The organism is Chryseobacterium subflavum, assembly GCF_055762745.1.
Genome location: NZ_JBVTMR010000002.1, coordinates 1 through 115343, shown reverse-complemented (window position 1 = coordinate 115343; position 115343 = coordinate 1). Strand labels below are relative to the sequence as shown.

At 36.2% G+C, this 115343-nt stretch carries 100 protein-coding genes and 2 riboswitches (1 of these 102 running past the window's edge); of the genes, 59 read left to right on the top strand and 41 right to left on the bottom strand.

Features of this window, described 5'->3' with window-relative positions; translation table 11 throughout:
- From ccoN to AC0INN_RS09780, 3 genes are all read right to left on the bottom strand, one after another.
- A protein-coding gene (gene ccoN, locus AC0INN_RS09790) for a cytochrome-c oxidase, cbb3-type subunit I (RefSeq protein ID WP_172281244.1) crosses the window boundary here: on the bottom strand, positions 1–1349 show its 5' portion. It extends 913 nt beyond the left edge of the window; 1349 of the gene's 2262 nt are visible here — the first part of the coding sequence; the start codon lies at positions 1347–1349; its stop codon lies off the left edge, out of view.
- Positions 1350–1354: 5 nt separating this feature from the next.
- Positions 1355–1579: a cbb3-type cytochrome oxidase assembly protein CcoS gene (gene ccoS, locus AC0INN_RS09785; protein WP_172281242.1), complete on the bottom strand. Its 225-nt coding sequence runs from the start codon at positions 1577–1579 to the stop codon at positions 1355–1357.
- Between the two features lie 109 nt (positions 1580–1688).
- The gene (locus AC0INN_RS09780; protein ID WP_273650011.1) at positions 1689–4064 is read right to left on the bottom strand and encodes a heavy metal translocating P-type ATPase; all 2376 of its coding nucleotides are present in this window, start codon (positions 4062–4064) and stop codon (positions 1689–1691) included.
- Positions 4065–4154: 90 nt separating this feature from the next.
- Here AC0INN_RS09780 and AC0INN_RS09775 point away from each other — a divergent pair, with 90 nt between their 5' ends.
- The 11 genes from AC0INN_RS09775 (at position 4155) to AC0INN_RS09725 (ending at position 12931) form a co-directional block, all read left to right on the top strand.
- Complete coding sequence (locus AC0INN_RS09775; RefSeq protein ID WP_172281238.1) at positions 4155–4868, top strand: Crp/Fnr family transcriptional regulator; 714 nt, start codon at positions 4155–4157, stop codon at positions 4866–4868.
- A 62-nt stretch (positions 4869–4930) separates the two neighbouring features.
- Entirely contained in the window at positions 4931–5746 is an 816-nt protein-coding gene (panB, locus tag AC0INN_RS09770) for a 3-methyl-2-oxobutanoate hydroxymethyltransferase (RefSeq protein WP_172281236.1), read from the top strand.
- Positions 5746–6069: a hypothetical protein gene (locus tag AC0INN_RS09765; protein ID WP_273650008.1), complete on the top strand. Its 324-nt coding sequence runs from the start codon at positions 5746–5748 to the stop codon at positions 6067–6069. The genes panB and AC0INN_RS09765 overlap by 1 nt, the downstream gene beginning before the upstream one ends.
- Before the next feature lie 7 nt (positions 6070–6076).
- Positions 6077–6754 carry an RluA family pseudouridine synthase gene (locus AC0INN_RS09760; protein ID WP_273650005.1) on the top strand — a complete coding sequence of 226 codons (678 nt, stop codon included), beginning with the start codon at positions 6077–6079 and terminating at the stop codon, positions 6752–6754.
- Between the two features lie 125 nt (positions 6755–6879).
- Positions 6880–6977: riboswitch (TPP riboswitch) on the top strand.
- A gap of 64 nt (positions 6978–7041) precedes the next feature.
- A complete protein-coding gene (gene thiS / locus AC0INN_RS09755) occupies positions 7042–7248 on the top strand; it encodes a sulfur carrier protein ThiS (RefSeq protein ID WP_172281231.1) in 207 nt (68 codons plus the stop codon).
- A 24-nt stretch (positions 7249–7272) separates the two neighbouring features.
- Complete coding sequence (thiC, locus tag AC0INN_RS09750) at positions 7273–9084, top strand: phosphomethylpyrimidine synthase ThiC (RefSeq protein WP_273650003.1); 1812 nt, start codon at positions 7273–7275, stop codon at positions 9082–9084.
- Positions 9081–9686, top strand: coding sequence for a thiamine phosphate synthase (locus tag AC0INN_RS09745; RefSeq protein WP_273650001.1), 606 nt, complete (start codon positions 9081–9083; stop codon positions 9684–9686). Before thiC ends, AC0INN_RS09745 begins: the two co-directional genes overlap by 4 nt.
- 3 nt (positions 9687–9689) lie before the next feature.
- A complete protein-coding gene (locus AC0INN_RS09740) occupies positions 9690–10310 on the top strand; it encodes a thiamine phosphate synthase (RefSeq protein ID WP_273649999.1) in 621 nt (206 codons plus the stop codon).
- Positions 10307–11080: a thiazole synthase gene (locus AC0INN_RS09735; RefSeq protein WP_273649997.1), complete on the top strand. Its 774-nt coding sequence runs from the start codon at positions 10307–10309 to the stop codon at positions 11078–11080. Before AC0INN_RS09740 ends, AC0INN_RS09735 begins: the two co-directional genes overlap by 4 nt.
- A gap of 11 nt (positions 11081–11091) precedes the next feature.
- The gene (gene thiH, locus AC0INN_RS09730) at positions 11092–12210 is read left to right on the top strand and encodes a 2-iminoacetate synthase ThiH (protein ID WP_172281225.1); all 1119 of its coding nucleotides are present in this window, start codon (positions 11092–11094) and stop codon (positions 12208–12210) included.
- A 10-nt stretch (positions 12211–12220) separates the two neighbouring features.
- Entirely contained in the window at positions 12221–12931 is a 711-nt protein-coding gene (locus AC0INN_RS09725) for a HesA/MoeB/ThiF family protein (RefSeq protein ID WP_273649994.1), read from the top strand.
- Between the two features lie 99 nt (positions 12932–13030).
- Here AC0INN_RS09725 and AC0INN_RS09720 read toward each other — a convergent pair whose 3' ends face one another.
- Complete coding sequence (locus AC0INN_RS09720; protein ID WP_273649992.1) at positions 13031–15253, bottom strand: outer membrane beta-barrel family protein; 2223 nt, start codon at positions 15251–15253, stop codon at positions 13031–13033.
- A gap of 199 nt (positions 15254–15452) precedes the next feature.
- A riboswitch (SAM-I-IV-variant riboswitch) is annotated at positions 15453–15551 on the top strand.
- A 305-nt stretch (positions 15552–15856) separates the two neighbouring features.
- Between AC0INN_RS09720 and AC0INN_RS09715 the strand changes: the two genes are divergently transcribed.
- Positions 15857–18613 (top strand): TonB-dependent receptor plug domain-containing protein, encoded by a 2757-nt coding sequence (locus AC0INN_RS09715; protein ID WP_306612991.1) that lies wholly within the window; start codon positions 15857–15859, stop codon positions 18611–18613.
- Positions 18614–18688: 75 nt separating this feature from the next.
- Here AC0INN_RS09715 and AC0INN_RS09710 read toward each other — a convergent pair whose 3' ends face one another.
- The 3 genes from AC0INN_RS09710 to AC0INN_RS09700 form a co-directional block, all read right to left on the bottom strand.
- Positions 18689–19522, bottom strand: coding sequence for a DUF5694 domain-containing protein (locus AC0INN_RS09710; RefSeq protein WP_306612989.1), 834 nt, complete (start codon positions 19520–19522; stop codon positions 18689–18691).
- A gap of 149 nt (positions 19523–19671) precedes the next feature.
- Positions 19672–21939, bottom strand: a complete 2268-nt coding sequence (locus tag AC0INN_RS09705; protein ID WP_306612987.1) for an aconitate hydratase — start codon at positions 21937–21939, stop codon at positions 19672–19674.
- Between the two features lie 318 nt (positions 21940–22257).
- Complete coding sequence (locus AC0INN_RS09700) at positions 22258–25038, bottom strand: bifunctional aconitate hydratase 2/2-methylisocitrate dehydratase (RefSeq protein WP_306612985.1); 2781 nt, start codon at positions 25036–25038, stop codon at positions 22258–22260.
- A gap of 446 nt (positions 25039–25484) precedes the next feature.
- Between AC0INN_RS09700 and AC0INN_RS09695 the strand changes: the two genes are divergently transcribed.
- From AC0INN_RS09695 to AC0INN_RS09655, 9 genes are all read left to right on the top strand, one after another.
- Positions 25485–26258, top strand: a complete 774-nt coding sequence (locus AC0INN_RS09695; protein ID WP_172281210.1) for a WG repeat-containing protein — start codon at positions 25485–25487, stop codon at positions 26256–26258.
- 210 nt (positions 26259–26468) lie between these two features.
- Positions 26469–28580, top strand: a complete 2112-nt coding sequence (locus AC0INN_RS09690) for a TonB-dependent receptor (protein ID WP_306612983.1) — start codon at positions 26469–26471, stop codon at positions 28578–28580.
- Between the two features lie 152 nt (positions 28581–28732).
- Positions 28733–29485: an HU domain-containing protein gene (locus tag AC0INN_RS09685; protein ID WP_273649981.1), complete on the top strand. Its 753-nt coding sequence runs from the start codon at positions 28733–28735 to the stop codon at positions 29483–29485.
- Positions 29470–29994: an acyl-CoA thioesterase gene (locus AC0INN_RS09680; RefSeq protein WP_273649979.1), complete on the top strand. Its 525-nt coding sequence runs from the start codon at positions 29470–29472 to the stop codon at positions 29992–29994. The genes AC0INN_RS09685 and AC0INN_RS09680 overlap by 16 nt, the downstream gene beginning before the upstream one ends.
- Positions 29995–30165: 171 nt before the next feature.
- The gene (locus tag AC0INN_RS09675) at positions 30166–31101 is read left to right on the top strand and encodes a 2-hydroxyacid dehydrogenase (protein ID WP_273649977.1); all 936 of its coding nucleotides are present in this window, start codon (positions 30166–30168) and stop codon (positions 31099–31101) included.
- Positions 31102–31458: 357 nt separating this feature from the next.
- Positions 31459–31848 (top strand): hypothetical protein, encoded by a 390-nt coding sequence (locus AC0INN_RS09670; RefSeq protein ID WP_306612980.1) that lies wholly within the window; start codon positions 31459–31461, stop codon positions 31846–31848.
- A gap of 215 nt (positions 31849–32063) precedes the next feature.
- The gene (locus AC0INN_RS09665) at positions 32064–33326 is read left to right on the top strand and encodes a serine hydrolase domain-containing protein (RefSeq protein ID WP_273649973.1); all 1263 of its coding nucleotides are present in this window, start codon (positions 32064–32066) and stop codon (positions 33324–33326) included.
- Between the two features lie 25 nt (positions 33327–33351).
- A complete protein-coding gene (locus AC0INN_RS09660; protein WP_273649971.1) occupies positions 33352–35079 on the top strand; it encodes an Ig-like domain-containing domain in 1728 nt (575 codons plus the stop codon).
- Between the two features lie 7 nt (positions 35080–35086).
- Positions 35087–35545: a heme-binding domain-containing protein gene (locus AC0INN_RS09655; RefSeq protein ID WP_172281198.1), complete on the top strand. Its 459-nt coding sequence runs from the start codon at positions 35087–35089 to the stop codon at positions 35543–35545.
- Between the two features lie 74 nt (positions 35546–35619).
- Here the strand turns inward: AC0INN_RS09655 and AC0INN_RS09650 are convergent, their stop codons facing one another.
- The 5 genes from AC0INN_RS09650 to AC0INN_RS09630 form a co-directional block, all read right to left on the bottom strand.
- Positions 35620–36135, bottom strand: a complete 516-nt coding sequence (locus tag AC0INN_RS09650; protein ID WP_273649969.1) for an NUDIX hydrolase — start codon at positions 36133–36135, stop codon at positions 35620–35622.
- Complete coding sequence (gene xerD, locus AC0INN_RS09645; RefSeq protein WP_172281194.1) at positions 36135–37046, bottom strand: site-specific tyrosine recombinase XerD; 912 nt, start codon at positions 37044–37046, stop codon at positions 36135–36137. Before xerD ends, AC0INN_RS09650 begins: the two co-directional genes overlap by 1 nt.
- Positions 37047–37051: 5 nt before the next feature.
- Positions 37052–37474: a deoxycytidylate deaminase gene (locus AC0INN_RS09640; protein WP_172281192.1), complete on the bottom strand. Its 423-nt coding sequence runs from the start codon at positions 37472–37474 to the stop codon at positions 37052–37054.
- 43 nt (positions 37475–37517) lie between these two features.
- Positions 37518–38285 carry an enoyl-CoA hydratase-related protein gene (locus AC0INN_RS09635; RefSeq protein WP_273649966.1) on the bottom strand — a complete coding sequence of 256 codons (768 nt, stop codon included), beginning with the start codon at positions 38283–38285 and terminating at the stop codon, positions 37518–37520.
- Positions 38286–38390: 105 nt separating this feature from the next.
- Positions 38391–39878 carry a catalase gene (locus AC0INN_RS09630; RefSeq protein ID WP_172281188.1) on the bottom strand — a complete coding sequence of 496 codons (1488 nt, stop codon included), beginning with the start codon at positions 39876–39878 and terminating at the stop codon, positions 38391–38393.
- A gap of 119 nt (positions 39879–39997) precedes the next feature.
- Here AC0INN_RS09630 and AC0INN_RS09625 point away from each other — a divergent pair, with 119 nt between their 5' ends.
- The 8 genes from AC0INN_RS09625 to AC0INN_RS09590 all read left to right on the top strand — a co-directional run bounded on the left by AC0INN_RS09625 (position 39998) and on the right by AC0INN_RS09590 (position 47501).
- Entirely contained in the window at positions 39998–40948 is a 951-nt protein-coding gene (locus AC0INN_RS09625) for a LysR substrate-binding domain-containing protein (protein WP_172281186.1), read from the top strand.
- A 233-nt stretch (positions 40949–41181) separates the two neighbouring features.
- A complete protein-coding gene (gene metK / locus AC0INN_RS09620) occupies positions 41182–42462 on the top strand; it encodes a methionine adenosyltransferase (RefSeq protein ID WP_273649962.1) in 1281 nt (426 codons plus the stop codon).
- A gap of 85 nt (positions 42463–42547) precedes the next feature.
- The gene (locus AC0INN_RS09615; protein ID WP_373428012.1) at positions 42548–43039 is read left to right on the top strand and encodes a hypothetical protein; all 492 of its coding nucleotides are present in this window, start codon (positions 42548–42550) and stop codon (positions 43037–43039) included.
- Positions 43040–43239: 200 nt separating this feature from the next.
- Positions 43240–43830, top strand: a complete 591-nt coding sequence (locus AC0INN_RS09610; RefSeq protein WP_089028087.1) for an RNA polymerase sigma factor — start codon at positions 43240–43242, stop codon at positions 43828–43830.
- 198 nt (positions 43831–44028) lie between these two features.
- Positions 44029–44724 (top strand): YjjG family noncanonical pyrimidine nucleotidase, encoded by a 696-nt coding sequence (locus tag AC0INN_RS09605; RefSeq protein ID WP_273649959.1) that lies wholly within the window; start codon positions 44029–44031, stop codon positions 44722–44724.
- An 85-nt stretch (positions 44725–44809) separates the two neighbouring features.
- Entirely contained in the window at positions 44810–45259 is a 450-nt protein-coding gene (locus tag AC0INN_RS09600; protein WP_273649957.1) for a PepSY-like domain-containing protein, read from the top strand.
- 287 nt (positions 45260–45546) lie between these two features.
- Positions 45547–46218, top strand: coding sequence for a response regulator transcription factor (locus tag AC0INN_RS09595; protein WP_273649955.1), 672 nt, complete (start codon positions 45547–45549; stop codon positions 46216–46218).
- Entirely contained in the window at positions 46218–47501 is a 1284-nt protein-coding gene (locus tag AC0INN_RS09590) for a sensor histidine kinase (protein ID WP_273649953.1), read from the top strand. The genes AC0INN_RS09595 and AC0INN_RS09590 overlap by 1 nt, the downstream gene beginning before the upstream one ends.
- An 8-nt stretch (positions 47502–47509) precedes the next feature.
- On the opposite strand, the gene trpS is transcribed toward AC0INN_RS09590, so the two are convergent.
- From trpS to ileS, 7 genes are all read right to left on the bottom strand, one after another.
- On the bottom strand, positions 47510–48478 hold the full coding sequence (trpS, locus tag AC0INN_RS09585; protein WP_273649951.1) for a tryptophan--tRNA ligase: 969 nt from the start codon (positions 48476–48478) through the stop codon (positions 47510–47512).
- A gap of 354 nt (positions 48479–48832) precedes the next feature.
- Entirely contained in the window at positions 48833–49477 is a 645-nt protein-coding gene (locus AC0INN_RS09580) for a SanA/YdcF family protein (protein ID WP_273649949.1), read from the bottom strand.
- A gap of 12 nt (positions 49478–49489) precedes the next feature.
- Positions 49490–50128 carry a lipoprotein signal peptidase gene (locus AC0INN_RS09575; protein ID WP_172281172.1) on the bottom strand — a complete coding sequence of 213 codons (639 nt, stop codon included), beginning with the start codon at positions 50126–50128 and terminating at the stop codon, positions 49490–49492.
- Positions 50128–50322 (bottom strand): DUF2683 family protein, encoded by a 195-nt coding sequence (locus AC0INN_RS09570; RefSeq protein WP_172281170.1) that lies wholly within the window; start codon positions 50320–50322, stop codon positions 50128–50130. The genes AC0INN_RS09575 and AC0INN_RS09570 overlap by 1 nt, the downstream gene beginning before the upstream one ends.
- Before the next feature lie 18 nt (positions 50323–50340).
- Entirely contained in the window at positions 50341–50586 is a 246-nt protein-coding gene (locus tag AC0INN_RS09565; RefSeq protein WP_172281168.1) for a DUF6576 domain-containing protein, read from the bottom strand.
- 80 nt (positions 50587–50666) lie between these two features.
- A complete protein-coding gene (locus tag AC0INN_RS09560) occupies positions 50667–51047 on the bottom strand; it encodes a TraR/DksA family transcriptional regulator (RefSeq protein WP_034740299.1) in 381 nt (126 codons plus the stop codon).
- 59 nt (positions 51048–51106) lie between these two features.
- Positions 51107–54496 (bottom strand): isoleucine--tRNA ligase, encoded by a 3390-nt coding sequence (ileS, locus tag AC0INN_RS09555; RefSeq protein ID WP_273649942.1) that lies wholly within the window; start codon positions 54494–54496, stop codon positions 51107–51109.
- Positions 54497–54836: 340 nt separating this feature from the next.
- Between ileS and AC0INN_RS09550 the strand changes: the two genes are divergently transcribed.
- Positions 54837–56516 carry a M23 family metallopeptidase gene (locus tag AC0INN_RS09550; RefSeq protein ID WP_306612962.1) on the top strand — a complete coding sequence of 560 codons (1680 nt, stop codon included), beginning with the start codon at positions 54837–54839 and terminating at the stop codon, positions 56514–56516.
- Between the two features lie 101 nt (positions 56517–56617).
- Positions 56618–57910: a flexirubin biosynthesis putative acyl-CoA ligase FlxY gene (flxY, locus tag AC0INN_RS09545; RefSeq protein ID WP_273649938.1), complete on the top strand. Its 1293-nt coding sequence runs from the start codon at positions 56618–56620 to the stop codon at positions 57908–57910.
- A 58-nt stretch (positions 57911–57968) separates the two neighbouring features.
- Here the strand turns inward: flxY and AC0INN_RS09540 are convergent, their stop codons facing one another.
- Positions 57969–59222, bottom strand: a complete 1254-nt coding sequence (locus AC0INN_RS09540) for an NAD(P)/FAD-dependent oxidoreductase (RefSeq protein WP_273649936.1) — start codon at positions 59220–59222, stop codon at positions 57969–57971.
- Positions 59223–59320: 98 nt separating this feature from the next.
- On the opposite strand from AC0INN_RS09540, the gene flxA reads away from it, so the two are divergent.
- The 11 genes from flxA (at position 59321) to AC0INN_RS09485 (ending at position 72473) form a co-directional block, all read left to right on the top strand.
- Positions 59321–60847: a flexirubin biosynthesis tyrosine ammonia-lyase FlxA gene (gene flxA, locus AC0INN_RS09535; protein ID WP_273649934.1), complete on the top strand. Its 1527-nt coding sequence runs from the start codon at positions 59321–59323 to the stop codon at positions 60845–60847.
- Positions 60844–61950, top strand: a complete 1107-nt coding sequence (locus AC0INN_RS09530; RefSeq protein ID WP_273649932.1) for a WG repeat-containing protein — start codon at positions 60844–60846, stop codon at positions 61948–61950. The genes flxA and AC0INN_RS09530 overlap by 4 nt, the downstream gene beginning before the upstream one ends.
- Positions 61951–61965: 15 nt before the next feature.
- The gene (gene flxB, locus AC0INN_RS09525) at positions 61966–62697 is read left to right on the top strand and encodes a flexirubin biosynthesis SDR family reductase FlxB (RefSeq protein ID WP_273649931.1); all 732 of its coding nucleotides are present in this window, start codon (positions 61966–61968) and stop codon (positions 62695–62697) included.
- A gap of 17 nt (positions 62698–62714) precedes the next feature.
- Positions 62715–63935, top strand: a complete 1221-nt coding sequence (locus tag AC0INN_RS09520) for a beta-ketoacyl-[acyl-carrier-protein] synthase family protein (protein WP_172281151.1) — start codon at positions 62715–62717, stop codon at positions 63933–63935.
- A 5-nt stretch (positions 63936–63940) separates the two neighbouring features.
- Positions 63941–64195, top strand: coding sequence for an acyl carrier protein (locus AC0INN_RS09515; protein ID WP_172281149.1), 255 nt, complete (start codon positions 63941–63943; stop codon positions 64193–64195).
- A 49-nt stretch (positions 64196–64244) separates the two neighbouring features.
- Positions 64245–65126 carry an LpxL/LpxP family acyltransferase gene (locus tag AC0INN_RS09510; protein WP_273649927.1) on the top strand — a complete coding sequence of 294 codons (882 nt, stop codon included), beginning with the start codon at positions 64245–64247 and terminating at the stop codon, positions 65124–65126.
- 198 nt (positions 65127–65324) lie between these two features.
- A complete protein-coding gene (locus AC0INN_RS09505) occupies positions 65325–66860 on the top strand; it encodes a phytoene desaturase family protein (RefSeq protein WP_273649926.1) in 1536 nt (511 codons plus the stop codon).
- A gap of 70 nt (positions 66861–66930) precedes the next feature.
- Entirely contained in the window at positions 66931–68598 is a 1668-nt protein-coding gene (locus AC0INN_RS09500) for a C45 family autoproteolytic acyltransferase/hydolase (RefSeq protein ID WP_273651066.1), read from the top strand.
- Positions 68599–68855: 257 nt separating this feature from the next.
- Complete coding sequence (locus AC0INN_RS09495; RefSeq protein ID WP_306612956.1) at positions 68856–69947, top strand: hypothetical protein; 1092 nt, start codon at positions 68856–68858, stop codon at positions 69945–69947.
- Between the two features lie 23 nt (positions 69948–69970).
- Entirely contained in the window at positions 69971–71983 is a 2013-nt protein-coding gene (locus AC0INN_RS09490; RefSeq protein WP_273649921.1) for an FG-GAP-like repeat-containing protein, read from the top strand.
- 124 nt (positions 71984–72107) lie between these two features.
- Complete coding sequence (locus tag AC0INN_RS09485) at positions 72108–72473, top strand: hypothetical protein (RefSeq protein WP_273649919.1); 366 nt, start codon at positions 72108–72110, stop codon at positions 72471–72473.
- Between the two features lie 5 nt (positions 72474–72478).
- On the opposite strand, the gene AC0INN_RS09480 is transcribed toward AC0INN_RS09485, so the two are convergent.
- The 21 genes from AC0INN_RS09480 to AC0INN_RS09380 form a co-directional block, all read right to left on the bottom strand.
- Positions 72479–73645: a DUF2062 domain-containing protein gene (locus AC0INN_RS09480; RefSeq protein WP_273649917.1), complete on the bottom strand. Its 1167-nt coding sequence runs from the start codon at positions 73643–73645 to the stop codon at positions 72479–72481.
- Between the two features lie 4 nt (positions 73646–73649).
- On the bottom strand, positions 73650–74135 hold the full coding sequence (locus AC0INN_RS09475) for a hypothetical protein (RefSeq protein ID WP_273649915.1): 486 nt from the start codon (positions 74133–74135) through the stop codon (positions 73650–73652).
- A gap of 5 nt (positions 74136–74140) precedes the next feature.
- Positions 74141–74512: an ApeI family dehydratase gene (locus AC0INN_RS09470; RefSeq protein ID WP_172281131.1), complete on the bottom strand. Its 372-nt coding sequence runs from the start codon at positions 74510–74512 to the stop codon at positions 74141–74143.
- 3 nt (positions 74513–74515) lie between these two features.
- The gene (lolB2, locus tag AC0INN_RS09465) at positions 74516–75151 is read right to left on the bottom strand and encodes a flexirubin biosynthesis protein LolB2 (RefSeq protein WP_306612953.1); all 636 of its coding nucleotides are present in this window, start codon (positions 75149–75151) and stop codon (positions 74516–74518) included.
- Entirely contained in the window at positions 75117–75743 is a 627-nt protein-coding gene (gene lolA2 / locus AC0INN_RS09460) for a flexirubin biosynthesis/transport protein LolA2 (RefSeq protein ID WP_306612951.1), read from the bottom strand. The genes lolB2 and lolA2 overlap by 35 nt, the downstream gene beginning before the upstream one ends.
- Positions 75740–76492 carry a polysaccharide deacetylase family protein gene (locus AC0INN_RS09455; RefSeq protein WP_273649909.1) on the bottom strand — a complete coding sequence of 251 codons (753 nt, stop codon included), beginning with the start codon at positions 76490–76492 and terminating at the stop codon, positions 75740–75742. Before AC0INN_RS09455 ends, lolA2 begins: the two co-directional genes overlap by 4 nt.
- 157 nt (positions 76493–76649) lie before the next feature.
- Entirely contained in the window at positions 76650–77711 is a 1062-nt protein-coding gene (locus tag AC0INN_RS09450; protein ID WP_273649907.1) for a beta-ketoacyl synthase chain length factor, read from the bottom strand.
- Positions 77708–78907 carry a beta-ketoacyl-[acyl-carrier-protein] synthase family protein gene (locus AC0INN_RS09445; protein ID WP_273649905.1) on the bottom strand — a complete coding sequence of 400 codons (1200 nt, stop codon included), beginning with the start codon at positions 78905–78907 and terminating at the stop codon, positions 77708–77710. Before AC0INN_RS09445 ends, AC0INN_RS09450 begins: the two co-directional genes overlap by 4 nt.
- Before the next feature lie 3 nt (positions 78908–78910).
- Positions 78911–79168: a phosphopantetheine-binding protein gene (locus tag AC0INN_RS09440; protein ID WP_172281119.1), complete on the bottom strand. Its 258-nt coding sequence runs from the start codon at positions 79166–79168 to the stop codon at positions 78911–78913.
- A 53-nt stretch (positions 79169–79221) separates the two neighbouring features.
- Positions 79222–79761: a beta-ketoacyl-[acyl-carrier-protein] synthase family protein gene (locus AC0INN_RS09435; RefSeq protein ID WP_273649903.1), complete on the bottom strand. Its 540-nt coding sequence runs from the start codon at positions 79759–79761 to the stop codon at positions 79222–79224.
- Between the two features lie 10 nt (positions 79762–79771).
- Positions 79772–80905: a beta-ketoacyl synthase N-terminal-like domain-containing protein gene (locus AC0INN_RS09430; RefSeq protein WP_273649901.1), complete on the bottom strand. Its 1134-nt coding sequence runs from the start codon at positions 80903–80905 to the stop codon at positions 79772–79774.
- Entirely contained in the window at positions 80902–81330 is a 429-nt protein-coding gene (locus tag AC0INN_RS09425) for an acyl-CoA thioesterase (protein ID WP_273649899.1), read from the bottom strand. Before AC0INN_RS09425 ends, AC0INN_RS09430 begins: the two co-directional genes overlap by 4 nt.
- Positions 81320–82588, bottom strand: coding sequence for an ABC transporter permease (locus AC0INN_RS09420; RefSeq protein ID WP_273649897.1), 1269 nt, complete (start codon positions 82586–82588; stop codon positions 81320–81322). The genes AC0INN_RS09425 and AC0INN_RS09420 overlap by 11 nt, the downstream gene beginning before the upstream one ends.
- Positions 82575–83333: an ABC transporter ATP-binding protein gene (locus AC0INN_RS09415; RefSeq protein ID WP_172281109.1), complete on the bottom strand. Its 759-nt coding sequence runs from the start codon at positions 83331–83333 to the stop codon at positions 82575–82577. The genes AC0INN_RS09420 and AC0INN_RS09415 overlap by 14 nt, the downstream gene beginning before the upstream one ends.
- A 1-nt stretch (position 83334) precedes the next feature.
- Entirely contained in the window at positions 83335–84330 is a 996-nt protein-coding gene (gene darH / locus AC0INN_RS09410) for a BtrH-related acyltransferase DarH (RefSeq protein ID WP_172281107.1), read from the bottom strand.
- 59 nt (positions 84331–84389) lie between these two features.
- A complete protein-coding gene (gene DarG, locus AC0INN_RS09405) occupies positions 84390–84794 on the bottom strand; it encodes a flexirubin biosynthesis protein DarG (RefSeq protein WP_273649894.1) in 405 nt (134 codons plus the stop codon).
- Positions 84795–84807: 13 nt separating this feature from the next.
- Positions 84808–85248 carry a hotdog family protein gene (locus AC0INN_RS09400; protein ID WP_273649892.1) on the bottom strand — a complete coding sequence of 147 codons (441 nt, stop codon included), beginning with the start codon at positions 85246–85248 and terminating at the stop codon, positions 84808–84810.
- 5 nt (positions 85249–85253) lie between these two features.
- Complete coding sequence (locus AC0INN_RS09395; protein ID WP_172281101.1) at positions 85254–85685, bottom strand: hotdog family protein; 432 nt, start codon at positions 85683–85685, stop codon at positions 85254–85256.
- Complete coding sequence (gene darB / locus AC0INN_RS09390; RefSeq protein ID WP_172281099.1) at positions 85685–86824, bottom strand: dialkylresorcinol biosynthesis protein DarB; 1140 nt, start codon at positions 86822–86824, stop codon at positions 85685–85687. The genes AC0INN_RS09395 and darB overlap by 1 nt, the downstream gene beginning before the upstream one ends.
- Positions 86825–86827: 3 nt before the next feature.
- The gene (locus tag AC0INN_RS09385) at positions 86828–87742 is read right to left on the bottom strand and encodes a dialkylrecorsinol condensing enzyme DarA (protein ID WP_172281097.1); all 915 of its coding nucleotides are present in this window, start codon (positions 87740–87742) and stop codon (positions 86828–86830) included.
- A 45-nt stretch (positions 87743–87787) separates the two neighbouring features.
- Entirely contained in the window at positions 87788–91438 is a 3651-nt protein-coding gene (locus AC0INN_RS09380; protein WP_306612942.1) for an MMPL family transporter, read from the bottom strand.
- A 185-nt stretch (positions 91439–91623) separates the two neighbouring features.
- Here AC0INN_RS09380 and AC0INN_RS09375 point away from each other — a divergent pair, with 185 nt between their 5' ends.
- The 17 genes from AC0INN_RS09375 to AC0INN_RS09295 all read left to right on the top strand — a co-directional run bounded on the left by AC0INN_RS09375 (position 91624) and on the right by AC0INN_RS09295 (position 114889).
- Positions 91624–92631 carry a hypothetical protein gene (locus tag AC0INN_RS09375; protein WP_306612940.1) on the top strand — a complete coding sequence of 336 codons (1008 nt, stop codon included), beginning with the start codon at positions 91624–91626 and terminating at the stop codon, positions 92629–92631.
- Entirely contained in the window at positions 92628–93767 is a 1140-nt protein-coding gene (locus AC0INN_RS09370; protein WP_273649884.1) for an EpsG family protein, read from the top strand. Before AC0INN_RS09375 ends, AC0INN_RS09370 begins: the two co-directional genes overlap by 4 nt.
- 349 nt (positions 93768–94116) lie before the next feature.
- Positions 94117–97599 (top strand): T9SS type A sorting domain-containing protein, encoded by a 3483-nt coding sequence (locus tag AC0INN_RS09365; RefSeq protein ID WP_306612938.1) that lies wholly within the window; start codon positions 94117–94119, stop codon positions 97597–97599.
- A gap of 251 nt (positions 97600–97850) precedes the next feature.
- Entirely contained in the window at positions 97851–100382 is a 2532-nt protein-coding gene (gene topA / locus AC0INN_RS09360) for a type I DNA topoisomerase (protein ID WP_273649880.1), read from the top strand.
- Between the two features lie 109 nt (positions 100383–100491).
- A complete protein-coding gene (locus tag AC0INN_RS09355; RefSeq protein WP_273649878.1) occupies positions 100492–101562 on the top strand; it encodes a formimidoylglutamase in 1071 nt (356 codons plus the stop codon).
- Positions 101563–101568: 6 nt separating this feature from the next.
- On the top strand, positions 101569–102570 hold the full coding sequence (locus tag AC0INN_RS09350; RefSeq protein WP_172282397.1) for a glycosyltransferase family 2 protein: 1002 nt from the start codon (positions 101569–101571) through the stop codon (positions 102568–102570).
- Positions 102571–102681: 111 nt separating this feature from the next.
- Entirely contained in the window at positions 102682–103800 is a 1119-nt protein-coding gene (locus AC0INN_RS09345; protein ID WP_273649875.1) for a glycosyltransferase family 4 protein, read from the top strand.
- Between the two features lie 36 nt (positions 103801–103836).
- Positions 103837–104715 carry a polysaccharide biosynthesis/export family protein gene (locus tag AC0INN_RS09340; protein ID WP_172281083.1) on the top strand — a complete coding sequence of 293 codons (879 nt, stop codon included), beginning with the start codon at positions 103837–103839 and terminating at the stop codon, positions 104713–104715.
- A 4-nt stretch (positions 104716–104719) separates the two neighbouring features.
- A complete protein-coding gene (locus AC0INN_RS09335; RefSeq protein ID WP_273649872.1) occupies positions 104720–107203 on the top strand; it encodes an exopolysaccharide transport family protein in 2484 nt (827 codons plus the stop codon).
- Positions 107204–107415: 212 nt separating this feature from the next.
- Positions 107416–108309: a type IX secretion system protein PorG gene (gene porG / locus AC0INN_RS09330; RefSeq protein ID WP_172282395.1), complete on the top strand. Its 894-nt coding sequence runs from the start codon at positions 107416–107418 to the stop codon at positions 108307–108309.
- A gap of 5 nt (positions 108310–108314) precedes the next feature.
- Positions 108315–109064, top strand: a complete 750-nt coding sequence (gene uppS, locus AC0INN_RS09325) for a polyprenyl diphosphate synthase (protein WP_172281079.1) — start codon at positions 108315–108317, stop codon at positions 109062–109064.
- 29 nt (positions 109065–109093) lie between these two features.
- Positions 109094–111649: an outer membrane protein assembly factor BamA gene (bamA, locus tag AC0INN_RS09320; RefSeq protein WP_273649870.1), complete on the top strand. Its 2556-nt coding sequence runs from the start codon at positions 109094–109096 to the stop codon at positions 111647–111649.
- A gap of 7 nt (positions 111650–111656) precedes the next feature.
- Positions 111657–112211: an OmpH/Skp family outer membrane protein gene (locus tag AC0INN_RS09315; RefSeq protein WP_172281075.1), complete on the top strand. Its 555-nt coding sequence runs from the start codon at positions 111657–111659 to the stop codon at positions 112209–112211.
- 65 nt (positions 112212–112276) lie between these two features.
- Positions 112277–112780, top strand: a complete 504-nt coding sequence (locus AC0INN_RS09310) for an OmpH/Skp family outer membrane protein (protein WP_172281073.1) — start codon at positions 112277–112279, stop codon at positions 112778–112780.
- Positions 112781–112849: 69 nt separating this feature from the next.
- A complete protein-coding gene (locus AC0INN_RS09305) occupies positions 112850–113335 on the top strand; it encodes an acyl-CoA thioesterase (RefSeq protein WP_172281071.1) in 486 nt (161 codons plus the stop codon).
- Positions 113335–114198 (top strand): dTDP-4-dehydrorhamnose reductase, encoded by an 864-nt coding sequence (rfbD, locus tag AC0INN_RS09300; RefSeq protein ID WP_172281069.1) that lies wholly within the window; start codon positions 113335–113337, stop codon positions 114196–114198. Before AC0INN_RS09305 ends, rfbD begins: the two co-directional genes overlap by 1 nt.
- A gap of 7 nt (positions 114199–114205) precedes the next feature.
- Positions 114206–114889: a hypothetical protein gene (locus AC0INN_RS09295; RefSeq protein WP_273649865.1), complete on the top strand. Its 684-nt coding sequence runs from the start codon at positions 114206–114208 to the stop codon at positions 114887–114889.
- Positions 114890–115343 lie beyond the last annotated feature (454 nt).

The following is a 115343-nucleotide window of genomic DNA, read 5'->3' as shown; positions in this document are numbered from 1 at the left end:
GTATCCAACCAGTTTTTCCACAATAGGGTTCCGTCTGGATTGAACTGTTTCCACATCAAACCTTGAGTAAATCCTGAAATATACATTGGTACTGCATAGAAAATAATTCCTAAAGTCCCTAACCAGAAATGCCAGTTAGCTAGTTTTACAGACCATAATTTTGTTCTCCACAAGATAGGTACAAGATAATAGATTACACCGAATGCCATGAAACCATTCCATCCCAGTGCACCTAAATGTACGTGTCCGATTACCCAGTCAGTAAAGTGACCGATCTTGTTGATATTTTTAGTTGCTAAAAGCGGTCCTTCAAAAGTTGCCATACCATAACATGTAACAGCCACCACGAAGAATTTAAGGATAGGATTTTCTCTTACTTTATCCCATGCTCCTCTTAAGGTAAGAAGACCATTAAGCATTCCTCCCCATGATGGAGCGATAAGCATAATAGAGAACCCTGTTCCTACTGCCTGTGCCCATGCAGGAAGTGCAGTATACTGAAGGTGGTGAGGACCAGCCCAGATATATACGAAAATTAATGACCAGAAGTGGATAATAGACAGTTTATATGAGAAAACCGGTCTGTCTGCCGCTTTTGGCAAGAAGTAATACATCAAACCTAAAACCGGAGTTGTTAATACGAATGCTACTGCATTGTGACCATACCACCATTGTACGATAGCATCTTTTACCCCTGCATATGCTGAATATGATTTCCATCCTGTGAAAGATAACGGAACTTCTAAGTTATTAAAGATGTGAAGCATTGCTACTGCGATCCAGGTACCAATGTAGAACCAGATAGCTACATAAAGGTGTCTTACCCTTCTCTTAGCAATAGTTAAGAACATGTTGATACCGAAAATGATCCATGAGAAAGCAATTAATATATCGATTGGCCATTCGTGCTCAGCATATTCTTTAGAGGTGTTGATCCCCATAAAGAATGTAATGAACGTAGCAACAATCATAAACTGCCAAGTCCAGAAATGTAACCAAGATAATGTATCGCTATACATTCTTGTTTTTAATAATCTCTGTAATGAGTAATAAATACCGGTATAAACGATATTACAAACGAATGCAAAGATTACCGTGTTGGTGTGCAACATTCTGATTCTACCAAAACCAAATGCACCATGAGTATTAATTAGCCCTTGGATATTACCACTCTTCAAACTCTGAATGGTAGTATCATCTGTACCAAATAAAAATTCAGGAAGTTCAGGGTAGAAAAGCATTAAGGCTGCTGTAAGCCCGAACAAAAACCCTATAAGCCCAAAAACTATGGTCGCATAAAGAAATGCCCGAACAATACTGTTGTCATAACTAAACTTTTGTGTCTCCATATCAACTATTCACTTTTTTCTTCAATTTTATTATTTTCTCCTTTTTCTTTCTCGTCTGTTTTGTTGCCATCTTTCTCTTTCTCCTTTATTTCACCGGAGTCAAAAAGAATTCGTACAGCAGGAGATTCATCATCCTCAAACTGTCCTTTTCGGGCGTTAACTATAAAAACGACCAAGAAAATTGCAGCTAAAGAAACACTGCATAGGATCATTAAATATAGAATATCCATCAGACAACAAAATTAACCTATTTTCGGGGTTCAAATTTAGTGAAAAATAATGACATTCATCACGAAATACCGATTCTTGCTAATTTAAAATCAGTCTAAATAAGGGCTTCTACGCCTCTTTGGTAAAGTATTTCCGTCCTAAGATCCAGGTTGAAATTGTAGTGAATGCAACTACAGTGATTGAGCTTATTGGCATGATTATCGCTGCGAATAGCGGATGCATATGGCCTGTGACAGCGTAACTTAAGCCTACTATATTGTATAAAAAGCTTATTATGAATGTCATTTTAACAATAGTAATTGAGCCTTTGCAAACGTTCAGGTACCTGTCAAGGGTAACCACTTTGTCACCATTCATGATGACATCAGATGAAGGAGTAAAGGTATTGGTGTCATCTGCAATGGCTATTCCTACATTGCTTTGTTTCAATGCTCCTGCATCATTTAATCCATCTCCCAACATGGCAACTTTGTAATTTTTATCCTGGAGTTGCTTGATGTAATTTAATTTATCCTCCGGGCTTTGATTAAATGCCATCGCCTGATAGTTGGGGATAATTTCCTTTAACTGATTTTCTTCAGAAGAATTATCTCCGCTTAAAATGAAGATTTTATAATGGTTGAGCGTTTTGAATAAGTTTTTAAGGCGACTTCTATATTCATTTTTGAATATGAATTTACCTAGAAATTCATTGTTTTTACTGATGTAGACTGCCGTTTCAAGATTTTTAGATTCCTGATTATTATATTTTGCAGATCCTATCTTATAATGAGCTCCTCTTACAGTAGCCTCATATCCTTTCCCGGAGGTCTCAACGAAATTATCAACAGGGAAGTAGTCATCATTAATATCAATAAATTCGTATAAAGATTTTGAAAGCGGGTGATTTGAATTTTTTAATAAGGTTTTGATATTCAGTGAGTCGAATTCTGAAATGGTGGAACCTTCATACTTGATATTTGTTTTTTTGCGGTGGGTAATGGTTCCGGTTTTATCAAATACAAGTGTGTCGATTTTTGCAATTTTCTCAATGGTCAGGGTATCCTTTACATAGAATTTATTTCGTCCTAAAATCCTCATAATGTGCCCGAAAGTAAAAGGAGCGGAAAGCGCCAGCGCGCAAGGACAGGCAATGATCAATATGGCAGATACCACCTGGAACATTTTTTCCAGATCAATGAATGACCAGTAAATTCCTGAAATCAAAGCTATGCCTAAGATGATAAATGTGAAATACTTGCTGATGTTATTGGTGAGAGTGTCAAGTCCTGTTTCGTATTTCTTAAATGCTTCCTTATTCCAAAGTTGAGTAAGATAACTTTGGTCCACATTTTTGATCACTTCAAGTTCAAGAGAAGAACCTATCTGTTTTCCACCGGCAAAAATTTTATCTCCCGGTTGTTTACTTATGCTTTCACTTTCACCAGTGATGAAACTGTTATCGATATTTCCTTCCCCGTTAATAAGAATAGCATCTACGGGGATGATTTCCTGGTTTCTAACCAGAATCCGGTCTCCTACTTTAACTTCTGAAAGTAAGATATTGTCCTGCTTTCCATCAAAATCGACTTTGGTAACTGCAATTGGATAAAAAGATTTGTAATCACGGTCATATGAAAGAGCGCTATAAGTTCTTTTCTGGAAGGTTTTTCCTAACAGCATGAAGAATAATAGCCCGCAAAGTGTATCGAAATAGCCAGGTCCGTAGTCTGTTGCTACCTCATAAATACTTCTTCCGAAAAGAACGAAAATACCCAAAACAATAGGAACGTCAATATTAACGATCTTGTTCTTTAAACCATACCAGGCCGATTTGTAATAATCTGAAGCTGAATAGAAAACTACAGGAATGGCAAGCAGAAACATTAATGTTCTAAAAAGTCCTTTGTAGTGCTGCATCCAATAATCTTCACCTCCAATATACTCAGGAAAAGCAAGGAACATTCCATTCCCAAACGCAAAACCGGCAATGGCAAGTTTAACAAGAAGGGACTTATCAAGATGATCCACGTTTTTCTCTGCCGTTTCCAGGCTAATGACCGGTTTGTATCCGAGGTTGGTTAAAAATTTAGCGAGTTCGCTTAGTTTTAGATCGTTATGGTTGAAAGAAACCTGTAGGGTCTTTCTGGTAAAATTGACCTGTGAATATTTAATGCCGTCGTTCAGGGTATGAAGGCTTTCCAAAAGCCAGATGCAAGATGAGCAGTGGATTACAGGGATTTTAAAAGTCACAAGGCTTGTATTGCCTTCTGAAAAATCGGTGACTTTTTCAAAAATTTCCGGGGTGTCCAAATAATCGAACTGAGAGGAATTTTCGTCCGGACGAATTCCTGCTCTTTTATTCAGTTCATAAAAATTACTTAGATTGTTGGTATTCAGAATTTCGTAAACTGACTTGCAACCGTTGCAACAAAAAATTTTTTCATCAAAAAGAATTCGTTCTTTTTCTATGCCTTGACCACAATGGAAACAGTTCTCGCTCACCTTCATAAATTATTGAGGTACAAAATTATAACAAATTTTTTTGTTTATCGAGTTAAAATGTTCTATTTTTGTGATAAATGTCATATTAAAATGTCGCAGGAACAACAGATTGCAATTGAAGAGAGGTTCGCCAGAGTTTTTAATGATAAATCTTTTAAGGAAAGACTTTCAAGCGCAGATTTTGAAAAATACATTAGCACAAAAAAGAAATTAAAATTTCAGAAACACGATACTATTTTCGAAGATGGAGAAACTCCAAAGGGAGTATATTTTTTAGAAAATGGTGCTGCTAAACTTTCTAAATCCGGAGCCTTTGGAAAAGATCAGATCTTAAGGTTTATCAAAGAAGGTGATATTATTGGCTACCGTTCTTTACTTTGCGGAGAAAATTTTCAGGCTAAAGCTGAAGCAATGACTGATATTGAGTGTACTTTTCTACCTGCAGATGTATTTATGTATCTTTTAGAGGTGGATTCTCAATTGTCTTTCGTAATGCTTCAGAAAATAGCTTATGAATTAGGAGAATCTTCAAACACGATTACTTTCCTTGCTCAAAAAACCGTAAGAGAGCGATTGGCTGAAATTTTATTGCTTCTGGAACAGAAATTAGGAGTAGATCCGGAAGGGTTTATCAAAATTTCTTTAACAAGAGAAGAAATTGCCAATATCATCGGTACAGCTACCGAGAGTGCTATCCGTCTGATTTCCGAATTCAAACAGGATGATCTGATAGAAGTGGACGGAAGAAACATCAAGATCCTCAACCACGACAAACTAATGAAACTAGGTCACGTAGTTTTATAAATCATAAAAAAAATTTAAGTCGGCGGAAGCCGACTTTTTAACTTTTAAAATATAGATACATTATGTCTGTTCATTCTGAAATAAAAAAAGTTACGACTGAAACCTTGCGTAAAATGAAGTTCGACAAGGAAAAAATAACAATGCTTACAGCCTATGATTTCACTACAGCAAAGATGGTAGATGCAGGAGGAGTAGATGCTGTTTTGATAGGAGATTCTGCAGCCAATGTAATGGCAGGTTTTGAAACTACGCTGCCTATTACTCTTGATCAGATGATCTATCATGCTCAAAGCGTTGTACGTGGAGTAGACAGAGCTCTCGTTATTGCTGACCTTCCTTTTGGAACTTATCAGAGTAATCCTGAAAAAGCATTAGAGTCTGCCGTGAGAATGATGAAAGAGGGCGGTGCCCATGCTGTGAAAATTGAAGGCGGTAAAGAGATTTCAAAATCAATCAAGAAAATTGTTAATGCAGGAATTCCTGTGATGGGGCATTTAGGATTAACCCCTCAGTCTATTTATAAATTCGGAACTTACAAAGTAAGAGCGAAGGACGAAGCAGAAGCTGAGAAACTGATCAGTGATGCGCAGCTTTTAGAAGAATTAGGGTGCTTTTCTGTTGTTTTAGAAAAAATTCCGGCAGATTTGGCTAAAAAAGTATCTGAAAGTATCTCGATTCCGACAATCGGAATCGGAGCAGGCCCTGACTGTGACGGACAGGTTTTGGTTTATCATGATATGGTAGGAATGAACCAGGGGTTCAGTCCAAAATTTTTGAGAAGATATCTTGATCTTTACAGTGAAATCACAGGGGCGGTTGCACAATATGTAAAAGATGTAAAAGAGGTTACCTTTCCTAATGAAAAAGAAAGCTATTAATGAGAGATAATCAACAGACTATACAAGGAGTTATTTCCGTTATCGCATTGATCTGCCTTGCCGTAGGATGGTTCAATTTCTTTTCACCGGAAACTAATGATATTCTCTCGAAAAGGGTATTTTACATCGTCATAGGAATAAGTTTTGCCATTCAGGCTCCTTTTCTGTCTAACAGAAATTTTGTATATCCAATGTATGCTGCCGCAGGTCTTTGTATTGTTGGCGCTTTTCTTCCATTGGAATCAAGGCTGGCTGCAATGAAAACACTTGGGCTTCTTGCAGGGATTATTCTTTCTTTGTCGAACAGACGACAGATTAATTAAATGTAAAATGGAGGAGCAGATTGCTTATGAAGACAACCATCTCCTGGTTGTAAATAAAAAAGTCGGTCAGCTTGTACAGGGTGACAAGACCGGTGATGAATCGTTATTAGAATCAATAAAGAACTTTATAAAGAAAAGAGATGCTAAACCGGGAAATGTTTTTCTCGGTTTGGTTCATCGTATAGATCGTCCGACATCAGGTTTGGTTATTTATGCCAAAACCTCAAAAGCCCTTTCCCGTCTTACCCAGATGGTTAAAAACAGGGAAATTAAAAAAACATACTGGGCTGTTGTTGCTAAAGAAATGATTCCGCATCACCAGAGGCTGGTTCATTATTTAAAGAAAAATGAGAAAAATAATAAAGCCATTGTTTTTCCAAAGGCAACAGATGGAGCGAAAGAGGCAATTTTAACTTATAATGTTATTAAAACCCTGGACAATTATATGCTTCTTGAAATTGATCTGGAAACAGGAAGACATCATCAGATCCGGGCTCAACTTTCCAAGATTGGAGTTCCAATAAAAGGTGATTTGAAATATGGAGCACCCCGGTCCAATCCGGATGGAGGAATCAATCTTCATGCACGGATGCTTACATTCATCCATCCCGTGACCAAAGAAGAGATCAGAATTGTAGCTCCTGTTCCGCAAAATGATGCCATATGGAGAGCATGCGAAGAATAAGTCTGAATATAAAAGTTAATCTTAACATTATACTATTAAACATACAAAAGACCCTCTAAAAGCAGATGGTCTTTTTGTTTTTAATGAAATCATTTTGCCTGTTTTGAAAAAATAACTAACTTCGTCCCATACTTTAGGGGTGTCTGTTCACAAGCAGACTGAGACTTTACCCTTTGAACCTGATCTGGATCATACCAGCGTAGGGAAAAGTGAGATGACTTTTTGCTGTACATTTCTATTGTACAATTATAGCCATTCCTAAAGTGATTTATAACAAAAATCTTGGAATGGAACTTATAATCAATCACACACGGAAAACTTTCGATATTCCACCGGAAAACCTGGAGGCTTTGATGGCTCTGGAGGCACCCGGCCGCAAAAAAGGAATCGCTGTTGCCTTAAACAATCGTATTATTCCCATTTCCTCCTGGCAGAATACTGTACTTCAGGACCAGGATTCAATTTTAATTATTACCGCAACACAGGGCGGCTAATCTTCGTAAAACCCCAATAATTTTATGGCACATTCAATTACGCGTTCGCCATTTCCGAACTCAAAGAAAATTTATGTTGAAGGAAGCATTCATCCTATTAAGGTTGCTATGCGCGAAATCCTATTGAGCCCTACAAAGCTCAGCAATGGAACATTGGAGAATAATCCTCCTGTCACGGTTTATGATACGTCAGGACCTTATACGGATGAAAATTCGCAGATCGATATCCAGAAAGGACTTCCAAGAATAAGAGAGCAATGGATACTGGAAAGGGGAGATGTAAAAATTCTCGACGGAATATCGTCCGAATATGGGAAAGCCCGTTTGGCAGATCCGAAACTGGATGAATTACGTTTTTCTTATAACCATAAGCCAAAAGTCGCTCTGGAAGGAAAAGAAGTAACCCAGTTATACTATGCAAAACAGGGGATCATTACTCCTGAAATGGAGTACATTGCCATCCGTGAAAACCAAAGAATAGAACAGCTTGATTTTGTTTCCAAAGAAATGTCTTCCCAGCATGCCGGGAACAATTTCGGGGCAAGAACTCCTAAAAATAAGATTACTCCTGAATTTGTAAGAGAAGAGATTGCTGCCGGAAGGGCAATCATTCCTAATAACATCAACCACCCAGAAAGTGAACCGATGATTATAGGGCGGAATTTTTTAGTAAAGATAAATGCCAATATTGGTAACAGTGCTGTTTCTTCCAGTATCGATGAAGAGGTCGAAAAAGCAGTGTGGGCATGCAGATGGGGTGCGGATACTATTATGGATCTTTCCACAGGAAAAAATATTCACGAAACACGGGAATGGATCATCAGAAATAGTCCTGTACCTATCGGAACTGTTCCTATTTATCAGGCACTTGAAAAAGTGAAAGGAGTTCCTGAAGATCTTACCTGGGAAGTATTTAGAGATACCCTGATCGAGCAGGCTGAGCAAGGCGTTTCGTATTTTACCATTCATGCAGGAGTGCTGCTCAGATATATTCACCTTACCGTTAATAGAGTAACGGGAATTGTTTCGCGCGGAGGTTCTATTATGGCTAAATGGTGTCTTTATCATCACAAAGAAAACTTCTTGTACACGCATTTTGAAGAGATTTGTGAAATCATGAAAAAATATGATGTAGCTTTTTCTTTAGGTGACGGACTTCGTCCGGGATCTATTGCAGATGCTAATGACGCTGCACAATTTGCAGAGCTGGAGACTTTAGGAGAGCTTACGAAGATTGCTTGGAAACACAATGTACAGGTAATGATTGAAGGTCCCGGTCATGTTCCGATGCATATGATCAAAGAAAATATGGATAAGCAGCTGGAAGAGTGCCACGAAGCACCTTTCTATACGTTAGGGCCGTTAACAACAGATATTGCACCGGGCTATGATCATATAACTTCAGGAATCGGAGCTGCCATGATCGGATGGTTTGGATGTGCAATGCTTTGTTACGTTACCCCTAAAGAACATCTAGGACTACCCAATAAAAAAGATGTGAAAGACGGGGTTATTACCTACAAGCTGGCAGCACATGCTGCGGATTTGGCAAAAGGACATCCAGGTGCTCAGTACAGAGATAATGCTCTGAGTAAAGCAAGGTTTGAATTCAGATGGGAAGATCAGTTTAATCTTTCCCTGGACCCTGAAACGGCAAAAGCATATCATGATGAAACATTACCGGCAGAGGGAGCAAAGATTGCGCATTTTTGTTCCATGTGTGGTCCTAAATTCTGTTCCATGAAAATTACTCAGGAAATACGGGAATCCGCTGAAATGGGGATGATGATAAAATCACAGGAGTTTATCGAGAACGGAAAGGAAATTTATTTATGATCATTGTCATAAGTCCTGAAAACATTTTAATCAATGAAGCAGAATGTGTCAATAAGATGTTTCAGGATGGGCTGGAATTATTTCATATCAGGAAACCTTTTATCACTGAGGTAGAAATGATCGTTTTCTTGGATCAGATCGATGCATCATTCCGTCATCGATTGGTAATGCACGGTTATTTTGACCTGGCAGCAGAATATGGCATTTCAAGAATACACTTCAGAGAAGAGGACCGTATTAATGGATTGCATTCATGGCGTGCAAAAGGTTCGGTAATCTCTACATCGGTACATGATATCATTTGTTTTAATGCTCTTGAGCCCAATTGGGAATATGCTTTTTTCAGTCCATTTTTCTCAAGCATTTCAAAACCGGGATATGGAGAACATTCTAAGGTTTTGGAGAGGATAGGACTTCGGAATAATCATGATGTGAAACTTATTGCTTTAGGAGGAATCTATGAGGAAAACATGGAGATAGCACTGAGATCGGGAGCAGAAGGTCTTGCCTTGCTGGGAGGGATCTGGATGAATGAGCAACCTGTAAAGGCATTTAATCAGTGCAGGAATAGAATGTTGGAATATAATTATCAAAACAGGTAGAAATTGGTCAAAGAAAAATTACAATATATTTCCCAGGGAAATACAAAAGAAGAACAGGAATTGAATATTTACAGGGCTCTGGACGCCGGTGTAAAGTGGGTGCAGGTTCGTTGGAAAAACGCGCCTGGGAAAGAGCTTTTTGAATTGTGTGAAAAATCAAAATTACAATGTACCGAATACGGGGCAATATGTATTATTAACGATCACATACATTTGGCAGAACTCGTAGATGCTGATGGTGTCCATTTAGGATTAGATGATGATACAATCACTCAGGCAAGACAAATTCTGGGTCCTGAAAAAATAGTCGGGGGAACAGCTAATACATTAGAGGACGTCCTGCAAAGAATTGATGAATCTTGTGATTATATCGGTTTGGGGCCATTGCGGTATACACCGACAAAGGAGAAATTAAGTCCGGTACTGGGCTTTAAAGGGTATCAGCAACTGATCCGGGATTTAGAAAAAAGATCGGTTAAAATTCCTGCAATCTATGCAATTGGAGGTGTACGTCTTGAAGATGTAGAATTATTACAGGAAATTGGAATCCATGGAGTTGCTGTCTCCGGACAAATTACAGGCAGGCCGTCTGTCGTTAATGAATTTATAAAATCTTTCAAATGAATCATATACTAACAATTGCAGGAAGAAGTTTCGAATCAAGGCTATTTCTGGGAACGGGTAAATTCGGAAATCTGGCAGAAATGACGCAATCCATTATTGCATCAGAAAGCAATATGGTGACAATGGCACTGAAAAGAATTGATGCTCAATCTGAGGATGATGGTATTCTCACGGCACTGCAGCCCACCAATACCCATCTTCTGCCTAACACCTCCGGAGCCCGTACTGCCAAAGAAGCAGTACTGGCTGCGCAATTGGCCAGAGAAGCGTTAGAAACAAACTGGGTGAAACTGGAAATACATCCGGACCCTAAATATTTACTGCCGGATCCTATAGAAACATTATATGCAACGGAAGAACTTGCGAAGCTTGGGTTTATTGTAATGCCCTACATTCATGCTGATCCCGTTTTATGCAAACGGTTAGAAGACGCAGGGACAGCAGTGGTTATGCCATTGGGAGCTCCTATCGGAACGAACAAAGGTCTTCGGACGTTGGATTTCCTGGAAATTATCATTAGCCAGAGCAAAGTTCCTGTGGTAGTTGATGCAGGAATAGGAGCCCCATCTGATGCGGCAAAGGCCATGGAAATTGGTGCTGATGCCGTATTGGTGAATACTGCTATAGCCGTGGCAAAGGATCCGATCAGTATGGCAATTGCATTTAAGGAAGGGGTTATTGCAGGAAGAAGAGCTTATGAAGCCGGACTGGGCTCGATTAGTTCCCATGCTGAGGCATCAAGCCCCTTGACTTCATTTTTATTTGAATAAATCGTATTAGAATGAAAAATTTTGAGGAGGTTTTCACATCCTATGAGTGGAATGATATTAAACAAAAACTGGAAAATGTCACTTTATCCGATGTAGAATACAGCCTTCAGAAGAAGCAGAAAACATTAGATGATTTCCTTAATCTTATTTCAATGGCTGCGGCACCGAAATTAGAAGTGATGGCTGGCATGGCGAGAGCGATTACCCAAAAACGTTTTGGCAAAGTAATCCAGCTGTATGCACCTTTATACCTTAGTAACGAATGTCAGAACATTTGTACCTATTGTGGTTTTAGCTTAGACAATAAACTGAAAAGAAAAACACTTTCCGATACTGAGATTATGATAGAAGCAACGGTTCTGAAGGCGATGGGAGTAAATCATATATTGCTGGTAAGCGGTGAAGCGAATAAGACCGTAGGAATTGCCTACTTTCTGAATGCTGTTCGGTTATTAAAATCCCATTTTGCCAACATTTCTATCGAAGTACAGCCATTGTCAGAAGATGAATACCGATTACTCCATCAGGAAGGAGTTCATTCAATCCTTGTGTATCAGGAGACTTATCATCAGGAAGTGTATAAGCAGTATCATCCGAAAGGTAAAAAATCAAATTTTAATTTTCGTCTGGAAACACCTGACCGAATAGGAAGAGCAGGGATCCATAAAATGGGGTTAGGTGTTTTATTAGGATTGGAAGATTGGAGAGTCGATAGCTTCTTCAATGCAGCCCACATTGATTACCTGCAAAAGCAATATTGGAAAAGTAAATTTTCCGTATCATTTCCGAGATTACGGCCCGCTGAGGGAATCATAGAACCCAACTTCATTATGGAAGATAAAGAGCTTTTGCAACTCATTTGTGCTTACCGGATATGGAATGAAGATCTTGAAATTTCCATTTCTACCAGGGAGAATGAAAATTTCAGAAATCATATTGTATCTCTTGGAGCCACTTCCATGAGTGCCGGATCTAAGACTAATCCGGGAGGCTATGCTGTAGATCCTCAATCGTTGGAACAATTTGAAACCAGTGATGAAAGAAGCATGCAGGATATAAAAAATGTGATCAGGAATGCGGGATATGATCCTGTTATGAAAGATTGGGATTCTGTGTACAGTGGTTTTTAATAGAATGATCATGAATAGCGAAGAAATGTTTTCCAGATACAGCCGTCAAATTTTTATTGATGAGATTGGTACTTCAGGGCAACGAAAAATACTTAATGCGAAAGTGCTTGTTGTGGGGGCTGGTGGATTGGGGAGTCCTGTTATTCAATATTTGGCAGCGGCAGGAGTTGGCATTTTAGGGATCGCAGACTTTGATAAAGTAGAGCTTCATAATCTGAACAGGCAGATTATTCATAATGAAAAAAGTGTAGGGATATCCAAAGTGTCCAGCGCAGTACAATTTGTTGAAGCACTTAACAGGCATATTACTATTATTCCCATTGATGAAAAGATAGATCTTTCAAATGTTGAAAGGATAATTTCCAGATATGACCTGATTGTAGACGGATCAGATAACTTTTCTACACGGTATTTAATTAATGATGCTTGTGTGAGACTAAAAAAGCCGGTGGTTTATGGAAGTATTCTGGGCTTTTCCGGTCAGGTGGCAGTATTTAATTACAGAGAGAGTAAAAACCTGAGGGATCTTTTTCCTGAACCACCGGTGGATGAAGATACCCCGGATTGTGATAGTTTAGGTGTTCTGGGATCATTACCCGGAATAATAGGAAGTATGATGGCACATCTGAGCCTGAAAATAATTACAGATCTTCCTGTGAATACCAATCAGCTGACTTTGGTCGATACTCTGGACTGGAGATTTCGCACCATCGATTTTTAATTATATTGTTTTTAAATAAATCGGGCAATAAGAATATTCTTACTGCCCGATTTTATGATAATTGATATGTTGATGTAGTATTAAAAGACTATAACCTGATTATTTACTATCCTGCTGCATTACCCCTCCGTTATCCTCTTTCTTGCTGCTGTTTAAGATATTCGGATCCTCTTTAGCCAGTTTGTTTTTGGTTGGGATCTTGTAATTAATGGAAAGTCCGAAATTTCTTGTGTCATATTTTGTTCTCAAAGTAACCGCTTCTCCGGATGGCGGATTAGAACGGACCTGCATTACCTGTCCGTTAAAAATATCATTAGCAAAAACAGAAACAGTAAGACGGTTATCCAAAAACTTTTTAGTCAGTGTAATATCCAGTGAATTGCTGAATGGTTTTTCTGCTGTGAAGTAGAAATAACCTGCTTTTGGCGTCAGGTAGCTGTAGTTTGCTGTTAGCTTAATCTGTTTAGGCAGAATAAGTTGGGTCATCACATTGAAAATCCAGAATCCTTTGTTGTTTAAATTATCAATATCATGTTTCTGATATCCGGCATACAGATACATAAAATTGATTTTGTCTGGATTAAAATCAAACTTCATGATTTCGCTCATGGGCTTACTAAAAATCATGAAAGGGACAGGAAGCCCTACATTGAAATTGTGGATCCTCATGCTGGAAATGTTTATCTGCTCATTAAACAGGTTTTTTCCATTTTTTCTGATGATCTGTGCAACCTGATTTTTAGCTGAGCTTACACTATATCCGATGAATGCATAATCAAAGGCAGAAAGTTTTACTTCATAATTGTCAAAGATCGTAGGCTGCAGATTCGGATTTCCGGTAACCTGGGTATTCGGTCCCTGAAATGTAGTGTTATTGGGATTAAGTGCAGAAATACTTGGCAGGCTGATCTTCTTGTTATAGTTTGCTGAAACAGAAACCTGATTCATAAAGCTGTACTGAACGCTTGCATTTGGAAATAATTTAAACTTATTAAAAGGGATCAGATTTTTCTGAACTATTGCACCGGTACTGTCAATCACCCTTGTAATTCCAGAGATGTCATAATTTTCAGCCCTTGATCCTAATGTGAAATCGAATTTTTTCAATTTAGCCTGGAACTCAAGATAGGTGGAAGCGGTCTGTCGTTGATAGTCCAGATTGGTCAAACCTCTGCTTTGGGTATCGAAGTTTTGTTTTTCATATAATCCACCGAAACTTACCTTTCCTCCATCAAGGATCTTGATTGGTTGCGAATAATCCACTTTAAAATTAGCAATTCTCATGTCAGATTCATTGTTCAGTAAAAGGCCATCCGAAAACCTTGGAAAGTTTTCGTTAGGATTGATGTAACTGATATCTCTGAAAATATTATTCTGATCAAATTTACTCGTTGATTTGGTATATCCGAACTGGAAATCCAGTTTTTGAGATTTATCACTAAAGCGTTTCTGATAGGTTATTACCGCTTCCTGTCTCAAATTATTCGTGTAAGCGGCATCAAATGCATGAAAATATCCTTCCCTGATACTGTCTTTAACAGGAATGTACGGTAGGTCAGCAAAACCGTTACTATCTGTGTAATTGCTGTTTTTATTATGATAGATATCGTAATTTAATAATAATCTGTCCTGTCCCAGATCAAATGTTAAGCCCGATTTCGCGAAATAACCACGGCCGATTCTATCCGTATTGCTTAATAATAAATCATTTTGATTCGAATTCAGCATACTTTCCCGATAGTTCTGTCCGATGTTCAGCTGCCATCCGAAATATTTATTACGGGCGTTTAAATTTAAAGAGTTGCTGGTTCTGCTTCTCAACTTACCGTAGTTGGTAAATGAATAATTTCCTGAATAAGTTGCCGTAAGATATTTATTGGCATTTTTGTTCGTAATGATATTCATAATTGCACCCCCGGAAGTTGCCGGGAATTCAGCGCCAGGTTGAGTGATCACTTCAATTCGGTCTACAGAATTGGCAGGCATCCCTTCCAAAAATGAATTGAGTTCATTGGAAGTAATGTTTAAAGGGCGTCCGTTAAGATAAACATCAAGGATCTTTCCCTGATACATCATACCGGCAATATCAGTAGACACCAGACCCGGAAGTTTTTTGATACCCTCTAAAACATTTCCGTTGTTCAGCTGGGGCTGTTCTGAAAAATCAAAAATAGTCCGGTCTGCTTTTTGTTCAACGGCTTTTTTAGTTTTGGTAATTACAACCCCTTCGATCTGCTTTTCCTTGACCTGGTTGTTGGTTTTTTCCTGAGCCTTTGTGACAATAATGCTTAAGGAAAATAAAACGAGTACAATTTTTTTCATAATGGTTTTTACTACTACTCAGTTAGACGTTTAAAATAAAAAAATGTTACAAGGAAAGTTTTTAGAGGGTTGTTTTATTCCATGAAATACCTCACAATAGAATATAATCATATTGCATCATCATACGGCTTGGTTTTGCGATTGATTTAAAAATTTTACAAATTATTTTTTTATTTGTAAAATAGTTATATCTTTGCCTCACAATTATCAAGAATCTCATAGATGGGATAGCAACCTGCAAAACAAGCAAGGTGCTGAAATAGATAAGCCGGCAAGCTCCGGAAAAAATGTTTTTCTATTCATTCCCATCTTACAATTTTTGTTTAAAATTTAAAATCAATGTTTAAGAACAGGGAAAATTACAGCACAATGAATTTGACTTTTTGCCCGGCAGATATCGAAGCAAAGCTTCTGTATGCTGGTGATCACTCATGGCATTTCGTGATGTGTATGTGTTGTTGTTCTTAGCCTCTGGTTTCTATTAACTAATAAAACCGTTTATCATTTTTCTTTTAGCCTTGTGTTTTCAAGGTTACAGGATACTTTTTGCTTAAAATTTTAAGCAAACAAAAAAATTATAACAAAAATTTAAAAATAAAACACATGCGCCATTTTAAAAATAGAAGTATCATTGCTTCGGCCACTTTAATTTCGACGTTTTACTTCGCCCAGTCTGATACTCTAAAATCAAAAAAAATCGATGAGGTTGTTCTTCTCGGTTCAAGAGGATCAGGTAGATCATTAACAGATACTCCGGTTCCGGTAGACGTTATTAACATTTCAAAAATATTGAAACAAAGCCCGGTTAATAATATAAGCCAGGCTCTAAACTATATTGTCCCTTCTTTTTCCTCCACATCGCATACTGTAAATGACGGGACGGATTTTGTGGATCCTGCACAATTGAGGGGTTTAGGTCCCGATCAGGTTTTAGTTTTACTTAATGGGAAAAGAAGGCATCAGTCTTCACTCATCAATGTAACCCTTACACCAGGTAGGGGTTCGGTGGGAACAGATCTTAATGCGATTCCTGCTTTTGCTTTGGATAAAATTGAAGTGCTTCGGGATGGTGCTTCTGCACAATACGGATCTGATGCTATTGCAGGAGTTGTCAATTTAGGTCTTAAAAAAAGATTGGGGTTATCCGGTCAGTTATTTTTGGGAGGATATGCTTCACCGGTTACCAACAATTTTTCCGGTGGACTGGATGGAGAAACCATCTCTTTAGACCTGAATTATGGATTCAAACTTGGAAAACAGGGTTTCTTCAATATTACCACATCAACACAATACCGGGATCCTTATTCCCGAGCTGGTGTGAGGAATGGCGATATATACAATGCCTATAATGCTATTAACTACAGGGCTGCTCAAGATGGGATAGATATAGACGGGCTTTATAAGAATATAAATAATACTTCCAATAGCCAGCAAATTATCAATACGATTAAACAATATGCAACAAAAGTAAATTATTTTTCATCTGATTTACAGAATAAAATTGCAAACGCCAATAACATTTCAACTTTACAGGGTTTATTAGGAGGGGATGTTACCAATGATGAACTTGCATATAGAGGACTTCAACGGAAAGACTTCAGTATCAGGGCAGGACAGTCGAAACTACAATCAGCCCAGGTATATTATAATTCGGAAATTCCGATTAATGATGACTGGAAGGTGTATTCTTTTGGAGGATATAGCTACAGGCTGGGGAATGCCGGAGGTTTTTTCCGTTTGCCTAATACCGAGAGAAATATCAATTTTATAACACCCAACGGATATCTGCCACAGATTGAGTCTACCATTAATGATTATTCATATGCAGCTGGGATCAAAGGAAAATGGAATGACTGGAATATAGATCTCAGTAACACTTTTGGAAAGAATACTTTCAAGTTTGGAGTTGTTAATACTTTTAATTCTTCATTGGTCAACAACTCTCCAAGAAGATTTGATGCAGGTGGACTTGAGTTTTTGCAAAACACCCTAAACCTTGACTTTTCCAAAAAGTATGATGTATTGCATGGGCTGAACATTGCATTTGGAGGGGAATACCGTTATGAAAATTATAAGGTGAATGCCGGTAACGAGAATTCTTATGCCTCTTATGATATTTATGGAAATGTAGTGACCGTAAATACTCCAAAAAATGAGCTTGTGACTGATTTTTTTGGCGTAACAAGACCTGCCGGTTCCCAGGTATTTCCGGGATTTAGTCCGGATAATGCTGTTTCCGGAAATAGAAATAGTGTGGCCGGATATGTAGATGTGGAGCTGGAACCAACGGATTGGTGGCTGGTAGAAGGTGCTTTGCGCTATGAAAACTATTCAGACTTTGGATCTACCTTTAATTATAAACTAGCGACTAATGTGAAGTTGGCTGATAATTTTAATTGGAGAGGTGCTGTTTCTACAGGTTTTAGAGCCCCTTCATTAGCCCAGATCTATTATAGCTCAACATCAACCTTAATTCAACAGGGCAATACTACCCAGGTAGGAACTTTTAGGAATAATTCCGAGGCTGCACAGGCGCTTGGGATTCCAAAACTGAAACAGGAAACCTCCCAGTCGTACAGTACAGGACTTACTTGGAAAGCTCCAAATTTGAATCTTGTGGTTACAGCAGATGTTTATTATATTAAAATTAAAGATAGAGTAGTGCTCACTGATTTGTTTTTCAGGCCTAAAGGTACTAGAGGTGTAGATTTTCCTGAAGGATCGGATCAGGCGATTCTGCAGGATGCTTTTGACCTTGCAAGAGCTAGTGCCGCCAATTTTTTTGCGAATGCTGTAGATTCCCAGACCAAAGGGCTTGATCTTACCATTTCCCAGACATCCAATTTAGGTTCAGGAATTAATCTGGAAAATAACTTTGGGCTCAATCTGAATCAGACCAGAAGAATAGGAAATATCCATGCCTCTTCAAAATTAGTTAGCCAGATAGACAGTTACTTTTCTGAGCCCAACAGGATTTACTTTGAAGAAGCCGTACCTCGGGTAAAAGCAACTCTATCCAATAATCTTAGAGTTTCAGGATTTAATATTTTATTGAGGAATTCTTTCTTTGGAAAAGTAACCGACGCTGATGTATTGGATGCTAATTTTGATGGTGTAGTAGGAAAACAGGAACACTTTGTATTGAATAATCGTTTTGTAACAGATCTTTCAGTAGGCTATGACTTCAGTAAAAATATATCTGCAACCATTGGAAGTAACAATATATTCAATGTGATGCCTTCTAAAAATCCACTAATCAATTCCCTGACAGCAGATAATCAGTTTGTATACTCCAGACAGGTTTCCCAATATGGTATTGGAGGACGATTTCTGTTTGCAAGGGTAGAATTTAAGTTTTAAATGCTCTGGAAGCTTTGAAGCATAAAGCCATATAAACAAAGGCAGAGATTTCAACTTAAATCTCTGCCTTTATATTTATAAAGAAGAAAATTCTGTGAACTCATATTCTGCAGAGCAGGTTAAAAGTTGTCTGAGGACTGCTGCATGTCCGTTTCCTATGATTACGAGAATTCTGTCGTCACTCTGATGCGGAATATTCTGTATATTACGGAATATTCTCAGATTCCTGCTATACCAATCCATGGCAAGTATATCAGCTCCGTCATAATCCCTTAATTTAAAATCTCCACTCAGATAAGCGCCATATCCATATTCGTGATATTCTTTGCTGTTAAGATATTGGAAGGTGTTCATAAGTGAGCTAAAGTTTTTGGCTTCTGAATGATTATAGAAATCAGTAAAGTTTTGAGAAATAGGGTCGTCACTTTTATAATCATATCCCTCTGTAAGTTTCTTAAAATACAGTGAGTCAGTCTTTCCAAACTTTTCCATAAGGTCTTCTAATACGGAAGAGGCGTCTACACTGAATAGTTCGTTGATCTTCAGTTCATTGGCAATTCTCATGGCAAGCTGATACCGTTCGTCTCTTTTATCATGGTGTTTTCCTTCATTATACTCTTTGAGTTTTTGATTGGCGTTCCATTCGGGTGAAGCTTCAATAGCAATCTTTGTTGGCCTGAACTTCTTAATATAATTTACCAGATCGGTAACCTCTTTGGATGTTTTAGGAGATAGTACATCGATCTGATCCTGTTTTTTGATTTTATGGGCATCCAGATTAGGATAATCAAAATGGAATGAACCTACCACTAAAACTTTTGTTTTTGGAGTAGGGAAGAAATCAGATGGTTTTTTTTGAGCCTGAACAAAGCAGGAAAATAATAGAAGAGTGTAAAGAAGTGTTTTCATGATATTTTATTACTATTATTAAAACAACTTATTATATAGATTTATTACATATTCCTATAAAAATTGAAGGTTATCATATAAAGTATACATATAAATAAAAAAAACATCCCGACCGGGATGTTTTTTTTATTATCGGGGCATAAATAGATTTATGCCTCTTGCTGTTTAATAAGATTCAATGCTGAACCAGCTTTGAACCAGTCGATTTGTTGATCATTATAGGTGTGGTTAGCCATAATAATATCCTTGGTTCCGTCAGCATGTACAAATTCCAGTGTTAATTGTTTTCCGGGAGCAAACTGATCTAAATCTAAGAAGTTAACAGTATCGTCTTCCTGGATTTTATCATAATCTGCCTCATTAGCGAAAGTTAATCCCAGCATCCCTTGTTTTTTAAGGTTGGTTTCGTGGATTCTTGCAAATGATTTTACCAATACTGCTTTTACACCAAGATGTCTCGGCTCCATTGCTGCGTGTTCTCTTGATGATCCTTCACCATAATTCTGGTCACCCACAACGATGGTAGGAATACCTGCCGCTTTATAAGCTCTTTGAACAGCCGGAACTTCACCGTATTCACCCGTTAATTCGTTTTTAACATGGTTTGTTTCCATATTATAAGCATTTACTGCTCCGATTAACATGTTATTGGAAATATTATCAAGGTGTCCTCTATATTTTAACCATGGTCCAGCCATAGAAATGTGGTCGGTTGTACATTTTCCAAAAGCCTTGATTAAAACTTTAGCTCCTGTAATATTTTTACCATCCCATGCAGGGAATTCTTCTAATAACTGAAGTCTGTCTGATGTAGGGCTTACTTTTACTACCACTGAAGAACCATCTTCAGATGGAGCCTGATACCCATTGTCATCTACAGCAAACCCTTTTGCCGGTAGCTCAGATCCTTTCGGTTCGTTTAGTTTAACCTGATCTCCATTTTCTGCAGTAAGCGTATCGGTAATAGGATTAAAGTCCAGTCTTCCTGAAATTGCTACAGCAGCTACCATTTCCGGTGAAGCTACGAAAGCATGCGTATTCGGGTTACCGTCCGCTCTTTTTGCAAAGTTCCTGTTGAAAGAGTGAATAATAGAGTTTTTCTCTCCTTTATCAGCTCCCTCTCTGTCCCATTGCCCTATACAAGGTCCACAGGCATTTGTAAAGATTCTTGCATTTTCAAATTTTCTGAATGAATTTAAGAAACCGTCTCTTTCTGCAGTGAATTTCACCTGCTCGGATCCCGGATTGATACCCAAAATAGCTTTAGGTTTTACTCCTTTTGCCACAGCATCCTCAACAATAGAAGCAGCTCTTGATAAATCCTCATAAGACGAATTGGTACAAGAACCGATCAGTGCCCATTCAACCTCTAAAGGCCATCCGTTAGCTTCTGCCTTTGCTCTGAACTCAGAAACAGGAGTTGCTAAATCCGGAGTAAATGGTCCGTTTAAGTGCGGAGCCAGCTCAGAAAGATTGATTTCAATTACCTGATCAAAATATTGTTCAGGATTTGCATATACTTCGGCGTCACCAGTAAGGTGTTCAGCAATTTTATCAGCAGCATCCACAACATCCTGTCTTCCTGTAGCAGCCAGATATCTTCTCATGGAGTCATCATACCCGAAAGTAGAAGTGGTAGCTCCAATTTCAGCTCCCATATTACAGATGGTTCCTTTACCTGTTGCAGAAAGAGATTCTGCTCCTTCTCCGAAATATTCCACGATGCATCCGGTTCCTCCTTTTACAGTAAGAATTCCTGCTACTTTTAAGATCACATCTTTTGCAGAAGTCCAGCCACTCATTTTACCGGTTAATTTTACACCGATTAACTTAGGCATTTTAAGCTCCCATGCCATTCCTGCCATTACGTCTACAGCATCAGCACCACCTACTCCGATGGCTACCATCCCAAGTCCTCCTGCATTTACCGTATGCGAATCAGTACCAATCATCATACCGCCAGGGAAGGCGTAATTTTCCAGTACTACCTGGTGGATAATACCGGCTCCAGGTTTCCAGAAACCGATTCCATATTTATCACAAACAGAACTCAAAAAGTTGAAAACTTCAGAGTTTTTATTAATACCTTCCTGTAAATCTGCTTCTGCACCTACTCTGGCCTGGATCAGGTGATCCGCATGGGCAGTAGAGGGAACGGCAACTTTGGCTTTGCCGGCTTGCATGAACTGTAAAAGTGCCATTTGTGCTGTTGCATCCTGCATAGCTACTCTATCTGGAGCAAAATCTACGTAAGAGCTTCCTCTTTCATGTGCTGTAGTTGCATTTCCTTCCCAAAGGTGGGTGTATAAGATTTTTTCAGAAAGTGTAAGAGGTTTTCCAACGATTTGTCTTGCCGCAGCAATTCTTTCAGGGTAACGCTCGTACACCTTTTTGATCATATCAATGTCGAAAGTCATATCTATTTTAATTTTTCTTTTTAAATTTTTTTTCCGGATTTAATTTAAAAATAAGAAGCGGAAATTCTTCGAGTGCAAATCATCAAATACTATTCCTACCTTCCAAAAATGGCATAAATAAGATGAATCATTACTATTTTTAATACCTATCAAGTTAAGGAAAAAATAAATTTTGAGCTGTTGACCTAGGTTAAAATAATTCTATTCACTCTTAAATGGAAAGATTCTAAATAAAAAAAGAAAGGTTTCAATCCAATAGATTAAAACCTTTCTTAAATTATCATATAAAAGAGTCTTTCGACTTATTATTTCAAGCTCTTAATGACCAACCTGAACAAGCTCTTTAATAGGTGGAGCAAATTTAGTAAGGTCAATACCTTCAACTGCAGCTTTATATTCATCTATATTAGGAATTCTTCCAATGATAGAAGATAGAACGACAACAGGTGTTGATGCAAGCAGGGATTCTCCTTTTTTACGTTCTGAATCTTCAACTACTCTTCCCTGGAAAAGACGGGTAGAAGTTGCCAGTACAGTATCTCCTTTAGCTGCTTTTTCCTGATTACCCATGCAAAGGTTACATCCCGGGCGTTCAAGGTACATTACGTTTTTATATTCTACACGGGCTTCTCCCTTAGGAGCATTATCATCAAATTCGAAGGCAGAATATTTTTCCAGTAGTTCCCAATCCCCTTCAGCTTTAAGTTCATCAATGATGTTATAAGTGGGAGCAGCTACTACAAGAGGAGCATTAAATTCTACTTTACCTTGCTGTTTTTCAAGGTTTCTTAGCATCTGGGAAACAATTTTTAAATCTCCTTTATGAACCATACATGATCCTACAAATCCAAGATCTACCTTTTTCTCTCCTCCGTAATAAGAAAGAGCTCTGATGGTATCATGTGTATATCTTTTGGAAACGTCTTCATTGTTTACGTCAGGGTCAGCGATCATCGGCTCTACAATAACATCAAGATCTACAACAACTTCAGCGTAATATTTAGCATTCGCATCAGGAGTTAAAGCCGGTTTTTCCCCGGATCTGATCTCTGCAATTCTTTTGTTTGCTTTATTGATCAATCCCTGAAGAACCTGATTTTTATTATCCATTCCTTTATCGATCATAATCTGGATTCTGCTTTTTGCGATTTCCAATGATTCGATCAGAGTATTGTCTTCAGAAATGTTGATGGATGCTTTTGCTTTCATTTCAGCAGTCCAGTCTGTAAAGGTAAATGCTTGATCAGCAGGAAGAGTTCCGATGTGGACTTCAATAATTCTACCCTGGAACACATTTTCTCCACCGAATTGTTTCAGCATCTGAGCCTGTGTTGCATGAACCACATCACGGAAATCCATGTGTTCTTTCATGTTTCCTTTAAAGGTAACTTTTACAGATTCAGGAATCGGCATAGAGGCTTCACCTGTGGCTAAGGCAAGGGCTACTGTTCCGGAGTCAGCTCCGAAAGCAACACCTTTAGACATTCTCGTGTGAGAATCACCACCGATGATAATTGCCCATTCGTCTACCGTGATATCATTAAGAACTTTATGAATTACATCGGTCATTGCATGGTATTCACCTTTAGGGTCACGGGCTGTAATCAATCCGAACTCGTTCATGAACTTCATAAGTTTAGGAATGTTTGCCTGAGCTTTTTTATCCCATACTGAAGCGGTATGACATCCTGATTGGTATGCACCATCTACTACCGGAGAGATCACTGTAGCCGCCATCGACTCAAGTTCCTGAGAAGTCATAAGACCTGTTGTATCTTGTGATCCAACGATATTTACCTGTACACGAACATCAGAACCTGCATGTAATACTTTACCTGGTGTTGTTCCAACAGCATTTCTGTTGAATATTTTTTCTACTGCCGTAAGGCCTTGCCCTTCATGGGAAATTTCTTTTGAAGGAGCAAAAACAAGAGGAGTTTCTATTCCTAAAAGTTGTGCAGCGAATGTTTGAAGTTTTTTACCAAAAACAATGGCATATGAGCCTCCGGCTTTAATAAACTCCATTTTCTGAGGTGTGAGAGCCTTCGAAATATCAATAAGCTCCTGATCACCTTTATATAATTTTTTCTCTTTAATGTTGATTGTAAGTACAGTTCCTGTAGCTACAGAATAGGCTTCCTCAAGGATTGGCTCACCATTTTCATTACGAAGAGGATTGCCATTTTCATCCAGTTTTTTCACCCAGTTTTTAAGGTCGATACCTATACCTCCTGTAACATCTACGGTTGTAAGGAATATGGGAGAAATACCATTTGTACCTCCAACGATCGGGGCAATATTTACAAACGGTACATATGGACTTGCCTGCTTACCTGTCCATAAAGCCACATTATTTACTCCGGACATTCTTGAAGAACCTACACCCATAGTACCTTTTTCTGCAATAAGCATTACGCTTTTGTCAGGATGCTGTGCCTGCAGAGCTTTGATTTCTTCCTGTGCCTGAGGCGTGATCATACACTTACCATGAAGCTCACGGTCAGATCTGGAGTGAGCCTGGTTACCCGGAGAAAGTAAGTCTGTTGAAATGTCACCTTCACCGGCAATATAAGTAACAATCTTGATTTCGTCAGCAATTTCTGGTAATTTTGTGAAAAACTCAGCTTTTGCATAGCTTTCAATAATCTCCTGTGCGATTTCATTACCATTATTGAATGCTTCTTTCAGACGGTTGGTATCTGCGTCATATAGGAAAACCTGCGTTTTAAGAACGTTTGCTGCTTCTTTTGCGATAGAAATATCATTCCCTAAAGCAAGATCAAGGAGTACTTCAATCGAAGGACCACCTTTCATGTGAGATAGAAGCTCAAAAGCAAATGCAGGTGATATCTCCTCTACTACAGATTCACCCAGAATTATTTCTTTTAAAAATTTTGCTTTAACACCTGCTGCACTGGTCGTTCCCGGAAGGGTATTGTAGATGAAAAACTTAAGAGAATCTGCTCGGTCTGCATTAGCCGGGTCTTTAATTTGTGCGATGATTTCGCTTAGCAATTCTGCACCATCAATCGGCTTTGGATGAAGCCCCTGGTTTTTTCTTTCCTCAATCTCTTTGATGTAATCCTTATAATTATTCATATAGAAGTCTTTTCAATATTAATTAAAGGTAGATTGATAACGCCACTTTTCCTTACCAGTCAGAATTAAACCATAATATGCCGTTTTTGAGCTTTGCATTCTGATATGTAACACGGACCGGTTAAAATAAGTACAATCTACATTGCTTTTATAAAATGAAAGATAATGTTTCATGCCAAAGCTAAGTATAAAGGACCTTATCGAAAAGTGTAAATGGCTTACCTGTAGTCTGTCTTGCCGCAAAAACTCTCTTTGTAACGTTGGAAAACTTTCTGATCATATCAATATCAAATCTTGTATTCCAAAGACGTTTTAAAATTATCAAACATTTAAAAATGCTCCCAAAAGTACGAATTTTTAATATTTTATAAGGATGAAATTATTTAGATTCTTTATAAATATGATTTTTATATTTTCTATTTTGGCTGTACTTTTGCAAAAAATAAATGATGAAAGTGAAAAATGTAATGGGTCTGCTATCCCTTTTTATTTCGATTTTTGTTTTTTCACAGGCTAAATCTGTGAAGAAATATCCGGTTAAAAAAGTTTCCAAAGCGGTTGTTAAAAAAGCATCCGAACCAAAAATCAATCCCGATCTGGTTGTTATTAATGACGAGATTCCTGTTCTGATTCCACAAAAGAAGGATGGCAAATTCGGTTATGTCAACCAAAAAGGAAAATTCATTATTCAGCCTGAATACCATATAGCTGTTTTTTTTGCTGAAGACTGTAATTTACTGTATTCCCCTAATGAAAAGGTCAGAAAATTCGGAACAAAAGAATATGCTACAGTTGAAAAAGATCTGATTTCTTATAGAATAGATCAGACCGGAAAAAGAGTATATCAGTACAAAAATTCCGATCTGGGACAATGTAAGATGGAATTTAAACAGCAACAATATCAGGCCTATATTTTAAATGGCTTTTACGGAATTATTGAACCTTCAAAATTTATGAATGCTGCTGATTACAGAGAATATCAGATCTATCCTCAATATGAATATCTGCATATCATGGAAGGAGATGATGTTTCTGATCCTATGATCGTCGCTTCTCATAATGACCGCTTTGGAGTAATTGATGTTCATAATAAAATTGTGATCCCTTTTGAGTATTCCAATATTAAAAGAAATTTCAGTTGGAAATTGGGAAAGATGTTTGAAGTAACAAAAGATGGAACAAACTATTATTATATAGATTCGAAGAATAAAGCGTACTAAGCAATGTGAGCCCCGGGTATCCACATGCCTCTCCCATCTCATATATTTTTTGTAATTTCGCGGCTGAAATAAAGGGGTGCTTTTACAGGCTGAGATTATACCCACTGAACCTGGAACAGGTAATGCTGTTTAGGGACGCTCCGGCTTTTGCCGGAATTGTATAATATCTTATTGATCCCCTTTTATTCATTAAATTTTAAAATTTATAGAATGAAAGGATTATTTTTTTTAGGGCTTACTGCCAGTTCAATGGCTTTCTCCCAAACCCAAAATACAGATTCCTTAAAAATCAAGGAAATTGAAGCGGTTAATTTTACCAGGAGACTTCCCGTTGCAAAGGAGATCATTAATGTACAAAGAGACCTGGACAGCAGGAACCTCGGACAGGATCTTCCCATACTTTTAAAAAATCAGACTTCTGTAATTTCCACTTCAGATGCCGGAAACGGGGTGGGATATACTGGTTTTAGAATTCGTGGAGTTGCTGGAAGGGGAATAAATGTTATGATGAATGGAGTTCCGTTTAACGATTCGGAGAGCCAGGGTACTTTTTTTGTGAATGTCCCGGATTTGACAAGCTCGGCATCACAGATTGTGATTCAGAGAGGAGTAGGAACTTCCAATAATGGGGTTTCGGCTTTCGGTGCGAGTATCAATGTTATATCCAAAGATCCGGAAGATAAGTTTTATGTAAAAACAGATGACAGTTACGGGTCTTTTAATACCTATAAATATTCTGCTGAGGTAGGTTCCGGAAAGTTTTGGAATAATCGTCTGTCATTGATGGGTAGGTATACCCACATCAGTTCTGACGGATATATTGACAGGGCTTCATCAAGATTAGATTCTTATAATTTCACTGCCTTATTTGAAGAAGGAAAAACAAGGGTTCGTCTGATGGCTTTTGGAGGGAAGGAGAAAACATATCAGGCCTGGAACGGGATAGACAGGAAAACATGGGAGACAGATCCGAAGTTTAATTATTCAGGTGCAATTTATGGCGCTGATGGGAATATCACAGGTTTTTACAATAATGAAACTGATAACTACAGGCAAAATCATTATCAGTTATTATGGGAACAGGGGTTTAATGATCATTGGAATTTAGAGACAACTTTGCATTATACCAAAGGAAAAGGGTATTATGAAAATTATAAGCAGGGAGATCCGTTTTCAAGGTATAATTTACCCAATATCATAGAAGGAGGGCAGACCATAGAAACATCAGATTTTATCAGAAAGAAATGGCTGAACAATGATTTTTACGGAATTGTTTCAACCCTTTACGGAAAATACGAAAACCTGGATCTTAATTTCGGTGCCGTGGCAAATCAGTACTATGGAAGACATTATGGGAATGTGACGGGTGTGTTCTTTCCTATTGATGAGCATGAGTATTACAGAGGGCGTTCGGTAAAAAATGAGGTGGCAGGATTTGCAAAAGCTTTGTTTAGGGTCAATGATTTTGAGTTCTTTGGAGATTTGCAGCTTAGAAATATTGACTACGATACAAAGATTTTATTGGAAGGTGATGATGAAGGTGCTAATATCAAGAAAAACTGGTTGTTCTTCAATCCGAAAGCAGGGATAAACTACAGAATAGGAAATGGTAAAATATTTTTATCCTATGCACATGCTCAACGGGAACCGAACCGGGACGATCTTATTGCCAATAATGAAGTAAAAGCTGAAAAGCTTCATGATTTCGAAGCAGGGTTTGAAAAACAGCTTGGTATTATTTCATTGACGGCTAATTTGTATTATATGTATTATGTAAATCAGCTGGTGCTTAACGGAGAACTGAATAATGTTGGAGCTTTTATCCGTACAAATTCGGGTGAAAGCTATAGGAGAGGTATCGAGATAGGGGCAGTCGCAAAAGTTTCAAAGCAATGGGAGATTTCAGGGAATGTTAGTTTAAGTCAAAACAGGAACCAGGACTTTAAAATAGAAAATAAAGCGGTTGTTAAAGAATTGGGAAATACACAGATCTCGTTCTCTCCAGATGTTGTTGCTAATCTGGGATTAAAATTTAATCCTGATAAAAATTTCCAGTTTTCATTGATGAATCAATATGTCGGAAAACAATATCTTGATAACACTGAAGATCCGAATTTACAGCTTAAGGATTACTTTCTTACCGATTTTAATGCACAATATCAGCTCAGGATTGCCAACAATGATATTGCTTTAAAGCTTTTGGTTAATAATATTTTCAATAAAAAATATGTCAATAACGGTGCTGTGTATGGCGGTGAGCCGTATTATTTTTCACAAGCGGGAATTAATTTTATGTTTGGAATAAGTTGGAAAATACAATAAGAATAATGTAAAAATAGTTGCTGTTTTTTTTGAAATATGCAAAAAAGATATCTAAACTTGGAAATTATACATGATAAGGCTGCTCAGGCAGTCTTTTTTTATCCAAATAAATGTCATAAAAAGTCCTGAAAAAGTTATAAATTTGCTGCCAGATGAATATTTCAGCTTACATTCTAGAATATCTGAAACAATTTGGTTCTGTTACAGTTCCAGCGTTTGGCGTGTTTTCTCTGGAGAACTCAAAAGCGATTATTAATTCTGAAAACGGAAGTATACTTCCTCCCTCCAGTCAGATAGCCTTTGCATCAGATTATGAGGTGGAATCAGAAGAACTGGTATCCTTTATAAGTAGTCAAAAACAAATTTCAATTGAGTCTGCACAGAATGAATTGCAAATTCAGACTGATTTCTGGAAGAAAAAACTCCAGGCGGATCAGATTTTGGAAATTCAGAATCTGGGAACAATTTTTATTGAAGATGGTGAGCCCCATTTCAAAGGAAAAAGACTGGAGTCCAACCATCCTGAATATTATGGCCTGGAAGAGATCAGGCTTTCGGATATTAATAGTGCACAGAAGCCTTTGGTTTCAGAAAATAAAGAGAGCGATTATAAATTTAATAAATCCATTCTTTGGATCTTTCTGTTCATTATTCCTGTTTTAGGAATTTTGTATGTAGCATTCTCACAGCAGGAACTATTGTTTGGGAAAAAATCATTCGATAGTGTTTCTGTACAGACAAAAACAAGAAGAATAGTAAAAGACACGGTAAAGATTAAAAAAGATTCTGTTCAGATGAAAACTTTAGATTCCCTGAAAAAAGATTCTTTACCAAAGCAGATTGAAAAAGGAGCAAACCTTAAAAACACTCAAAACAACACTAAGGCAACATGGCAAAAAAAATAAAAAAGGCGTCGGAATCCCTGACGATTATGACTAATATTGTTCTTCCCAATGAAACAAATTCTTTAAGAAACCTTTTTGGTGGAGAGCTTTTGGCAAAAATGGATCGGTGTGCCTCAATTTCGGCTGCAAGACATTGTGAAAGAAGAGTAGTGACAGCATCCGTAAACCATGTTTCTTTCAATCATCCTATTCCTGAAGGTGGAGTAGTTGTTCTGGAATCAAAAGTTTCAAGGGCATTTTCTACTTCCATGGAGGTGTATGTTGATGTTTGGTTGGATGATCCCATCAATCAAAAGAAAATGCATACCAATGCAGGTATTTATACGTTTGTTGCAGTGGATGAATTTAATCGTCCGATTCCTATTCCTGAAATGATTCCTGAAACAGAAGAAGAAAAAGAAAGGTTTGCTGCTGCTTTTCGTAGAAAAGAACTTTCATTGATTCTTTCCGGTAGAATGAAACCTCTGGAATCGGTGGAGCTTAAAAAGCTTTTCCAGGAACCGAAATAAATACGAGTAAACAAGTGGTTGGTACAAACTTGACCACTGATTTTTGCCAACATATGATCAAAAATTATGAAAGCAGGTATTTCTGAGAATGAAATATTCGGAATTGCATACACAGTGATTCTAATTGGTGTTATTGGTTAATAAAATTTGTGTCATCAGTGTTTAAATATTATGAAAATCCTTCTTTTAGATAAAAATCATCCCCTTATCACGGAGCAGCTTCTCGCAAAAAATTTTATCCTGGAAGAAGACTTTACGTCTTCTTATGATGAGGTTTGTAAAAAAATTCATCATTATGACGGTGTGATTATAAGAAGCAGGATTCCTTTGGATAAGCACTTCCTTGAAAAAGGGAAAAAGCTGAAGTTCATTGCAAGAGTAGGAGCAGGAATGGAGAATATTGATATTCCCGCCGCTGAAAAGTTGGAAATTCAGCTGATTAACTCCCCGGAAGGAAACAGGGACTCCGTGGCAGAGCATGTTGTAGGAATGTTGCTGATTCTTATGAATCGCCTGTTTATAGCTTCCCAGGAAGTGAAAAACGGAATTTGGCTGCGCGAAGAAAACAGAGGTGACGAATTGCTAGGAAAAACTGTTGGGCTGATTGGTTATGGAAATATGGGGAAGGCGACTGCTAAAAGACTTTCCGGTTTTGGCTGTACTGTGATTTTCCATGATATTTTACCCGGTCTTTCTGATGAATACGCTACACAGGTTTCTTTAAAAGACCTGAAGGAAAGGGCTGAAGTTTTAAGCTTACATATTCCCTTGACCGACGAATCTTATTATCTGATCGATGGACCGTTCATTTCCGATATGAAAAATGATTTCTATTTTATAAATACGGCAAGAGGGAAAAATATAGAAACGAAAAGTTTAGTTGAGGCTTTAAAAGCTGGGAAAGTAAAAGGGGCATGTCTTGACGTATTAGAGTATGAGAAATCTTCTTTTGAAAACTTAGAGGCAGGGGAAAATGAAGACCTGCAATATCTGCTGGAATCAGAAAAAGTAATTGTAACACCGCATATAGCGGGATGGACGCATCAAAGCAAAGAAAAATTGGCCCAGGTTATTGTGGATAAGATTGTCGCTAGGTTCGCTGGTTAAGAGTAAAACAATAATAAAAAAGTGCTATCAATTGATAGCACTTTTTTATTATCAATATACTGTAAAAAGAATAAAACTGACAAATATCATAGGCTGTCCATATGTCCATGGCTACACGATTTTTTACAGATTTTTCACAAAGGCTTTTCAAATAGCTGTATAATTAGTGACCTCCTTGAAAAAAATAACTACATTAGTGAATGTTAATTTAAGTTTCTGATAATCAGCTATTTGAATATAAATAATTTATTTTTATTATGCTATTCTAACTTAAATTATTAATTGAATTGAGTCATTTTGTTTAATAATTACAGCGAATTAACCAAAATACAGATTATGAAAAAGTTATTTTTACCGATGGTATTAGTCTTATTTTCTTTCAACTTTTGCACTGTTGAGAGTAATGATACCATATCAAATCAAGAAACAAGTGCGATACAATCGAATTATCAGGGAAAGTGGATTGTTAAAGAGTATTCGATACCAAGGCTGGGAGAACAATTTTTACCAGCTGATGGTAAGGGCTGGTATATTCAGTTTAATGAAGATCAGACATTTTCAACTTCTGCACCTAATGGAACATTTTCCGGAACTTACGAATTTAGAGATGGCGCCTTTCACTGTACGACAAGTGAAGGAGTTGTGTCTAAATTAGTTATTAAAGGGACAGATGGAAATAAAGTGATCATAGATAATCTTTCTGGTACAGGAGTTAAATTCTGTACTTTTAAGGTGCTGAAAGAATAATAAGATTGTTAAGGGCTACTCATTTTTCAGTGATATTGCCCGTGATAAAAATATCAAAGAACACAAACTATTTACTTTAAAAATGGCTCAATTAAGAATAAACTGTGTAATGCAGTTTATTTTTTTTAACGATACTGTTAAATAATTCATAATTCGTATTGAGGAGTCAATATTTATTTTGAGTTTTATTAAATTGCCGCTCATTTTTGATACTCATGAAGAAGCATAATTTTGTCCTTTTTTTAGCTGCTTTTGCATTTTTGTTTTCCTGTAAGAATAAATCCGAAACTAAAGAAGCTGTAGCAGAAAATACTACTAACCTACCCAACTACGGAAATGTGGACCTGAGCAAGGTTTTTACAAAAGCAGATGATCAATTGCCTAATAAAGCTTCTCTGGTACAATATATTGATCAGTATTATAAAAAAGTATGGGATGCCGGTGACTTAAGTGGTGGAATACTTGTTGCTAAAGGAGATGACATTCTATATGAAAATTACAGAGGTTTTGGAAGAGAAGGAAATCAAATGCCTATTGATAAAAATACACCTCTTCATGTTGCTTCTGTTTCAAAGACGATGACGGCGATGGCGATGATGAAGTTAATTGAGGCAGGAAAAATAAAATTGTCTGATCATTTAACACAATATTTCCCGGGATTTCCTTATCCGAATGTAACCGTTCAGAACTTGTTATCACAGAGAAGCGGTTTACCCAAATACGAATATTTTATTACTAAAATTCAACCGGCTCCCGTTGAGCTTTCCAAAACATTCATGACCAATCAGGATGTATTGAATATGATCATCAAATATAAACCTGAACTGGCAAGAGACACAGATACTGGTTTTATGTATTGCAATACAAATTTTGCTTTATTGGCATTGCTGATTGAGAAGATTACAAAAACTCCGTTTCCTCAGGCCATGAAGGAAATGGTATTTGATCCTCTTAAAATGAAAAATACCTATATCTTCCAGGAGAAAGATATACCTACCGCTGCACAGTCTTTTTATTACGGACGAGGTAAGCTATATCCTTTGGACAGACTTGACCTTATTTACGGAGACAAGAATGTATATACTACTCCAAGGGATCTTTTTAATTTTTCAAAAGCAATGTTTTCCAAGGATTTCTTAAAGCCGGAACTTATGCAGATGGTTTTTACACCTTACAGTAATGAAAAAGCCGGAATGAATAATTACGGATTAGGTTTCCGGATGAAGATTTTTGATAACGGAGAGAAGCTTACCTATCACAACGGATGGTGGCATGGAACGAATTCTGTTTTTGCCCATTTGTTAAATTCAAAGGTGACCATTGTTGCCATTGGAAACAAATATTCAAACAGGGTGTATACAGCATTGGCATTATCCGGATTATTTGAAGATTTTCCTGCGCAAAAAGATAAGCTGCATAGTGTCATGAACGATAATCAGGATTCTTTAAAAAATGGACATGAAGTTTTTGGAGAATAATGTTTACTTTTGCTTAAACATATTCATGAAAAGACTTTTTCTACTATTCATTATTGGTTTTCTTGTACAGTCCTGTGCAAGAGTAGGTTCTCCGGTAGGAGGTCCTAAAGATACGCTGGCTCCAAAGTTTTTAAGCTCAAATATAGATACAACCAGAGTCAATGTTCGAAGAGATGTTAAAGAACTTCGTATCGATTTTGATGAATATGTAACGCTGAAAGATATCAACAAAAATTTAATTATCTCTCCGCCTATTAAAAAAATCAAGCGGATCTTACCTTCGAATATTGCCAATAAATATCTTTTGATCCAGTGGGAAGATACCTTACAGGCCAATACCACTTATAATTTTAATTTTGGAAATTCTATAGTAGATAATAATGAGTCTAACACACTTCGTTATTTCAACTTTGCTTTTTCTACGGGTGAGAAACTGGATGATCTTTATATCAGTGGTGATGTAAGAGATGCAATATCCTTTAAAAAGGAAACAAGCACAGAAAATAAAATGGTTGTAGGTTTGTACAAGGTTCAGGATACCATGAATTATAAACAAAAACCTTACTATATCACAAAGGTAGATGACGATGGCTATTATGAGCTTAATTATTTGTCGCCGGGGAAATACAAGATCATTGCCTTTGAAGATGAAAATGGTAATTCCATGTATGATCCCGGAAAAGAAAAAGTAGGATTCCAGAAAGAGCCTATCGACTTTGAAAAATCCATTTCGGGATTGAACTTAAAGGTATATCCATCGAGAAAACCATTGAAGTATGTAGAGATGAAGGAAACACCGGGAGGTATCACGATGACGTTTGAAGGAAAGCCGGATAATGTACAGGTTCTTTCTATTAACGATAAGCTTCAGGATATAAAAGTAACCCACAGACCTAAATCGGATTCTGTTAAGATATGGTTTGACGCGGTGAAAAGCAATGTAGGACAGACGACTACTGAAAATTTGAAGTTTAGTTATGATGCTGATAATAAAAAGGATACGGTTTCTGTCTTTTATAAATACAATGCGAAAAACGGAATGACCCTTGACAACAATGACGGATCTCTTTTACCTCCTAAAACAGATTTCAGGATTACTTCCAATTACATCATTGATAAAATAAATACGGATAAATGGGTATTGAAAAGTGATAGTTTAACAACACAGAACTTCACGGCAAAAATTTCCGAAACCAATCCGTATCAGATCCTGATTCAATCCGATTTTGTTCCGGGAAAAAAATATCAGCTGGTTGTTCCTAAAACAACTGTTCTGTCATTCTATGATAAAAACCCAACATCAAAGCGGTTTGACTTTGAAGCAGACAAGGTAGAAAACTACGGCAGTCTTGCATTCAAGCTCCAAAATGCCCCCGCTTCGAATTATTGGCTTCAGCTATTGGATACATCTGAAAAAGTGGTTTACCAGAAATATACAAAGGGGGACGCTGTTAAATTCGATATTCTGAAACCCGGAGATTATGTTGTGAGGATTCTGGTTGACAACAATGATAATAAATATTGGGATGAAGCAGACTTTCAAAACGACGTGTTTGCGGAAGACTCTTATATTTTCTATAAAGCTGTTGTTGTAAGACCTTTATGGGACAGCAATGAAGATTGGGATTTAAAGGATACAAGAGTGCTGGATACAAAAGGATTAAATATTCCTAAACCGGTTGTTGAAAAGCCTGTTGAAAAGGATAATCCTGCACTTAAGTCCGGTAATTCCGTATTGCAACCTGTGAGATAGAGAACGTATGAAAACGATAAAGAAGATTGTATTCTGGAGCCTGGTTGTTTTTGCACTCATTCAGTTTATCCCTATAGACAGGACCAATATGCCCGTTGATCATAAGGTAAATTTTGTAGATGCAAAACAAACACCCGAAAAGATCACTAAACTTATAAAAGGAGCTTGCTATGACTGTCATTCCAACGAAACGGTATATCCTAAGTATTCTTATATAGCGCCTATATCATGGTCTATAAAAAGCCATGTTAATGATGGAAGAGAGCATCTGAACTTTTCGATCTGGCAAACTTACAATTCAGATTTGAAGATAAGTATGCTTAACAGTATTATTCCAACACTTCAAAGCAGGACAATGCCGATGCCCGGATATATTGTGTATCATAAGGAGGCTAATTTATCTGAAGCAGAGCGAAAACTGCTGATCAATTATTTCGAGGAAATGCTGAAATCCAAAACTTACTGATACGCTGGTTTGTAGCGTCGTAAAATAATAATAGCAGAGCTTTGGCCCTGCTATCAATATTTTAAATTGTGTAATTATAGATTGTTTAAATATTGCTTAAAAAATATTTTCTGAGAATCAAAAGCAATATCCTCCAGTTTAATATCTTTTAGTGGAATCCACTGTGCTTCCGATATTTCGGATAATTCAATGTTAACTTCGAATTTTTTATCCACGCGGTATTCATAAAATAAATCGATCGTATTGTAGTCGATCTCTTTATATTGATAGATATTAGGTAGGCTGGTAAGGTATTTTAAATTTGAAATATCGATATTCAGCTGTAGCTCTTCAAAAAGTTCTCTTTTACAGGTTTCTTCTGCACTTTCTTTCGGGTCAACAAAACCACCTGCTAGGTCCAGCTTTCCTTTCTTAGGATTCCGGTTTCTTCTTGTCAGGTAAATTTCATCACCATATCTTATAACAACGGCTACAGCTCCTGCTACATTGTTATATAACGTGAAATTGCATAGAGGGCAGCTCCATTTTTTTTCGCCATCCCAGTGTAGAGATTCTTTGCCACAGTTTGGACAATATTTCAATAATTTCATTAAGCAATATTAATATTTCGGGGATGGTAATTTAAAATGACATCCCGTAGTTCTTCGGTTTTTAAATGAGTATAAATTTCAGTTGTCGTAATGCTTGAATGACCAAGCATTTCCTGAATATATCTTAAGTCAGCTCCGTTTTGTAGTAAATGTGTAGCAAATGAATGTCTGAAGGTATGTGGGGATATTTTTTTACTTACACCGGCTTTATCCGTGAGTTCTTTAATAATAAGAAATACAATCACTCTGGACATGGAAGTTCCTCTGCTGTTCAGGAATAATGAATCTTCATATTTCTTGTTGATCTTGTTTTTAGAACGCACCTCTTTGATGTAACTGTTCAATAATTCAGCAGTGTAATCGGCCAAAGGAACGAAACGGGTTTTATTTCCCTTCCCGTTCACCTTAATGTAATTTTCTTTAAAATTAATGTTTGAAATTTTCAGATCAATAAGTTCTGATACCCGAAGTCCACAACCATAAAGTACTTCTACAATACACTGATTTCTTCTCCCCAGATCCGAGTTCACTTCAATGGCTCCGATAATCTTGTTGATATCCATAAGGCTTAGTGTATCGGGAAGGTATAATCCCAATTTAGGGCCTTCAAGCAATGCTGCCGGATTATCCTCACGGGCCTCATCCTCCAGAAGGAACTTGAAAAAAGCCTTGATAGAAGATATCCATCTGGCCTGCGACCGCTCACTGAATTTTTGTTTGGAAAGATTGAAGATATACTCCTGTAAATTATCGTATCCGATCACATCCGGTCCGATGTTGTCGAGGTCTTCCTCAGCGTACTCCTTTAATTTTTTAATGTCTCTAACATAAGCGTCTAGAGTGTTTTCTGAAAAATTTCTTTCGAAACGAAGAAAGATTTCAAAATCTTTAATTTTTTCATCCCAAGTCATTTGTGTTATTTTTTTAGTTCACAATCAGAAATTTGTTCTATTTCAATATTATGGTTTTTAAGGAATGATATCCCATCGTCATCCGAATACTCATTGATATATACCAGTCTTGTAATCCCAGCCTGTAAAATTAGCTTGCTGCACTCTTTACATGGAGAAAGCGTTAAATACAGCGTTGCTCCTTTTGCAGATTGGGTAGAAGCAGCTAATTTTAATATAGCATTTGCTTCTGCATGTAATACGTACCAATGTGTTTTTCCCTCTGCATCTTCACAACAATTCTCGAATCCCGAAGGAGTTCCGTTATAACCATCTGAAATAATCATCCTATCTTTTACGATAAGAGCTCCTACTTGTTTTCTTTTACAGTAGGAAAGTTTTGCCCATTCCTGAGCCATTTTTAGATAAGCTTTATCAAACTTATTCATACCGCAGCATTGTTTTTTTTCGAAATAATTTGTAAAAATAATCTTAGAAGTTAGGCTTTCTTTTTTCCAGAAAAGCACTTACTCCTTCTTGTTTATCAGCTAGTTCAAAAAGCTCGCCAAAATACTTAATCTCAGTATCAAAGCCTTTATCCGTATCCGATAAATTCACTGCATGAATAGCCTTGGAAATTGCCATGGGTGAATTGAAGGCAATAACGTTTGCTAGTTCCTTTGTTTTGGTTAATAAGTCTTCAATAGGATATACTTCGTTCACTAATCCGATTTCTTTGGCTCTTTGAGCGGGAATCATTTTGGCTGAGAAGATCATTTCGTTGGCAATACCTTTTCCGACAAGCTTAGGAAGCCTTTGCGTTCCTCCGTAACCAGGAATCAGTCCTAAGGTTACTTCCGGAAGTCCTAATTTAGCATTTTCCGAAGCATATCTGATATGGCATGCCATAGCAAGCTCTAAACCTCCACCTAAAGCAAAGCCATTGACTGCTGCAATGACTGGTTTAGAGAGATTTTCTATTTTATTAAAAAGAGAATTTTGACCGTTTTTTGCCAATTCTTCAGCCCTTTCCTGTCCGAAATCACTGAATTCTTTGATGTCTGCTCCTGCAACGAAAGATTTCTCACCACTTCCTGTAAGAATAATCACCCTGCAAGACTTGTCCAAATCCAGGTCGTCTAAAGCTGAACTTATTTCCTGGATGGTTTTAGCGTTTAGTGCATTGAGACTTTCAGGTCTGTTTATTGTAATAATAGCTAATTTATCTTCTTTTTTTAATAATATATTTTCGTAACTCATTTTTCCACTTTAAATACTAACCCTTGCAAATTATCATTTTTTTACAAAAAAAAGGAAAAAAAGTTGATATTTTTTCCTTTTTTGTTGAAATATTATTTTGTTTGCTTATTTGATGTGATTCATCATATTGCTATCGATATTGATATTTAGCTGTGATGCTACTTTCATGCCAAGTTCAATATTCGCTCTGAAAAAATGACACAGCTGACGATTTATGATTTCATCTCTCTTTGGTCCGTCAATCCCCTTCATGCTTCCCACAATATTATGGACAAGGCGTTCCCGGTCTTCAGTATTCATTGCTTTTGTATAAAGCAGCCCGGGTTGTGTATAATGATCATCATCATTTTCATTTCTGTTGTAGAAAGCTACATGAGCGCTATCAAGTTCATAATCATAACCTTTATAAGAAGGATCCGGCTTGATGTCATCAAAGCTGTTAGGATGGTAGTTAGGCTTATCAGCATATTCACTGGAGTCAGCCATAAAACCATCTCTCTGGTAATTGTTGGTAGCAAAAGGGCAACGGTTCACTTCCAGCTGATGAGCATTTACTCCTACTCTGTATCTGTGAGCATCGGGATATGAGAATAATCTTCCCTGAAGCATTTTATCCGGAGAAAAACTAATTCCATTGATCAGATTGCTAGGGGAAAATGTGGATTGTTCTACATGTGCAAAATAATTAACAGGTACTTCATTCAGTTCCATTTCTCCAACCTCAATTAGAGGGAAGTCATTCTGGAACCAAACCTTGGTTACATCAAAAGGATTCCATCTGAAATCTTTTGCCTGCTCTTCAGTCATTACCTGGATATATAAGGTCCATTTCGGGAAATCACCATTTTCTATAGCATTGCAAAGATCCTCCTGGGCAAAGTCTGGATTTTCACCAGCCATCTTTACGGCTTCCTCATTGTTGAAGTTTTTAATTCCCTGTTTTGTTTTGAAATGGAATTTAACCCAAACTCTTTCATTGTTTGCATTGATCATAGAGAAGGTATGGGATCCGAAACCGTGCATATGCCTGTAACCATGAGGCGTACCCCTGTCGGACATTAAGATCAGAACCTGATGAAGGGATTCAGGATTCAGGCTCCAGAAATCCCACATCATTGTGGCACTCTTTAAATTTGTTTTCGGCACTCTTTTTTGAGTATGAATAAAATCAGGGAATTTTTTGGCATCTTTAATAAAAAACACAGGAGTATTATTACCTACAAGATCCCAGTTTCCGTCTTCAGTATAAAATTTTAATGCAAAACCTCTCGGGTCTCTTGCGGTATCTGCGCTTCCTTTCTCACCACCTACGGTAGAAAACCTTGCAAACATTCTGCAGGAGTTTCCCACCTTCGAAAATAATTTTGCTTTGGTATATTTACTAATATCGTGTGTTACGGTAAATGTTCCATAAGCGCCGCTTCCTTTTGCATGAACAATTCTTTCGGGAATTCTTTCTCTTACGAAATGGGCAAGGTTTTCCTGAAGAATAAAGTCCTGCAATAGGACAGGACCTCTGGGACCTACCGTCTGAGAATCCTGATGCTCAAAGTACGGAGCACCGCTGCTTAATGTTAATTTTTTAGAATCCATATAGTTAAGATTTTGATTTATTTGTTGTGTTTTTGGATGTAAGAATTATCAAATTTACTTGAATTTTTAATTGCTTATAGCAAAAACATCATATCTTTGTAATAGATAATATTAATCAGATGAACATTCAGCAATTGGAGTATCTTATCGCTGTAGATAAGTACAAACATTTTGGGAAAGCAGCTCAAGCATGCTTCATTACGCAACCTACACTAAGTGCGATGATACAGAAATTTGAGGATGAACTGGATGTAAAGGTGTTCGACAGGACTACGCACCCGATCCGTACCACAGATGTAGGGCTTCAGATCATTGATCAGGCGAAGGTGATTATAGAATCTGTCAATGAGCTGAGAAATAAAGCAAACCTGCTTAATAACATTTTAGGAGGAACAATTAACCTGGGAATTATTCCTACAGTATCTTCCTTTATTTTACCTACAGAAATTTTTAAATTCCTTGATGAGAATCCTAAAATTCAGATGAACGTGAAGGAAATGACAACAGACAGTATTATCAAGGCTTTAAAGGCTGGGGAACTGGATGCTGGAATTATTTCAACTCCGTATGATACGGCGGATGAATTCTATCAGGATTTTCTGTTCAATGAAGAGCTGATGATCTACAGCTCTGATACACAAGCTAATAAAAAGAATTCCTATATTATTCCTGAGGAGCTTAATGTTGAAAAAGTATGGCTTCTGGAAGAAGGGAACTGTTTGAGAAATCAGTTTGAAAACATTTGTCATCTGAAAGAAAATACACTCAAGCCAAAAAATCTCGACTTCCTTGCTTCCAATATCCAGACACTGGTTCATATGGTTGATAAGGTAGGAGGAATAAGTATTCTGCCGGAATTGGCTTTAAGCCAGCTTTCTGAAGAGCAGAAAGGTAAAGTTTTCAGATTTAAGAAGCCTTTCCCTTACAGGGAAATAAGCATCATTTATTACAAACCGACTTTCAAACAAAAGATTATTGACGAATTGTCTTCTTCAATCCAGTCTTCTTTAAAAGAAAGACTTAATTATAATGAAAGTCCAAAAGATTTCGTAAGCATAAAACCACAATAGTTTTTTATACTCAATCGGGATAAATCGCTTGTTTCAAGAAATTTATAATTATTTCTTAAAAGTTTTGGCTATTGAAAAATAGTCCTTAACTTTGCCCCTGTTTACAAACGAGGAAAAATTTGACCTGATTGCAACCTCTATAAAAAAAAGCTAAAACAGTATTCTTTTTGAGCTTTCCATGCAATTATTCACGTTATTCCTCATATTTTTAATCTAATAAAACAAAGAATAATATGTCTTATTTATTTACATCTGAATCCGTTTCAGAAGGGCATCCTGATAAAATTGCGGATCAGATTTCTGACGCTTTGATTGATCATTTTCTAGCATACGATAAATCCTCAAAAGTAGCGTGTGAAACACTTGTTACTACCGGACAGGTAGTATTGGCAGGAGAGGTTAAGTCGGATGCTTATCTTGATGTTCAGACCATTGCCAGAGAAGTAATCAATGGAATAGGTTATACAAAAGGAGAGTATATGTTCAATGGAGACTCTTGCGGGGTAATCTCTGCGATCCATGAGCAATCACCGGATATCAATCAGGGGGTTGATAGAAAAGTAGCAGATGAGACTTTTGAAAGCAAGGCTAATGCACAAGGTGCAGGAGACCAGGGAATGATGTTTGGTTATGCTACTAATGAGACCGCTAATTATATGCCTTTGGCGCTTGACCTTGCACATACTATTCTAAAAGAGCTTTCTGCAGTAAGAAGAGAAAATAAAGAAATTACTTATTTACGTCCTGATGCGAAAAGCCAGGTGACTATTGAATATTCTGACGATCATAAACCGGTAAGAATTGACTCTATCGTGGTATCTACTCAACATGATGACTTTGGAGCCGAAGAAGAAATGTTGAACAAGATCCGTGAGGATATCAAAAATATCCTGATCCCAAGAGTAGTGGCTCAACAGCCGGAGGAAATCAAAGCTTTATTCAACGATCAGATCAAATATCACATCAATCCTACCGGGAAATTTGTAATCGGTGGTCCTCATGGTGATACCGGTCTTACAGGTAGAAAGATCATTGTGGATACATACGGTGGAAAAGGAGCTCACGGAGGTGGGGCATTTTCCGGAAAAGACCCTTCAAAAGTAGACAGAAGTGCTGCTTACGCAACAAGGCATATTGCTAAAAACCTTGTAGCTGCAGGTGTTGCAGATGAAGTATTGGTGCAGGTTTCTTATGCAATTGGTGTTGCTGAGCCTTGTGGTCTGTATATCAACACATATGGGACTTCAAAAGTAGATCTTCATGATGGGGAAATTGCGAAGAAAGTTTCTGCAATTTTCGATCTGAGACCTTACGCAATTGAAGAAAATCTGAAATTAAGAAACCCTATTTATCAGGAAACAGCTTCTTACGGACATATGGGTAAAGAACACTACATTGCTGATAAAACGTTTAATAAAGGTCATAAAAATGAGCTTACGCTTAAAGACCTGGAATTCTTCACCTGGGAGAAATTAGACAAAGTAGAAGAGATTAAAACAGCATTTGGTATTTAATTTTTTCTTTAAGATATTTATACTGCTTTATCTTTAACAAGATAAGGCAGTTTTTTTTAATTTTACACCTTAAATAAATAAAAAGATGATGAATTTCCGATGGGTAATAACGGTTGTATCCATATTTTTTTTATCCACCTACGCAAGTGCACAATATACCATGCACAAAATGATTAGTGTTGGATATACATATCAAAACCAAAGCTTCGGAGAATTGGGTGGAAAATTACTTTTCCTTAAGAATGACGATGTTATTTACAGATTAGGAGCTTCCGCATTAATGGGTTCCACTAATTCTAAATTTGCCATCATGCCCAAAATTCAGGCAGATGTCTTGCTTAATTTTGAAAAAAATGTAGATTTTTATCACTCTTATTATTTTTTAGCAGGAGTTGAAGGGACCAATAAATATATTGCACCCAAAGTAGGGGTTACTTTATTCGGGCTGTTGGATTTAACTGCAGGGTATGCTTTTCCCTTTGGAGACGCTGAATTGAACGGAAAACAGCTAAAAGGAGTGAATGTAAATTTTACATTAAATATCCCAACTGTCTTCATTCATGATATGTTTAAGTGATTTTTTTTAAAAATTTTTTCTAAATATTAATAATAGGTTAACAGTTATTAAAATTTTATTATATTTACATCCATAAATAAACGAACTGCTTATTGATTGGACTTTACTCTGAAAAACTGTTTTGTATTTACAGCTAAAACCAGATAAAATATCTGGAAGAAAAACTGTCGGCAAATATATATTATATTGAGAAGAAAGTCATGAAATCAAAATCGGATTGCGTATTAATTTCCCTTTACCAAAAAGGAGACGAAGGAGCTTTATCAACTCTTATTCATCGTCATCAGAGAGAATTGTTTACATTCATTTTTTACAAAATTAATGATGAAGACCTAGCTAATGATGTTTTCCAGGATACATTCATGAAAATCATCGTGATGTTGAAAGAAGGACGTTATAACGAAGAAGGAAAATTTATTCTTTGGGCTAAAAGAATTGCCTATAATCTTATTATTGACCATTTCAGATTGAAATCGAAAAATATCAAGGTTTCGGAAACAACTTTTGAAACTGACGAATATTCTATTTTCGATTTAATCAGAGAGCCTTCAGAAAATATTGAAGATCAATTAGTGACTAATCAGATTCAGGAAGATTTATTGCGAATGCTGCAATACCTGCCTCAGAATCAGCAAGAGGTTATTAAGTTAAGATTTTTTGATGGGTTGAGCTTTAAAGAGATTGCAGATCACACGGATATGAGCATTAACACTACATTGGGACGTGTAAGGTATGCGCTGATCAACCTGAGAAAAATCATGGAAGAGAATAATATTATCCTTACCAGATAATAATTATAAAAAATTCCCGTTTTAAGGATAAACATGTTTCGCCTATGAAAAAAAATGATTCCTTAAAAGTGAAAACTTTGAAACCAAAAAAACAAACTGTTGATTTTCTACTCAACTTTTCAAAAAATCTTGGAATAGTAAAAATCAAAGATAAAAATTATTCGATCTCTAAAAATTAAAGTATTAATTTTGTGCTGTATGAAAATTCAGCACATTTTTTTTGACCTGGACAATACGCTTTGGGATCATCGCAAGAACGCTTACCTTACCATCAGGGATCTTTTCGAAAAGCAGGAAATAACACTCAAATACAATATAGATTTCGAGGAATTTCATGAAGTGTATCATGAAATCAATGAGAGCTTATGGGAAAAAATCAGAGACGGCATAATAGGTAAAGAATATTTAAGAAAACACCGTTTTCTTAATACTTTTAAACATTTTGGAGTTGAAGATGAGCAGTTGTCAGATTATTTTGAAGAACACTTTCTGGATAAAATTCTTAATCACAATGAACTGGTAGAGGGAGCTTTGTATGTTCTTGATTATCTAAAATCAAAAGAATATACAATGCACATTATTTCCAATGGCTTTAAGGAAGTCACGGAAAGAAAATGTATACTTTCAGGGATTGATCATTATTTTAATACGATCACCAGTGCTGATGCAGTGGGGGTGAGGAAACCTAATCCTGAAATTTTTGAGTATTCTTTAGGTCGTGCACACGCGAATAAGGAAGAAAGTATCTTGATAGGGGATGATTGGATTGCAGATGCGGTAGGAGCCATGAATTTTGGAATGGATGTTATTTTCTTTGATGTCCTGAACGAAAACCGGACAGAAGAAAATGTAAAGACCATTAAGCATCTTCTTCAAATCAAAGAATATCTTTAAAATTTGCTGCTTACATTTTTTTCCTAATTCTTTCCTAAATTAATATAGAATTTTGCTTCATAATAAATGAATAAAATTTTATATTATGAAAAGTTTAAAGAAAATCACCAGCTTACTAACCTTTATCTTAGTTTTATCAGCAGGTTTCATATTTGCACAGGATAGAGCAATCAGTCCCAATCAATTACCTGTTACTGCAAAGAAGTTTCTGGCAGGAAATTTTAAAGGTATTGCAGTAGGTTCCGTTATAGAGGACCGTGAAATATATGGAGTAGACGAATACAAAGTATACCTTTCCAACGGTGTGAAAATAGAGTTTGACAGCCAGGGAAACTGGAAGGAAGTGGATGGTAAGCATCAGAAGCTCCCGTATGGCTTTATTCCTGCAGGTATAAGAAATTATGTGGTTAAAAGCTTTCCAAACACTTCGATTATAAAAATTGAAAAAGAAAGATGGTCTTATAAAGCTGAACTATCCAATGGCGTTGACCTGAAATTCGACAAAAATGGGAATTTTAGTAAGATTGATGACTAATACTATATTAAATTTTTATGTTATGGTAAATTGGAATATAATCAACAAAGAAAGCCGAAGAAATATACTTACTTTTCTTACTATATACCATCCATGTATGATCATTGAATCGGTAAAAGATATAAAGAATAAATACAAAATCCATGTGCTGAATGGGCAAACGCTTAGTTTTCATGTGGATGGTAGTTCTATCACAAATAATTTTTAATCTTGATAAATTATAGCCTCCCGGGAACAGGAGGTTATAATTTTATATATTTGATCAGAAAGTCAGAATAATACTTACTATGAAAATTTTACTTGTTGAAGATGAGGCGGAATTAAGAAATACCGTGCAAAGCTTTCTTGAAGCACAGCACTTTATAGTAGAGTCCGCTTCTGACTATAGTTCAGGTTTGGATAAAATCATTTCATATGAATATGACTGTATTCTCCTGGATATTATGCTGCCAGACGGAAGTGGGATGGATCTTCTTAAAGAAATTAAAAGTATGCACAAAAAAGATCCTGTAATCATCCTTTCTGCAAAAGATTCTGTCGACGATAAAGTAAGCGGATTGGAAATAGGGGCAGATGATTACCTTGCCAAGCCTTTTCACCTGGCAGAATTGATGGCCCGGATTAAATCGGTCATCAGAAGGAAAAATCAGGATGGAGAGAATATAATCACTTATAAAAACATCTTTGTGGATCCTGACAACAGAAAAGTAAAGATAGGTAATGAAGAATTGATCCTTAACCGTAAGGAGTATGATCTTTTGTATTATTTCGTGATACATCCTGAAAAAACATTACAAAAAACAATGCTTGCAGAAGCAATCTGGGGCGATTATATTGATCAGGCGGATAGCCTGGATTTTATTTATTCACAGATAAAAAACCTTCGTAAAAAGCTTAAAGCGTTAGGCGCTGAAGCTGATTTTCAGGCGATTTACGGAATAGGATATAAATTTGTATAATGAAAGTTTCTCTGAAATATTATACCATAAAATACCTGATAACCATTCTGCTATTGATCATTGCAGTGTGGGCGGCATTATTTTACGCCTATATTCTGGACGAAGTGTATGATAATGTGGATGATGGATTGAAAAACAGAAAAATACAGATTATTAAGGCAGTATATCTGGATGAGCACTTGTTAAAGAATAATGAGTTTGGTTTTAATGAATTTAAGATCAATCCTATTTCTGCAGCAGAGCATCAGGAAAAGAACAAGCTTTTTAATAAGATGTATTACATGGAATACGATGATGAAGAGCAGCCTTACAGAGTTCTTGAGACAGATTTTATAGACCAGTTTGGAAAGTATCAGAAATTGACTATCCGAACGTCCACGGTAGAAGAAGATGAGCTGGTATATGACCTTACAACAGCTCTGATTGTTTTGTACCTGTTATTGGTAGTAAGTATTATCGGGATCAACGGATTTTTGCTTCACAAAGCGATGAAGCCTTTTTACCGTATTCTGGATAAGCTCAAAAAATATCAGTTTGGGATTTCTTCTGATAAAGAGTCTCCAAAATATTCCATCAAAGAGTTTGAAGAGCTGGATAGAGAGATCAACGAAATGATTGATCGTAACGAGCTCGCCTTTAATCAACAAAAACAGTTTATTGAAAATGCATCTCACGAATTGCAGACACCTTTGGCAATTGCAATCAATAAAATAGATCTGGCAATACAGAATGATCAGTTTGATGAAAAGGATATGAATTTCTTTACTGACATCAAGAATGATCTGGGAAGGATGGCAAGCCTGAATAAATCACTGCTTATGCTGTCTAAAATTGAGAACAATCAGTTCAGTACTTTGTCCCATGTAAATTTTACTGCGATGATCAAAGAGCTGGTCAATAGCTATGAAGATTTTATAGAATACAAAGAGATTAAAGTAAACCTGTTGGACAAAGAAATATTTGAAACTATCTTCAGCCCTGACTTAGCCAATATTTTACTTTCTAATTTACTTAAAAATGCAGTCAGGTATAACCATCAAAATGGAATTTTAAATATTATTACCGAAAAGGGCAGGATGATTTTTCAGAATACCGGATCAATGAATCCTCTGGATGGAAAAAAAATCTTCAACAGGTTTTTTAAGCAAAGCACGGACAGCAGTTCTACCGGATTGGGACTTTCTATCATTAAAACCATAATAAAACAATATCCCGGATGGGATATTGTTTATGATTTTGAAGACGGAATGCATAGCTTCATTCTGTCAAAGAATAAAAGTTAGCCTATATATTAAAGTCCTAGACTTTCCCTTACACGTTTAATGGTTTCCACTGCAATCACTCTTGTTTTTGCAGCACCTTCCTGAAGTTTTGCTTCCAATTCATCCAGGTGGGTCATATAGTAGGTAAATGTTTCTCTTTCCTTCTGGAAACGAGTGGTAATCAAGTTTAAAAGTTCTGTTTTTGCATGTCCATATCCAAAGTTTCCTACAAGATATTTTGCTCTTAGCTCCTCTGTCTGTTCAGGAGTTGCAATCAATTGATAAATTGCAAATACTTTGTCGGTTTCAGGATCTTTCGGTTCCTCCAATGATTTGGAATCTGTCTCAATGCTCATCACCTGTTTTTTCAGTTCTTTATCCGGTAAGAAAATATTAATAATATTTCCCATGGATTTAGACATTTTACGACCATCTGTTCCAGGGACATATTTTGTATTTTCCTGAAGTTCGGCCTGAGGAAGTACCAGTACCTCTCCCATCTGATTATTAAACCTTGAGGCTACATCCCGGGCAATTTCCAAATGCTGAAGCTGATCCTTTCCTACTGGAACTATTTCTGCATCGTACAATAAAATATCTGCAGCCATTAAAATAGGATAAGTAAAAAGACCGGCATTCACATCCTGAAGCCTGTCTGCTTTATCCTTAAATGAATGCGCCAGGGTTAATCTCTGATAAGGAAAAAAACATGATAAATGCCAAGATAGTTCACAGGTTTCAGGGATATCACTCTGTCTGTAAAAAAATGTTTTTTCAGTATCCAGCCCACAAGCAAGCCAAGCCGCAGCAATCTCGTAGGTATTTTGTTTCAGCTCTTTTGCATCCTTTATCTGAGTTAATGAATGCAGATTAGCGATGAATAAAAATGATTCATTTCCTTCCTGTTTCGATAGTTCAACAGCAGGAATAATAGCACCCAATAAGTTTCCAAGGTGCGGTGTTCCGGTGGCTTGAATGCCGGTAAGAATTCTTGACATTTTGTTTTATTATTTATAAAAATTAACGAACCACAAATTTACGAGGTTTGGCGGGAATAATAATTAAAAGATTAAAAGATTAAAAGATTAAAAGATTAAAAGATTAAAAGATTAAAAGATTAAAAGATTAAAAGATTAAAAGATTAAAAGATTAAAAGATTAAAAGATTAAAAGATTAAAAGATTAAAAGATTTTTGGATAAATCTCGGGAATTTTTTACAAAAAAGAAGGATCAATAGGAGCGGACTTTAGTCCGCTTTCAAAAAAAATGATCATCCGTATGGCTTTAGCCCAAAGTTAAAATTAATTTAAAATAAAAATATGCTCAATCCTCAAAATCTGGGGACACAAAAACTATTGAATCACAATCTTTTCCCCACCGAATTTCGGTTGTACCCCAAATAAAAGATCCCAGTATACTTTGGTTTTAGCAATATACTCCCTTAGATTGGTCTTTAAACCCGCATATTTATTCACATCATTTGCATTATAACCATAGGCTTCGATTCCGTTTTTACGGGCTAAAAATACGGCTCTTTCATTGTGGAACTTTTGGGAAATGATGATGAATCTGGTTTGTCCAAAAATCTCTTTAGCTCTGATTACAGAATCTAGTGTTCTAAAACCTGCGTGATCCAGAATTATTTTATCCTTTGGAATTCCGTATTTCATTAAAGCAAGTTGCATATCCTCAGGCTCATTATAGTCCGCAGTACTGTTATCTCCACTTACAATAATGTATTGTATCTTACCACTTTTATAGAGATCTATAGCGGATTGTATTCTGTTGTAGAAGTATGCATTGGGCATACCGCTGTTTAGTGTTTTACTTGTTCCAAGGAGGATTGCTGTTTTGGTCGAAGGTAATACTGATAAGTTATCTGAAATGTATGGGGCACTTTGTTTTTTGATATTATAGTTGGCAAAGGCAATAAAAATAATTCCTGCTACGAGAAGAAGCAGGAAAATTTTAAGAGTATTTTTAATCAGTTTTTTCATCTGTATTATTTTCTAAAATTCCAGTCCGTTTGGAAAGGCCTTTTTTCTGAAAATCAATAATAATATGGCTCCTACAGTAATGGCAGAATCCGCGACATTAAAGATATATTTGAAAAATTCAATGTGCTTTCCACCAATAAGAGGGAAGCTTTCCGGTACATTCCAGTCTACCAGTGGGAAGTGAAGCATATCCACTACACAGCCTCTCATGAAAGACGAATATCCTTGTCCTGCAGAAGCTATTTTCGAAATACCTCCGTATCCGATCCAGCGGTCGATGCTAGGATCATAAACGGTGCCGCTATCGAAAATTAACCCGTAAAACATTCCGTCGATAAGATTACCGATGGCTCCTGCAAAAATTACAGCCATTGGAATGATAAGATAATTGGAGGCTCCCTGCTGAAGCCATTTTTTGAACATATAAATCATCCCTCCGATCAGGAATATTCTTAGAATAACTAAAAAATATTTACCTATAACACCGCCAAAGTGAAGTCCATAAGCCATTCCTGGATTCTCTACGAAAGTAAGCTTGAAACCCGGAAGAACGGAAACGCTATCATCAAGGTTGAAATGAGTTTTTATATATATTTTTGAAGCCTGGTCGATTAACAATACCAAAAATGTAATAGCTAATATCTTTTTCATTACTGTCCTTTAGGTTTTGAGGATTTTGCAGCCGGTTTTACATTTTTATTATCGCTTGCTTTCTTGATCACTTTTTGTCCGTTAAATGAACTTTTAACATGAGCCTTTTCAAATTTAATGTTCATTTCCTTCAGAACACTTTTCAGTGCACTCAGCTCCATAGGATTTTTGGGATGTACTATTATAGATTCCATTGTTCTGGATTTAGATTTTTACTTCTTAGATAATTCGTCAAGTCTTTTTCTGTCTTTTGGAGAAAGATCATTGATGCCGTTTTTGCCCATCTTACCTAAAAGTTTGTCAATTTCTTTTTCCCTTTCGCGTTTATCGGAATTAAACTGATCGTCTATTGTATAGTTCTTGTGCTGATCAGGAAAGAATTTATTCTTAATCCTCTCCCTGTTGAAAAACCATAAAACCACAATCAGGATCAACCCTAAAATTAAATATTCGCTCATGGATATAAATTAAAAATTAGGTTTATAAAGTATTACTGCTAATACAATATAAACCCAAATTTATTTTACAAACCTTACGGTTATTTCTGCATATTTTTCGCTTCGATGCTTAAGGTAGCATGAGGAACTGCCAATAGTCTTTCTTTTGGAATCAGTTTCCCTGTTACTCTGCAAACACCATACGTTTTATTTTCTATTCTGATTAAAGCGTTCTTAAGATCACGGACAAATTTTTCCTGTCTTCCTGCTAAGATCGAGTTTTGTTCCTTACTAAGAGTTTCAGCTCCTTCTTCAAACGCTTTGAATGTAGGCGATGTGTCATCAGTCCCATTATTCTGGTCATTGATAAAGCTTTCTCTTATCAGTTGTAAATCTTTTTCTGCTTTTTCTATTTTTTCTTTAATGATCGCTTTAAACTCTTGTAAATCAGAATCATTATATCTTACTCTTTCGTCTGACATGTTCTTTTCTCTTTTTTAATAAAATTATGAAATGGAATTTGAAATGCAATAACTATATGTTAATTTTTTTCAACATTTACCTTAAAATTAACCTCATCTATCTCAATTTCGTTAAAATTTGAAAGTGAAGATACAATTTCTATTTTATTTGACAAGACCTCTGCAGAAATATATTCTTCATTTTTCTTGATATTATCAAGGAATGGTGAATTTTCTTCTATGAAGATATTTATTCTGTCTGTCAACTCGAAGTCTTTGTCTTTTCTCAGGTTTTGAATTCTATTGATGAACTCTCTTGCCACACCTTCAGATTTCAACTCGTCTGTCAACGTCAAATCTAATGCCACAGTTGTTTTTCCATCAGAAGTCACTGTCCATCCCGGAATGTCTTTTGTTGAAATTTCAACATCATTCATTGTTATTTCGTAACCTTGGATAGCTATTTTGCCTTCTTTTTCTAAATCAGCAATTTGTTCTGATGAGAAATTAGCAATTTTATTTCCAACTACTTTCATATCCTTCCCTAATTTAGGGCCTAATGCCTTAAAGTTCGGTTTAATTTGCTTTACAATTAAATGAGAAGCTTCTTCTGCATTGATTAATTGTAATTCTTTTACATTCACTTCCTGTTTGATCAGTTCCGCAACTGCAAGAATCTGTTCTTCAGCTTTGGAATCTAATACAGGAACCAATACCTTTTGTAAAGGCTGGCGTACTTTTACATTCTCTTTTTTTCTAAGAGAGAATACCATGCTTGTGATTTGCTGCGCTAAATGGGTTTTTTCAACCAGATCCTGATCGATTAAACTTTCATCAGCAACCGGAAAATCTGTAAGGTGTATTGAATCACAGTTTTCTTTTCCTGTTACCTTATTCAGATCCTGATACAACTGATCCATAAAGAACGGAGCAATTGGTGCAGATAATTTAGCAACTACCTCAAGACATGTATATAAAGTCTGGTAAGCGGAGATCTTGTCATCGGAGTAGTCTCCTTTCCAGAAACGTCTTCTGCATAATCTTACATACCAGTTACTTAAGTTGTCATTTACAAAATTACTTATCGCTCTTGCCACTCTTGTAGGTTCATAATCCTCGTAGAATGCTTTAACCTCTTTAATTAAAAGGTTCAGTTCAGAAAGGATCCATCTGTCTATTTCCGGACGGTTTTCCACATCCTTTTCTGAGTAATTGAATCCATCCACATTCGCATATAATGCAAAGAAGGAATAAGTATTATAAAGGGTTCCGAAGAATTTTCTTCTTACCTCATCGATGCCCTCAATATCAAATTTCAAATTCTCCCAAGGATTTGCGTTGGAGATCATGTACCAACGTGTAGCATCCGGGCCATAAACGGAAAGAGTTTCAAACGGATCTACCGCATTACCTAAACGCTTAGACATTTTCTGACCGTTTTTATCCAGAACAAGTCCGTTACTCATAACATTTTTATAAGCAACTGAATCAAAAACGGCTGTTCCGATTGCGTGAAGGGTATAGAACCAACCACGGGTCTGATCCACACCTTCGGCAATGAAGTCCGCCGGAAAGGCCTTTTTATTATCTATTAATTCTTTATTTTCAAAAGGGTAATGCAATTGGGCATAAGGCATAGAGCCTGAGTCAAACCATACATCGATCAGGTCGCTTTCACGATTCATAGGTTTTCCTGATGCAGATACCAAAACAACTTTGTCCACCACATTTTTATGCAGATCTACCAAAGAGTAGTTTTCTTCCGTCATGTTTCCTATTTCAAACCCTTTGAAAGGATTTTCTTTCATGAATCCTTTTTCAACGGATTTTTCGATCTCGTTGTATAGTTCCTCTACAGAACCGATTACTATCTCTTCTTTCAGGTCATCCGTTCTCCAGATAGGTAATGGAATACCCCAGTAACGGGAACGTGAAAGGTTCCAGTCATTAACATTTTCTAACCAGTTGGCAAAACGTCCTTCTCCGGTAGCTTTTGGCTTCCAGTTGATCTCCTTGTTCAGATTCACCAGGCGGTCTTTTACGGCTGTCATTTTTACAAACCACGAATCCAATGGGTAATATAATACAGGTTTGTCAGTTCTCCAGCAATGAGGATAACTGTGGACGTATTTCTCTACTTTGAAAGCTTTATTCTCTTCTTTTAATACAATTGCCAAATGAACATCCCAAGATTTTTCAGGAGCGGTCCCGTCATCATAATATTCATTTTTGATATACTTTCCTGAGAATACTTCCGGAACATTTTCTCCTCTTATAAATCTACCCTGCAGATCTACTAACGGAACAAGATTGTCGTTTTCATCTTTTACCAACATTGGAGGAATACCTGCCTCTTTAGCAACTCTGGCGTCATCCGCACCAAAAGTAGGAGCGATATGAACGATACCGGTACCGTCTTCAGTTGTCACAAAATCACCGATGATCACTCTGAATGCCTTTTCAGGGGTTTCAGACGGCGTAAACCATGGGATGAGCTGCTCATACTGAGTTCCTGCTAACTTTTCTCCGTTAAACTCTTTCAGAATCTGGTAAGGGATTGTTTTGCTCTCCGATGTATAGTTGGCAAAATCTTCCGCTGTTCCTGCTGAATATTTTTTACCAAAGTTCTTTTCCAAAAGAACTCTTGCCAACACAACCGTTACAGGCTCAAAAGTATATTGGTTGAAAGTTTTAACAACAACGTATTCAATGTCTCTTCCTACAGCAAGAGCTGTATTTGACGGCAGCGTCCATGGAGTAGTGGTCCAGGCCAAGATGTCTACATTACCTTCTACATCGTTGAACAAATCACTGGTTTCTTTTTTTACTCTGAATTGAGCTACTATGGTAGTATCCGAAACATCACGGTATGTTCCGGGCTGGTTCAACTCATGCGAAGAAAGTCCTGTACCTGCTTTTGGAGAGTAAGGCTGGATCGTATAACCTTTATACAACAACTCTTTGTTGTATAATTGTTTTAGTAACCACCAAACGGTCTCCATATATTTTGATTTATAGGTAATATATGGATCATCAAGATCCACCCAATATCCTATTTTTTCTGTAAGGTTATTCCACACGTCTGTATAACGCATTACCGCTTCACGACATGCTTTATTATAATCTTCAATAGAAATCTTTTTGCCAATATCCTCTTTCGTAATTCCTAATTCCTTTTCAACACCAAGCTCCACAGGAAGCCCGTGTGTATCCCAACCCGCTTTACGGAAAACCTGTTTACCGTTCTGAGTCTGGTAACGGCAGAAAATATCTTTCAACGCTCTTGCCATTACATGGTGAATCCCGGGCATACCGTTTGCTGAAGGCGGACCTTCATAAAATACAAACTCAGGGCTACCTTCGCGAATTTCAACACTTTTATTGAAGGTTTTATTTTGTTTCCAAAATTCCGAAACATTGTCGGCTATATCAATAAGGTTGAGGTTTTTGTATTCTTTAAATTGACTCATTGTATTATCTCAATATCGTTGATTAATTAAGTTGGCAAATTTAGTGATTTTTTGTCGGTTTATAATATATGTTTTATTTTGATATCATCTATTAAAAACTTCAATTTCAGAAATATAAATAAAGGGATTGATTATTTGTGAATTTTGAAATGCAAAATTGAGCTTTTTTAAGGTTTTTACTGGATACTTCTATGACCTTTATTCATTAAAATTATTCTTATATTAATAAAAATGGGCTAGAACCCACTTTCAAATTATACATTTTATCATTTGGTTTTATCCTTTTCTGATAATTAACCAAAATTTCGTAATTTTAAGATAACACATAAAAACCATTTGAATGAAAACCATTTCCAGATTATTGCTTATTATTTATTTTGTGAGCGGGAACCTGATGCTGGCTCAAAATAGCTATCCTCAAAACTACTTTAGAAATCCTTTAAATATCCCGATACAGCTGGCGGCTAATTTCGGTGCTGTACGGTCAAATCATTTTCACATGGGGCTGGATATACGGACGAACAGTCAGGAAAATCTTCCCGTAGTAGCTGCTGCGGAAGGTTATGTAAGCAGAATAAAGGTTGAACGCTATGGTTTTGGCAATGCTGTTTATATTACACATCCTAATGGTTATACTACTGTTTATGCCCATTTAAACAAATATTTTGATCAGCTTGACGCATTCGTAAAAGAAAAGCAGTATAAAGATGAAAAGTGGGAGCAGGATATTACTTTTTCTCCACGCCAGTTTCCTGTAGCGAAAGGGCAGATGATCGCTTTAAGTGGAAATACCGGCGGATCCGCCGGACCCCATCTGCATTTTGAAATCAGAGATACAAAAACGGAAGAGTGCCTGAATCCGTTGTTGTTTGGTTTTAACATTCCGGACAATGTTGCCCCCATAGTGAGTGGTTTGTATTGGTATGACAGACGGTTCAGTAGCTATGAACCTGGAGCGAATGATGTCTCTGTTAAAAAATCAGGAAATACTTATACGGCCAATATCATATATGTCAATTCTCCGGTCGTGAGCTTAGCCATTAAAGCTGTGGATAAAGCTAATAAGGGCTTTAATCTCGGGATCTATAAAGCACAGCTTTTGATGGATAATCAATTGATATACAGCTTTACAATAGATAAAGTGAGTTATGACGATACCCGGTATATCAATGGTTGTATCGATTACGCAAAGTTCATTCGTGATAAAATGAGTATTCAGCATTTGTCAGTATTACCGGGAATGAAGCTTCCCGATTATAGTTCCGGATCAAATGGGATTATAAGCCTTCCTGATGATGCGATTCATAATATTGAAATTGTATTAAAAGATACTAATGGAAATACCAGTCGGCTAATAACCCAAATCCAATGGATTAAAACCTCAGAAGGAATAGTTGAGAGTGCCCAGACAATACATCCTAATGAAGCAAGGACAATAAAAACAGAGAATGCGGAAATCAATTTGAGCGAAAATGCTCTTTATGACGCAATTAATTTTAAAATGTCTGAAAGATCTGATGCGGATGCAGTTTCAAATGCTGTCATATTACACAATCTCTATGTTCCCATTCATGATCATTATGCTCTGAAAATAAAACCCAACCGGAAATTAAATGATGACGAAAAGAACCGCTTGGTAATTGAGCTTAACTATGGAAGTGATAAAGAGTTCATTAAAGGAAAGTGGAATGGTAGCTATGTCGAAGGACAGTTTAAGAGATTGGGGGTAGCAAGAATTCTTTTGGATAGTAGTGTGCCATCGGTTTCTCCAAACTGGAAAGAAGGTGCGCTTATAGCAGGCAGTTCTTTGATCCTCAGAGGGAAAACGGATATTGGAGATATAGAATCATTTCGTGCGGAACTGGATGGGAAATGGCTTCGTTTTGCAAGAATAAAAGATAATTTCGTTTATCTTTTTGATGAAAAATGTCCTAAAGGTTCGGGTGTACATACACTAAAAGTGACAACAACCAATACTGCAGGAAACATGAATACACAAACTTTTACATTTCACAGATAACATATCGGGGATACACGACAATTAAAAATCATGAATACATTGTACCCGAATACATTCTACAATATTTTATTTAATAAATTTGTTACATAAAAATAAAATCATTGGAATTCTATCCATCAATCGAAAAATCAAACCTTCCCGAAATTAAACAGTTTCAGGAAAAAAAACTTCAGGAACTTCTAATTTATCTTGAAAAGAACTCGCCGTTTTACCAGAGATTATTTAAAGAAAATAATATCAGCAGTGGTGATATTCAATCTTTGGAAGATTTACGGAAGATTCCTACCACCTCCAAAAATGATCTGCAGCAGCATAACCATGATTTCTTCTGTATTCCTCCAGGGGAGATTGTAGATTACAGTACGACTTCAGGAACATTAGGAGATCCGGTAACCTTTGGGCTATCTGATAAAGATCTCGAAAGGTTGGCTTATAATGAAGCTATTTCTTTTGCCTGTGCGGGAGTACAGAAAGGAGATGTAGTGCAGATGATTACTACGATCGATAAAAGATTTATGGCGGGTTTAGCTTATTTTCTGGGACTGCGGAAAATGGGTGCCAGTGTTGTAAGGATGGGACCTGGAATTCCGGAATTACAATGGGATTCTATTTTCAGGTATAAGCCTAAATACCTGATCACAGTTCCTTCTTTTCTCCTAAAAATGATCGATTATGCAGAAAAGAATGGGATTGATTATAAAAATTCCAGCGTTTATGGAGCTGTTTGTATTGGGGAAAGTATCAAAAACCAGGATTTTACAGATAATATTCTTTCGCAGAAAATCAAGGAGAAATGGAATATTAAACTTTTTTCTACATATGCCTCCACAGAAATGAGTACGGCATTTACCGAATGTGAGTTTCAGGTGGGTGGACATCAGCATCCGGAGCTGATCATTACAGAAATACTTGATGATAATGAAAATCCTGTACAGGAAGGTGAAAGTGGTGAATTGACTATTACTACTCTGGATGTGGAAGCTATACCATTGCTTCGATTTAAAACAGGAGATATTGTAAAAGCACATTATGAGCCTTGTCAATGCGGGCGTAACACCATGCGTCTTGGACCTGTGATCGGAAGGAAGCAGCAGATGATCAAATATAAAGGGACAACACTTTATCCACCTGCGATGAATGATATTTTGAATGATTTTAATAATTTACAATGTTATCAGATTGTTATTCAATCTAATGAAATCGGGCTGGATGAGATCATTATTAAAATCAGTACGGATAGTGAGTCTGAAGATTTCGTAAGCGAAGTACGGGACCACTTCCGGGCTAAGCTAAGGGTAAGTCCTAAGATTGAAATTGTGGAATTTGAGACTTTATCTAAAGTTGTACATAATCCCAACAGCAGGAAACCGATTACTTTTATTGATATGAGATAGATAAAAGAAATAAAGTACTTTAAACTAATAGAAAAGCGGCCTGAAACTAGGCCGCTTTTTATTGTAATTCTTGTTGTTGTTTCTCTATTTTAATCAGGTTAGCAAGGTTTTTTATGACGGTATCGTGCTTCTTTACAAAAGGATTGTCTTTATTCCATACATAACCCGCCAGGACCGCACATATTTTTCTTTTGACATCTTCGTTTTCCGGTCTGTGGAAAAACAGCTCCTGTAAGTTTCCTGTATACCATTCTTTTACATAAGTGGTGAAAACATCCACACCGTATAATATGTAATCAGAATATTCTTTTTGCCAGTCAATAGTTTCCCCGTTCAATTGTCTGATGGCAAGTTTGGCTGCCAGCATTCCGGATTCTGTAGCAAAAGCCATCCCCGATGAAAAAACAGGGTCTAAAAATTCTGATGCATTTCCGGTAAGGGCGAACCCGTCACCGTATAGTTTTTTTACAGAGCAAGAGTAATCAACTAGTTTTTTAGGTTCAAAGATAAAGTCTACGTTTCCAAAACGTTTCACATAATAATCCGAGAGTGAAATTGCTTTTCTGAGAGCTTCCGTTGTGTCACCATTTTCTGCAAGCTTTTCAATATAATCTGTAGGACCTACAATTCCTACGCTTGTATTTCCATTAGAAAAAGGAATGACCCAAAGCCATACTTCAGTTTCAATGATATCGAAAGAGATTAAGGTTCCTTCCGTTCCCGTTTCTCTATTGATATCTTCAACATGCGAAAAAATAGCGGAGTGAGGAGATAGTTTTGAAGGTTTTTCCAGATCAAGTAAACGAGGCAACACCCTTCCATAACCACTGGAGTCAATAACGAATTTTGCATGAATCTCTTTCATCTCGCCATTCTTATTTTTTACAGTGGTCACAGAATCGGTTCCTTCAAACCTGATGTCGATTACTTCTGTTTCAAATTCAAGGTCAATTCCTTTATTGATGACTTCGTTGGCAAGTGTATTATCAAAATCAGCTCTGGGAACCTGCCAGGTCCAGTCCCAACCTTCTCCGAATTTGTCACTGAAATCAAACAGGCAGACTTCATTACCTCTCAGAAAGCGGGCTCCCAGCTTTTTTTCAAAGTTCATTTTGTCCAGGGCAGGGAAAAGTCCGGCTTCATCAAAGTGATCCATTACTCTGGGAATTAGGCTTTCGCCAACGACCAATCTTGGGAATCTGGCTTTCTCAACAACCTTTACATTGATGTTGTTCTTCTTTAAGTATGAGGAAGATACACATCCTGAAGGTCCGGCACCGATTACAAGAACGTCTACAAACTCTTTACCCATCTTTGATTTTTTATTTTAATAATAACTTCTATCTTTGCCGCAAAATTAGTGACAATTAATTAATATTTTATAAAATTATCTACTATTACTTCTGATTAATGAAAATAGACAACTTTTTAGAACTGAGGGATTTTCAAAAAATTATTATTGAAAATGAGAAAATAGAACTGGATGATACACTTTTAACAAGAGTGGAAGAAAGCTTTCAGTTTTTAAAAGAATTTTCAAAGAATAAAGTAATATATGGTGTAAACACAGGTTTTGGGCCAATGGCTCAATTTAAAATCAGTGATGAAGACACCCATCAGCTTCAGTATAACCTGATCAGAAGCCATTCTTCAGGAATTGGGAATCCTCTTCCTGCAGCCGAAGTTAAGGCTTGTATGTTGGCGAGACTTAATACTCTGTCTTTGGGAAATTCCGGTGTTCATAGTTCTGTTGTTTATTTACTTAAAGAATTGATAAACAGAGATGTTATCCCTCTTGTTTTTGAACATGGAGGAGTGGGGGCAAGTGGGGATTTGGTCCAGCTTGCCCATTTGGCATTGGTTCTGATTGGTGAAGGGGAAGTATTTTATAAAGGAGATAGGCAACCAACAAAAAAAGTTTTTGAAACGGAAGGATTAGAGCCGATAAAAGTTGAGATCAGGGAAGGATTAGCTTTAATGAACGGAACTTCTGTAATGTCTGGTATCGGAGCTGTAAATGCTTATAAAGCGAACCAGCTTACTGAAATATCCATAAAGCTTTCCTGCGCGATTAATGAGATTGTTCAGGCTTATGATGATCATTTCTCAGAGGTTTTAAACGGGACTAAAAGACATTATGGACAGCAGAAAATTGCTGAAAAAATGAGAGCCCATTTATCTGACAGTAAACTGATCAGAAAAAGAGAAGATCATTTGTATACCCACTTCGAAGAACAGGAAAAAGTATTTAAAGAAAAGGTTCAGGAATATTATTCATTAAGATGTGTTCCTCAGATTTTGGGACCTGTACTGGATACTTTGGAATACACAGAGAAAGTCCTTGAGAATGAGATCAATTCCGCAAATGATAATCCAATCATCAACGTTGAAGATAAACATGTATATCATGGTGGAAACTTCCATGGTGATTACATTTCGCTGGAGATGGATAAACTAAAGCTGGTCGTAACTAAATTAACGATGCTTGCAGAAAGACAATTGAACTATCTTTTGAACTCCAAGATCAATGAAATTTTACCTCCTTTTGTTAATTTAGGAAAATTAGGATTTAACTTCGGAATGCAGGGTGTTCAATTTACAGCTACCTCTACTACTGCTGAAAGCCAGATGCTGTCGAATTCTATGTATGTCCACAGTATTCCTAACAATAATGATAACCAGGATATTGTAAGTATGGGAACGAATGCAGCGGTTATTTGCAGAAAAGTAATAGAAAATGCTTTTGAGGTGTTAAGTATAGAAGCGATCACAGTTGTTCAGGCAATCGAATATCTTGGCTTCCAGAATAAAGTGTCCTCTTCAACAAAAAGCTTATATGATGATATCAGAAAAATCATCCCGGCATTCTCTGACGATATGGTGATGTACCCTTATCTGGAAGAGGTGAAACAATATTTTAAAAACAACAAAGGATGAAAAAAGTGTTGATTCTTTCTCTTATCGTATTGGGGCAAAGTATATTTGCTCAGCAGCTTGCATTGGTAAAAGAAAAGGCGAAAATAGGATATATTGATAAATCGGGAAATTACGTAATTGAACCTGCATATGAAACAGCAAGAAGTTTCTCTGACGGATTAGCAGCTGTGAAAATCAAAGATATGTGGGGTTTTGTAGGGAAAGATGGTAAAATGGCTATCGAACCTTCCTTCACGAAGGCGAGGGATTTCAATGATGGACTTTGTGCTGTGGAACGTGACGGAATTTGGTTCTATATCAATAAGAATGGAGAAAAGCTAAACATGCCGTATTCGGATAAATTATACGATTTTAACAATGGACTTGCCTTAATGAAAGTTTCAAATAAAATCGGAGCATTTGATACGGGCGGAAAGGTTGTAATACCCGCAGAATATGATGTTATCAAACCCTTTCAAAATGGTTATGCGAGGATTTCTCAGAAAGGATTATGGGGAATTATTGATACAGCCGGAAAAGTGATTGTTCCTGTGGAATATAACGATATCGGAGAATATAAGAACGGAGCAACCTGGGCGCAGAAAGGAAAAGCTTATGGTATTATTGATGGAAGTATTTTTTCCATCGCTGAAGGTGCGGATAAGATCTGGGATTTTGGAAACCAGCCCATTACCTACGCCCGCAGAAACGGAAAAATAGGATTTGTGGACAAAGCAGGAAAATGGGCGATAGAGCCTAAGTTTGATAAGGCGAGGGCATTTAATCAAAATTTAGCTCCTGCATATTCAGGAGGAAAATGGGGATATATTGATATGAAAGGAAACTTTGTAGTAGAACCTGCATATAATGATGCTGAGGTTTTTAGCAATGATAACCTGGCTCCAGTAAAAGGAAAGAATTGGGGATTCATTGATACTTCCGGTAAGCTTGTTATTCCGATGGATTATGATATTTCAGTAAGCTTTGGGTTCAATGAAAAAAATAAAGGTTTTAATGAAGGCGTTTCCAGAGTGAAGAAATCCGGAAAATGGGGTTTTATTGATAAAACAGGATCCCTGGTGGGAAATAAATGGTTTTATAATGCAGAACTTTTTCAAAATTAAAACTAATTCTAAGAGATGAAATGTGCAATTGTAACAGGTGGTTCCAGAGGTATAGGAAGGGCAATCTGTATAAAACTGGCTGAGGAGAAAAATTATCATATACTGATCAACTATACTTCTAATGAAGAGGCAGCAAAGGAAACATTGGCAAAAGTTGAAGAACTTGGAGCCACTGGAGAAATTCTTAAGTTTGATGTGGGAAATGCCGAAGAAACCCTTAAGGTTTTAGGGGATTGGCAGGAAAGTAATGCCGATGCATTGGTTGAAGTGATCGTAAATAATGCAGGGATTACCAGAGACGGTCTGTTTATGTGGATGAAGAACGAAGACTGGAATAGTGTAATTAATACCAGTTTAAATGGTTTTTTCAATGTTACGAATTTTTTCATTCAGAAATTGTTGCGTAACAAATATGGCAGGATTATAAATATGGTTTCAGTTTCCGGTGTTAAAGGAACTGCCGGACAAACCAATTATTCCGCTGCAAAAGGAGCCTTAGTGGGTGCAACAAAAGCACTTGCGCAGGAGGTTGCCAAAAGAAATATCACGGTAAATGCAGTAGCTCCGGGATTTATAAGAACAGATATGACACAGGAGTTTAATGAAGATGAATTAAAGGCAATGATTCCTGCAAACAGATTTGGGGAGGCTGAAGAAGTGGCTGATCTGGTTGCATTTCTGGCTTCACGAAAATCCTCCTATATTACAGGAGAAGTGATTAATATTAATGGTGGTATTTATTCATAATCAATAGCATAAGAAAGATGGAAAATAGGGTTGTGATTACCGGAATGGGAATTTATTCTTGCATCGGAACTTCTTTAGAAGAGGTGAAAGAGTCCCTATATCAAGGCAAATCAGGGATCGTTCTGGAAAAGGAAAGAAAGGAATTCGGATACAGATCAGGGTTAACAGGACAAGTTCCTAAACCGGACCTTAAAGGTCTTCTGAACAGAAGACAGCGTGTAAGCATGGGAGAAGAAAGTGAATATGCTTATCTTGCTACAGTAGACGCCTTAAAACAGGCTCAGGTCAGCGATAGTTTTCTTGAAGATCATGAAGTAGGTATTTTGTATGGGAACGATAGCGTATCTCAGGCTGTAGTGGAAGCGATTGATATTGCCAGGGAAAAGAAGGATACTACATTGATGGGATCAGGTGCCATTTTCAAGTCTATGAACTCTACGGTGACCATGAACCTATCTACGATTTTTAAACTCAAAGGAATTAACCTTACCATCAGCGCAGCTTGTGCAAGCGGATCACATTCTCTGGGGCTTGCTTATCTGATGATCAAAAGCGGTCTGCAAGACATGATTGTTTGCGGCGGAGCTCAGGAGACCAATAAATACTCAATGGCCAGTTTTGATGGGCTGGGTGTTTTCTCTGTAAAGGAAGACGAACCTGAAAAGGCATCAAGACCTTTCGATTCTGCACGTGACGGATTGATCCCGAGTGGAGGAGCGGCGACCTTAATCGTCGAAAGCCTTGAATCTGCCCAAAGGAGGGGAGTTCCTGTTTTAGGCGAGATTATAGGATATGGTTTTTCTTCAAACGGGGGACATATTTCTACTCCTAATGTAGATGGTCCTGCTTTAGCAATGGACAGAGCTCTAAAACAATCTGGATTAAGTGCTAAAGATATAGACTATATCAATGCACACGCTACATCTACTCCGATAGGAGATGCTAATGAAGCACGTGCGATCTACGAGATTTTTGGCAGCGAAGTTCCGGTAAGCTCTACAAAATCAATGACAGGACATGAATGTTGGATGGCGGGAGCCAGCGAAGTGATTTATTCGATGCTGATGATGGAGAATGGTTTTGTAGCTCCGAACATCAATCTTGAAAATCCCGATGAAGAGGCAAAAAGGATAAATTTGGTATCTAAAACAAAAAATCAAAAAATTGACGTATTTTTGTCGAATTCTTTTGGGTTTGGGGGAACCAATTCGGCATTAATTGTAAAAAAATTTGATTAAAAAAGATGGAAAGAGAAAAAATTGTTGCTATCGTTAATGATTTTTTAGTAAATGAATTTGAGGTAGATGGCGATGAGATAAACAAAGACGCTAACCTTAAAACAACTTTAGGTTTAGACAGTTTAGATTATATTGACATGGTTGTCATTATTGAGGCTAACTTCGGAGTGAAGTTAGGCGAAGCCGATTTTAAAAAGATGGTCACATTTGATGACTTCTACAACACTATTGAAAACAAAATAGCTAACAAAAACGCATAAACTATCGACTGAACTTTATTTTTTATTATAAAAATCAGGCAGATCAAAAATGAACAAGTGGAAAGGTAAGTCTAAAGGAACAATATCAGGATATAAGATATTTGTTTACTGTATTAGAAATATCGGCATCAGAAGTTCATATTTTGTGCTTTATTTTGTAGCAACCTATTACTTTCTGTTTCTAAGAAAGAGTAATCAGTATATCTTTTATTACTTCAACAAAAGATTAAAGTATAATTTCTGGAAGTCAAAAATCGCTGTATTTAAAAGTTACTTTACTTTTGGAAAGGTTCTTATCGATAAGACAGCCATATCGGTTGGCTTAAGGGATCGGTTTACCTACGAATTTGATGGGATCCAGAATCTTAAGGACCTTCTTAATGAAAAAAAAGGCGGCGTACTTATCAGTGCTCATATCGGAAATTTTGAAATCGCGGAACATTTTTTTGCAGATATTGATTTCGATTGCCAGATTAATTTAGTGACTACGGATCAGGAAGTTACAGCCATTAAAGAATATATGGACAGTATTGCTGTTAAAAAAAGCAATATCAAATTTATTTACGTTAAAGATGATATGTCCCATATTTTCGATATCAATACCGCCTTATCTAAAAATGAGTTGATTTGCTTTACAGGAGATCGCTACTTTGAAGGCTCTAAATTCCTGGAAACCGAATTGCTGGGGAAAAGTGCCAAGTTTCCGGCAGGCCCGTTTCTTATTGCTTCCAGGTTAGGAGTGCCTGTGGTGTACGTTTATGTTATGAAAGAAAAGAATCTCCATTACCATTTATATGCAAGGGTTGCACACGTAAAAAAACGGGACGCTCAGGGGTTATTAAACTCTTATGTCGAGAATCTGGAGAATATGATTAAAAAATATCCGCTGCAATGGTTCAATTATTTTGATTTCTGGGATGATATTAATTAATTTTCTATACTTTTAAGGCATAAAAACTAACAATAACTCCAACTGCTAAGATTTCTTTAGAAGTTTAGATCAATGAAGCTTACTGTATTTGTTTTTGTCCTTGCATAATCTTAATGCAAGGAAGAAGCAAAAATAAATACGTCCGCTTAATAATTTAACCTCTGAATTTCTTAGCTTTAAAGAAATGAGACGCTACTTTTGAAAAAAGAATATGACATACTTGTAATCGGCAGCGGTTTAGGAGGTCTTGTTTCGGCTTTGATTTTAGCGAAAGAAGGTCTTAAGGTATGTGTATTGGAGAAAAACAATCAGTACGGAGGTAATCTACAGACCTTTTCCCGTAATAAACTTATTTTCGATACCGGTGTTCATTATCTTGGAGGGCTTTCAAAAGGCCAGAACCTGAACCGTTTTTTTTCCTATCTGGAAATTATGGATGATCTGGAAATCCATCAAATGGATCTAAACGGATTTGATAAAATAACTTTTGACGGAGATGATACAGAATATCCTCATGCGCAGGGTTATGAGAACTTTGTTTTTCAATTATCCCGTTTCTTTCCTCATGAAAAAGAAAACCTTGAAAGATACTGTGAGGGAGTACAATACGTCTGTAATCATTTCCCCAGATATAATGTGGTTGGAAAAGATCATTACAATGAGGAGATCCTTCACCTCAATACCCGGAGATTCATAGAATCAATTACTTCTGATAAGAAGCTGCAGGCCATATTATTAGGGTCTAATTTTCTGTATGGCGGAGATTCTGAAAATACCCCGTTTTATGTGCATGCACTTACCGTTAATTCCTGTATTCAGAGTGCTTATAAATGTGTGAAAGGAGGAAGCCAGATCTCCAAGTTGCTCATCCGCAAATTACGGGAATATGGTGCAGATGTTCACAAGCATTCTGAAGTCTCTGAAATGATCTTTAATGAGGATGTTTTGGTAGCCGTAAGGACTAAAACGGGTAAGGAATATGCTGCTAAAAAGTTTATTTCCAACATGGAAATCCGTTCTACTCTAAAGCTGATCAACGAGAAAAGACTAAGAAAATCTTTTCTTAACAGGGTTTTAAGCTGGGAACCTATTTCTTCCTGCTTCAGTGTCTATATTGTTCTGAAGCCGGGAATTATATCCTATTTTAATCACAACATCTACCATTATTCTTGCAGTGAACAGGTTTGGAATGCTTATCAGTATAAGAATGAAACCTGGCCTGAGACGTATATGCTAAGCTCCACGCCATCGAAGCATCATCCTGAATTTGCAGAAAGTATGACAGCAATTACTTATATGGATTTTGATGAGGTGAAAAAATGGGAGAAAACAGTCAATACAGTAACGGATGAGCATGAAAGAGGGAAAGAATATGAAAAGTTCAAGCAGGAAAAAGCCAACAGGATGATTGATGCGCTGGAAAAGAAAATTCCGGATCTCAGACAATCGATTAAACATATATACACCTCTTCACCGCTTTCTTATCGTGATTATATAGGAAGTTTTGAAGGAAATATGTACGGATATATAAAAAGTTCTGAAACCCCATTGAAAACAATGGTTTCACCAAGGACTAAAATTGATAATCTTTTTTTAACCGGACAGACTGTTAATATGCATGGTATTTTAGGCGTGACCATAGGTGCTTTTAATACCTGTGCCGAGATTTTAGGGAAAGGACTTATTGATGATCGTTTGAAAAAAATGGATACAAAGAGTGACAAAGAGAGTTAATTTCAGGTTTTCAATTCGGGATGATAGAAAGTGGAATGAGGGTTTTCAATCTTCCTTTTCTATCTTACGTATTGTTGATATCTGTAAGATAGTATGCTCGCTCTTATGCACTATTACGCTCGTCTCATGTGGTATCCAAAAATCCATACATCATCTTCCTGAAGTAAAACAATATGCTTTGGAAGTTCCCAAAGTTGAAAGGATTAACGATTCTACCTTTAGTTTTAATCAGAATTATTTAACGAAGAACCGGCAGCAGCTTTGGGAATTGTATATCAAGGGAAATCCTTTACAGCTGGGATACAATAATGGTGCATTGACGAAAGACCTGATGCAGAAGCAGGAAGCCATTTTTTTCTCTAAGGTAGAAGGATTTGTACCATCCAATTTTAAGCAAAAATTACTACGAGGATTTCTAAAATGGTATAACAGGAAGATGTACCTGAATGTAAGGGAAGATTATCAGGCTGAACTATACGGATTGTCCCGTTATTCCTCTGATCAGTACAACTTTATTGCTCCAAGGTATTTAAGAAGCCTATACCTTCATGGAGCTCATGATATTGGCCACGCCATGCAGGATCTTGCTTTGGTGGGATGCAGCTCCCTGGCAGTTTGGAATGATAATACGGAAGATGGAGACCTGCTGATTGGTAGAAATTTTGATTTTTATGTTGGAGACGATTTTGCAAAAAATAAGCTTGTAGAATTTATAGAACCTGAAGAAGGTATTCCCTATATGTCTGTCAGCTGGCCCGGAATGATCGGGGTGGTTTCCGGAATGAATAAAGAAGGAATCACGGTGACCATCAACGCAGGGAAATCCAAAATTCCCTTAACCGCAAAAACCCCAATATCTCTTGTAACCAGGGAGATTTTGCAGTATGCTAAAAATATTGACGAAGCCATTGCTATTGCTAAGAAAAGAAAGGTTTTCGTTTCAGAATCTATATTGGTAGGAAGCGCCAATGATAAAAATGCAGTGATAATTGAAGTTTCTCCCAACAACTTTGGAGTTTACCGGGTTCAGAATTCAAGTCGTATTGTTTGTACCAATCATTTTCAATCCGAGTCTTATAAAGATGATAAGAAAAACAGAAAACATATTCTGGAAAGCCATTCAGGATATCGATATGAAAAACTTCAGGAGCTTCTTCAGGAGAACAAAAAATTAAATCCTGAAAAGATGGCTTCGATTCTCAGGGACAGATCAGGTTTAAAAGGTGAAAAGATAGGATATGGAAATGAAAAAGCCCTTAACCAGCTGCTGGCTCATCATGCCGTTATATTTTCACCTCAGAAGAAATTAGTCTGGGTTTCTTCTAATCCTTATCAGTTGGGCGAATTTGTTTGTTATGATTTAAACAGGATATTTTCCGCAGATCGTTTGAAATCCGGAGAGTTTGCTGTTTCCAGCCTCAATATATCTAAAGATCCTTTCTTAGACTCCCGGGAATTTAAAAATTATGAAGAATACAAAAAGCTTCATAACAAGATAGATGATGCTTCAGAACGTACGGGAGAAATGCTGTCAGAAGATTGGATCCGGCATTATCAATCCTTAAACCCAGATTTCTGGCTTGTTTATTACCAGGCGGGGAAGTACTATCTCAGTAAGAAAGACTTTTATAAGGCAAAGGCAGCTTTCGAAAAAGCTCTGACGAAAGAAATCACAACTGTCCCGGACAAAAGGAAAGTTGAAAAATATCTGAGAAAATCCGATAGAAAATTGAATTAAGACTGTTCTATTTAAAACCTTCCCATTCCCTTTAATACTATTGAATATTTAGTGATCATATTTTATCTGATTTTTATTGGGGATAAAAATATATGTGTTTGTGGGATTGCTTGTATTCTCAGTTATTTTATTGAGTAATTTGTTTTATTTAGGGCAATTTGTTTTATTATTTTAATTAAAAATTACTTTTAAGTGAAAAATATTTTAAAACATTTGAATTTATTAATTATATTCGTTTGTTTAAAATTAATAAATGAATGAAGAAAATCTATTTTTTATTTCTTTTGTCCTTTCTTATTATGTACTCCTGTAAAGATGAGAGAATCGAAGGAATAGGCGTTGAAAATCCCCGTGTTAATTTCGATATTAATGCTATTCCCTATGCAAAATTATCTACTTATTCTTTTTTCACCGGCGAATTGAAGAACCTGGTTCCGGCACCCAAAGTAATACCTTATGAACCTGCCAGTTCGCTTTTTACAGATTATGCTTTAAAGAAAAGATTTATCTGGATGCCGAAAGGTACAAAAGCTACTTTTGATGGTGATAGCAAAACATTGGACTTTCCTGTTGGCACTGTATTGATAAAAAGTTTTTATTACAATACCATACAGCCCGGTAATACAACGAAAATTCTGGAAACGAGATTAATGATAAGAAAATCCAGTGGATGGATATTTGCCGAATATTTATGGAATGATAACCAGACAGAAGCCAACCTCGTATCCGGAAACGATTTTACCAGCGGAAGCTCCAAAAATATTACATTTAAAAAAGAAAATAATGAAATCCTGAATATTGACTACAGAATTCCATCGGAATCGGAATGTTATGCATGTCACAAATTAGACAATAAGCCTGTCCCTATTGGGGTAAAGCCCCAGAATTTAAATACAACATACAATTACCCTGGAGGAGTTAAAAATCAATTGCAAAAACTGGTTGACGAGGGTTACCTAGTCAGCTATCCTGCAAACATCGTTTCTACAGTGAATTATAAAGATACGAGTAAACCTGTGGATATCCGGTTACGATCCTATCTGGATATTAATTGTGCTCACTGCCATCAGCAGAATGCACGTTGTGATTATCGGGCTATCCGATTGAGCTTTAACCAGACTACAAACCTTACCAATATGGGAGTTTGTGTACTGGCAGATGAACCGATAGATGCCTCATTGGAAAGAATTATAACACCTGGAAATCATAACAAATCAGTGATGAGCTTCAGACTTTCTTCTGTAGATGAAAGTAAGAGAATGCCTTTGCTGGGGAGAACGATTGTGCATGATGAAGGGGTTGCCCTCTTAAATCAATGGATCAATTCTTTGAACCAAAACTGTCCCTAAAAACTAAACAACCTGAAGAAAACATGAGAAAAAATTTATCCCTTTTTATTTTGTTATTCAATATAACCTGGGGAATTGCACAATTAACGTGTGCTTCTGCATTGAATGTGGTGCTGGGAACAAATACAGCACCTGTAATTACCGGAACTGCAGCTACTACGGCATGTAATATCGGACTGCCTGGTACGGCCGGGTTATGGTACAAATATACCGCGACCCAGGATAGGAGTGTTACCGTCTCAACAGTCATTACAGGACAAAATGTTGATACCCGGGAGATTATATTTAAAGGCACCTGCGGAGCATTGACCTGTGTAACGGCGAATGATGATTTTTTAGGAAACGCTTCTCAGGTAACATTTACAGCACAGGCCGGCACAACATATTATATTGTTTTTGATAATAAGTGGTCCAGTTCAGGATTCAATTTCACGGTATCTGAAACGGCTCCGCTTGTCAACAGGGTGTCTTTTACCCCGCAGTCCGGTAATGTTTATGGTACTTATAATAATTGTGTAGTAGATATGAACGGGGATTATCTGGATGATATTGTATCGGTTTTGAGTAACACGCAGATTGCAATCTCCTACCAGCAGCCGGGAGGAACTTTTAATCCGGTTACCTATAACGTTCCCAACACCACAGTTACCCCTAGCTGGAGCATAGCAGCTGGAGACTATGACAATAACGGATTTAATGATCTGATATATGGTTCGGGAAATGGCATTTGTTTTTTAAAGGCCAATGCAGATGGAACAGGGTACACTTCTGACAGAAAACCCCAAACATTCCTGACACAGCGTACCAATTTTATAGATATTAATAAAGATGGAAAGCTTGATGCTTTTGTATGTGATGATAATGCGCCGAACCGGTTCTATTTGAATGATGGTACTAATATGAACCATAACCAGGGAGGATTGGGAGATTTTCCTTCAGGAGGTAATTATGGTTCTATCTGGATTGATTATGATAATGACGGAGATATGGATCTTTATATTGCAAAATGCAGTGGTGGAGGTTCAGGGCCAGGAGGAAACGTAGATGAGCTGCACCGGAATAATGGTGATGGAACGTTTACGAATGTGGCAGTGGCGGCTAATATGGCGAATCCTACACAGACATGGTCCTCTGCATGGGGGGATTTTAATAACGATGGCTGGATGGATGCTATCATAGGGATAAACTCTACCTCAAACGGGTTGAGCAGAGTCATGAAAAATAATGGTAACGGTACCTTTACTGATGTATCTGTAGGCTCCGGATATGATATTATAAGCAATCTAAGCAGGGAATATGTGGCCTATGATTTTGATAATGACGGATTTCTAGATGTATTGGGAGCTGGAAATACAATTATGTTTGGCAATGGAAACTTCCAATTCACTCCTAACCTTAATCCTTATAGTCTTGACTTTAACAAGCGTCCAATAGGTGATCTGAATAACGATGGTTTCCTGGACATTCAAAGTGGACAAACGATCATGATTAATGACGGAAATTCTAATCACTGGTTAAAAGTGACATTGAGGGGAACCCAGAGTAACAGAAATGGAATCGGGGCAAGAGTTGAGATTTACGGAGAATGGGGTAAACAGATTCGGGATGTGCAAAGTGGGGTAGGTTTTATGAATATGAATACTCTTAATGTTCATTTTGGAATCGGGCAAGCAACAACGATCGGAAAAGTGGTCGTAAAATGGCCTTCCGGATTGGTAGATGTTATTAGTAATGTTACCCCGGATACAACATTGCATGTTGTGGAAGGAACACATCTTGATGTGAAGGAAGTGCAAAATACACAAGAACTGCTGACAGTTTATCCTAATCCGAGTGCGGACCTTTTAAATTTCAAATCCAACGCCGATTTCGTTCCGGTGGAGGCCAGATTATTTGATGCAAGCGGTAGAATAGCTTTGCAGACAAAAGTTGAAAGAAATACAATATCGATTAAACAGCTGAACACAGGTACTTATATTCTTGTGTTATTAGATAAGAATGGCAAATTATATTCGCAGAAAGTAACTAAAAAATAGTACTACAATCAATTAATAACTTCAAACTGCAAAGTCGAAAGGCTATGCAGTTTTTTATTTAAAATACTATATTGCAGGCTCAAAATAATATTACATTATTCTGAGTATAAGTAAAAACGATTCAATGATTTCGAAGAAGATTAAAATCTTATTTAGTATTCCTTTTATTATTATTGTGTGCTACACTTGTTATTTAATAAGTGTATATGATTCCATTCCCGAGATTATCCCTATCCACGGATATGGGAAAAATACAGATGGATTTGGCAGCAAAATGTTTTTATTTTTTCCCATCATTCTTAACCTGATCCTGTTGTTGTTTATCTGGTGGATTATCAAAAGTCCTCATAAAATTAATTTTTCCTTTGAAATAAAAGAGGACGAGAAAGCCAGGACCTATGCAACAGCTCAAATGGTGTTGGTTATCGTTTCGATATTTATCACTGTTATATTAACCCTATTGTTATTTTCAGGGGTTGTATTTAAATAAATTAATTATTCAGGATTTACTTTATTAAGAAAAAGATAGACTGCAGCACCTGAAATAGCAGATGTTATACTTGCAAGGATCATACTGCCGATAACATATTGAAGGAGGTTATTCTTTACCAGATCGAAATTTAATTCCTGGTTAAAAACATTGCTTTCACCATGTACGAAAGGAGCACCGATAAATAAAGAGATTGCAATGATAAAAGGAATAAAGGGAGGTAAGCTTATATTGGATGCGACAAAAGCCAGCACCTTATTTAATTTAAATAATACTGATAAGGAAATAACAAGCAGTGTCTGAAATCCCCAAAAAGGTGACAGTCCGATAAATACACCTAATGCAACGGAAAAAGCTTTCGTTCTGTTACTGCCATCACTTTCAAGCACATCCTCTTTAATGAACTTTTTGAGACTTTTCTTACGGAAATTATTAATAAAATTTCTTGGAATAATGTAGAAAAGGGTAATCGTAACAAGAATGGTATTCAGGATACTTATCCGGGTAAAATCTTTAAATGGCCTGAAATGAGAAACCCTTTCTGCAGGGTCATATAGAACCTTAACAGGAACATTCTTTACAGGAATATGCCGCCATGCAGATCTTACAATAACTTCAATCTCAAACTCAAATTTTGGGGTAAAATATTTCTTGGGGATCTTTAGTAATGGATACAGACGGTAGCCAGATTGGGTATCTTCTAATTTAATACCAGTTTCAAACCAAAACCAGAAATTAGAAAACCTGTTTCCAAAGCTGCTTTTCTTAGGAATTCCGTCTTGAGACATATTTCGGTTACCGATGAGCAAAACATCTTCTTTTTCTTTGATAAGGGCTTCTGTAAAAACCGGTATGTCATCCGGGTAATGCTGGCCATCAGAATCTATTGTTATAGCATAATGAAATCCTGATTCTTTTGCTTTTCTGAAACCTGTTCTTAAGCCGTTTCCTTTACCTTTATTTTCCTGAAGTGTAATGACTGTAATTTGCGGATAGCCGTTCAGTATCTGAGCTGTGGAATCCGTGGATCCGTCATTGACCACAATAATGTTTGAAGTATATTCTAAAACACCATCAATAACTCTTGCCAGTGTTCTTTCATTGTTGTAGGTGGGAATTAAAATACAGATTTTCTTTTCGGAAATTGTATTTTGTACTTCAGGAAGGGTCATTGTTTTATTTTAATGAAGCTTTGTCTGCTGGAGTAAAAGTTTTAGACTGCGCTGCAAATCTCTGAATATAGCTTTTTAAAGCCTGATTCTGCTTGCTGTAATTGTTCAGAATGAATAATTTATCATCTTTTAAACTGGAATGGTATCCTACAATTTTAGGAATATTTTCCTGAACGCTCAGGCGGATCACTCTCAATTCAATATTGTTAGGATTATTTTTAATAATACTTTCAAGACTTGTTGCTCCTGTTTTTACAAAAGATTTTCTCTTTCCTTTTTCAGTGGTTACCTTGGCTTCCATAATTTGTGCAGCTGCTTTATAACCGGAAATAACGGGATCAGTTGAAGACTGTTTTTCCGCGATATTGATAAAGGACTGAGTATTGGCGTTCGATTGATTGGCTTTCGCATAGCTGTTTCTCAATGACTCCAGATCAGAGGACTGAAAGAAAAATGTAAATACGGCTACCAGCGATAAGATGAATTTCATAATTTCTATCTTTTATAATGTACAGACATCTTTAATGCAATAGTCTCGCCAAATAAAGTCGTGTTCTTTACTTTAATCTCATCTTCTCCTTCATTAATATCGAGCTGTACAGTAAGGTCGGGTGTTTCAAAAGGATTAATGATGGCCATAAACTTCACATTGGAAGCTGTTTTTAAGAACAACTTTGAACCGGTGATCTCTTCTGTAAGTTCTTTTACAATTTGCATCATGCACACTCCGGGCGTAACCGGATTTCCCGGGAAGTGTCCCTTAAAAATTTCGTGATCACTGTTTAATCTGATATGGGCAACGAAGCTTCCGTTTTCCGCTTTGTCGTACGATTTTAGAGTATAAAAGTCTGTAAGAATGGTTTGCATCTGTTACTCGGTTTCTGTTATTTGAACTAACTTTATATTGATCTTGAAATCTTTATGTTGAAGATTGATACTATCCGCGAATATATGTTTTTTTGCTTCAAAACTAAAATCGATTTTTGCTTTATTATTCCTTGTATACATGATCTGATGAAGCAAGCCGTCCTTTTTATCAAAAAACAGATAATACTTGTTGTGGTCTTCCTGAGAGACAAAAATCTTTGACTGATCATTTTCAAAACTTTCCTGTACCGGATAGGTCTGCTTCAGAAGATGTTGAAAATCATTCTTCAGGAAGTTTTTTACGATTTTCTTATCGAGATCAGGAATGATATAATTGATTTTGAAATCTTGATCTGAAATTTCAAAATCAATAAGCTTATTCCCAAAATCTGATGTCAATGCCACGCGATGTGTCGTTTCGTTGATCCTTTTTATGATAAGAATTCCACTCACGTGATTTTTATAAATATCGATCTGGCATTTATACACATAATCTTCTTTTGAAGAAAAATATAAGTTCTCAACAGATTTCTCAGTTCCTGGTGCAGGTTTTACATCATTAAGCTGATAGGTCTTACAGGATAAGAAAAACAGTAGAAGAGTACTATAAAGAAAACTCTGATACAGAAATCGGGGCATTGATCTTTGTGTTTTTGAAAACTATATTCGTCGTATCTCCCGATGCTTCCAGCATATTGACCTGGGCAACGGTGGATTCATTTTTAGGAAAATATAACTCGATCTGTTTGATGTACTTCAGGAGCTGAGCAGATTTAGGAGTAAATTTTGCAATATTGTAAGCAGAGCTTTTGAAGTAGGTGACGATGAATTCGGGATCACTAAACATTTTTCCATTGGAGCTTCCTACAATAAGTTTGTTAATTTTTTCAAATGTTTTACTTTTTGCATCAACAGAGGATTTCTTCCCCTGATCATTGATAAAGATTTTATTTTCCTTAAAAACAATGCTGTATTGATAAGGCTTGGTGTATTTCCAGCTTAGCATATTGGGCGATTTAAGAGACATCTTACCATAGGTGACAATGTTCTTATCCAGGAAATCCATTTTTTTGGTTTGGGTAAAGTCGCTCTGCAACGTTTTGATTTGTTGTGTTTCAGATGATACCTTCATTACAAACGCCTTTGCCTCGTTTCCTGTCATTGCTGTGTTTTGAGCAAAAAAGAAACCTGAAACCAATAAAAATGCTCCGAAAGCAATATTTTTAATCATTTTTTATTTGATTTTATAATTGAATCAATAGTAAAAGCAGAATACTTTTTATTCTTCAAAAATAGCAATAAATCTACCAAAACACGATAGGTCTTTTCTGAAGTGTCATGGAGAAGCACAATGCTGCCGGGTTTTATTTTAGATGTAATCCTTTTGTAGATTTTCCTTTCATCTTCTATAACGGTGTCCAGCGATCGTACATTCCAGCCGATACTTATTTTTCCGCTTCTTTTAATTGCTTTAGCTATGGAAGGATTGGTCACTCCAAATGGAGGCCTATATAATACGGTTGTGGTGTTTCCCACAGAGGCAATTATTTCATCACATTTTGTTATTTCATCAGTCATTTTTGCTGTCGGTAGAAAACCCGTTGAGTTAGAATGGGTATACGTATGGTTTCCAATGTTATGACCTTCGGCAATAATCCTTTTGAACGTATCAGGATATTTCTCAATTTGTTTTCCAATACAAAAAAATGTTGCTTTGATGTGATGTTCCTGAAGCAGATCTAAAAATTGAGGTGTAAACTCAGTCGGTCCGTCATCAAAAGTAAGGGCAACCTCTTTAACTTTTGTTTTTTTATGGGTAATGCTATTCACAAAATAGCCCAGCTTAATATCAAAGGAACCCCAAACCACAAATGCCGAAAAAAGCAAAAAGCAGAATACATATACCCAAAAGCTCCCGTGAAATGCATAAATAAATACATTACAGAATATATAAAACAGGATCATTGAATAATGCTTCATTGTATTGTTTTTTTGAATTTCCAATCTAAAATTTTTCATCCGGGGTTTGACACAGCAGAACGAAAAATCTAAAAAATTGAGAACATACCAGATGTTACCCGCTTACAATTTAACGATTTTGAAATGTAAAGATTAAAAATTCCGTCCTTTTATCCTATCATACCTTTTCTAACAATACCAAACTATGATCATTTCCTAAAAGATGATTATACAAAAGCACATTTTTAATCGCATTCTTTTTTATAGAATTGATCATCATGATCTCCGGGATTTGTTGATTTTTCAGAATATGACATGCCATAAATGTTGAAAAACCACTTGCCGTATTGTATTCTCCGCTTAAATGTTTATAATATAGCAATGCTGATTCAGGAAACAGGTTCATTGCTGTTTTATAATACGTATCCGATTCCTGATCGCCACTGAATCCTAAAATTACGGCATCAATATCGGTAAGAGAAAGATTATTCTTCACGAGAAAAGCTTCAATAAATCTTTCGGTTTCCTGCTGTTCAAGTTTATTGGTTATTTGAATGTCCCTGATCTGGGCATAAGAATTTTCCGCCTTATTTTTTCCAATGACAAAAAAGCTTGAACCTTCACCCCATAGTACACCTTTTGTTGTTGATGTTAAAAAATCAACAGGAAAATGTTCGGTTTTTTTAATGATGTGGCGGAGTTGGTAAAGTTCCATTGTTCTTTCGGTCTGTTCATCCGTACAGCCAACAAGTATATTTTCAGCCTCATCATCGGTAAGCTGAAGTTTGGCATCTAGTAGGGAAAACTCTAGAGCTGAAGAAGTATTGACATAAGTAAAATTATAAGCGTGGCATTGTAGAGCCAAAGCAATCTGGCCGGCTACGGTATTGTGCGTCGACTGAATAAAATAGGTTGGAGTTAAAAACTCCTCCTGATTGTCGATTACATTTTTTAAGAATTTTTCAGAATCCTGAGAACAGCCCATTCCGGTTCCTACAATAATGGCATCCGGTTTTTCTATTCCAGCTTCTTTCAAGGCATAGTGAGATGCGACCGAGCTCATTTTTACCGTTTTAGACATCCTCCTGATCATTGCTGCGGGAATGAATTCTTTATATGCCGGTTCTATTGCCTTTACAATTGGTATAGAGTTTTCAGGTTTGAACTGACCAAAAAAATCTTCAGCTAATGTATCCTGTACCGAAATACATGAAGCTCCATTGATATACACTGAACTCATGGCTTAGAGAAAATTAGTGTTGAACAATTTCCTCCGAATCCGAATGAGTTGGATAAGACATGGTTGATATTTTTTTTCCTAAGTTCAGTAACCGGAACCAGGTTGAATTCTTCCATAGGAGTTTTAAAATTCAAATTCGGAAATATAATGCCGTGCTGAATGGCTAAAATGGAATAAACTGCTTCTATTCCTGCCGCAGCGGCTAATGTATGTCCTGTAAAAGCTTTGGTGGAGCTGAATTCGGGAACATTTCCTTCTCCGAAAATACGGATCATTGCAATTCCTTCCGACAGGTCATTATTGGGAGTGGCTGTTCCATGAACATTGATGTAGTTAATTTCCTCTTTGTTGATTCCGGAAACCTTTAATGCCTGCTGCATCGCAAGATAGGCACCTTGTCCGTTTTCAGACGACGCGGTTTGATGATGGGCATCATTTGCATTTCCATAACCTGAAAGATAGGCAAGAACCTTTTTATTCTCTTTTTTTACAACTTCATCAGACTCCAGCACCAGAAAAGCTGCTGCTTCACCTAGATTCAATCCTTTTCTGTTCTGGTCGAAAGGAGTATTATAAGAATCAGTAAGAATCATTAGGGTATTAAACCCATTGAGTGTAAATTTGGATAAAGAATCTGTTCCGCCTACGATCACACGATCCAGCACCCCATTTTTAATAAGCTTAGCTCCCATCATGATCGCATTCGCTGCCGATGAGCATGCGGTACTTATTGTTGATACCATTCCTTTTAAGCCCAGATAATCTGCAATGGCTAAAGAGGAGTTTCCTGCATCATGAGCATCAATATATTTTTGCTTTTCAGGAAAGTCTTCATAGTTGTAGAAATACTTTTCAGTAATATCCATTCCTCCGACACTAGTCGAGGAAATCAGGCCTGTTCTGAAGGCATTGATATCGGAAATTCCTGCATTTTCTACAGCTTCTTTTGCAGCAATCATTCCCAATAAAGAGGTTCTTGTAACATTGTTGTCTTCATTCAGCTGAAGGTGTTGTACAAGTTCTTCATTAGACTGTTTTATTTCACCTGTTTTAATGTATCCTGCATGGCGGGTTTCAAACATTTGGATGTCCGAAATGCCATGCCGGCCTGTTGTCAGCGAAATAAAATTTTCTTCCACGTTGTTGCCAACGGAAGAAATGATGCCCATTCCTGTTATGGCAATTTTATGACCCATTAATTATTTTGTTCTGTTTTCTTCGATGAATTTTGCCATCGTATCGATAGATTGAAAAATTTCTTTTCCTTTCTTTGGATCAGCTAATTTTATTCCATAATCCTTATCCAGAAGAACAATCAGTTCTAACGCATCAATAGAGTCTAATCCTAAACCACCACCAAATAACGGGTCTGTGTCTTTGATTTCCTCAACAGCTACATCTTCAAGGTTAAGAACTTCTATAATTTTGTGTTTTAATTCTAATTTTAAATCTTCCATAATTATTATTTTAAGGTAACCCTATAACAATGTGCCAGATTACCAATGATATTTTATAATGCGAGCAAATATACAAAAGCTTTATAACTTTCCTGATATAGTTCCACCCAGCCACACAATACATTTTCTGCTTTTCCCGACTTCAGTAATTGCTGGGCATAATTGTTTAAAAAATTTTCATCAAATTCGTCTAAAATGAAAAAAGCATTTTCAGTCTGCATTTTATGTCGGATGCTTATTTCTCCTACACAAATGTTAGGCAATGTATACACAAAGACCGCAGGGCTGGGAAAATAATTCTCGTTGGAATTGATGCTTTCCTGATATTTAAAGTCCGTATCCAGGCTTGATGATTTATTGGCAAAAACCAAAGCGGTTTTGCTGTTATCCTGATCTTTCAGAAGCATTTCTGCGGCTAAAAAAGCAAGTTTGCTTAGCGGATCCATTTTATGGAACTTAGGATAATTAAGATCAAGGTTCTTGTAGGCTTCTTTAGCAAACTCCTGAAATGTTGTTTCCTTATTTGAGAAGACCATATTCCCGTTCATGGTAATTGTAGAGTTTTCTATAGTGCAAACAGCTGTTTTCTTCATCTTATCCGGTTTAACATTTTTCTAAAACAATTGCAGCATTACATCCTCCAAAACCTGAAGCGGTTTTTAAAATATATTTAATTTCTGAGTGTTGCTGTTCTTTTATAATATGCAGAGGTTGGGAGACACCCATCTCTTTAAAGTTTTTGGAGGGAAGAAGGGTATTGTGTAAAGCGCTTTCCATTGAAATGATACTTTCTAATAATCCCGATGCACCAAGACAATGTCCGTAAAACCCCTTCATACTATTCAAAGGGACATGTTGAAGCTCCATTCTGTTAAAAGCAACAGCTTCCATTTCATCATTATACAGGGTTGCTGTTCCGTGTGCAGAGATAAAATCAATATCAGTGGCAGCTACTTTAGCCTCTGTCATGGCATTCCTGATACTTTTATACAGTCCGTCTCCTGTTCTTGAAGGACCTGAAATATGGTTAGCGTCATTAATAGCAGAATCTCCGAGAATTTTAAACCTAAACTGATCAGGAGAAATTGCCCAGGAAGTTATATATACCGCTGCCGCAGCCTCTCCGATATTGATCCCGTTTCGATTTTTGTCATAAGGCTGGCAAGGTTCTTTTGCCAGAGCCTGAAAAGAGTTAAAACCGGAGATAACAAACTCCGTGATTTCATCACCTGCAATGACAAAAGCATCTTTATAATTTCCCGATTGAATCAGGTTTTTAGCTACGCCAATAGCCATCACTCCTGAAACACAGGCGTTAGAAACAACAATGGGCTTTGATTTAAATCCAAAAAAATCAGCGATCTTTTGTGCCAAGACAGAAAGAAATGCCCCCTCTGGTAAAGAAGATTGATTCTTTAGTAAGCTCACATTTCCCTTTGTGGTAGATAATATAAAAGCTGTTTCTGTAGTAATGTCGTGCCTTTCTATTAAAGGTTTTAAGCACAACAGGAACATTTTTTCCAATCGGGTGAAATTCTGGTCGGGAAAATGACTGTTGAATTCCGCATTTAATTTTTCCGTATCCACCATTGAAGCATATACTGCTTCCTGGTTCTCTAAAATTGGATGCTGGGCAACTCCGGACTGGTTTTGCAACAGAGCATGCCAATTGTCATTGAGGTTCATACCCAGCGGAGTGACGCAGTTATAATCAGTTATGTAGATCTCCTTCATCATGACAATTTCATTTTATCTTTCCATTTCTGAAAGAAGTCGGGATTATAGAGGCATAAATTTCCGTCATTATCTAAAAATACCTGAATGGTCTCGCCTTTGCAAACCAGTTTATTATCCTGATTGAATATTTCATAAGTAAAGATCAGTTTTGCCGCAACCGAATTCACAAAAGTAGTTTCTATCCTGAAGATTTCTCCGTATTTTAAGGGAAGAAAATGCTCGCAGGTGCTTTTTACAATAGGAGTAAGGTAACCGGCATTCTGGATGTCGAGATACGAAAGTCCGTGCTCCCTTCCAAAAGCTTCCCTTCCGTCTTCAAAATAGACAATATAATGACCATGCCAGACAATTCCCAAAGGATCTGTTTCATTGAATCTTACTCTGACTTGTTCAGAAAAGGTAATATTTTTTTCTTTAGACTGCATTTTTTTTCCTTTCGTAAAAAATAGAAATTGTGACCATAGCGATATAAAATAAAAATAATAAAATAAGCTCTTTCGCTATATCGGTGATTCCACTGTTTCTTAAAATAATATCGTAATATGCATTAAGTCCCCAGTTCATGGGTGAGAACTTGGCCATATGCTGCATAAATTCAGGCATCAGGAACACGGGAACCCAGATTCCACCAATAGCAGCCAATACAACAACAGATGTTGCGCCAAAAGGCGCAGACTGTTCCTGAGTATCTGCAATGGTTCCCAATAAAACCCCAAACCCAATAGCGGCAAGCCCGGCAAATAAAGTAACCACAATAAGGTGGAACATTTTTCCCGACACATCGAAAGCCGGAAGATTCATGTATGGGAAAAGGTATATACCTACAGCAACCATCAGTAAAAACTGAATCATACAAATGATCAGATAAGTACATGTTTTACCGAGAATATGAATATAATAAGGTGTTGGACTCACTCTGGCTCTAACACTGGTGCCCTGGCTTTTTTCTTTAACCAGATTGATGGAAAGAGGGACTACAATGAAAAAGATAGCAAATAATGTCCATGCAGGAACGTTATGCTGAACAGAATTCGGGATTATCTCCACATTGCCTTTCGATGGAGTGATCTCTTTAAAGCTGATGAGATTCTTGTTTTCCTCCAGGTTTTCTGTTGTTCCGAGCTGATTCTGGAAAGCTTTGTAAATTTTTTTATTTTCAATCTCAAAGATCATTTTATTCACAGAATTCATCACGGAGTTTTTGAAGCCTGCATTGGTTGCAGGATCAAAATATAAATGAATATCTTTTGTCTTTGGAGCTGTTTTTTTTACAGCTGCGGAGTCAGTTTCCAGTCCGAAAGAACTTACGATCGTCTGAACTTTGGATTCTATATTTGAATTCAGGTTTTTGGTTAAGTCTTCAGGAATGACAATGGCCATCTGATATTCGCCCGAAAAAACGGCGTCCCGGGCGGACTTTTCGTTGTAATGGGTCAGAAGCTGAAATGTCTTGCTGTTTTCCAGTTCCTTTTTTATATTTTGAGAAACGTCAGACTTGTCTTTATCGATAAAAATGATTGGTATTTTGGATCCTTCCAGATTTTTAAAAGTCGAATCCTGAATCAATGTGATAGTAACGATAAGCAGCAAAGGCATCACAAAAATAATAACGATCCCTCCGATATCCCTTTTTAATAAAAGGATTTCTTTAATAAAACTTCTCCACAATTTATACAACAACATCTCTTAGTTCTTTTCCGGTTAATGAAATGAAAACGTCTTCCAGATTTTCGGCGGAAGCTATCTGTGCAACAAGCTCCTCCGGGGTCCCTGTAGCATGGATCTTCCCTCTGTCGATAATGGCAATTTTTGTACAAAATTCCTCGGCTTCTGAAAGATGGTGGGAGGTATAAATAATACAGGTTCCGTTTTTATTGAGTTCCTGAAGGAAATCAATGATCACTTTTTTGGATTGTACATCTACTCCTACGGTAGGCTCATCCAGGAAAAGGACTTTAGGATTGTGAAGTGTTCCTGCAATAAGATTACAACGACGTTTCATACCTCCTGAAAATTGTTCTACCTTTTTATTGGCAAATTTTGATAATCCCATAATTTCGAGGGATTCATCAATGCTTTTATGAAGTGCTTTATGCTTGAGCCCATATAAGCTTCCAAAGAATAACAAATTCTCTTTTGCAGTAAGGGTAGGATAAAGAGCATATTCCTGAGGAACTATTCCAATGATCTGCTTTATTTTAAAACTGTTTTTCTGTGGTGAAAGACCATTAATGGTAAACTGGCCGGAAGTGGGCTTGATCAGTCCCGAAAGCATGGAAATGAGGGTCGTTTTTCCCGCACCGTTTGGCCCAAGAATTCCATAGATTTCGTTTTTGTCGATATTTAAAGAAATATCATTGACAGAAAACTCATCAGAGTTCTTGTATTTTTTATAAAGATTTTTAATTTCAATAATATGCTCTGCCATATCAGATTGCTTTTCTTAGTTTTTTATAGAAAGCTTCTTCCAGATCTGCTATATGAAGCATTGATTTCGAAAGTTCCTGATAAATATTGCTTTTTGAATTCCTGTTTTTATAAACGCGGGCAATATCCACAGCAAAGTCTCTCCATAGATCACCTATGGCTGTAATTTCTTTTGACAACTCCCTTAATTGATCATTCTTAAGAATTTCTGCTGCTTCTTGTAAAAAAGCTCCGTAAATAAATCTGAATCCGCCACCACCGGTTCCTATTTCTTCCTGCATTCTTATTAATTGCCCCAAATAATGGTTGGTCACTTTCGTTCCTTTTTTCTCGGCCCATTTGGGAATACTTTTCGCGACCCATCTCATGGCTTTTACTCCTATGAGAGGCACGGGAGCAAGCATATTTTTACAGGTGTCTTTAATCCCTTTTTTTATGGCTTCTTCCAAATGGATGTTTTCCGGGATATAAACGGGATAATACATATGTCCTTTTGGTGGTAATGCTCCCTTTGCATATCTTACTTTTTCGAGTTCAGCTTCAGATAATGTGGTTACGTAATCCATTACAGGATCACTGATCAGAAACCTTCCGTCTTCCTTTCCGTAAACGACAAGATTATGCGCATTAAAATGAAATTTATATTCTTCCGGGAAATACGTAAGGTTAAAAACCCCGACCTGAAGTCCTGTAGGGATATTGTTCTCTAAGTTTTTTTCTAATGCTACCTGGGCATCTTTAGGATTTGAGAATTTTTGTCTTTTAATTTTAATACCCAATCTTTTTGCTGCTTTGCTGAAAATAGCACCTGGCATCGGACGATAGCTAAAGCCCGGTGCAAAGTTTACTTTTAGGAAAGGCAGATACACAAAAAATAACCCCGAACCTATTCCGAAAATCATAGGTTCGCTTAATTTTATACCTTTATAGAGTAATAAATTAGAGGCAACACCGTTTTCGCAATGAGCGGTTTGGTGGTGTTCAAAATTCAATTTCATCCTTATATTTTTTTATTTCAGGGAAGATAGAATCAGTATCAATTATGTACTTTATCTTATTATCTTCCATTGAAATTTTTTAATTCTTCTACTGTGATTCCGAATGCATCAGCATATTTTTTCAGCACAGTATCGCTTAGTGTTCTAAATACTTTTGGTTTGGTATGTCTTTTTATCCGCCACTGCCACATTCCGACATATGCAGAAAGGACAGCCATATCCATTTTATTTAATTCCATGAAATAAATGATCGGACTTACGATCTGAGCAGCAACGTTTTGCCGGGCTTCTTCTATCCTCTCATTAATAAGAGCCATGGATTCGTCAAGGGCAAGCTTTTTGGCTTCCCAGCCAATACTGTTTGCTGTTGTATAATTGTCATTTTCATCGGTAACATATACCACTTCGGTCATGTTCGCTGATTTCAGATTACTTTCGTCCTGTGGAAGATCCTGCTTTTTCATAGTCTGTTTTTTATTATGATAGTTTTTGAATAAACAGATTGATTTCAGCTCTTATCAATAATTCATTATTATTAAAAGTTTCGCAGAAGATATTGCATATATTCTCATATTTGGAAATAAGCGATGCCTTCGAAATGATCGTATCACCCACTTTCGGTAATGAAAAGACTTCGATTTTTTTAATATTGGTAATGAATCCGATCACTTTTGTTTCTATTTCGGGTCCTTCAAAAAAACTCTGGCCTACAATAGAGGAGCATGTTTGTGCGGAATTTTCGATTAACCCTGCTTCTACAAGTTCATTGTTATGAACAAAAATATTATCTGCTGTTATCAGAAAGGAAGTAATCACATTTTCTTCTGTTAATTCCAAAATATAATCTACCATCAGCATCGGTTCCCGATGAGGTAAAAAGTTATGGATATTGATGATATTGTCTTCCTTAATTTTCATTACTATTATTTTACAACAGTTTTCATTTGAGAGCTTGCGATAGTTAGTCCGTTCAGTTTCGTAATACAGTTAACTAATGTAACTCCCATTACTTCGTTGAGGATTGCCACTTCTGTTTTTAGCTCATCTCCAAGTTTGGGTAAAGATTCCGCGTCAAAAGATTTGATGGCTCCTATATAACCCGTTGGAGCTTCTTTACCTAAAAGGTAATACTTATAGCCTGTATGCAAAGCTACGCTTTGAGCCTGATGTTCGATCAATCCCGATGCCTGGAATATTCCATCCTGCAAGAAGATATTGTCTTCTTTTATCGTAAAACCCGAGACCAAATGATTCTCAGAGTATTCAGTTAATTCATTCACCATGACAAAAGGAAACCTCTGTGGAATTAAACTTTCCACAAAACTTTTATCAGATGTTGGCAGATTGATTTCCATTAGCAAACCGTTAATAATGCACAGGAGTAAGCAAACCTTCCACTTTCAGGAACACAAAGAAGTACTTTTTCCCCCTTTTTCAGTTTTCCTGAATTCATCAGTTCTTCTAAAGCAATGAAAATAGAGCCAGCTCCAATATTTCCTACTTCGGAAAGGTTATAATACCATTTTTCCCATGGGAAATCCATTCCTTTTTTGGCAAATTCTTCCTTAAGCCCATTTTTAAAGTAACCGGATGAAATATGTGCCAGGACGTGATCTATTTTTTCAGGGTCTAGCTGGTGCTTGTCGAAAGAAGCTCTTAAACTTTCTGCCCCTTTTACTAATATATATTGATCCAGAAGCTTTGTATCCTGCTTTAATGCAAAAAGAGACTGCTTCAGCCATTCATCAGATGGATAATCTGCCCATGATTTTAAGCTTCCGTCCTCTTGCTTTTCACAGCCGGAATACATACAAGCTTCAATTTCATGTGCATAAGAATAGAAATCGATGAATTCTACTTTTAAAGAAATGCTGTTTTCCCTTGGTTTGTTTTCTAATAATAAAGCACCTGCACCATCGGAAAGCATCCATCTTAAAAATTCTCTTTTAAAAGCAATAATAGGTCTTTCCTCCAGTAGTTTCAGGTTTTCTGCTTCGTGATTGAATTTATCTGCTGTCATCCAGGCCGAAAATCTCTCAGAACCTACACAAACCGCATTATCACGTACACCGGCTTTTACAGAAAGAAAACCATAATTAAAGGCATTCATTCCTGAATTACAAAGTCCTGTTGAGGTATTGATTTCTATAGATTTTCCCACATTCAGCTCTCCATGAACCATCGAAGCATGAGAAGGCTGAATCTGATCTGCAGAAGTAGTTCCACAAGATAATAACTGAATATCATCTTTCGTGAAATTTTCATCAAACAACCCTTCTACAGCTCTTGCTGTGATCTGAGCATTGGTATGGGTAGGTTGGCTGTTTTTATCTAAAGCGTAATATCTTGTTTTAATCTGATTATTTCTTAAGATCAAAGCTCTTGCTTTAGAGGGGGTGTCATTGACCAAGCCAAGATAGCTTTCCATCTCATCATTAGAAACCGGATCATTGGGTAAGTATGTTGAAGCTTTGGTTATAAATACGTCGTTCATCTCTTATTTTAAATTTATTCCTTGTAAATATTTTTTTTCTTTCATTCTTTTAGATCTCAAAAGAGGTGCCAACAATATGTGAAAAACTAAAACAATAGGGGAAATAATCCATATCGCTGCCATCAAATATACCTTAAAGAATTTGATAAGCATAGGTCGCTTTTCTTTTTTTCTGATAATAAGGTTAGACCATACAGTAAAGATTTTGTTCCCTACTTTTTCCACCCTTACTAAAAAAGGTCTGATTTCTACAGCTCCGTTCTTTACCAGTTCAGGTTGCAGATTATCATAGTGGTTATTATCGAAATGCCTTTTGATGATGTTACCGTATTTTCCGGCTCCGGCAATCTCTTCATCAGAAATTCCTGCTGCCGGAAGCATTCCCGATTTTTCTTTTTTTCCAGTTGTCAACCAGCGCAAAATAGTCAATACACTGGTATAATTATCATGTCTGTCTACCAATGCAATGTTTCCGACCAGTTTTGCATTTAAGTTTTTTAAATATACCTTAAGTTTTTCCTGCGAAAGCATCCACATATTTCGGGTTCCTGAAACAGTAACGACAGGAGTGTCTTTTAAAATGTTTTCCGCATAACCGCTTTTTAAGAAAGAGATAATTGGAATTGAGGGAGTTAAATACCAAACCTGGTACCCGAAAATAATAAGATCGAATTTCTTATTCAATACTTCTTCGGGCGGAGGAAGAATTTCTCTTGGGATCTGTAAATAAGACTCCGGGAATGTATTGAAAAAAACATCACCTGGCCATGGAAAAGGGAAGTCTTCCTTAAGCTTAATGCTATAATAGGTGACATTATATTCGTCCTTTTTATCCTCAAAAGGCTGGGCAATATTCTTTACAATATCCTCTAATTGGCCCGTTTGTGTATAGTATAAGACAAGTATGTTCTTCTGCATGGAAATTTTTATTGTTTACAAAAATATAATTTTATAATTTATCTGTTATCTCTTATAGATTTTAATTGATTCTGAACTAAAATATAAATTATATTCGTCGTTTTGAAACAATAAGTTTTTAATATTGAAGAAAATAATAATATCAGGAAGCTGATCAATACTGTTTAAAGCATAGTTATCACTGGAAACTAAAAGTATACCAACCTTTTTATTAATCTCTGAAATTGTGGATATATAGTTTATTTTTCTTTTTTTAACGAGATAATTATGATCAGCGATTTCTCTTTTTTCAATATCCGGAATCAAACTGAATATCTTGCGGTTTGCCTGTTGAAGAGAAAGTAGGATATCAATCTGGCCGTAGTCATCTGCAATATGAAGAAGCGTTGCGTCTTTAGGAATATGCTTGTTCAATTCAAAGTAAGCAGACTTATTGATCCTGAAATCTTCTTTAACCTGTTTTACAATCTCATTTTCCTTATACAAAAAGCTCAGAAACAGCTTCTTTTTAAAGTAATCCTCATCCTCCAGCTCTTCTCTTAGCTTTGAAAACTCTTCTCTGAAATAAGCGTTTATTTTTTTTGTTCGTTCAGAATACGTGGACCCAAAACTCTCATCATTTTGATGGATACGATCTCCTACTTTTACCGTAATGCTCCCATCATAAATGATAAAGTCTCCTTTTGGCAATACTTCCGAGTTGCCATGAATATATACAGGCAAAATATCCAGATTCAATTGTTCAGAAAGGTAGAAAGCTCCTTTATGAAATCTTTTGATATCATTTGTATAAGAACGTTCTGCTTCCGGAAAGACCACCAGCGAATATCCTTGTTGTACCTTTTCTTTTAATTTGTCAATTCCGTTTTCAATACCTTGGGAAACCGGATAAAAACCTAATGCCTTTACAAGTTTTCCAAAAATAGGTGAGTTATACACCCAATCATTTACAAGATATACAATCTTGTAATTGGTCATTGCCAGTGCTAGTGTATCCAGGAATGAAGTATGATTGGCAATAATAATAGCAGGTTTACTGAAATCTTCTTCAGGATTTTTTATCACCGTCTTTTTTACAAATGGATTACTATATAAAACAGAAGTTAAAAACCGGGCAATGAATATTTTGATATACCTGAGTGTATTTCCCTTGGCGTTTTTAACAAAAAAAGCGCCAAACAAGGAAAAAAGAAATCCTCCAAGCCCATAGTAGGCAAACGATAACACGGAGTGAATGAATAATCTAAAAGTAATAGGAGAAAGTCCCTTTTTTGCTCTGTTAATAATTAAAAGTCTGAACCAGAACGGATACAAAGTAGAAGTAATGATAATAACAGAAAACATTCCTATTAAAGCCACCAGTGCCAAAGAGTGTAATGCCGGGTGCTTGGCAAAAATCAATGAGCCGATCGATAAAATAGTGGTGAAAACAGCTAAAATGATTGAGATCCTGTAAGTAGGAAGTTCATTTTTACCTGTAGTATGTTCCTTTTGCATAGCCTTTGTCAGAAAGATGCTGAAATCGTCTCCGACTCCAAAGATGAGGGTACAGACTACAGTACTGAAAATATTGAGTTCCAGCCCTAAGAAATAAAGAATGCCGGCTGTAACCACTCCTGTTAATACAATAGGGAACATGGTAAGGACAGTGAGTTCAAAATTTCTGAAAAAGACAATAATAGTAAGGATGATGGCGAGTAGTGAATAATTGATCAGGGTGTTGAAATCTCTTTTCAATAATCCCAGAAAATTCTCATTCATTTGCTGGCGGTCAATAGCAAGAACATCCTGCTTTTTTTCTACATCTCTGATAAAAGCATCTCTTTTAGTTTCATCCACTTTTATAATATTGGAAATAGTATAAAATCCTTTTTCATTGCTTAAAAATTCAGATACCTGTAATGCTTTTATTTTTTCATAATCCTCAATGCTGCGGGTGGAGTAGTTTTTGTTTAAAAGTTCTGTAAATTGCTTAAAAGCTGAACTATTAAATCCAAATTTGTTTCCATTGTTTACCAATTCTGAAACCGTTTGATTTTTCTTTTGGTCGTTCCAGAATTTTTTCCAGTTTTCAATCTTTTTTTGCTGATCCTTTTCAGACAGGACCACATTGCCCAGAGAATTATAGCTCAGGATTTTTCCTTCCTTTTTTTCTTTTTCCAGAAAATGGTTCAGTTGGGTGTTTCGGGTTAATGCTTCTTCTTCAGAATTACCATAGGAAATGGTGTAGATTGATTTTGAAGTAATATCTGAAAGCTTCTGTAATTTTGCTTCGCTTATTTTCAGATCCTTTGGAATGTAATTTAGATCTCCAATGTCTTCATTAAAACCCACGTGCCTGAATCCAAATAAGCAGGCAATAATGACCAGGGAGCATCCTATAATTAGGGGTTTGTTCTTTTCATAGGGATAAAAGCCGATCCTGTCAATGAAATTTGTGCTTGCTTTTTTTCCTTTTTCTTTAGTGTGGTATAGTTGGGGAACAATAATCAGGGCTGAAATGGAAGAAAGCATTACCGTTATGGAAGCAAATAGTCCCAGATCCTTTAAGGCTTCCGATCTTACGAAGACAAGACATAAGAATGAAACCGCAGTGGTAGCACTGCTTAAAATAATAGGTTGGGTAATTTCTTTATAGAGCTCTTCAATATTATTATTGTGTTTATAGTGTGTAAGAATGTGCAAGGCATAATCTATTGTAATTCCGATAAGGATTGCTCCGACACTTAATGAAATTGCTGAGATCTTATCCTTAATAAAATATAAGATAAGCAGTGCCAGTAGAACAGAAAATACCGTAGGAAGAAAAACAATAATCGGAGTGAAGAAATTCCTGAAATAATAAATAAGCAGGATCAGCAGTACAGTCATGGAAATCATTACTGTATTCTGAATGTCCTTTTTTATCTGTTCAGCATTTGCAACCGCAATTACGGGTGAACCAAAGTAGCTGATTTCTGTTTTTCCTTTAAATTCTTTATTAAGATCATCCTTTATTTTGTTGAGCTGGTCTACAAAAAATTCATTGTTTTTAGTATCGTTACTTTTGTTTTTAGGATCAATAAAAAGTAATAAATTTTTTCCGTCTTTCGTTACAATAAAATTATCCTCCAGCTTAAAATCTTTGCTGACGTTAAGTGCATTCAATTTTTTAATGCCTAAAAAAGTAATTCCGAGGGGATCTTTTTTTATAAATTCTTTTGTAACCAGGCTTGTTGGGGAAGCAAGAGAAATGTAATTGTTTTCTACCTGTTTTGCAATGCTGTCTTTCTGAATCTTCCTGTTGATTTCTTTATAGTCATTTTCATCTAAAAACAAAGGGAGGTTTTGATTTACAAAATCAAAAGTCTCGGAAATTTCACTGTCATTTACCTTTCCCTGAATCGCTCCGATATACTTTTCTAAAGGAGAAATTTTTTCCAGAAAAGTATTGGCGGTTTCAGAAAGCTGAAAATTATCCTCCGAAGATTTATTCTCAATGATGACGATGATCTTATCTGAAAAATTAAGTTGTTTAAGAATTTTTGCAGTAAGATCAGATTTTTCACTTTTAGGAATGATCTGATTGATGTCTTCCTCGAAATTTATTTTTGATGCAAAAAACAGGCAAACCAAAGCAATTCCCACTGCAAATAATGCAGATAGAACTCTGTTTTTGGAGATTAAATAGTATAAAAATATAAAAAAACGATGCATCGCATTAAAAAATCAAGTTTGCAAATTTAATTTTTTAAGTATTAGTTCAAAACTTTTACCCCGTAAGTTTATTTTAAAATCAATAAAATGTTTAGGTAAAATAAAAAAAACTTATACTTTTGCAAATGTCCCTCATAATAATATATTTTAAAACAAAATTATTCTGAATAAAAAGCTGTTTTGATATGTTGAAAATATTTGATGAAAAAATAAACGGATTTTTATTTACGATAATACTTCCGCTTTTGCTGTTCTCAATGTCCTATTATGGATTTGAGTCTTCCTACACAAGATTGAAAACAGCAGAAAGGCCGCCCGATTATTTGTTTTCATCGGTGTATGCTTATCGGGTACTTCCCAACTATCTCAGTTTGTATCTTACGGACATTGTGGGATATATTATTGAAAATTATTTGGGCTTTTTTCGGAAATTTCTACATAAAAACGGAACTGCATTTTATCATGGTCTTTTTCTGATGAACAGTTTCTTCTTTATTCTTTCTTCCGTTGTTTTTAATAAACTACTTTCCCTGAAGCCGGTTTCACTTCTTGTAAACATCAATCTAAAAAGAGTTATTCATCTGCTGGCCGTGTTTTTTATTGTAATCACGCAATATGCACCTACAAATTGTGATATGATGGCACTTTTTTGTTATCTGACAGGAGTATTTTTAACATTAAAGTATTTTCATATAAATAAGACTGCATATTTTTATATTCTAATTGTTTTAATATTTCTTTCGACGTTCGTTAGGGAGACGGCTTGTCTGAATATTGCTTTTTTTGCTGCACTCTTCCTGGATATAGATGATCTCAGAAAAGGAAATTATACAATGGTCGCAAAAACAATTCCTCTGGTGATCTCTTTTTTAACAGCCTATTTAGGATTGAGAATGATTGTTGTTCAGGAAACTACTTTTGTAGAAGGCTTTTATATCAACAGGAACTTCGAAAGCCCGTTCAATCTGGCGGGGCTGTTATTTGGATCCATAGTCTTGTATTTTGTATACCTGTTGGGCGTATCTGCTGACAATAAAACGATATTTAAAAAGTATTTATTTTTCTCATTGCCTTATCTTGCTATGATTACCATGGTGGGACTTTACTGGGAGGTGAGGCTTTTCCTTCCACTTATTCTTACAGGAATTGTAGTGGCTTATCATCAATTTAAAAATTCCCTGATCCTCTCATGAGTTTATTGCATCCATATTACATCATTGCGATGATCTACATGCTTATTTTTAGCGTGCAGGAGGTCTTTGGAAATAAAGTTGATAAAAAGTGGTTTTGGTTTTTAGGGGTTTACCTGATTATTATTGCCGGGCTCAGAGATAGTGTTGGGCCGGATTATGGGAGTTATAAAGGGATTTATATCTATTCAGATACAAAAGAGTATTGGAGTATCTTTTTAAAGGCCCTTCACATAGAAGGTTCAGAGAATGTTGATATAGAATGGTTGTATGCATTGATCAATAAGATCATGCTTAATGTGTTCAATGCTCCGTTTTACATGCTGACACTCGTTATTGCTATTTTTGCTATATTTTTTAAGATAAAATATACCGAAGACAATACTTTTTATCCATTTACTTTTACGCTGTTTATGTTTATTCCCAATTTCTTCATTGGAGAAAGTGGACAGATCAGGCAGAATCTTGGAACCTTTATTATATACTTCGCAATCAGGTATATCAAAGAAAGAAAATTATGGCACTATTTATTCTTTGTATTCATAGCTTCAGGGATTCATAATGTATGTTATATATTTCTACCCATGTATTGGGTTGCACGCATACCTTTAAATAAAACAATGATGCTGGTGTCTATTATTGTTTCGATCTTTTTGTCTCCATTCGAAGTGTATAAGGTTTTTGGTAACTTTTTGAGTAATATTGCCTCCGATAGTATGCTTGTGGAAGGTTTTAACGGATATGTGGATGAGACGGCGCAGCGATTAAATGGGGGATTTGGTATTCCCGAAGCGTTAATGGCAATTCTCACATTCTTTTTATTTGCATTTGATACTCCCATGAAGGAAAAATATCCATATTATGAATATCACAGGAACTATGCCGTCATTGGAATCTGTTTTTATTTCATATTCAGAAACAATCCGGTGTTCTCATCCAGGCTTGCGGGAGCGTTTATTGGTTTCTCATTTGTATTGATTCCTAATGCAATGTATGTTGTTTCGGCTAATAAAAAGAGATTAATATATTCCTTTATCATTGCATTGACCATATTCAACTTCGTGGTATTTTCCAGTTTCAGAAATATTATTGCAGGTAGGTTCACCATTGACCTCTATAAAAATCATATTTTACCTTAACAGTAAAGTAAATGTATTGACAAAAGGCGCACTTTAAAGATGCGTCTTTTTTCTGTTATCCCTTATCAATGCTCGTTTCTTTACGCTCCAGACTGTATTTTTCCTTATTATTTGTGAACTTAATATACCACAAATTTAAAATTCAATACAATAATATTGTAGTTTTGTGCTGTTTTAATCAAAATAGAATATCTATAAATAATTGTTTTATTTAATAGTATTTATATAATAATTAACTTATTAAATATATATTTATAATATAAATCACTATTTATTGATGCGGGCTTAAAATTTGTATTGGTGTTTCTACACCAAACCTAAGGATATGAGAAACAGTATACTAAAAAAAATGACGGCAATTTTTTGCCTTGTGTCAGTGAGTGCCTATTGTAGCAATGGGTATAGATATGATAAAGATGATGAGTGGCCAGGTGATCACTATACAAAAGTTAACGATTCTTTGGTCAGGATACCACAAAACTATGATCAAAGAGTGATCAATTCTGCTGATACCCAAAGTTTTTCATCCCAGCTTAATGTAAAAAGTAAAGTAAACCCACTTGCCTTAGATTGGACTAAGGCGCCCAATAGTTATATTTTTGATCCTAACCAGGAATATGCCGGTCTGCTTATACCGGTCAGAAAAGCCTATGCCATGTGGGAAGATGATAAATATATAGGCAGTGAAGGTATTCCCGAAGGAAAATTAACGGCTGATGTATTATGGGAGGATGTTCCTGGGCTAATAATAAGTGGAGGTAATTACGCTCTTGAAGTACTTGATACGGGGCAGAATGCCAAAATTAAAGTTCCTGTAAATAAATCAAAAGAGGGAAATGCTGTAATAGCATTTAGAATAAATGGCGAAATTTTTTGGTCATGGCATGTATGGGTTACTGATGATCCCACTAACGGATCTGCCTATAAAAGTTTTGAAACAATTAAAAGACAGAGAAACGATGGAGTGATTGAGCAGATCCCCGATTCGGACTGGAGGTGGATGGATAGGGATTTAGGCTCTGTAAGCGGAACGATCACAGGAACAGAATGGAACAGGAATTTAGGCTTACTCTATCAATGGGGTAGAAAAGACCCGATACCCTCTCTGGTATACAGGGGTAATGATTTCTATGAAGTATCAGGATCTATCGGAAGAATAAGGCACCGGGGAGCAAAAAATTTCACTAATGCCATTAAAATTGATGATCTCAGAAAGTTTGTTTTATTATCCAATGCTGAAGTAACCAATAATATCAAGCTTTCTGTAAAAAATCCTTTGAGTCTTATCTATGTGAATAAGGATGATAACTCTGGTCCCGCATATTATAATAACAATGCTAATCTGATGGTTAACTGGTTTGGAAAATCCTCTAATTTTAAAGACTACCAGTTATCTGAGCTTAATTTATGGTCAGACAATTCACAGGGGAAAATAAACGCAACTTATACCACTGATGATTCAGCTCAACCGTACCGTGATAAGTCATCTTATGATCCTTGTCCCAACGGATGGCGGATTCCATCGGTTTTGGTTGCTAATCTTGCCTCAGCAAATTATGTGGATGATATCAGGACCGATTTTTCTCCCTTTGGAGTAAGAACCAATATGGGGAAAAATGCTTTTGAATCCAATGGCTACCATATTGTAAAACCCACTGATACGAATATGCCTTTATTTATGAAGGGAATTAAATTGTGTCCCAATATCGGATTTGACCTTTCTCAGGTCGGAGGTTACGATATGGGATTGTTTCCCGGAACGGGGCAGGTAGCTATTGAAACACAGGCCGGACAATATGCGGACCAGCACCATACCAACATATGGACTGCGACGATGGCCAGACAGTTTGATGCTACTCCTGCTACTGTTGCAAGAGGCTTATATATGATTCCGGATAAAGCCCAGCCTGACATTCCGGATTCAAATTTCCCTACGATAAAAGGTAGATTTCAATATGTGCCGTTAGCAACAATGAATACTTCAGAAGCTAATGGATGCCGTTGCGTAAAAGATCCTTTGTATGTGGTGGATAATTATGATTTTCCTACTGAATTTTTAAACATTTCCAATGAATATCTTGAAGGGTTAAATAATCCGAATACTTATCAGATCGTTAAGGCGACGACTGTATCTACCATAGAGATTCCAGTGAGTAAAGCATTTTCAGTTCAAAGTCAGCTTCTTAATAATCAGGAGATTCTTGATCCTTCCAATTATAACAACCTTAAGGTAAATGTACTTTGGACAACTAATACAAGTTTAATTAGTAATGTATCAATAGCTAATCCCTCTCCTGCGTCGCTGGGCGGTTTAAGCGGGTCTAAAATTGTAGTTGCAATTAATCCCAATCAAAGTGGAAATGCGGTGGTTACTCTTCATAATGGCAATATCACTAATCCTGTTTACTGGAGCTGGCATATTTGGGTTACTGACACGCCCGTGAACAGTCTTCAATATACAACAGAATTGCCGGCCGGAAATGCCACCAATTATGTCAATTATGTAGATAAAGCAGATATTCCCTTCCGGACCGAATTTATGGACAGAAATCTGGGGGCAACGGATGCATTTCCGATGGTTGTAAATAATCTTACCCCTACCTCTGCGGAATTATCCAGAATCAGGGCATCCACTGGGCTTCATTATCAGTGGGGAAGAAAAGATCCTATTCCAACATTCCAGTATGCTGATAACAGAGGGTCATACAATGTGTTTCTTGGGAATGTTTTAGCAACCGGAACGATTAGTTATACTACCCTTGCTGCGTCTACTTATAATAATATGTCCGGAAGTTATATTGTTCCTTATAATACTTATGCTGCGAATGCAAATCTCCTGGATACAGATAAGGTGTCTGACAAAATTTCGAAAATCTTGTCTTATTCTGTTAGAAATCCTTTAGTATATATGATTCCAAGTACTTTTGCTCCCTATAATAGCAGTACTCCTAATTATACAAATGGAACGGATTGGCTATCTACTGAACCGAACCTGGCGCAGGACAGATGGGGAAGAGGAGGTGTGAAATCACCGTTTGATCCTTGTCCGGAAGGCTGGAGAATTCCTGATGTGTCTGGTGTTGCAATTGTTTCCGGTAAAGATTTTGGAATGACTCCATGGTATAAAAAGGATAAAAATGTTGCAACCATGTATAGTATCGTTAACGATTATCAGGGAGTGAGAGTCAGAAATCCAAGCACGACAACTACGATTGGCTATATGTTCAATCAGTCAGCATATCCTGTCGGCAATTATCCTAATTCCGGATCCAGAGGTTTCAGAAGTGTTACAGGGAATCAATCTGCCCAGGGAACTTATAACGTCCTTAATTATCAATATCCCGGATTCTGGACCGGTGCATTGGCGTCGAATTATACAGGGCGTTCTGTAAATATGTTATTCGATGCAGCTTCCTCTTCAAACCGTATTATGGCTTTTCATGATAATAACGACCCTTATTTTGGAATGAGCTGCCGTTGTGTAAAGGTTAAATATGATGAAGACGGAAATGAAGAAGGGGTAATTACAAAACTTCAGATTACATCTTTGTCAGCGACAAAAGCTGCAGCACCTTTAAATAAAGATGAGTTTTTGGATATTATGGGCAAAGAGCAGGTCTCTGTTTTTCCTAATCCGGTAAAAAGTGAACTTCATATCAAGGCACCGGATACTACCGGAGGATATTATTATCAGATATATAATATGTCGGGACAACTGATCATGTCCGGAAAATTTGAAAATGATAAGACTAATCTTTCTACATTGACATCAGGAATATATTTGATCCGGATAAATAACTCGAATAAGATCATTAAGCTTATAAAAGAATAAAAATTTAAATATAAATAGGCTGTTTCAATCATGAGACAGCTTATTTTTTACTACTTTATTTACCGATCTTATAATAATAGGTGAAAAATTCTATTAAGATGTGTTTTACTAAATTAATTTTAAGTCAATCACTTGATTGAAAAGAATAAAACCAGTATATAAATGCCCTGTAAAGTCATTTCATTTTTAAATTAAACAAGTATTGCAAAACCTATGTAATAAAAAAGCTTTACTTTTGCAAAAATTTTAGAATGTCGAAAAATTTAGTAATTGTAGAGTCCCCGGCAAAAGCAAAAACTATTCAGAAATATTTAGGAAAGGATTTTGAGGTGAAATCCAGTTTCGGACATATCCGGGATTTACCTAAAAAAGGGATGGGTATAGATCTTGAGACATTCAGTCCTGATTACGAAGTTTCTGCTGACAAAAAGAAATTGGTAACAGAATTAAAATCTGCTGTTAAAAAAGCTGAAATTGTTTGGCTTGCTTCCGATGAGGATCGTGAAGGAGAAGCCATTGCATGGCATTTGGCAGATGAATTAAAGCTTAAGCCGGAAAACAGAAAACGTATTGTTTTTCATGAAATTACTAAAAATGCTATTCTAAAAGCAATTGACAACCCGAGAGATATCGATCAGAATCTGGTTAATGCACAACAGGCAAGAAGAGTTCTTGACAGAATCGTAGGTTTTGAAATGTCTCCTGTTCTTTGGAAAAAAGTAAAACCGGGATTATCAGCGGGTAGAGTTCAGTCTGTAGCCGTGAGATTAATTGTTGAAAGAGAAAAAGAAATACGCGCTTTCAATCCTAAAGCAAGCTTTAAGCTTGACGGGATTTTCCTGAATAAAGAAGATCAGGAAATCGCTGCGAAACTTAAAAAAGATTTCGAAAAAGAAGAAGAAGCTGAAAAATTTTTGGAAAAGGCAAAAACAACAGAGTTTAAAGTTCTGAATGTTGAAACAAAGCCTGGAACGCGTTCCGCATCTGCTCCTTTTACTACTTCTACATTACAGCAGGAAGCTTCTTCCAGATTAGGTTATAATGTAACAAACACTATGCGTCTTGCACAAAGACTGTATGAAGAAGGATACATTACCTATATGAGAACAGATTCCGTGAATCTTTCTCAGGAAGCAATCGAAGGATCAAAAAGACAGATTATATCTGAATACGGTGCAGAATATTCCGCTCCGAGAAATTATACGACAAAGTCGGCTTCAGCACAGGAGGCTCACGAAGCGATACGACCGACTGATTTCGCAGTAAAAAGTATTGGGGATGCTCAATTAAACAGATTATATCAATTAATATACAGAAGAACGCTGGCCTCTCAGATGGCTAATGCTAAAATTGAAAAAACGGTCATTGAAATAGGTAATACGAGCTTGCCTCAGCATTTTGAAGCTCAGGGTGAGGTTATTATTTTTGATGGTTTCCTTAAAGCTTACGGTATTGTAAAAACGGAAGATGACGACGAGGAAAATAATGAGAAATTACTTCCGAAAGTAAAAGTAGGAGAAGTTTTAAGTTATAAATCAATTACGGCAACTGAAAAGTTCACCAGACCCAGCGCAAGATATACAGAAGCAGGATTGGTAAGAAAGCTTGAAGAATTGGGAATAGGCCGTCCTTCCACGTATGCGCCTACCATTCAGACCATCCAGAACCGTGAGTATGTTGATAAGCGTGAGATTGAGCCACAGATTCGTGAAGTGGTGAAAATGTCTTTGGTAAAAGATAAAATTAAAAAGGTAATACTCGACGAGAAATTCGGAGGTGATAAAAATAAATTTGTTCCTACAGATATTGGTGAGGTAGTCAATGACTTTCTTATTGATCATTTTAAGGAAATTCTTGATTACGGATTCACGGCAAGAGTTGAAGAAAGTTTCGATGAAATTGCAAACGGAGATCAGAAATGGAAGGAGATGATGACTGATTTTTATTCCAAATTCCATCCAAGAATTGAAGACGTAGAAGAAAATGCGGACCGTGCAAATGGGGATAGGCTGTTGGGTGTTGATCCAAAAACAGGTAAAAATGTTCATGCCAGAATTGGAAGATTTGGAGCTATGATCCAGATAGGGGAGACTGAAGATGAAGAAAAACCTACTTTTGCATCGCTAATGAGTGGGCAGAATATTGCAACCATTACGCTTGAAGAAGCATTGGAACTATTCAAGCTGCCTTTTGATCTGAAAGATTATGAAGGCCAATCCGTTTCAGTAGGTGTGGGGAGATTCGGTCCTTATGTAAAGTGGGGTGAAACGTATATCAGTATTCCAAAAGGAGAGGATCCGCTTTCTGTAGATCAGAACAGGGCTGAAGAAATTATCGGAGAAAAGAAAAAAGCTGATGCTCCTATTGCAACCTACAAGGGAGAGCCGGTAACCAAAGGAACAGGAAGGTTTGGTCCATTTATCAAATATCAGAGTATTTTTGTAAACGTTCCTAAAAAGTATGATTTCGATAATCTTTCTCAAAGCGACATTAATGAATTAATTGATGCTAAACTGGAGAAAGAAGCAAACAGATATATTCAGCAGTGGGAGAAAGAAAAAATATCTATTGAAAATGGAAGATGGGGACCATTTATTAAGTTTGGAAAGAGCATGTTCAAAATTCCAAAGAAAAAAGATGACACAAAATATGATGCTGAAGAACTGAAAGAAGTTTCATTGGATGAGGTGAAAAAGTGGATTACTGCCCAGGATAAAAATGCTTTTGCCGAGAAAAAAAAGCCGGCAGCCAAGAAAAAAGCGACTGCCACAAAAAAGAAATAAAAAGTAATGATATTACAAAGCCATTAACAAACAGTGTTAATGGCTTTTTTTATGACCATTAAATGATTTTATTTTAATATTTTTGGTTTTTAAGACTTAATTAGAGAGAATGAATTTTGAAGATTTTATAATTGCCCCTAGGAATTTCAAAACTGAGAATTGGCAGATTGGAAACCAGATTACCAAAGAAATAAAAGAAGACAGTATTGTTTTGCTTTTCGTATCAGATTACAGAGGATCAGGTGGCGATGCTGAAGTACAGGATTTTACCTCTGTAAGAAAGGAATTTTATAAATTATCACAGTTGGATTTTGAAATTCCCATCGTTGATCTTGGAGACCTTGTTTCCGGTAAATCTGTTCAGGATTCCCATTATATCTTACAAGAGGTTCTTTCTGCCTGTCACTATAAAAGAGCAATTCCTGTCATTATCGGAGGTTCTAATGATTTCGCCTTTTCTTTATTTTCAGGATTGAATTTTCATCAAAAAAATATCAATTATACACAGATCAGTAACGTCATTTCTCTTAAACAGGGTGAGCATATCAATGAGCATACTTTTCTAAGCAAAATTTTGGGTGCTAAGAATTTTTCGATTAAGAATTACCACCACTTGGGATATCAGAAGCACCTGAACGAAGTAGATTCTGTAAAGCTGATTAAAGAAGTTGAGTTTGATATTGTCCGTCTGGCAGAAATGATGAATTCTACAGAAAAAACAGAGCCCTTCTTCAGAAAGGCTGATTTGGTGACTCTCAATTGTGATGCAATTGAAAGTTTTGGAGAACCTTTTTCAATAAATCCGCAGGTGAATGGACTAAATAGACGGGAAATCTGCGCTTACATGAAGGAAGTTGGGTTGAGTGAAAATTTGAAGTCTGTCGGAATTTTTAATTATAACATATATTCGGAAAGCCAGTTGAATCATCAATTGTTGGCACAGATGATCTGGTATCTGATAGAAGGAATCAATATCCAAAGATCACACCCAAAAGAAAGGCACTACGAAATTTTTTATGTGTTGATCGATGATAGCCAACATACATTTAAGCGTGATACGTTTAGTAATCTGTGGTATTTTGGAGATGATGAGAATATTGAGAATTGTATTCCTTGTTCAAGAAAAGATTTTGACGAAGCAAAGAAAGGCTGGTTGAATGCAAGGCTGACGAAAATTTAATTTATAATGAATACTGTTCCCTCAAAAGTTTCTATCATAGTTCCTGTTTATAATGTTGAAAATTATTTGGCTAAATGTCTCGACTCTTTGATTAATCAAAGTCTGCAGGAAATTGAAATTATCGTTGTGGACGATGGTAGCAGTGATAATTCTGGATTGATTGCACAGGAATATGGCCAGCGTTTTCCGGAAAGACTAAAAGTTTGGAAGAAAGAAAATGGAGGTTTAAGCGATGCCCGGAATTTTGCCATTGACCGAGCGACGGGAGATTATATTGGTTTTGTGGATAGTGATGATTATGTCGGAAAAACCATGTTTGAAGAAATGTTTAACCTTGCGGAAAAGCATAATGCCGAAATGGTCATCTGTAATATTCAAAAAGTTGACGAGTCGGGAATTGTTACCCAAAAGCTTACTCAAATTCCTAATATGCCGGAAAAAATTGATTTGGAGAAAAACTTTTCTGTGTTTTCTGATCTCAGCTATTTTGCATGCAACAAGTTGTTCCGGAAGGAACTTTTTAATGATAAAAGGTTCAAAAAAGGGGTGCATTTTGAAGATATTCAGCTCATTCCACAACTTTTACTCAAGTGTAAGATTGTAGCACAGACGCAAAACTTTCATTATCACTATTTGGAAAGAAATGATTCTATCACTAAAACACATACTGAAAAAGGATTAGATATCCTCAAAGCAGTAAAAGATGTAGAATCTGAATTTAAAACATCATCCTATTCAACAAAAAAAGAGGAACTGAAAAACTTCCAGATTTTAGAGGGAGTATATAGTTTTTTGGCCTATCTGGCGTTTGTAAAAGATGATAAAGTTTTTTACGATATGGCTGATCAGCTGAAAAATTTTATAGAGGAAAGGAATATTAAAATTAAAGATATATTGTTCTATAGTCGTTTTGGTAAGAATTATATTTTATATTTGCCACTGAAAAAAAAGATATTTTATCTATTGTTTTTTGCAGGGCAAAAAAAATTGATAAGAAAGTTGATTTAAACACAAATGTAAGTACTGTCATTTCGATATATTACAAATTTCGTAGATACTATTTAGCAGATCTTAAGTAATGAGTGCTAAAGCATAATGAAAGTACTTAAATAGGAAAAAATGAAGAATTTTGAATTGTTCTTAAGCGAGATGGATATTTCTATTTTTTATGTAAAAATAGGATTTGGATTCTTGTTTTCTTTTTTAATCACGTTTTTCTCTATCCCAACCATTATTAAAATTTCCAGAAGAAAAAATCTGATGGATGAGCCGGGGGTAAGAAGTTCACACTTGAGAAAAATTCCCAATCTTGGAGGAATTGCTATTTTCTATTCTATAGGTATTTGTACTTCTATTTTTGCCTATGAACTTTTTGATCTGTATAAGTTTTTATTTGCTTCATTGCTCATTCTCCTTTATGTAGGAGTAATGGACGATATTGTAGTGATGAGAGCTTACAAAAAGCTTGTTGCCCAGATTGTGGTATCCACGCTTATCGTTATAGGATCTGATATAAGAATCAGAAATCTCTTTGGGATCTTTGGCATTTATGAACTTGAGTATGTTGTCAGTGTTATATTTAGTGTTATTACTTTTATTGTTCTTATTAATGCATTTAATCTCATTGATGGGATTGACGGACTCGCTGGAGGGTATTCAGTGATATGTAGTGCATTGTTTGGGATAAGTTATTATAGATTAGGAGAATATAATTATCCTCTGGTCGTATTGTCCGTTGTAATCATTGGAGCTGTTTTGGCATTTTTATACTATAACCTCTCGAATTACAGGACCAATAAGATATTCATGGGAGATACAGGATCTATGTTGTTAGGATTTTTATTGGCATTTACAAGCATCTGTTTTATTGATATATTTATAGACAAGAAGCTTCCGGATATTCCAAGGTATCACTTACAGTCAGCTCCGGCGATAGCTGTAGCCATATTGATTTTACCTATTGTAGATACTTTGAATGTCATCTTTGTAAGACTTTGGAATAAAAAATCTCCCTTTGATGCGGATAAGAATCATATACACCATAAGCTTCTGAAGCTTGACTTTACCCATAGAAGATCGGGTTTTTATATTGTCGTCTATTATCTTTTTATAGTAATGGTGGCATATTTTTTAAGACATATAAATGTAAATTTATTGTTATTGGTGATACTTGTGCTGGGCTTTACTGGTGCTTATTTGCCGGATTTTATTTATCGGATAAGAAATAATAGGAAGTAACAATTAAATTTTTATTTTTGTAAACAACATTTGATTATGATAAGAAATTTTAAATATTTATCCCTTTTAATCCTGCCTTTTTTCATTACCTCTTGTATCACAAAAAAAGATGTAAGATATATGCAGCCTAATGAAAATCTTGTGATCAATGAGGAAGGTCTTGTTCCTTACAACATTCCCGTATACAGGATCACGAAGAACGATATACTGAATCTCAATATTGTTACTACTCCAAAGGGCGATGCAGCGCAGTTTTATTCTACTTTAAATACTTCCGGTAGTACAGTTGCTCCCGGGGTTAATCCCACAACTATAGGAACTTTAGGACGTGTTGGAAGCGGAAGTGGAGGAAGTGGTGGTGGAGGAAATACCAATTTCTATTTTAATGGATTAAAAGTGGATTCCAATGGAGATATTAATGTTTTTGGAATCGGCTACATCAAAGCAGAAGGACGTACTATCGAAGATATCACCAAAGAGATCCAGGAGAAAGTAAATGAAAATTTCCAGGATGGAAAGTCTCAGGTGAGATTAAATACGGACGGGATAACTTATTATATTCTTGGAGATACGGAAGCTGTTGCTATTACAGGAGAAAAAGTGGCTCACAAAAATACGCTTACCATTACCGAAGCACTGGCAATTAATGGAGGATTAAATAAAAGTGTAGATAGAAAAACAATTGTTATCCACAGAAAATTACCGGAAGGAATTAAAATTGCGAAAATAGATTTAACCCGGGAAGATGTAATGAATTCACCATATTATTATGTGCAAAATGGTGATGAAATCTATCTTAATACCAGAGGGAAAAGCTTGAATGGATTGGGAAAAGACCCTGTACAGACTATCACAACAGGAATTTCATTAATTACTACAGCGTTGTCAGTTTATTTAATCCTAACAAGACTTTAATATCATGATTCCAGGAAAAGAAACTAACGTTGAGAAGAATAATTCTCAAAAAGATAAAACCGGTTCTTTTGAATTGTTTGATGTTGAGCACTTTTTAAGAAGGATATTAAAGAACTGGTATTGGTTTGTTTTAATGCTGTTTATTGGCTACTGTATCTCATGGATGTATGGTAAATATTATGCACAGAGTATTTATGCTTCAAACCTTTCTTTAAGTGTATCTAATAATACTTCCAGCTACTTTACTCCTAACCAGTCAATTAACTTTATTTGGGGACAGGGAGGAAATCAAGACGGGATTTATTTGAAAAAAATGCTTTTGTCAAGATCACACAATGAATTTCTTGTAAAGGAGCTTGATCTTTTTGTTAACTATTCTACAAAAGGATCTATAAAATCTACTTATCTGGATAAAGACGATTCACCGGTCTTTGTGCAGATTGATAAGAAACACTTACAACAGATTAATTATCCTATTACATTGATGCCAAAAGGAGGAAATACGTATGAAGTGGTATTACCTGATAAAGGAGAATCAACTCATTTGTATAATTATGAAGTGGAGGGGTTTCAGGATATTCATAGCTTTAAAAGACCATCGAATAAAATAATTAAAGTAGGAGAATGGTTCATAGCACCTAATATTAAATTTAGACTGCTTCAGAATCCAATAACCCCAAATATTAAACTGGATAATATTATTGTTAATCTTAGTTCTGTCAATCAGTCCGTTAATGAGATTGTATCAACCATCGGAGTAGAGTTTGATAAGGAGATCAATTCTATTATGATCATTACAAAAACAGGTTTCAATCTTAATGGAACTGTAAATTTCCTTAACAAGTCTGTAAGTGAGCTACAGAAGAAAAGGATGCTTGATAAAATGACCGTTGATAAAAATACGGAAACCTATCTTCAGGATAATCTTACAGGAGTAAGAAAGAAACTGGATTCAAGTGCTACTGTTCTCAACTATTTAAAAACTTCGGAAAAGCTCTACGACATTAAAGATAGAGATGAAAAATCTCTGACGAAGATTAAGGAACTGGAAGCAAAAAAGGCAGACCTGACAAGTAAAATTAACTCCCTTAATCTTATTAAGAACACACTGGAGAACCAGAATTTTGATAAAATGATCAGTACAAATGCTGCAGGGTTCGAAGACGGAATGTTTACGGCTTCAGTTTCGGAACTTAAGGCATTGTATCTTAAAAGGAGAGAAATGGCTACGATTTATACGCCAAATTCAGAACCTATGAAAGAAATCAACAGGCTGATCAGTGATGCAAAATTAAGCTCTTCCAACTCTTTGAGCAATTACTATAATGGATTTAATGTTGAAATCAATAAGATTAATCAACAGGTAGCTGAAGCTAATGCTGATCTTGACGCTTACCCTGAAAAGGAAAGAAAGTATTTAGATGCAGAAAGAGGATACAATATGATTGAAGCCACTTATAATAGTTTACTGGGAAGGCAGAATGAAACTAAGATGAGGATGGCGACGAATCAATCTGATATATCTGTTATTGACCCTGCCAAAAATGTAGGACAGTCTCCTATCGGGCCCAACGTAAAAGGAACGAAGCTGGTCATTATGGGAGGTTTATTACTTCTGCCGTTTTTGTTTATTTTAATCGGAGAATTGCTGGATAATAAAATAAGAAATATTAAAGAATTATTGAGTGCTACCAAAATTCCATTGCTTGGAGTGGTAGGTAATAATAATAATGAGAATATGCTTACCGTGCTTGATCAGCCTAAGTCTTCAGTTTCTGAAGCATTTAGAGGAATAAGGGCGAATATGCGATTTTTGTCTGATGAAAATGAAAAGAGTAAAGTTGTTTTAATTACTTCATCGATTGGAGGGGAAGGTAAAACATATGTTTCAATTAACCTTGCTTCAGTTCTTGGTTTAAGTGATAAAAAGACTATTCTTTTGGGAATGGACCTAAGAAAACCAAAAATATTCGGTGATTTCAAAATTGATAATAAATATGGAATTTCGAATTATCTTACAGGCGAAGTTTCCATTGACCAGATTATCAATAAAACAACAATTCCAAATCTTGATGTTGCCACATCAGGGCCAATTCCTCCGAACCCGTCAGAACTGTTAATGAGTAAAAAGAATATTAAATTCATTGAAGAGTTAAGGGAGATTTATGATTTTATCATTATCGATTCCCCGCCGGTAGGACTTGTTGCAGACTCATATGAATTGATGAAATATTCTGATACTAACATCTATGTGGTGCGTCATGAATATACTGAAAAGTATATGCTTAAAATGATTACGGAAAAATATCATAATAATGAGATTGAAAACCTTGGTCTTGTATATAACGATTATATTATAAAGCAGGGATATGGTTATGGCTATGGATACGGATACGGTTATGGCTATTTTGATGAGGACAAAAATTACAAAGAGCCGCTATTGATTAAAATAAGAAATAAAATACAGGCAATTTTTAATAAAAAATAAAACATTAAACCCTCATTTAATGAGGGTTTATTATATAAGGCTTTTATTGATTCTATTAAAAAAAGAATATTTTCGGTACTTTGTCGTTTACTTTATAACAAATTATGTTTTTTTGTTTGTTTTTAACTAAACATTAAGAATATCATTAATATAAAAATGTTTTATATTTGCAAAAATTAAATTTTAAAATAACCATAAATCCATATTCTTTTATGAATAAAAAATTATTATTTAGCTTCCTGGCCGTCCTTGGAACAATGACTGGTGTGAAAGCACAAAGAAACGAATTGGGAGTTCGTCTAGGTATGAGTAACCTAGTGGGTGATATAGGAAGTACGAGTTATATTTTACAAAAGCCGTTGGATTTAAGCAGAGCATCAGATTGGGGAGTTCCATTTTATGGTGGTATATTATATAGATTTAATTTTAATCCCTACCAAACTGTTAGACTAGATTTAGGTTATAATCAGGTACAGTTCAGTGATAAAGCAGCGAAAGAAGATTATAGAAGAAATAGAAACTCATTTGGAAAGAATAATGTATATGAAGCAAGTTTGGTATTTGAATATAATTTTTTCCCGGTAAATAATGAGCAGATAAGTATGGTTAGCCCTTATATATTTGGGGGTATTGGAGGTTTAATGTTTGATGCTCCTAAAGCGACTTTAGTGAATGACTTTAGAAGAGATGCAGATGGAGTAGCACAAGCTCCGATTAATGAAAGGGATTTTACTACACGAGCAGAATATTCTCTGGGTAAGAAAGTAACAATGCATATTCCTTTTGGAGTCGGATTAAAATATAAATTTAACCATAGCTGGGCAATATTTGCGGAAGCTACGTTTAGATATACATTAACAGATCAGTTGGATCATAGTAAAATATTAACTAAAGATGTTGTATCTACCTATAATGGAGATATAGTAAATCCTACAACAGGAGGGTCTTTATTGCAAACAGGAAATTATTATGCTGTTTCAAAAGAAAGAGAAGCTGCATTTGTTAATGGAAGAAATGTTGGAGATACAAAATCTAAGGATTGGATGAATACCTTTAGCTTAGGTCTTACATTCTCCTTTGGAAGACCTCCGTGTTATTGTGAGTAATTAGTATGTCGTTGATTAAAGATAAAATAAATTCAGAGAACTTACCAAAACATGTTGCTATCATTATGGATGGCAATGGAAGATGGGCAAAATCTCGTGGTGAAGAAAGAACTTTTGGTCATAAAAATGCCATTAATGCTGTAAGAAATGCCATTAATGCGTGTAATGAGATCAATATCCCATATTTAACATTGTATACATTCTCTTCGGAGAATTGGAACCGGCCGAGTGATGAAGTAAATACTTTAATGAATTTGCTTACTGAAACATTATTGCTGGAAGCGGAAGAAATCTTCAGCAAAGGTCTAAGAATGCATGTTATTGGGAATCTGGATAAGCTGCCACCTCTTGTAAAAGAGCAGCTGCTAAGAGTGGTGGAATTAACAAAAGAAAACACAAAAGGTAATTTAGTATTAGCGATCAGTTATGGCTCGCAAAACGAGATCCTGAATGCCGTGAGAAATATAAGTTCTGATGTAAAAGAAGGCAAGGTGGATGTAGAGAATATTGATGAGAAATTATTCGAAAATTATCTCTATACAAAAGATTTTCCACCTGTCGATTTATTAATAAGAACCAGTGGTGAAATAAGAATTAGTAATTTTCTTCTTTGGCAGATCGCCTATGCAGAACTCCAGTTTTTAAATGTTCTGTGGCCAGATTTCACAAAAGATATTTTCTTCCAATGTATTGTAGACTATCAAAACAAAGAAAGGAGATATGGCCTAACCGGCGAACAAATAAAAATCCAGTAAAATTTAAAGAAAAGAAAGACTACGATAAAATGAAGTTTAGACTATTACCCATCATCATGTTTGTTGCTTCTGCACATTTTTATGGACAGGTGACTCCACAGGATAGCACAAAAGTGAATAACCCTGTGCATGCAGAAAACCAAACAGGAACCTACGTTCTTAAAGACATTGTTGTAGATGGGGTTAAGAAATATACACCTGCGCAAATCTTAAGATTTACAGGATTATCTAAAGGAGAAAGTGTGGATATCCCCGGACAAAAAGTTAGCAATGCTATCAAAAAGCTTTGGGATACCCAATCATTTTCAGAAGTAGAGGTTTATGTTCAAAGTATTGAAGGAGAAACAGTAGTTTTGAAATTTTACTTGCAGGACTTAAAAGAACTTGGAGAAGTTAAATTTTCCGGTAAAGGAATTGGAAAGTCAAAAAGCGAGAAACTAGCTAAGGATAATAACCTTAAGCCGGGAACTAAAATTACACAGAATTTAGTTTCAAGCCTAAAAACAAATGTTCCTAAAGACTATATTAAGAAAGGTTTTGCAGATGCAAAGATTTCCATTCAGGATAAAGTAAATGCAAATGACCCTGCTTTAGTGGACTGGACCATCAATGTAGATAAAGGCAAAAGAGTAAAGATTGATCATATTGAGTTCGAAGGGAACGAAAATGTGAGCGATTCTAAACTTAGAAACAAAGCATTTAAAGAAACCAAACAAAAAAGATTTGGGATCGGTGGTATCTTGAAATCCTCAAAATTTATCGAAGATAAATATCAGGAAGATAAACAAAGCCTGATCAGCTATTATAACTCATTAGGTTATAGAGATGCTGCTATCGTATCCGATTCTGTTTGGAGAAATAAAAGAAATAATTACGAAATCAACGTAAAATTAAAAGAAGGTAAAAAATACTATATCGGAGATATCACTTTTACCGGAAATACAGTATATGCCACAGAATACCTGCAAAGACTTCTCGGTTATAAAAAAGGAGATATTTATGATGCAGTAGGTTTCAACAAAAAAGTTGGAGAAGATGGAGGTAAGGAGGATGATTCCGATATCAAATCGGTATACATGAATAATGGTTACCTTTTCTCTAATGTAACCCCTGTTGAAAAATCAGTATCTGGTGATTCTATTAATCTGGAAATCAGAGTAAACGAAGGAGAACAGGCAACTTGGAACAGAGTTACTTGGCAAGGAAATACAACAACTCATGACCACGTAATTCTGAGGGCATTAAGAACAAAACCAGGGGAGCTATTTAAGAAAACCGAAATCAAAAGAACTTATTTTGATTTAGCAGGTATGTCTTTCTTTGATCCGCAACAGATCGGTCAGGATATCCAGCCAAATCAGCAGGACAATACAGTAGACATCAACTGGAAACTTGTTGAAAAAGGATCCTCACAAGTACAGCTACAAGCGGGATATGGAGGAAATAGCTTTATCGGAACATTAGGTTTAACCTTTAATAACTTCTCTTTAAAGAACTTCCTGAAGTTTAAGGATTTCAGACCTGTACCTCAGGGAGATGGACAGACCCTGTCTATTCAGGCTCAGGCCGGACAATATTTTCAGAATTATGGGGTGTCGTTTACTGAACCATGGTTATTCGGAACAAAGCCAACGGCACTTTCTGTAAGTATTAATAACTCAATTGTTAGATATAGTACGTCAGTTACAACGACAAGTACTGACGCATCAAGATTGAACATTTTTTCGGCATCTGTTGGGTTAAACAGGCTATTGAAATGGCCGGATGATTATTTCTCATTGTATACTGGGATTCAGTACCAGAAATATGATTTCAAAAACTACCCATTTGACTTTGGTGGAACTACAGAGAATTACGGGACTGCCAATAACTTAAGTTTAAACTTAGGACTAAGCAGAAACTCTGCAGGTATCGACCCGATATTCCCTACAATGGGTTCCAATATCGAACTTTCTGCGAAGTTAACTCCACCATATTCATTGTTTAGTAATAAAGACTATTCTACAATGTCGCCTACGGATAAATATAAGTGGATGGAATTTTATAAAATTAAATTCAAAGCTGATGTTTATAACGAAATTGCAGGTAAGTTAGTTCTAAGGTCTTCTGCCGAAATGGGCTTCATGGATGGTTATAACAAGCAGTTGGGAGCACCACCTTTCGAAAGATTCTATATGGGAGGAACCGGGCTTTTCGGAGGAAGATATGACGGTAGGGAATTAATTCCTTTAAGAGGTTATGAAAATGCTTCTACTTACGGAGGAGATGGTACTCAGGGAGATATCACTCCACAAGGAGGAGGTACCATTTATAATAGATTTACATTAGAGCTAAGATATCCGATATCATTAAATCAGACAGCAAAAATTTATGCACTAACCTTTGCTGAAGGAGGTAACGTTTGGAACTCATGGGGAAGCTACAATCCTTTCCAGTTAAAAAGATCAGTGGGTGTAGGGGTAAGAGTATATATGGGAGCATTTGGATTGATCGGATTTGATTTTGCTTATGGATTTGATAAACCAATAAACTCATCAGAGCCTTCAGGATGGAAGACACACTTCTTAATGAACCAATCATTATAATGATCACATGAAAAAAATTAAAATCATTTTCACATTTGTATTATTTTTGCTCTTCAGTTTTAGCAATGCGCAGAAAATTGGAGTAGTTGATACAGAATATATTTTGAACAAGCTTCCACAATATAAAGAGGCAGAAGCAAGATTAAATTCGCAGATTGATACTTGGGAATCGGAACTTCAGAGTTTGAATGCTGAGTATGAAAAGAAAAGATCTGCATTTGAAAATGAGAGAGTATTATTAGTTGGAGACCAGCTCAAACTGAGAGAAAAGGAAGTAATGGATCTCGACAAAAACATTAAAACAACAACAAGTTTACGCTTTGGAACAAACGGGGAGATTACAAAATTGAGATCTAATCTCGTTGAACCTTTTCAGGATCAAATTTGGAATGCTGTAAAAACCATGTCCGAGAAAAATGGCTTGGGCATAGTTCTTGATAAAAGCAATAACATTAATGTTATTTTTCTTCAAAAAAGATATGACTATACAGACAAAGTACTAGACATTCTTTTAAAAGGAACAGAAAAGAAAGAAAAAACTAATACAAGAGGTAAAAAGTAATCGATGGAATTAACTTTTACTGAAATTAAAAATCTAAAACAAATTAAATTATTTATTTACCAATTATGAAAAAATTAAGTGTATTATTTGCAGCAGTAATGATGGTTGTATCTGTAGGTATGGCAAAAGCTCAAAAAATTGCTACTTTAGATGTTATAGGTGTTCTTAACGCAATGCCTGAAAAGAAAAAGGCTGATGCTGACTTAAAGACTTTCTTAGATACTAAGCAAGCTGAGATCAAAAAGAAAGCAGATGCTGGACAAGCTAAATTAAAGCAATATTCTGAGGAAGCTCCTAAGAAAACTGCCGATGAAAACAAAGCAAGAGAAGCTGAATTAGCTAAAATGCAAGAAGAAATTCAACAAATGAACGATAAAGCTCAGAAAGATTTTGTGGCTAAACAAGATGCAGCTTACGAGCCTATTGAGAAGAAACTAAACGAGGCTGTATCTAAAGTAGCTAAAGCTGCAGGATATGATTTCATTATGGATGCAAACTCTTCCGCATTTGTATACAAAGGAGGTCCGGATGCGACTCCAGCTGTAAAAAAAGAATTAGGTGTTCAATAATCTAACAAATTAACAAACATTTATAAAACTTACCACCTCTTTTAGGGGTGGTTTTTTTATTTTTGCCAAATGGAAAAAGAAGTATCAACAACGGTAAAAGTCAGATTCAGTGATTGCGATCCTATCGGGCATCTCAATAATGTAAAGTATTTGGATTATATGTTTAATGCGAGAGAAGATCACGTTGAAACATTTTATGGCTTTACTTATGAAGAGTACACCAAAAAAACTGGCTGTACCTGGATTGCTATACAGAATGAAATAGCATACCTGAAAGAAGTAAGATACAATACCCAGGTTGTAATCAGCAGCAAAACAATCGACATACAGGACAGAACTGCAAAAGTTGAAATTCTTATGAAGAGTCTTGATGAAAGTACAATTCATGCTGTTTTATGGGTTACCGTAATTTATTTTAATGTTAAAACAAGAAAATCAGATATACATCCTGAAGATATTAAAGAAATTTTCCATAAGTTCTACGTAGATTTAGAAGAAAAAGATTTTCAATCAAGAGTTAAGTTTTTAAGATCCCAAAACGCAAAAAATCCATAATGAAGAAAATAGTTGTTATAGGCAGTAATGGTCAGTTAGGCAATTGTATAAGGAAAATAGCCCCTGATTTTGAAAGTGATTATGAATTTATTTTTACGGACTCCCAGACCCTTGATATTACAGATGAAGACCAGGTAGACACCTTCTTTTACGATAATAAGCCGGACTTCTGTATCAATGCATCAGCGTATACAGCGGTAGATCTGGCTGAAAAAGAGAAAGAAAAAGCATTTGCAGTAAATGCTGATGGGGTAGCACATCTTGCCCAGGCATGTTCTGAACATAAAACAGTTTTAATACATGTTTCTACGGATTATGTTTTTGATGGAGAAACAAATTTATGCTATTCTGAAGATGACTTTACAAATCCGATTGGGGTATATGGAGCATCTAAATTAAGAGGAGAAGAACTTGCATTGGAAATTAACCCTCAAACAATTATCCTGAGAACCTCCTGGCTGTATTCTGAATTCAATAAGAATTTTGTAAAAACCATGCTGAACTTGTTTTCGCAAAAGGATGAGTTGGGAATTGTAGCAGACCAATTCGGACAACCGACTAACGCAAATGATCTTGCAGAGGCCATTATGGATATTATTAAAACCTCACGTAAGAACTTTGGTGTTTTCCATTTTTCAAATTATCCTGAAACCACCTGGTATGAGTTTGCAAAAAAAATTGCTGAATTATCAGAATCATCAGTTAAATTAAATGCACTGACTACTGAACAATATCCTACTCCGGCCAAAAGACCAAAGAGAAGTACAATGTGCTTAGACAAAATTGAAGAAGTTTATAAAATTGAACCCAAACATTGGGAGAATAGTCTTGAAGAATGTGTTAGCATTCTTGCACAACAATAAATATCTTATGAAGAACCTTGCAATTGTAATTTTTGTTTTTGGCATTCATTTTTTTAATGCACAAAATGTGTATTTAACAAAAGTTGAGAAAACAAATGATAACTCAGATAAATTTTTATTTAAAATTAAAGAGGAAATAAAAGATGCGCAATATCTGGGAGAAGTTGAAGTGCGTGGTTTTTCGAAAGACGATGCTGCTGTTTTTTCTATGATATTTAAAAAAGCAAAAGAGATCGGAGCGAATGCAATTTCTTTACAGCCCTTTAACAATGTAGATGGATCTCATCAGGCTTTTAATCCTTCAAATTATAAATTGAATTTATATTATTTGCCAAAAGAAAAATTTGTTTCACAAACAGATCGTATATTTTTGTTTGCATCTTCAGATAAAGAGCAAAAAATTAGTGTTAATAAAAAAGACTATTTATTATCTCCAAGATCTTTTTTTGTGATAGACGTTGTTTCGGGTGAAGTGTATACCATATCTACAAGGAAATTATTAGGTTCTACGATCAAAGTTCAGCCTAAGGCAAATGAAACCAATCAGTATTTCCAGGTGTCAGCTCTTAAAGTAAAATCTGATAATACCGGAGTTGGTGGATTAAACCTTAAATCAGGTGATATTATTGGACTGGAAAAATCTTTTGCTGAATTTTTAAGTTTAATATATACCAAATTAGATTCTAAATAAGAAGAATCTTCTTGTTTGTATAAAATAACGACCTCAAATTCATAGAGGTCGTTTTTCTTTTATATATACTATATGTAAACTTTATCTAGTATTTACCCGTCTCTTCATCTTTTATACTTTTCTTTTTGATAAAAACCCTTCTTTTCTTAGATTTTAATTTTTCCCTTTTCCCTTGTCATGGCTGTTTTCTCTTATGTTTTCGCCTTTGTCATTCTAAACCCAGGAAAAAGCATTGAAATTTTTGGAGTTGCTTATCAGTGAGTTAAGATCAAATATGAACTAAATGTGAATTTAAATATAAAATGATTTGGATTATGTGATGAATAAGGTGTACTTTTGCCCCACTGAAAACGAGAGATAGTAGGTAGCGCAGAAGAGAGTAATTATAAACGAAAGATTTAAAAAAAATAAATAATAATTTATTTTGAAAATTGAGAAAAGTTTGTATCTTTGC

What these genes read in the sequence shown, in the direction of transcription:
- ccoS (WP_172281242.1), bottom strand. Translation starts at nt 1,579, where the DNA reads ATGGATATTCTATATTTAATGATCCTATGCAGTGTTTCTTTAGCTGCA.
- AC0INN_RS09775 (WP_172281238.1), top strand. Translation starts at nt 4,155, where the DNA reads ATGTCGCAGGAACAACAGATTGCAATTGAAGAGAGGTTCGCCAGAGTT.
- panB (WP_172281236.1), top strand. Translation starts at nt 4,931, where the DNA reads ATGTCTGTTCATTCTGAAATAAAAAAAGTTACGACTGAAACCTTGCGT.
- AC0INN_RS09765 (WP_273650008.1), top strand. Translation starts at nt 5,746, where the DNA reads ATGAGAGATAATCAACAGACTATACAAGGAGTTATTTCCGTTATCGCA.
- AC0INN_RS09760 (WP_273650005.1), top strand. Translation starts at nt 6,077, where the DNA reads ATGGAGGAGCAGATTGCTTATGAAGACAACCATCTCCTGGTTGTAAAT.
- thiS (WP_172281231.1), top strand. Translation starts at nt 7,042, where the DNA reads ATGGAACTTATAATCAATCACACACGGAAAACTTTCGATATTCCACCG.
- thiC (WP_273650003.1), top strand. Translation starts at nt 7,273, where the DNA reads ATGGCACATTCAATTACGCGTTCGCCATTTCCGAACTCAAAGAAAATT.
- AC0INN_RS09745 (WP_273650001.1), top strand. Translation starts at nt 9,081, where the DNA reads ATGATCATTGTCATAAGTCCTGAAAACATTTTAATCAATGAAGCAGAA.
- AC0INN_RS09735 (WP_273649997.1), top strand. Translation starts at nt 10,307, where the DNA reads ATGAATCATATACTAACAATTGCAGGAAGAAGTTTCGAATCAAGGCTA.
- thiH (WP_172281225.1), top strand. Translation starts at nt 11,092, where the DNA reads ATGAAAAATTTTGAGGAGGTTTTCACATCCTATGAGTGGAATGATATT.
- AC0INN_RS09725 (WP_273649994.1), top strand. Translation starts at nt 12,221, where the DNA reads ATGAATAGCGAAGAAATGTTTTCCAGATACAGCCGTCAAATTTTTATT.
- AC0INN_RS09720 (WP_273649992.1), bottom strand. Translation starts at nt 15,253, where the DNA reads ATGAAAAAAATTGTACTCGTTTTATTTTCCTTAAGCATTATTGTCACA.
- AC0INN_RS09715 (WP_306612991.1), top strand. Translation starts at nt 15,857, where the DNA reads ATGCGCCATTTTAAAAATAGAAGTATCATTGCTTCGGCCACTTTAATT.
- AC0INN_RS09710 (WP_306612989.1), bottom strand. Translation starts at nt 19,522, where the DNA reads ATGAAAACACTTCTTTACACTCTTCTATTATTTTCCTGCTTTGTTCAG.
- AC0INN_RS09705 (WP_306612987.1), bottom strand. Translation starts at nt 21,939, where the DNA reads ATGACTTTCGACATTGATATGATCAAAAAGGTGTACGAGCGTTACCCT.
- AC0INN_RS09700 (WP_306612985.1), bottom strand. Translation starts at nt 25,038, where the DNA reads ATGAATAATTATAAGGATTACATCAAAGAGATTGAGGAAAGAAAAAAC.
- AC0INN_RS09695 (WP_172281210.1), top strand. Translation starts at nt 25,485, where the DNA reads ATGATGAAAGTGAAAAATGTAATGGGTCTGCTATCCCTTTTTATTTCG.
- AC0INN_RS09690 (WP_306612983.1), top strand. Translation starts at nt 26,469, where the DNA reads ATGAAAGGATTATTTTTTTTAGGGCTTACTGCCAGTTCAATGGCTTTC.
- AC0INN_RS09685 (WP_273649981.1), top strand. Translation starts at nt 28,733, where the DNA reads ATGAATATTTCAGCTTACATTCTAGAATATCTGAAACAATTTGGTTCT.
- AC0INN_RS09680 (WP_273649979.1), top strand. Translation starts at nt 29,470, where the DNA reads ATGGCAAAAAAAATAAAAAAGGCGTCGGAATCCCTGACGATTATGACT.
- AC0INN_RS09675 (WP_273649977.1), top strand. Translation starts at nt 30,166, where the DNA reads ATGAAAATCCTTCTTTTAGATAAAAATCATCCCCTTATCACGGAGCAG.
- AC0INN_RS09670 (WP_306612980.1), top strand. Translation starts at nt 31,459, where the DNA reads ATGGTATTAGTCTTATTTTCTTTCAACTTTTGCACTGTTGAGAGTAAT.
- AC0INN_RS09665 (WP_273649973.1), top strand. Translation starts at nt 32,064, where the DNA reads ATGAAGAAGCATAATTTTGTCCTTTTTTTAGCTGCTTTTGCATTTTTG.
- AC0INN_RS09660 (WP_273649971.1), top strand. Translation starts at nt 33,352, where the DNA reads ATGAAAAGACTTTTTCTACTATTCATTATTGGTTTTCTTGTACAGTCC.
- AC0INN_RS09655 (WP_172281198.1), top strand. Translation starts at nt 35,087, where the DNA reads ATGAAAACGATAAAGAAGATTGTATTCTGGAGCCTGGTTGTTTTTGCA.
- AC0INN_RS09650 (WP_273649969.1), bottom strand. Translation starts at nt 36,135, where the DNA reads ATGAAATTATTGAAATATTGTCCAAACTGTGGCAAAGAATCTCTACAC.
- xerD (WP_172281194.1), bottom strand. Translation starts at nt 37,046, where the DNA reads ATGACTTGGGATGAAAAAATTAAAGATTTTGAAATCTTTCTTCGTTTC.
- AC0INN_RS09640 (WP_172281192.1), bottom strand. Translation starts at nt 37,474, where the DNA reads ATGAATAAGTTTGATAAAGCTTATCTAAAAATGGCTCAGGAATGGGCA.
- AC0INN_RS09635 (WP_273649966.1), bottom strand. Translation starts at nt 38,285, where the DNA reads ATGAGTTACGAAAATATATTATTAAAAAAAGAAGATAAATTAGCTATT.
- AC0INN_RS09630 (WP_172281188.1), bottom strand. Translation starts at nt 39,878, where the DNA reads ATGGATTCTAAAAAATTAACATTAAGCAGCGGTGCTCCGTACTTTGAG.
- AC0INN_RS09625 (WP_172281186.1), top strand. Translation starts at nt 39,998, where the DNA reads ATGAACATTCAGCAATTGGAGTATCTTATCGCTGTAGATAAGTACAAA.
- metK (WP_273649962.1), top strand. Translation starts at nt 41,182, where the DNA reads ATGTCTTATTTATTTACATCTGAATCCGTTTCAGAAGGGCATCCTGAT.
- AC0INN_RS09615 (WP_373428012.1), top strand. Translation starts at nt 42,548, where the DNA reads ATGATGAATTTCCGATGGGTAATAACGGTTGTATCCATATTTTTTTTA.
- AC0INN_RS09610 (WP_089028087.1), top strand. Translation starts at nt 43,240, where the DNA reads ATGAAATCAAAATCGGATTGCGTATTAATTTCCCTTTACCAAAAAGGA.
- AC0INN_RS09605 (WP_273649959.1), top strand. Translation starts at nt 44,029, where the DNA reads ATGAAAATTCAGCACATTTTTTTTGACCTGGACAATACGCTTTGGGAT.
- AC0INN_RS09600 (WP_273649957.1), top strand. Translation starts at nt 44,810, where the DNA reads ATGAAAAGTTTAAAGAAAATCACCAGCTTACTAACCTTTATCTTAGTT.
- AC0INN_RS09595 (WP_273649955.1), top strand. Translation starts at nt 45,547, where the DNA reads ATGAAAATTTTACTTGTTGAAGATGAGGCGGAATTAAGAAATACCGTG.
- AC0INN_RS09590 (WP_273649953.1), top strand. Translation starts at nt 46,218, where the DNA reads ATGAAAGTTTCTCTGAAATATTATACCATAAAATACCTGATAACCATT.
- trpS (WP_273649951.1), bottom strand. Translation starts at nt 48,478, where the DNA reads ATGTCAAGAATTCTTACCGGCATTCAAGCCACCGGAACACCGCACCTT.
- AC0INN_RS09580 (WP_273649949.1), bottom strand. Translation starts at nt 49,477, where the DNA reads ATGAAAAAACTGATTAAAAATACTCTTAAAATTTTCCTGCTTCTTCTC.
- AC0INN_RS09575 (WP_172281172.1), bottom strand. Translation starts at nt 50,128, where the DNA reads ATGAAAAAGATATTAGCTATTACATTTTTGGTATTGTTAATCGACCAG.
- AC0INN_RS09570 (WP_172281170.1), bottom strand. Translation starts at nt 50,322, where the DNA reads ATGGAATCTATAATAGTACATCCCAAAAATCCTATGGAGCTGAGTGCA.
- AC0INN_RS09565 (WP_172281168.1), bottom strand. Translation starts at nt 50,586, where the DNA reads ATGAGCGAATATTTAATTTTAGGGTTGATCCTGATTGTGGTTTTATGG.
- AC0INN_RS09560 (WP_034740299.1), bottom strand. Translation starts at nt 51,047, where the DNA reads ATGTCAGACGAAAGAGTAAGATATAATGATTCTGATTTACAAGAGTTT.
- ileS (WP_273649942.1), bottom strand. Translation starts at nt 54,496, where the DNA reads ATGAGTCAATTTAAAGAATACAAAAACCTCAACCTTATTGATATAGCC.
- AC0INN_RS09550 (WP_306612962.1), top strand. Translation starts at nt 54,837, where the DNA reads ATGAAAACCATTTCCAGATTATTGCTTATTATTTATTTTGTGAGCGGG.
- AC0INN_RS09540 (WP_273649936.1), bottom strand. Translation starts at nt 59,222, where the DNA reads ATGGGTAAAGAGTTTGTAGACGTTCTTGTAATCGGTGCCGGACCTTCA.
- flxA (WP_273649934.1), top strand. Translation starts at nt 59,321, where the DNA reads ATGAAAATAGACAACTTTTTAGAACTGAGGGATTTTCAAAAAATTATT.
- AC0INN_RS09530 (WP_273649932.1), top strand. Translation starts at nt 60,844, where the DNA reads ATGAAAAAAGTGTTGATTCTTTCTCTTATCGTATTGGGGCAAAGTATA.
- flxB (WP_273649931.1), top strand. Translation starts at nt 61,966, where the DNA reads ATGAAATGTGCAATTGTAACAGGTGGTTCCAGAGGTATAGGAAGGGCA.
- AC0INN_RS09520 (WP_172281151.1), top strand. Translation starts at nt 62,715, where the DNA reads ATGGAAAATAGGGTTGTGATTACCGGAATGGGAATTTATTCTTGCATC.
- AC0INN_RS09515 (WP_172281149.1), top strand. Translation starts at nt 63,941, where the DNA reads ATGGAAAGAGAAAAAATTGTTGCTATCGTTAATGATTTTTTAGTAAAT.
- AC0INN_RS09510 (WP_273649927.1), top strand. Translation starts at nt 64,245, where the DNA reads ATGAACAAGTGGAAAGGTAAGTCTAAAGGAACAATATCAGGATATAAG.
- AC0INN_RS09495 (WP_306612956.1), top strand. Translation starts at nt 68,856, where the DNA reads ATGAAGAAAATCTATTTTTTATTTCTTTTGTCCTTTCTTATTATGTAC.
- AC0INN_RS09490 (WP_273649921.1), top strand. Translation starts at nt 69,971, where the DNA reads ATGAGAAAAAATTTATCCCTTTTTATTTTGTTATTCAATATAACCTGG.
- AC0INN_RS09485 (WP_273649919.1), top strand. Translation starts at nt 72,108, where the DNA reads ATGATTTCGAAGAAGATTAAAATCTTATTTAGTATTCCTTTTATTATT.
- AC0INN_RS09480 (WP_273649917.1), bottom strand. Translation starts at nt 73,645, where the DNA reads ATGACCCTTCCTGAAGTACAAAATACAATTTCCGAAAAGAAAATCTGT.
- AC0INN_RS09475 (WP_273649915.1), bottom strand. Translation starts at nt 74,135, where the DNA reads ATGAAATTCATCTTATCGCTGGTAGCCGTATTTACATTTTTCTTTCAG.
- AC0INN_RS09470 (WP_172281131.1), bottom strand. Translation starts at nt 74,512, where the DNA reads ATGCAAACCATTCTTACAGACTTTTATACTCTAAAATCGTACGACAAA.
- lolB2 (WP_306612953.1), bottom strand. Translation starts at nt 75,151, where the DNA reads ATGCCCCGATTTCTGTATCAGAGTTTTCTTTATAGTACTCTTCTACTG.
- lolA2 (WP_306612951.1), bottom strand. Translation starts at nt 75,743, where the DNA reads ATGATTAAAAATATTGCTTTCGGAGCATTTTTATTGGTTTCAGGTTTC.
- AC0INN_RS09455 (WP_273649909.1), bottom strand. Translation starts at nt 76,492, where the DNA reads ATGAAGCATTATTCAATGATCCTGTTTTATATATTCTGTAATGTATTT.
- AC0INN_RS09450 (WP_273649907.1), bottom strand. Translation starts at nt 77,711, where the DNA reads ATGAGTTCAGTGTATATCAATGGAGCTTCATGTATTTCGGTACAGGAT.
- AC0INN_RS09445 (WP_273649905.1), bottom strand. Translation starts at nt 78,907, where the DNA reads ATGGGTCATAAAATTGCCATAACAGGAATGGGCATCATTTCTTCCGTT.
- AC0INN_RS09440 (WP_172281119.1), bottom strand. Translation starts at nt 79,168, where the DNA reads ATGGAAGATTTAAAATTAGAATTAAAACACAAAATTATAGAAGTTCTT.
- AC0INN_RS09435 (WP_273649903.1), bottom strand. Translation starts at nt 79,761, where the DNA reads ATGAAGAAAACAGCTGTTTGCACTATAGAAAACTCTACAATTACCATG.
- AC0INN_RS09430 (WP_273649901.1), bottom strand. Translation starts at nt 80,905, where the DNA reads ATGATGAAGGAGATCTACATAACTGATTATAACTGCGTCACTCCGCTG.
- AC0INN_RS09425 (WP_273649899.1), bottom strand. Translation starts at nt 81,330, where the DNA reads ATGCAGTCTAAAGAAAAAAATATTACCTTTTCTGAACAAGTCAGAGTA.
- AC0INN_RS09420 (WP_273649897.1), bottom strand. Translation starts at nt 82,588, where the DNA reads ATGTTGTTGTATAAATTGTGGAGAAGTTTTATTAAAGAAATCCTTTTA.
- AC0INN_RS09415 (WP_172281109.1), bottom strand. Translation starts at nt 83,333, where the DNA reads ATGGCAGAGCATATTATTGAAATTAAAAATCTTTATAAAAAATACAAG.
- darH (WP_172281107.1), bottom strand. Translation starts at nt 84,330, where the DNA reads ATGAAATTGAATTTTGAACACCACCAAACCGCTCATTGCGAAAACGGT.
- DarG (WP_273649894.1), bottom strand. Translation starts at nt 84,794, where the DNA reads ATGAAAAAGCAGGATCTTCCACAGGACGAAAGTAATCTGAAATCAGCG.
- AC0INN_RS09400 (WP_273649892.1), bottom strand. Translation starts at nt 85,248, where the DNA reads ATGAAAATTAAGGAAGACAATATCATCAATATCCATAACTTTTTACCT.
- AC0INN_RS09395 (WP_172281101.1), bottom strand. Translation starts at nt 85,685, where the DNA reads ATGGAAATCAATCTGCCAACATCTGATAAAAGTTTTGTGGAAAGTTTA.
- darB (WP_172281099.1), bottom strand. Translation starts at nt 86,824, where the DNA reads ATGAACGACGTATTTATAACCAAAGCTTCAACATACTTACCCAATGAT.
- AC0INN_RS09385 (WP_172281097.1), bottom strand. Translation starts at nt 87,742, where the DNA reads ATGCAGAAGAACATACTTGTCTTATACTATACACAAACGGGCCAATTA.
- AC0INN_RS09380 (WP_306612942.1), bottom strand. Translation starts at nt 91,438, where the DNA reads ATGCATCGTTTTTTTATATTTTTATACTATTTAATCTCCAAAAACAGA.
- AC0INN_RS09375 (WP_306612940.1), top strand. Translation starts at nt 91,624, where the DNA reads ATGTTGAAAATATTTGATGAAAAAATAAACGGATTTTTATTTACGATA.
- AC0INN_RS09370 (WP_273649884.1), top strand. Translation starts at nt 92,628, where the DNA reads ATGAGTTTATTGCATCCATATTACATCATTGCGATGATCTACATGCTT.
- AC0INN_RS09365 (WP_306612938.1), top strand. Translation starts at nt 94,117, where the DNA reads ATGACGGCAATTTTTTGCCTTGTGTCAGTGAGTGCCTATTGTAGCAAT.
- topA (WP_273649880.1), top strand. Translation starts at nt 97,851, where the DNA reads ATGTCGAAAAATTTAGTAATTGTAGAGTCCCCGGCAAAAGCAAAAACT.
- AC0INN_RS09355 (WP_273649878.1), top strand. Translation starts at nt 100,492, where the DNA reads ATGAATTTTGAAGATTTTATAATTGCCCCTAGGAATTTCAAAACTGAG.
- AC0INN_RS09350 (WP_172282397.1), top strand. Translation starts at nt 101,569, where the DNA reads ATGAATACTGTTCCCTCAAAAGTTTCTATCATAGTTCCTGTTTATAAT.
- AC0INN_RS09345 (WP_273649875.1), top strand. Translation starts at nt 102,682, where the DNA reads ATGAAGAATTTTGAATTGTTCTTAAGCGAGATGGATATTTCTATTTTT.
- AC0INN_RS09340 (WP_172281083.1), top strand. Translation starts at nt 103,837, where the DNA reads ATGATAAGAAATTTTAAATATTTATCCCTTTTAATCCTGCCTTTTTTC.
- AC0INN_RS09335 (WP_273649872.1), top strand. Translation starts at nt 104,720, where the DNA reads ATGATTCCAGGAAAAGAAACTAACGTTGAGAAGAATAATTCTCAAAAA.
- porG (WP_172282395.1), top strand. Translation starts at nt 107,416, where the DNA reads ATGAATAAAAAATTATTATTTAGCTTCCTGGCCGTCCTTGGAACAATG.
- uppS (WP_172281079.1), top strand. Translation starts at nt 108,315, where the DNA reads ATGTCGTTGATTAAAGATAAAATAAATTCAGAGAACTTACCAAAACAT.
- bamA (WP_273649870.1), top strand. Translation starts at nt 109,094, where the DNA reads ATGAAGTTTAGACTATTACCCATCATCATGTTTGTTGCTTCTGCACAT.
- AC0INN_RS09315 (WP_172281075.1), top strand. Translation starts at nt 111,657, where the DNA reads ATGAAAAAAATTAAAATCATTTTCACATTTGTATTATTTTTGCTCTTC.
- AC0INN_RS09310 (WP_172281073.1), top strand. Translation starts at nt 112,277, where the DNA reads ATGAAAAAATTAAGTGTATTATTTGCAGCAGTAATGATGGTTGTATCT.
- AC0INN_RS09305 (WP_172281071.1), top strand. Translation starts at nt 112,850, where the DNA reads ATGGAAAAAGAAGTATCAACAACGGTAAAAGTCAGATTCAGTGATTGC.
- rfbD (WP_172281069.1), top strand. Translation starts at nt 113,335, where the DNA reads ATGAAGAAAATAGTTGTTATAGGCAGTAATGGTCAGTTAGGCAATTGT.
- AC0INN_RS09295 (WP_273649865.1), top strand. Translation starts at nt 114,206, where the DNA reads ATGAAGAACCTTGCAATTGTAATTTTTGTTTTTGGCATTCATTTTTTT.